The following is a 115343-nucleotide window of genomic DNA, read 5'->3' on the forward strand; positions in this document are numbered from 1 at the left end:
CCCGGTTCGCCTCGTTAACCTATGTATTCAGTTAACGATAGTGCAACGGATTGCACTGGGTTTCCCCATTCGGACATCGCCGGGTCAAAGGTTCATATCACCTCGCCGGCGCTTTTCGCAGATTAGCACGTCCTTCATCGCCTCTGACTGCCAGGGCATCCACCGTGTACGCTTAGTCGCTTAACCTCACAACCCGAAGATGTTTCACTTCTGATTGCGAAAATTTGAGAGACTCGAACACACCATTAAAGATGTGTCGTTTCAATTTTCAGCTTGATCCAGATTTTTAAAGAGCAAAACTTCTTAATGCACTCGAAAGTACATTCAGAAGTTCATCATTCATCAGACAATCTGTGTGGACACTACAAAGGCAGGTTCTTTAAGGTAAGGAGGTGATCCAACCGCAGGTTCCCCTACGGTTACCTTGTTACGACTTCACCCCAGTCATGAATCACAAAGTGGTAAGCGCCCTCCCGAAGGTTAAGCTACCTACTTCTTTTGCAACCCACTCCCATGGTGTGACGGGCGGTGTGTACAAGGCCCGGGAACGTATTCACCGTGGCATTCTGATCCACGATTACTAGCGATTCCGACTTCATGGAGTCGAGTTGCAGACTCCAATCCGGACTACGACGCACTTTATGAGGTCCGCTTGCTCTCGCGAGGTCGCTTCTCTTTGTATGCGCCATTGTAGCACGTGTGTAGCCCTACTCGTAAGGGCCATGATGACTTGACGTCATCCCCACCTTCCTCCAGTTTATCACTGGCAGTCTCCTTTGAGTTCCCGGCCGGACCGCTGGCAACAAAGGATAAGGGTTGCGCTCGTTGCGGGACTTAACCCAACATTTCACAACACGAGCTGACGACAGCCATGCAGCACCTGTCTCAGAGTTCCCGAAGGCACCAAAGCATCTCTGCTAAGTTCTCTGGATGTCAAGAGTAGGTAAGGTTCTTCGCGTTGCATCGAATTAAACCACATGCTCCACCGCTTGTGCGGGCCCCCGTCAATTCATTTGAGTTTTAACCTTGCGGCCGTACTCCCCAGGCGGTCGACTTAACGCGTTAGCTCCGGAAGCCACGCCTCAAGGGCACAACCTCCAAGTCGACATCGTTTACGGCGTGGACTACCAGGGTATCTAATCCTGTTTGCTCCCCACGCTTTCGCACCTGAGCGTCAGTCTTTGTCCAGGGGGCCGCCTTCGCCACCGGTATTCCTCCAGATCTCTACGCATTTCACCGCTACACCTGGAATTCTACCCCCCTCTACAAGACTCTAGCCTGCCAGTTTCGAATGCAGTTCCCAGGTTGAGCCCGGGGATTTCACATCCGACTTGACAGACCGCCTGCGTGCGCTTTACGCCCAGTAATTCCGATTAACGCTTGCACCCTCCGTATTACCGCGGCTGCTGGCACGGAGTTAGCCGGTGCTTCTTCTGCGGGTAACGTCAATCGACAGGGTTATTAACCCTGTCGCCTTCCTCCCCGCTGAAAGTACTTTACAACCCGAAGGCCTTCTTCATACACGCGGCATGGCTGCATCAGGCTTGCGCCCATTGTGCAATATTCCCCACTGCTGCCTCCCGTAGGAGTCTGGACCGTGTCTCAGTTCCAGTGTGGCTGGTCATCCTCTCAGACCAGCTAGGGATCGTCGCCTAGGTGAGCCGTTACCCCACCTACTAGCTAATCCCATCTGGGCACATCCGATGGCAAGAGGCCCGAAGGTCCCCCTCTTTGGTCTTGCGACGTTATGCGGTATTAGCTACCGTTTCCAGTAGTTATCCCCCTCCATCAGGCAGTTTCCCAGACATTACTCACCCGTCCGCCACTCGTCAGCGAAGCAGCAAGCTGCTTCCTGTTACCGTTCGACTTGCATGTGTTAGGCCTGCCGCCAGCGTTCAATCTGAGCCATGATCAAACTCTTCAATTTAAGTTTGATGCTCGTGAATTAAACTTCGTAATGAATTACGTGTTCACTCAGAGACTTGGTATTCATTTTTCGTCCGAGGACGTTAAGAATCCATGTCACTTTGAGTGCCCACACAGATTGTCTGATAAATTGTTAAAGAGCAGTGCAACGCGGCTTTCGCTCACCGTTGCGAGGTGGCGTATATTACGCTTTCCTCTTTCAGAGTCAACCCGTTATTTCAGGATTTTTCTCTTCAACCGACCGGGTAGTCTGTGAAGTGATTCACATCCGCCGTGTCGATGGAGGCGCATTATAGGGAGTTCTCCGCAGGCCGCAACCGCTAAATGACAGAAAAATGACTGACTGCTGCATTCCCCAGCAAAACCCCGCCTTATACCCTTTTATACACAGAGTTATCCACAGCGCTTCGAAAAAGTGAAAATATGCGAGCGTTGCGCAAACGTTTTCGTTAAAATGCTCGCGCTTAACAAGGAGGCCTCGTCAGGTGTGTTAGATGAGTTTTTCGCTGGAAAATTCATCTAACGCTCTCTGTAATCGTGAAATCCAGGGGATTTACCATGCAACAACGTCGTCCAGTCCGCCGCGCTCTGCTCAGTGTTTCTGATAAAGCCGGTATCGTCGAATTCGCTCAGGCACTTTCCGCACGCGGTGTGGAGCTGCTTTCTACAGGCGGTACCGCTCGCCTGTTAGCAGAGAAAGGTCTGCCGGTAACCGAAGTGTCCGACTACACCGGTTTCCCGGAAATGATGGATGGACGCGTCAAAACCCTGCACCCGAAAGTGCACGGCGGCATTCTGGGTCGTCGCGGTCAGGACGACGGCATTATGGAGCAGCACAATATTGCCCCCATCGACATGGTTGTCGTTAACCTCTATCCCTTCGCCCAGACCGTCGCCCGCGAAGGCTGTTCTCTGGAAGATGCCGTAGAGAACATTGATATCGGCGGCCCGACCATGGTGCGCTCCGCAGCCAAGAACCATAAAGATGTGGCCATCGTAGTGAAGAGCAGCGACTACAGCGCCATTATTAATGAGATGGACGCCAACGAAGGGTCCCTGACGCTTGATACGCGTTTCGACCTCGCCATCAAAGCCTTCGAACACACCGCCGCGTACGACAGCATGATCGCCAACTACTTCGGTAGCCTGGTTCCTGCCTACCACGGTGAAAGCAAAGATCCATCTGGTCGCTTCCCGCGCACCCTGAACCTGAACTTCATTAAGAAGCAGGATATGCGCTACGGCGAGAACAGCCACCAGCAGGCAGCCTTCTATATAGAAGAAGAGGTGAAAGAAGCCTCTGTTGCGACTGCTCAGCAGGTACAGGGCAAAGCCCTCTCTTATAACAACATTGCCGATACCGACGCCGCGCTGGAATGCGTGAAAGAGTTCAGCGAGCCGGCCTGCGTTATCGTCAAACACGCCAACCCATGCGGCGTCGCAGTAAGCACCTCCATTATGGATGCCTACGATCGCGCCTACAAAACCGACCCGACCTCCGCGTTCGGCGGCATTATCGCCTTCAACCGCGAGCTGGATGCGGAAACCGCGCAGGCCATCATCTCCCGTCAGTTTGTCGAAGTGATCATCGCGCCATCCGCATCCGAAGAAGCGCTGAAAATCACCGCGGCGAAACAGAACGTGCGCGTGCTGGTTTGCGGCCAGTGGGCAGAGCGCGTGCCGGGCCTGGACTTCAAGCGCGTGAACGGCGGTCTGCTGGTTCAGGATCGCGATTTGGGTATGGTGACAGAAGCCGACCTGCGCGTGGTCACCAAACGTCAGCCGACCGAACAGGAGCTGCGCGACGCGCTGTTCTGCTGGAAAGTGGCGAAGTTCGTGAAGTCTAACGCCATTGTTTACGCCAAAGAGAACATGACCATCGGGATAGGCGCAGGCCAGATGAGCCGCGTTTACTCTGCGAAAATCGCGGGTATTAAAGCAGGTGACGAAGGTCTGGAAGTCAAAGGTTCCGCCATGGCCTCTGACGCCTTCTTCCCGTTCCGCGACGGTATCGATGCGGCCGCTGCTGTGGGCATCACCTGTGTGATCCAGCCTGGCGGTTCAATCCGTGATGACGAAGTGATTGCCGCTGCCGACGAACACGGCATCGCAATGATCTTTACCGACATGCGCCACTTCCGCCATTAATTTCCGGAGCAGAAAATGAAAGTATTAGTGATTGGTAATGGCGGGCGCGAGCACGCTTTGGCGTGGAAAGCAGCGCAGTCTCCGCAGGTTGAAACCGTCTTTGTGGCACCGGGTAACGCCGGTACCGCACTGGAGCCCGCGCTACAGAACGTCGCCATCGGCGTAACCGATATCCCGGCGCTGCTGAGCTTTGCCCGGAACGAGAATATCGATCTGACGATTGTGGGCCCGGAAGCGCCGCTGGTGATCGGCGTTGTAGATGCCTTCCGCGCCGCGGGCCTGAAAATTTTCGGCCCAACGGAAGGTGCCGCACAGCTGGAAGGTTCAAAAGCCTTCACCAAAGATTTCCTCGCGCGTCATAACATCCCGACGGCGGAATATCAGAACTTCACCGAGGTTGAGCCTGCTCTGGCTTACCTGCGTGAAAAAGGCGCGCCGATTGTGATTAAAGCCGACGGTCTGGCTGCCGGGAAAGGCGTTATCGTGGCGATGACCCTTGAAGAAGCGGAAGCCGCTGTGCAGGATATGCTGGCGGGTAACGCCTTTGGCGATGCGGGCCACCGCATCGTGATTGAAGAGTTCCTCGACGGCGAAGAAGCGAGCTTTATCGTGATGGTTGACGGCGAGCACGTCCTGCCGATGGCCACCAGCCAGGATCACAAGCGCGTAGGCAATGCCGACACGGGTCCAAACACCGGCGGGATGGGTGCTTACTCCCCTGCTCCGGTGGTCACTGACGAAGTACACCAGCGCACCATGGACCGCATCATCTGGCCAACCGTAAAAGGGATGGCGGCGGAAGGCAATACCTACACCGGTTTCCTCTACGCAGGCCTGATGATCGACAAGCAGGGTAACCCGAAGGTGATTGAATTCAACTGCCGCTTCGGCGATCCGGAAACTCAGCCGATCATGCTGCGCATGAAGTCCGATCTGGTTGATCTGTGTCTGGCGGCGTGCGAAGGCAAGCTGAATGAGAAAACTTCCGAGTGGGACGAGCGTGCCTCTTTAGGTGTGGTGATTGCTGCGGGTGGCTATCCGGGTAGCTACAACACCGGGGATGAGATCCACGGCCTGCCGCTGGAAGAGATTGACGGTGCGAAGGTGTTCCACGCCGGTACAAAGCTCTCTGACGATGACCGCGTGCTCACTAATGGTGGACGCGTGCTGTGTGCGACCGCGCTGGGTCATACCGTGGCAGAGGCGCAGAAGCGCGCCTATGCGTTGATGGCGGATATTCACTGGAACGGCAGCTTCAGCCGCCAGGATATCGGCTATCGTGCCATTGCGCGGGAGCAGGGGGAGTAATTTCCCCCTCACCCTAACCCTCTCCCTCAAGGGAGAGGGGACTTAAATCAAAAACTCTTTTCTGTCGGCTGCCAGGTGCAGAAATCTTCGTTCGCCACCAGCAACAGCTGAGAGCCTTCCGGCGCTTCCAGCCATGCCACACTCACCTCCACAGATGAATGCCGCTGACGACGCTGAATGTGTTCGGTTGCCCAGGATTCAAGCTCAGGTTTCACTGTCTGCCCTTCGCAGGTGGTCACCGTGCCGTCGGCATGCCAGCGCCCCTGGCGCAGCACCACGCGGCCCTGACGCAGCGCATCGCTGGTCTGGCGAAGTTGTTCAGCACGGTAGCGGTAGAGCGCGACCTGATCGCTGGAAAGCTGCTGTTTCAGTCCACTGACCTCATGCTGCATAAAGCTCAGCTCGCCGTGGTCGTCAAAACGCACCTTCACGTGTTCGGGAGTCTTACTGTAGATATTCAGTTCAATGAGCGACAGCGCATCGCCCTGCCAGCGGTATTCTGCGGTCGAGGTATTGCCGTTATGCCACGGACTGAACGCGGTAAGCATATGCACTTCATCGCTGGAATCTTTGCGCCAGATCCTGACCGCACCTTGGTTGTCAGCGTAGCCGCTGGCGGTAAACGGGGGGAGTGAGGAATCATGACTACAGGCAGACAGCAACAGTACGCCTGCCAGCGCGAGCGGTCCACGCCAGAATGACAAAAGGGGCGTTGCCGCCCCTTCGTTAAAACTGTTCACTGCCACGCGTCTTACTTAACTGCGTCTTTCAGTGCTTTACCAGAAACAAATGCCGGCACGTTAGCTGCGGCGATTTTGATTTCTTTACCGGTCTGCGGGTTGCGGCCAGTACGCTCAGCGCGGTGGTTCACTTTGAAGGTACCGAAACCAACCAGTTGTACAGCATCGCCTTCTTTCAGAGACTCAGTAATAGCAGCCAGGGTAGATTCCAGAGCAGCTTTAGCCTGCACTTTAGACAGATCAGCCTTGTCCGCAATTACATCAATCAGTTGAGTCTTGTTCATAAGTTATCCTTTCAATGTGTTTATCGCTTGCTAAGCATCGAGTGCGACGAAAATGCCAAAAAAGCACTCTCCTGCATACACGCACCGATAGCCACTTTTTTTCGCCCCCCAAATGTAGACCAGACGGGGGGCGAAAGGGAAGAGTCGAGGAGTGACAAAACAGGCGTTAAATCACGTTTTGTTGTCTCATTGGTTAAAAATTATACCAATATTGCTCTCGCCGGCCTCGCGCAGGTCCGCGCGAAGCCCTTTGATCAGCTCAATATCACGTTCTTCACACTCCGCCAGCAGACGGAAAATTTCCCACTGAATATCCCATTCCTGTTCAACCGCCGGGTTAGCACGCAGCTCTTCGTCGGTCATTTCACGGCCTTCCTGGGTCATTTCCAGCATCGCGACGGTGGTGATGGATGCCTTACTGACTTCAATGGCGTGCTCCAGGGTTTCACCGCTCAGACGGGAGTGGATCAGCTCGCTCAACGCCACACAGGCATCGATAGCCGGGTAGACGCCATACAGGTCGTAATCGTCCGCCGCCGGAATTGCCTCTTCCAGCTTTTCAAGCTGAGAGTCGAAGTTTACCTTTGCGTCTTTGACCGTCAGCGTCTCCCAGATCAAATCCAGGATACGTCGATAAATCTGGCCTTCGCCAAACTCCGTTTGCTTACAGAACGCGGCATAGTTGGGGTACATGCGCTCGCACAGGCAAGCCATAAACGTCACGTGCTGCCAGCTTTCCAGCTTCTCAAGGCGCAGATGAATCGGGTTTTGTAACATGATGATGTCTCGAATCGAAAATTAGCCGCAGTTTACCTGAATCACGGCTGAATTTCCTGCCAACGAATGAATGCCGGACGTGAAGAGGCAACGGCGTCAGCCCAGCGGGTAGGCTCAGGTAAGCGGTAGCCCTTCATACAGCGCTGCACCCACGCCAGCGCGCTGTCCATGCTCACCCGATGCCCGGTGGCAATAAACAGCGGATTACAGCGCGCTTTACTGCGCCAGACCCACGCCAGCTGCTCGCCTTTATGGATAAGCGGCGCCAGCGCACCCGGTTCGGCAGAGAGCGGCTCAAACGCACCGCACAGGCGTTTTTTCGCCACGCCGATGGTCGGCACGTCTACCAGCAGACCAAAGTGGCTGGCGACGCCTAAGCGACGCGGATGGGAGATACCGTGCCCATCAACAAACAGCAGATCGGGTTTTTGCGAGAGTTGCTCCCACGCGGCCAGCAGCGCGGGATATTCGCGGAAGGAGAGAAAGCCGGGGATATAGGGCATGGTGGTGGCGATACGCGCCACCTTGTACTCCACCAGCTCCAGCGACGGGTATTTCAGCACCACCATCGCCGCTCGCGTCACTTCACCGCCCTGCTCAAACCCGACGTCCGCCCCGCCAATGTACCGCGGAGGGTCCGTATCCAGACGATCCTCGCGGATCACCGATGAAGCCAGTTCGATTTGCTGAGCGCGTAGCGACGCGAGATCCATAACCACTCCTTACTTGTGATACTGGGCAGAAAGCCGATGCACCGCCTCCACAAATACGCCAGCGTGTTCTGGCGGTACATCCTGATGAATACCGTGACCGAGGTTGAAGACGTGGCCTTCACCCTGGCCGAAACCAGACAGTATAGTCGACACTTCTTCTTCGATACGGGCAGGCTGCGCATAGAGCATGGACGGGTCCATGTTGCCCTGGAGCGCCACTTTATCCCCCACACGACGACGCGCATCGGCAATATCAGTGGTCCAGTCGAGGCCCAGCGCATCACAGCCGGTGGCCGCCATCGCTTCCAGCCACTGACCGCCGCCTTTCGTAAACAGCGTTACCGGCACGCGACGGCCTTCGTTTTCACGCAGCAGACCATCGACAATTTTGTGCATGTAGTACAGGGAGAACTGCTGATAATCACGCCCGGTCAGCACGCCGCCCCAGGTGTCGAAAATCATCACCGACTGCGCGCCCGCTTTAATCTGCGCGTTGAGATAGAGCGTGACGCTCTTCGCCAGCTTGTCGAGCAGGGCATGCAGGGCCTGCGGCTCTGCGTACATCATCTTTTTGATGACGGTAAAGGCTTTGCTGCTGCCACCTTCCACCATGTAGGTTGCCAGCGTCCACGGACTACCGGAGAAGCCAATCAGCGGCACGTCGCCTTTGAGCTCGCGGCGGATGGTGCGCACGGCGTTCATCACATAGCCCAGCTCGCCTTCCGGATCGGGGATCGGCAGCTTATCAACGTCGGCTTTGCTTTTGATCGGTGAGGTAAAACGCGGCCCCTCGCCGGTTTCGAAATAGAGCCCAAGGCCCATCGCGTCCGGAATGGTAAGAATGTCCGAAAAAAGAATGGCGGCATCGAGGGGGAAGCGGCGCAGCGGCTGGAGCGTCACCTCACAGGCCAGTTCGGCGTTTTTGCACAGCGACATAAAATCGCCCGCCTGCGCACGCGTGGCTTTGTACTCTGGCAGATAGCGTCCCGCCTGGCGCATCATCCACACCGGGGTGACATCAACGGGCTGGCGCAGCAGCGCACGCAGATAACGATCGTTCTTCAGTTCGGTCATTTTGCAGTTCCTTATTGCGTCAGTCCGTCAGTGTAACACTACTCATACTCGGCCCGACACATTGCCACGGTATCTTCTATCAGGCGACGCGCCACCGTTCCCGGCGGGGGCAGCAGCGGTAAATCGTCGTAGCGATACCAGTTCGCCTCCAGCAGCTCTTTCTGATCGATAACAATCTCGCCGCTGTCGTATTCCGCCATAAACGCGGTCATCAGGGACATCGGGAACGGCCACGGCTGCGACGTCACATAGCGCAGGTTTTTCACCTTAATGCCGCTCTCCTCCATCACCTCGCGCGCCACCGCCTGTTCCAGCGTTTCGCCGACTTCCACGAACCCGGCGAGGACGGTGTGAATGCCGTTGCGATGGCGGGTATGCTGCGCCAGCAGGATGGAATCATCACGGCGGATGGCGACAATGATGCACGGTGCGATTTGCGGGTAGTAACGTTCACGGCAGTGGCCGCAGAGCAGCGCCCATTCGGTTTTGCTCGGGTGCATGGTGTGGCCGCAGTAACCGCAGTATTTGTGCGAGCGGTAAAACTCCGCCAGCTGTACGCCGCGCCCCGCCAGCTGGAACAGGCCGACGTCCAGATCCAGCACCTGACGTACGGATCCCATATCCTGACGGCGCGCCTGTTGGATCAACCACACGGGATCGCCCTGCCACTCGCCGATCTTCAGCGCGGACTGGCCCACCAGATCGAACGTTTCCGCGGCACCGTAGGGCAACTCTCCTGAGGGCAGCCATAATTTTTGTTCGTGGCTGACGATCCACCAACCCAGATCTGATTTTTCAATAATACGATCCATATCTATTGCACTACCTTCGCTTCACTGACATGTTGTTAGCATTGTGGTTACATTTTGGATAAGCAGATCCCATTTTAAACCTTATGGAGTCGACCATGTTAAACCAGCTGGAAAGCCTGACTGAGCGCGTTGGAGGAAGTAACACCCTGGTGGATCGCTGGCTACATGTGCGCAAGCATCTCCTTGTGGCGTATTACAATCTGGTTGGTCTTAAGCCTGGCAAAGAATCCTTTATGCGACTCAATGAAAAAGCGCTGGACGACTTTTGTCAGAGCCTGGTCGACTACCTCTCCGACGGCCATTTCAACCTTTATGAACGCATTATCCGCGAAATGGAAGGGACAACGCCGTATTTAGCGGCCAGTAAACTCTGTCCGTTGCTTGAAGCCAACACCCAGCAGATCATGGACTACTACGATTCCACGCTTGAGAACGCTATCGATCACGATAACTATCTTGAGTTTCAGCAGGCGCTTTCCGACCTTGGCGAAGCACTGGAAGAGCGATTCACGCTGGAAGACAAGCTCATCGCCCTCGTGCTGGACAACAACCTGACTATCAGCACCAGCGATAACGTTGCGCGCCCTGCTTGAGTTCTTAATCGTTAACGAGTAATTTACAACCATTCGCCCCTCTGCGGAGGGGGATTTTTCTTGTCGGAGTGCCCAGTGTGAAAGCACGGGCTGAGACCGTTAATTCGGGATCCGCGGAACCTGATCAGGTTAATACCTGCGAAGGGAACAAGAGTCACACTGCTGTTGTATCGCCTTCGGGCGATCTTCTCTTGCTTCATCCGTCGTCTGACAAGCCATGTCCTTCACATCTGGAATGAGCTATGTCTACAACAAAACTGACCCGCCGCGAACAGCGCGAACACGCACAACGCTTCATCGACACCCTGGAAGGCACCGCTTTCCCGAACTCAACGCGCATCTACATCACCGGTTCACAGGCCGATATCCGCGTGCCGATGCGCGAAATCCAGCTCAGCCCGACGCTTATCGGCGGCAGCAAAGAGCACCCGCAATTTGAAGACAACGAAGCCGTGCCGGTGTATGACACCTCCGGCCCGTACGGCGATCCTGATGTTGCTATCAACGTGCAGCAGGGTCTGGCAAAGCTTCGCCAGCCGTGGATTGACGCCCGTAACGACTGCGAAGAACTGAGCGTGCGCAGCTCGGCGTACACCAACGCGCGCCTGGCCGACGACGGTCTGGACGAGCTGCGCTTTACTGGCCTGCTGACGCCGAAACGCGCTAAAGCGGGCAAATGCGTAACCCAACTGCACTACGCGCGACAGGGTATCGTCACGCCGGAGATGGAGTTCATCGCCATCCGCGAAAACATGGGCCGCGAGCGCATTCGCAGCGAAGTGCTGCGCCACCAGCATCCGGGTGAAGGGTTTGGCGCTCGCCTGCCGGAGAACATCACGCCGGAATTCGTGCGTGATGAAGTAGCCGCCGGGCGCGCGATTATTCCCGCCAACATCAACCACCCGGAATCCGAGCCGATGATTATCGGCCGCAACTTTCTGGTGAAGGTCAACGCCAACATCGGCAACTCTGCCGTCACCTCTTCCATCGAAGAAGAGGTGGAAAAGCTGGTCTGGTCGACGCGCTGGGGCGCGGACACGGTGATGGACCTCTCCACCGGCCGTTACATTCACGAAACCCGCGAATGGATCCTGCGTAACAGCCCGGTTCCGATTGGCACCGTCCCGATTTATCAGGCGCTGGAGAAAGTAAACGGTATCGCCGAAAACCTCACCTGGGAAGCGTTCCGCGACACGCTGCTGGAGCAGGCGGAACAGGGCGTGGACTACTTCACCATTCACGCGGGCGTACTGCTGCGCTACGTGCCGATGACCGCGAAGCGTCTGACCGGTATCGTCTCTCGCGGCGGTTCGATTATGGCGAAATGGTGCCTTTCCCATCATCAGGAAAACTTCCTCTACGAGCACTTCCGCGAAATCTGCGAGATCTGCGCCGCTTATGACGTTTCTCTGTCTCTGGGCGACGGCCTGCGTCCTGGCTCCATCCGTGACGCGAACGACGAGGCGCAGTTTGCCGAGCTGCACACGCTGGGCGAGCTGACCAAAATCGCCTGGGAGTACGATGTGCAGGTGATGATTGAAGGCCCGGGCCATGTGCCGATGCAGATGATCCGCCGCAACATGACCGAGGAGCTGGAGCACTGCCACGAAGCACCGTTCTACACCCTGGGGCCGTTGACCACCGATATTGCGCCGGGCTATGACCACTTCACTTCCGGGATCGGCGCGGCGATGATCGGCTGGTTCGGCTGCGCCATGCTCTGCTACGTGACGCCGAAAGAGCACCTCGGGCTGCCAAACAAAGAGGACGTGAAGCAGGGGCTGATCACCTACAAAATTGCCGCCCACGCGGCGGATCTGGCGAAAGGCCATCCGGGCGCGCAAATTCGCGACAACGCCATGTCCAAAGCGCGCTTTGAATTCCGCTGGGAAGACCAGTTCAACCTGGCGCTGGATCCGTTCACCGCCCGCGCCTACCACGACGAAACCCTGCCGCAGGAATCGGGCAAAGTCGCGCACTTCTGCTCCATGTGTGGGCCGAAGTTCTGCTCGATGAAAATCAGCCAGGAGGTGCGCGACTACGCCGCCGCGCAGACCATTGAAGTCGGCATGGCAGACATGTCCGAAACCTTCCGCGCCAAAGGCGGCGAAATCTACCTCAAAAAGGAGGAGGCGTAATGTACCAGCCCGATTTCCCACCTGTCCCCTTCCGCTTAGGGCTTTACCCGGTGGTGGACAGCGTGGCGTGGATAGAGCGCTTGCTGGAGGCAGGCGTTCGCACCCTCCAGCTGCGCATCAAGGATAAACGCGACGAAGAGGTGGAGGCCGACGTGGCCGCCGCTATCGCGCTGGGACGTCGCTACCACGCCCGCCTGTTTATCAACGACTACTGGCGGCTGGCGGTTAAACACCAGGCGTATGGCGTGCATCTGGGACAGGAAGATCTGGAAACGACCGATCTCAACGCAATCCGTAACGCCGGTCTGCGGCTGGGCGTTTCCACCCACGATGATATGGAGATCGACGTGGCGCTGGCGGCCCGCCCCTCCTACATCGCCCTCGGCCACGTTTTCCCGACGCAAACCAAACAGATGCCGTCTGCCCCACAGGGTTTGGCTCAGCTGGCAGCCCACGTTAAGCGCCTTGCCGATTACCCCACCGTCGCCATCGGCGGGATCAGCCTTGATCGTGCGCCCGCCGTGCTGGAAACCGGCGTCGGCAGTATCGCCGTCGTCAGCGCTATCACCCAGGCCGCAGACTGGCAGACCGCCACCGCACGGCTTTTACAACTGGCAGGAGCAGGCGATGAAAGATCGTGATTTTATGCGCTACAGCCGCCAGATCCTGCTGGAGGATATCGCCATTGACGGGCAGCAAAAGCTGCTCGCCAGCCGGGTACTGATTGTCGGTTTGGGTGGCTTGGGCGCGCCCGCCGCGCTGTATCTGGCCGGGGCGGGCGCGGGAACGCTGGTACTGGCCGATGACGATGAGGTACACCTCAGCAACCTGCAACGGCAAATCCTCTTCACGACAGAAGATGTTAACCAGCCTAAAGCACAGGTTACGCGCAAGCGGCTGAACCAGCTTAACCCCGATATTGAACTGGTGGCGCTCCAGACGCGGCTGAGCGGAGAAGATCTGCAACGCGAAGTTGCCCTTGCCGACGTGGTGCTGGACTGCACGGACAATATGGCAACGCGTCAGGCCATTAATGCGGCCTGTGTTGCACAGAACACGCCGCTGATCACCGCCAGCGCGGTCGGTTTCGGCGGGCAGATAATGGTGCTTACGCCGCCGTGGGCGCAGGGCTGCTACCGCTGCCTGTGGCCGGACGAGGCTGAACCGGAGCGTAACTGCCGCACGGCTGGCATTCTTGGGCCGGTGGTGGGCGTGATGGGTACCCTTCAGGCGCTGGAAGCCATCAAGTTGCTCAGCGGCATGGAAACAGAGCGCAACACGCTCCGGCTGTTCGACGCCCGTTCCAGCGGCTGGCGCCATCTGGCGTTAAACCGCGCCAACCGCTGCCCGGTATGCGGAGGCCGCGATGCGCATTCTGTTTAACGATGAGCCGATGACGTGCGACGACGATCTCACCGTTGCCGCCCTGCTCGACACGCTGCGCCAGATGAAGCCGGGAACGGCGCTGGCGCTCAATCAACAGATCCTGCCGCGCGAGCGGTGGGAACATCAGCAGGTCAATGAAGGCGACCAGATCCTGCTGTTTCAGGTTATCGCTGGGGGCTGAGATGTTACGTATTGCCGACAAAGTCTTTGATTCACATCTGTTTACCGGAACCGGAAAATTCGCCTCCCCGCAGCTAATGGTGGATGCTATTCGTGAAAGCGGCAGCCAGCTGGTGACGCTGGCGATGAAGCGCGTGGATCTGCGTCAGCACAACGATGCCATACTTGCGCCGTTACTGGAGGCAGGCGTGACGCTCTTACCCAATACCTCCGGTGCGAAAACGGCCGAGGAAGCAATTTTCGCTGCGCATCTGGCCCGGGAAGCGCTCGGCACCTGCTGGCTGAAGCTGGAAATTCACCCGGACGCCCGCTGGCTGTTGCCCGATCCGATCGAAACCCTGAAAGCGGCAGAGACGCTGGTGCAGCAGGGATTCACCGTTCTGCCCTACTGTGGTGCCGATCCCGTGCTGTGTAAGCGTCTGGAAGAGGTCGGCTGCGCGGCCGTGATGCCGTTAGGGGCGCCCATTGGCTCCAACCAGGGACTGGAGACCCGCGCGATGCTGGAGATCATCATCGAGCAGGCGACCGTGCCCGTGGTGGTGGATGCGGGCATCGGCGTACCCAGTCACGCCGCGCAGGCGCTGGAGATGGGGGCCGATGCGGTGCTGGTCAATACCGCGATTGCGGTGGCCGACGACCCGGTGATGATGGCGCGTGCGTTCCGCCTTGCCGTGGAGTCCGGTCTGCTGGCACGACAGTCCGGCCCCGGCTCGCGCAGCTTTCAGGCGCAGGCCACCAGCCCGCTGACCGGTTTTCTGGAGGCACTCTGATGGCTACCTTTACCGATCGCTGGCGTCAGCTTAACTGGGACGATATTGCCTTACGCATCAACAGTAAAACCTCTGCGGACGTAGAGCGGGCATTAACAGCCCGGCATGTGACCCGCGAGGATTTGATGGCCCTGCTTTCTCCGGCTGCCAGCGCATACCTTGAACCGATGGCGCAGCGCGCGCAACGCCTCACCCGCCAGCGCTTTGGCAACACGGTGAGCTTTTACGTGCCGCTTTATCTCTCTAATCTGTGCGCCAACGACTGCACCTACTGTGGCTTCTCAATGAGCAACCGCATTAAGCGTAAAACGCTGGATGAGCATGAGATCGCCCGCGAGTGTGCGGCTATTCGTGAGATGGGTTTTGAACATCTCTTACTGGTGACGGGTGAACATCAGGGCAAAGTGGGGATGGACTATTTTCGCCAGCATCTTCCGGCCATCCGCCGCGAATTTGCCTCATTGCAAATGGAAGTGCAGCCTCTGTCGCAAGAGGAATATGCGGAACTGAAAACCCTTGGGCTGGACGGCGTAATGGTTTATCAGGAAACCTACCACGAGGCGACCTATGCCCGGCATCACCTGAAAGGGAAGAAGCAGGATTTCATCTTCCGGCTGGAAACGCCGGACAGGCTGGGGCGCGCCGGTATCGATAAAATTGGGCTGGGCGCGCTTATCGGTCTGTCCGACAGCTGGCGGGTTGATTGCTATATGGTGGCAGAGCATCTGCTGTGGCTACAGCAGTACTACTGGCAAAGCCGCTATTCCATCTCATTCCCACGGCTGCGTCCGTGTACGGGAGGCATTGAACCCGCCTCGCTGATGGATGAGCGCCAGCTGGTGCAAACCCTGTGCGCATTTCGCCTGTTCGCGCCGGAAGTGGAATTGTCGCTCTCCACGCGTGAATCCCCCGCGTTTCGCGACCGCGCGATCCCTCTGGCGATCAACAACGTCAGCGCCTTTTCCAAAACGCAGCCGGGCGGTTACGCGGACGATCGCCCGGAACTGGAACAGTTTGCACCGCACGACGGACGACGGCCCGACGCGGTGGCGGAAGCCCTGACTGCACAGGGGCTACAGCCCGTGTGGAAAGACTGGGACAGCTGGCTGGGAAGAGCTTCGCATTTGCGCTGAAACCGCCTGCAAAAACGCGGAAAGGTTAAGAGACGGCTCGTAAGATCAACGCCGGGCGATTGAGGAGATCTGCCCGGTTTTATTAGGATTAACCACGTCAGCAACGGACGCTGACCAGGGTGAAAATGCTTCTTCCTCGTTTCGCCCTGCCCTCCGCCCCTTAAACAAAATTTCAATTGATAAAATAAATACGTCGTTTCTTATCTACTCTTAAGATAAATCAACCCGTCGGAAATCGCTTTCTGTATAATTTACTACCAGCAATCTGACAGCGACTATGCTGAGGATATCGACAGACGCAACGCGTCTACCATCTGGATTGATGCACAACTCATGGCACTCCACAGTAAAAAGCTCTCTTTCACCCGACCAATTATGGTCAGCTTCGCGGGGATTCTGTTCAGTTTCGCGATAATCGCGATCCTGGTCATCCTTTCACAACGGAAGGATTTTATTGAGGATTATCATAAAATTAATGGTAACTTCACCCATAATCTGGCGGTGAACTATACCGAATCCATTCTGCGAGAAAACGACTATATTCTTGGTCGCGCTGCGATGTACTACGCCCGTGACGACAGAGTGAATCAGACGATAAATATCGATCCAGCACAGGGTTTGCAGATGTTAATGCATTTGCAGAACCTGATGCCGACGGTGTCGTCTATCTCTCTGGCGGACACCGAAGGGCACCATCTGCGCGCGCCGGAAGTACTGCCAACGGAGAAGAGTAGGTCGTTCGACGCACGAACACGCCCATGGTTTATCGGGCAAGCGGAAGCCAGCAACTTTCCTCACTACACCCGCCCCTATCTGGACTATTTCACCCAACATCCTACGGTCACCCTCTATAAACCGGTCATTTCACCGGAAGGCCGTCTGAAGGGCACGCTCGCTTTCCATCTTGATTTAACCTCCATGGGGTATACCTTGCGCCAGATGGTGGCACCGGTTCAGGGTGAGTTTTTTGTCGTGGAACGTGACGGCGCCGTTGTGCTGCATCCGGACACGGGGGCGCTCTTTAAGCAGTACGTAAGCGAAGCGCTGATGGACAAAATGACCAGCGGCGAAGGGCATCTTTTCGACCCCAAAAGTAAAACCTGGTATTACTACTACTCTTTCACCAATCCGGACTGGTTTGTGATTTATCGGGTCTCCGATGCCACGCTTTCCGTCATCACCCGGCATGAAACCACCGTCGTCGGCTGGGGATTTGCGCTGGCGGCAATCATCATCATTCTGTTCGGGCTCTACCTGCGCCATGCCTCGCGTTCTGTGCTGATGAACATTATCAACGCCATCAAAACCGGAGACGTCAATCAGGCGCCACGACTTGAGGCGATGCTCAGCCATACCATTCGAACCAATAAGGAACGTGAGATGGCCTATGTCCGTCAGGCCACCCATGATGCGCTGACAGGCTGCAAGAACCGCCGTGCTTTCGACAACGATGTGGATGAGCTGCTGACCGCTCATCAACCCTTCGTTCTGGCGCTGGTCGATATCGATAACTTCAAATCTATTAACGACACCTGGGGCCACCTGAGCGGGGATATTGTTCTGCGCAGCGTGGCGCGCGAAGGTATTCAGATCATGCAGCCGCACCACGTTTCCGTTTACCGCTACGGTGGGGAAGAGTTCGGGGTGATTTTCCCGGCCGAGCTGATGAACTCCGCGCACGCGCTACTGGAAGCCTGGCGCACCGCCGTGGAAAAACGGACCTGGCGGGAAGAGAACCTGCGAGTAACCTTCAGCGCGGGGGTGGGAGAGTGGCACTTCGAACCGCTGGAACAATTTATCGGCAACGTAGATGAAGCGCTGTATACCGCTAAACAACAGGGTAAAAACCGCATCGTAAGCACGGCTAGCCGATAATACCCTTCCTGAAATTCCGCCCGTTAAGACGGGCAGAATGCTTTCATGTATAAAATTGTAACCGGTTTCAGAAAAATGCCGATTTCTTTGTGATGCCTGACACACAATCGCGGTAAAGCGGTTGTTGAAGCGGTCTGCGCGGGATAATTATCAATAAACACATGTAGATCGAGGCTGACTATGAAGAACATCGTTTTATGCTGTGCAGCGGGAATGTCAACCAGCATGCTGGTTCAACGTATGAAAGATGCCGCGCAGAAAAAAGGAGTCGAAGTAACCATTAAAGCCGTTCCGGTCGCGGAGTTTAAAGATAACATCGCGACGGCTGATATCGTATTACTGGGGCCACAGGTTAAATACGAACAGGCAAAACTCCAGGCGCAGGCCGATCCGCTCGGAAAAAAGGTCGCGGTTATCGACATGATGGATTACGGCATGATGAAAGGTGATGCCGTACTGGAAAAAGCGCTCAAGCTGCTGGAGTCATAATGGAAGACTTAGAAACCACAATCATGGAGCTACTGGTCAATGCAGGTGCGGCGCGCAGTGCGGCCCTGACAGCGTTGCAGATGGCGCGAAAAGGTGACTTTGACGAAGCCAAGAAAGCGATGGAAGAGTCGCGTGAATATGTGAAACATGCGCATACGATCCAGACGCAGCTCATCGGTCTTGACGAAGGGACCGGGAAACTTCCGGTTAACCTGATCACCGTTCACTCTCAGGATCACCTGATGAACGCGATGGTCATTCAGGATCTGGCGGGCGATATGATTGAGCTTTATCGACGCATCCCGTTAGTGAATTGAAGACATACAGACGTAAAAAAACCCGCCGAGGCGGGTTTTTTATTGTCGGGTGGCGCTGCGCTTACCCGACCTGTGATTCATATGCCCGGTAATTTTACCTACCGGGCATCAACGATTACTCGTTGTCGGAACCGCCCAGACCTGCGTTCAGCAGTTCTGCAAGGCTCGCGGATGCATCTTCGGCAGTCACCTGCGGTGCAGCTGGCAGTTCACCCGCTGCACGACGACGCATACGATCCTGGTGGTACGCATAACCGGTACCGGCCGGGATCAGACGACCCACGATAACGTTCTCTTTCAGACCGCGCAGTTCATCACGTTTACCTGCAACAGCTGCTTCGGTCAGGACACGAGTGGTTTCCTGGAACGATGCAGCAGAGATGAAGGACTCGGTTGCCAGAGACGCTTTGGTGATACCCAGCAGATCGCGTGCAAAGGTCGCACCGATTTTGCCGTTCGCTTCCAGATCGCGGTTAGCGATCTTAACGCGTGAGTATTCAACCTGCTCGCCTTCCAGGAAGTCGGAGCTGCCCGCGTTTTCGATGGTTGCTTTACGCAGCATCTGACGAACGATAACTTCGATGTGCTTATCGTTAATCTTAACGCCCTGCAGACGGTATACGTCCTGTACTTCGTTAACAATGTAACGAGTAACAGCATGCACACCACGCAGACGCAGGATGTCGTGCGGCGCTTCTGGACCATCGGAGACCACGTCACCACGTTCCACGCGTTCACCTTCGAACACGTTGAGCTGACGCCACTTAGGAATCATCTCTTCGTACGGCTCGCTGCCATCTACTGGCGTGATAACCAGACGGCGCTTACCTTTGGTCTCTTTACCGAAGGAGATGATACCGCTGATTTCAGCCAGGATAGCAGGCTCTTTCGGACGACGTGCTTCGAACAGGTCCGCAACGCGTGGCAGACCACCGGTGATGTCCTTGGTACCGCCGGATTCCTGAGGAATACGCGCCAGGGTGTCACCAGAGCTGATCTGTACGCCATCTTCCAGCTGTACAATCGCTTTACCCGGCAGGAAGTACTGCGCAGGCATATCGGTGCCAGGGATCAGAACGTCGTTACCCTGAGCATCAACGATTTTCAGTGCAGGACGCAGATCTTTACCACCGGTAGTACGTTCAGCAGAATCCAGAACCACCAGAGAAGACAGACCGGTCAGCTCGTCGGTCTGACGAGTAATGGTCTGGCCGTCGATCATGTCAGTGAAGCGGATGAAACCGCTTACTTCGGTGATAACCGGCATGGTGTGTGGATCCCAGTTTGCTACGGTTTCGCCGCCGGCAACCTGCTCGCCATCACCTTTCGCCATAACCGCACCGTAAGGCACTTTATAGCTCTCTTTGGTACGACCGAATTCGTCGATCAGCTTCAGCTCGGTGTTACGAGAAGTCACAACCAGCTTGCCTGCGGAGTTAACAACAGACTTCGCGTTGCTGAGCTTGATGCTACCTTTGTTTTTCACCTGGATGCTGGATTCAGCAGCCGCACGAGATGCCGCACCACCGATGTGGAACGTACGCATCGTCAGCTGTGTACCCGGCTCACCGATGGACTGTGCTGCGATAACGCCGATAGCCTCACCTTTGTTGATGATGTGGCCACGCGCCAGGTCACGACCGTAGCAGTGCGCACACACACCAAAGTCGGTGTCACAGGATACAACGGAACGCACTTTCACAGAGTCAACAGAGTTCGCTTCCAGCAGGTCACACCACTGTTCGTGCAGCAGAGTGTTGCGTGGAACCAGAATGTCTGCGGTGCCCGGCTTCAGGATGTCTTCCGCGGTCACACGACCCAGTACGCGATCGCGCAGCGGCTCTTTAACATCACCACCCTCGATAACCGGGGTCATGGTGATACCTTCGAGGGTGCCACAATCGTCTTCGGTGACGACCAGATCCTGCGCAACGTCAACCAGACGACGCGTCAGATAACCGGAGTTCGCCGTTTTCAGTGCGGTATCCGCCAGACCTTTACGCGCACCGTGCGTGGAGATGAAGTACTGGAGTACGTTCAGACCTTCACGGAAGTTCGCGGTGATTGGCGTTTCGATGATGGAGCCATCTGGCTTCGCCATCAGACCACGCATACCTGCCAGCTGACGAATCTGTGCCGCAGAACCACGCGCACCGGAGTCGGCCATCATGTAGATGCTGTTGAAGGAGACCTGCTGCTCTTCTACGCCGTCACGGTTAATCACGGTTTCGGTTTGCAGGTTATCCATCATCGCTTTGGATACACGATCGTTCGCCGCAGCCCAGATATCGATAACTTTGTTGTAACGTTCGCCTGCGGTTACCAGACCAGACTGGAACTGCTCCTGGATCTCAGCAACTTCAGCTTCCGCTTCAGAGATGATCTCGTGTTTCTTCTCTGGGATGACCATGTCATCGATACCAACAGATGCACCTGAACGCGCTGCATAAGCAAAGCCGGTGTACATTGTCTGGTCAGCGAAGATAACGGTCTGCTTCAGGCCCAGAATGCGGTAACAGGTGTTCAGCATTTTGGAGATCGCTTTCTTGCCCAGCGCCTGGTTGACGATGGAGAAAGGCAGACCTTTCGGTACGATCATCCACAGAATCGCACGGCCAACGGTCGTGTCTTTCAGGCTGGTAATCGCCACGAATTCGCCGTTTTCATCTTTTTCGTATTCGGTGATACGCACTTTAACGCGCGCATGCAGAGAGGCCAGGCCAGCGCGATAAATACGCTCAGCTTCTTTCGGGCCAGTCAGCACCATGCCTTCGCCTTTGGCGTTAACACAGTCACGGGTCATATAGTACAGACCCAATACAACGTCCTGAGAAGGAACGATGATAGGTTCACCGTTCGCTGGAGACAGGATGTTGTTGGTAGACATCATCAGCGCACGCGCTTCGAGCTGGGCTTCCAGCGTCAGCGGTACGTGAACAGCCATCTGGTCACCATCGAAGTCGGCGTTATAGGCCGCACAAACCAGCGGGTGCAGCTGGATCGCTTTACCTTCGATCAGGACTGGCTCAAATGCCTGGATACCCAAACGGTGCAGAGTTGGTGCACGGTTCAGCAGTACCGGGTGTTCGCGGATCACTTCGTCCAGGATATCCCAAACGACAGCTTCTTCACGCTCAACCATTTTCTTAGCGGCTTTGATGGTGGTGGCCAGGCCACGCAGTTCCAGCTTGCCGTAGATGAACGGTTTGAACAGCTCCAGAGCCATTTTCTTCGGCAGACCGCACTGATGCAGACGCAGGTATGGACCTACGGTGATTACAGAACGACCGGAGTAGTCAACACGCTTACCGAGCAGGTTCTGACGGAAACGACCCTGCTTACCTTTGATCATGTCGGCCAAAGATTTCAGAGGACGTTTGTTAGAACCGGTGATCGCACGACCGCGACGACCGTTATCCAGCAGGGCATCTACCGCTTCCTGCAGCATACGTTTTTCGTTGCGTACGATGATGTCCGGCGCAGCCAGATCCAGCAGACGTTTCAGACGGTTGTTACGGTTGATCACGCGACGGTACAGATCGTTCAGATCCGACGTTGCGAAACGACCACCATCCAGCGGAACCAGCGGACGCAGATCTGGCGGCAGAACCGGCAGAACGGTCAGGATCATCCACTCTGGTTTGTTACCAGACTGAACGAACGCTTCCAGCAGTTTGATACGCTTGGTCAGCTTTTTACGCTTGGTTTCGGAGTTGGTTTCGTTCAGCTCTTCGCGCAGAGTTTCACACTCTTGCTCCAGATCCATACTCTTCAGCAGGGCCTGGATAGCTTCCGCACCCATCTTCGCGTCGAATTCGTCACCGAACTCTTCCAGCGCGTCCAGATACTGTTCTTCGGTCAGAATCTGGTTTCGTTCCAGATTCGTCATCCCGCCTTCGATCACAACATAAGATTCGAAGTACAGAACACGTTCGATATCGCGCAGCGGCATATCCAGCAGCAGGCCGATACGGGACGGCAGAGATTTCAGGAACCAGATGTGAGCAGTTGGAGACGCCAGCTCAATGTGGCCCATACGCTCACGGCGTACTTTGGTCTGGGTCACTTCAACGCCGCACTTCTCACAGATCACACCACGGTGTTTCAGGCGCTTGTACTTACCGCACAGGCACTCGTAGTCTTTTACTGGCCCGAAAATACGCGCACAGAAAAGGCCGTCACGCTCAGGTTTGAACGTACGGTAGTTGATGGTTTCCGGCTTTTTAACTTCACCAAAAGACCATGAACGGATCATGTCTGGCGAAGCCAGAGCAATTTTGATCGCATCAAACTCTTCGGTTTTAGTCTGCGCTTTCAGAAACTTTAATAAATCTTTCACGGATTTGCTCCCGTCGGAGTTAGCACAATCTGGTGTCGGGGGTTAACCCGACACCAGTGACCTGTTTGAGCGAGAATTACTCGTCTTCCAGTTCGATGTTGATACCCAGCGAACGAATCTCTTTCAACAGTACGTTGAAGGATTCTGGCATGCCCGGTTCCATCTGATGGTTGCCGTCTACGATGTTCTTATACATCTTAGTACGACCATTCACGTCATCAGACTTAACGGTGAGCATTTCCTGCAGGGTGTATGCTGCGCCGTATGCTTCCAGCGCCCACACTTCCATCTCCCCGAAGCGCTGACCACCGAACTGAGCCTTACCACCCAGCGGCTGCTGAGTAACCAGGCTGTAAGAACCGGTAGAACGAGCGTGCATCTTGTCGTCGACCAGGTGGTTCAGTTTCAGCATGTACATGTAACCTACGGTTACCGGACGCTCGAACTGTTCACCGGTACGGCCGTCAAACAGCGTAATCTGACCAGACGTTGGCAGACCACCCAGTTGCAGCAGCTCTTTAATTTCAGCTTCTTTTGCACCGTCGAATACCGGCGTTGCAATTGGCATACCCTTACGCAGGTTTTCCGCCAGACGCAGAACTTCATCATCGCTGAAGGTGTTCAGGTCGACTTTCTGACGCACGTCGGTACCCAGATCGTAGGCACGCTGGATGAACTCGCGCAGTTTCGCGACTTCTTCCTGCTGCTTCAGCATGGCGTTAATCTTGTCGCCGATACCTTTCGCAGCCATACCCAGGTGGGTTTCCAGGATCTGACCGATGTTCATACGAGACGGTACACCCAGTGGGTTCAGTACGATATCTACCGGCGTACCGTTAGCATCGTGCGGCATATCTTCGATCGGGTTGATCTTAGAGATAACACCCTTGTTACCGTGACGACCTGCCATCTTGTCACCAGGCTGGATCTGACGTTTAACAGCCAGATACACCTTAACAATCTTCAGCACGCCTGGTGCCAGATCGTCGCCCTGAGTGATTTTGCGGCGTTTCGCTTCGAGTTTTTTCTCGAACTCGTGTTTCAGTTCATCATACTGCTCAGCCAGCTGTTCCAGCTGATTCTGTTTCTCTTCGTCGGTCAGGCCCAGCTCCAGCCAGCGATCGCGTGGCAGTTTGTCGAGCTTCTCAGCTTCAACGCCACCGGCAACCAGCACCGCATAGATACGGCTGAACAGACCCGCTTCGAGGATTTGCAGTTCTTCAGACAGGTCTTTCTTAGCCTGTTTGAGCTGCATCTCTTCGATTTCCAGCGCACGCTTATCTTTCTCAACGCCGTCACGAGTGAAGACCTGAACGTCGATAACCGTACCGGAAACACCGTTTGGTACGCGCAGAGAAGAGTCTTTAACGTCAGACGCTTTCTCACCGAAGATAGCACGCAGCAGTTTCTCTTCTGGCGTCAGCTGGGTTTCGCCTTTCGGTGTAACCTTACCAACCAGAATGTCGCCGCCGGTCACTTCCGCACCGATGTAAACAATACCGGATTCATCCAGTTTGGAGAGCGCAGCTTCACCCACGTTAGGGATGTCGGCAGTGATCTCTTCTGGCCCCAGCTTGGTGTCACGGGACACACAGGCCAGTTCCTGAATGTGGATGGTGGTGAAACGATCTTCCTGAACCACACGCTCGGAGACGAGGATGGAGTCTTCGAAGTTGTAACCGTTCCACGGCATGAACGCTACGCGCATGTTCTGACCGAGCGCCAGTTCACCGAGGTCGGTGGACGGACCGTCTGCCAGCACGTCGCCGCGCTCAACTGGCTCACCCAGAGATACGCAAGGCATCTGGTTGATACAGGTGTTCTGGTTAGAACGGGTGTATTTGGTCAGGTTGTAGATGTCGATGCCCGCTTCGCCCGGATACATCTCGTCTTCGTTAACTTTGATAACGATACGGGATGCGTCAACGTACTGAACGGTACCGCCACGCTTAGCAACTGCTGTAACACCGGAGTCAACGGCAACAGCACGTTCCATACCGGTACCAACCAGCGGCTTATCAGCACGCAGAGTTGGAACGGCCTGACGTTGCATGTTCGCACCCATCAATGCACGGTTGGCGTCATCGTGTTCCAGGAACGGGATCAGGGACGCACCGACGGATACCACCTGTTGGGTGGATACGTCCATGTAGTCAACCTGGTCGCGGCTGAACAGGCTGGATTCGCCTTTGCTACGGCAGGTAACCAGATCTTCTACAAAGTGGCCTTCGTCATCCAGGTTGGAGTTCGCCTGAGCGATAACGTAGTTGCCTTCTTCGATAGCAGACAGGTAATGAATTTCGTCGGTAACCACACCGTCGGTCACTTTACGATACGGGGTCTCAAGGAAACCGTATTCGTTTGTCTGTGCGTACACGGACAGGGAGTTGATCAGACCGATGTTTGGACCTTCAGGCGTTTCGATTGGACATACGCGACCGTAGTGAGTCGGGTGTACGTCTCGAACTTCAAAGCCTGCACGTTCACGGGTCAGACCGCCTGGGCCGAGTGCAGAGATACGACGTTTGTGCGTGATCTCAGACAGCGGGTTGTTCTGGTCCATGAACTGAGACAGCTGGCTGGAACCGAAGAACTCTTTCACTGCCGCAGAAATCGGCTTGGCGTTGATCATATCCTGAGGCATCAGGGTATCCAGATCGCCCAGAGACAGACGCTCTTTCACCGCACGCTCTACACGAACCAGGCCAACGCGGAACTGGTTTTCCGCCATTTCGCCTACGGAACGGATACGACGGTTGCCGAGGTGGTCGATATCATCCACTTCGCCTTTACCGTTACGGATATCGATGAGCTTCTTCATCACTTCAATGATGTCGTCTTTGCTCAGGATACCGGAACCTTCGATCTCGTCGCGCAGCAGAGAACGGTTGAACTTCATACGACCTACCGCGGACAGATCGTAGCGGTCTTCGGAGAAGAACAGGTTCTCGAACAGGCTTTCCGCCGCTTCGCGAGTTGGTGGCTCACCAGGACGCATCATGCGGTAGATTTCAACCAGCGCGCTCAGACGATCGTTGGTTGGGTCGACGCGTACAGTCTCAGAGATGTACGGACCGTGGTCCAGATCGTTGGTGAACAGCGTTTCGATACGTTTGTGGCCAGACTGGCTCAGCTTAGCCAGCAGATCCAGGCTCAGCTCCATGTTCGCCGGGCAGATCAGCTCGCCAGTTGATTCATCAACGTAATCTTTCGCGGCTACTTTTCCTGCAATGTATTCAACCGGAACTTCGATGTGTTTGATATCATCTTTTTCCAGCTGGCGGATGTGGCGCGCGGTGATACGGCGACCTTTTTCCACATACACTTTGCCGTCGGCTTCGATGTCGAACGACGCGGTCTCACCACGCAGACGTTCCGGCACCAACTCCATCTGCAACTTGTTGTCGCGGATTTCAAAGATCACTTTCTCAAAGAACAGGTCCAGGATCTGCTCAGTGGTATAGTTCAGTGCACGCAGAATGATGGTTGCAGGCAGCTTACGACGACGGTCGATACGGACAAACAGGTTGTCTTTTGGATCGAATTCGAAGTCCAGCCATGAACCACGGTAAGGAATGATGCGTGCGTTATACAGTACTTTACCGGAAGAGTGCGTTTTACCTTTATCGCTGTCGAAGAAGACGCCCGGGCTACGGTGCAGCTGGGAAACGATAACACGCTCAGTACCGTTGATAACGAAAGTACCGTTGTCCGTCATGAGTGGAATTTCACCCATGTAGACTTCTTGTTCTTTAATGTCTTTTACGGTGCCTTCCGGCGCTTCGCGCTCGTAGATCACCAGACGCAGTTTTACGCGCAGCGGTGCGGAATAGGTCACGCCACGGATCTGACATTCCTGAACGTCAAACACCGGTTCGCCAAGGCGGTAGCTGACGTACTGCAGCTCGGAATTACCGCTGTAGCTCTGAATCGGGAACACGGAACGGAAGGCTGCTTCCAGGCCGTACTGCCCTTCAGGATCTTGCTCGATAAACTTCTGGAACGAGTCAAGCTGGATAGAAAGGAGATATGGAATGTCCAGAACTTGTGGACGTTTACCAAAATCCTTACGAATACGTTTTTTCTCGGTATAGGAGTAAACCATAGGGTTCCTCAGCTCGCTGACAAGTCGACCCATCTGTCCGACGAAGGGACAGTTTGTGCAACACCATTTTGTGGACCGGAAAATTGAATACTTTCCGCAATACCTGTTGCTATCACGCTTAAACCATTTCATTGCGATTTACACAGAGCGAGCACCCTGTCGCAGTATATTAAGTCGTCGATAGAAACAAGCATTGTCAGGACAACCAGCAGTCAAACAGTGTGAAATGCTGCTGATGCCTTACAGCGCAAAAAGGCTGGTGACTAAAAAGTCACCAGCCATCAGCCTAATTACTTAGGCTGCAACCAGAAAAGTTGGCTTATTTAACTTCAACTTCAGCGCCAGCTTCTTCCAGAGATTTTTTCAGTGCTTCTGCGTCGTCTTTGCTCACGCCTTCTTTCAGCGCAGCTGGAGCAGATTCTACCAGGTCTTTAGCTTCTTTCAGACCCAGGCCAGTTGCGCCACGTACTGCTTTGATTACAGCAACTTTGTTGGCGCCAGCAGCTTTCAGAATTACGTCGAATTCAGTTTTTTCTTCAGCAGCTTCAGCCGGGCCCGCAGCTACAGCTACAGCAGCAGCAGCAGAAACACCGAATTTTTCTTCCATTGCAGAAACCAGCTCTACAACGTCCATTACGGACATAGCTGCTACTGCTTCAATGATTTGATCTTTAGTGATAGACATTTAAATTGTTCCTGAAAATCAGAATAAGTTTATACGTAAGCAAATGCTTTATAAAGATAACTGCGATTAAGCAGCTTCTTTCGCATCGCGTACAGCAGCCAGAGTGCGAACCAGTTTGCCAGCCGCAGCTTCTTTCATGGTTGCCATCAGGCGTGCAATTGCTTCTTCGTAGGTCGGCAGGGTGGCCAGGCGATCGATTTGCGATGCCGGGATCAACTCACCTTCAAAGGCTGCAGCTTTGACCTCAAATTTTGCATTCGCTTTCGCGAACTCTTTGAACAGACGAGCAGCAGCGCCCGGGTGTTCCATAGAGTATGCAATCAGGGTCGGACCAACAAACGTGTCTTTCAGGCACTCGAACTGAGTACCTTCAACTACGCGACGCAGCAGGGTGTTACGAACAACACGCATGTATACGCCAGCTTCACGACCTGCTTTACGCAGTTCAGTCATTTTGTCTACAGTAACGCCACGGGAATCCGCAACTACTGCAGACAGCGCGCCTTTGGCTACTTCGCTGACTTCAGCAACAATCGCTTGTTTGTCTTGAAGATTTAAAGCCATTAGCTTTGCTCCTGGATGTTTGCCGGAACTCATGTTCCGGAACTCACTTCACTCGACCCAACGGGAAGAGCGTCTTAATACGGTGAGCAGAAACAAGCCAGAGTATTTAAAATAATCTTAGCGTTCTGTCACCGTCTACGCAGGGGATTAAGTTTCTTGCGAAACACCTGCGGTCTTCGACGGAGGCCTGGATAGGCCAGGCTCCAACGAACAATTCTTTTAGCCGCTAACTTTTGTTAGCAAACGTGGGGGTAAGATTGTAGACAAAATCACCGCCCACGTAAAGGCATTAGTTTGCAGCAGCGCTCAGGCCAGCCTGGTCAACTGCAACACCTGCACCCATGGTGGTGGAGATGCTAACTTTCTTGATGTACACGCCTTTCGCCTGAGTTGGTTTAGCTTTTTTCAGCGCAACCAGCAGAGCTTCCAGGTTTTCTTTCAGTTTGTCAGCGTCAAAGTCCACTTTACCGATGGTGGTGTGGATGATGCCGTTTTTGTCGTTACGGTAACGAACCTGACCTGCTTTAGCGTTCTTAACCGCTTCAGCAACGTTAGGAGTTACAGTACCCACTTTCGGGTTTGGCATCAGGCCGCGTGGACCCAGAACCTGGCCCAGCTGGCCAACAACGCGCATTGCATCTGGAGAAGCAATAACAACGTCAAAGTTCATTTCGCCTTTCTTGATCTGATCAGCCAGATCTTCCATACCTACCAGTTCAGCGCCGGCAGCTTTAGCCGCTTCAGCGTTTGCACCCTGAGCAAATACAGCTACGCGTACGGAACGGCCAGTACCGTGTGGCAGTACAGTTGCGCCACGAACGTTCTGATCGGATTTACGAGCGTCGATGCCCAGGTTAACGGCAACGTCAACGCTTTCAACGAACTTAGCAGTTGCCAGTTCTTTCAGCAGAGCGATAGCTTCGTTGATGTCGTACTGTTTGGTCGCATCAACTTTGTCACGGATCACGGACATGCGCTTGGTCAGTTTAGCCATTTCTTAGTCCTCCACTACCAGGCCCATGGAACGTGCAGTACCTTCAATGGAGCGAGTCATCGCTTCAATGTCGGAACCAGTCATGTCGGCAGCTTTGGTCTGCGCGATTTCCTGCAGCTGAGCGCGGGAAATTTTACCCACTTTGTCTTTGTTCGGCTTACCGGAACCAGACTTGATGCCCGCTGCTTTCTTCAGCAGAACTGCTGCTGGAGGGGTTTTGGTAACGAAAGTGAAAGAACGGTCAGCGTAAACAGTGATTACAACTGGGATTGGCAGACCTTTTTCCATGGATTCAGTTTTGGCGTTGAACGCTTTACAGAATTCCATGATGTTCACACCCTGCTGACCCAGAGCTGGACCAACTGGTGGACTTGGGTTCGCCATACCTGCTGCAACCTGCAGCTTGACGTAGGCTTGTACTTTCTTAGCCATTCTAAAATCCTCTGATTGGGTAATAACGCCTCGGAGAGGCTCCCCGTGAATAAAATTCGTTTTACGGGTCGGAACCCATAAAAACAAAAGGCGCGAAATTGTATTCCAATCTCGCGCCCTGTGCAACGATTAAATCGTCGCTTTTTTGATCGCTGCTTAGGCTTTTTCTACCTGAGCAAAGTCCAGCTCTACCGGGGTCGCACGACCAAAGATAGAAACGGAAACTTTCAGGCGGGACTTCTCGTAGTCCACTTCTTCGACGACGCCATTAAAGTCAGCAAACGGACCGTCGTTAACACGAACCATCTCACCCGGTTCAAACAGCGTTTTCGGACGCGGTTTATCACCCACCTGCTGGAGGCGGTTCATAATCGCATCAACTTCTTTGTCGCTGATTGGCGCCGGACGGTCAGATGTGCCGCCGATAAAGCCCATCACGCGTGGTACGCTGCGCACCAGGTGCCAGCTCGCGTCGTTCATCACCATCTGAACCAGCACGTAACCCGGGAAGAATTTACGCTCGCTTTTGCGACGTTGGCCGCCACGGATCTCAACCACTTCTTCGGTCGGAACCATAACTTCGCCAAATAACTCTTCCATATTGTGTAATTTGATATGCTCACGCAGCGACGTAGCTACGCGGCCTTCAAAACCGGAAAACGCCTGAACGACGTACCAGCGCTTTTTAGGGGCTTCAGACATCTCAGAACCTCAGGCCAGTGATAAAGGATACCAGGCGAACCAGAATACCATCCAGTCCCCACAGGATCAGTGACATTACAGCGGTTACCGCCGCTACAATCAGCGTGGTGTGCAATGTTTCCTGGCGAGTCGGCCAAATGACCTTGCGGACTTCGGTACGCGCTTCGCGGGCAAACGCAACGGTCGCTTTGCCTTTCGTCGTCAACAGCGCGACACCACCCGCCGCAGCAATCAGAATTACCACTGCAAGCGCGCGTAGCGGCAGCATCATGTCACGATAAAGATAGTTGCCGACAATCGCCACAATCAGCAGCACGGCTACAACTACCCATTTCATCGCTTCCAGGCCGCGCCCGCTCCCTTGAGCTTCGGTATTCGCACTCATAAACCAACCTGTCAGAAGTATTCTACAAACATTTTCACCCCGCGAGTGCGAGGCAAACCAATCGAAATGCTATTCGCTTTTCGTATTATACGCTCTCCGCAGAGCCTGTCTCAGCAATGATTATGACAAAATTAATCACTGATGAGCCAGGTTCTGATGTGAAAGCGTGCAAAAAGGGCATCAAATGATGCCCTTTTATTGCGCATTGCGTCAAATGTTATCAGCGATTAGCCGAGAACTTTAGCAACAACGCCCGCGCCAACGGTACGGCCGCCTTCACGGATTGCGAAACGCAGACCGTCGTCCATCGCGATTGGGTGGATCAGAGTCACAACCATCTTGATGTTGTCGCCTGGCATTACCATCTCTACGCCTTCTGGCAGTTCGATGGTACCGGTCACGTCAGTTGTACGGAAGTAGAACTGTGGACGGTAGCCTTTGAAGAACGGAGTATGACGGCCGCCTTCGTCTTTGGACAGAATGTACACTTCAGATTCGAACTTGGTGTGTGGCTTGATTGAGCCTGGCTTCGCCAGAACCTGACCACGTTCGATTTCTTCACGTTTGATACCACGCAGCAGAACACCAACGTTCTCACCAGCACGGCCTTCGTCCAGCAGTTTGCGGAACATTTCAACGCCAGTACAGGTAGACTTCGCAGTCTCTTTGATACCAACGATTTCAACTTCTTCACCAACTTTGATGATACCGCGCTCTACACGACCGGTAACAACGGTACCACGACCGGAGATGGAGAATACGTCTTCGATTGGCAGCAGGAATGGCTTGTCAATCGCACGCTCTGGTTCTGGGATGTAAGAATCCAGGAAGCCAGCCAGTTCGATGATTTTCGCTTCCCACTCTGCGTCGCCTTCCAGCGCTTTCAGCGCGGAACCACGAACGATTGGGGTATCGTCGCCTGGGAAATCGTACTGAGACAGCAGTTCACGGACTTCCATCTCTACCAGTTCCAGCAGCTCTTCGTCATCAACCATGTCGCACTTGTTCAGGAACACGATGATGAAAGGAACGCCTACCTGACGACCCAGCAGGATGTGCTCACGAGTCTGAGGCATAGGGCCGTCAGTCGCAGCAACAACCAGGATCGCGCCGTCCATCTGCGCAGCACCGGTGATCATGTTTTTAACATAGTCGGCGTGGCCTGGGCAGTCTACGTGTGCGTAGTGGCGAGTCGGGGTGTCATACTCAACGTGAGAGGTGTTGATGGTGATACCACGAGCTTTTTCTTCTGGTGCGTTATCGATCTGGTCGAAAGCACGAGCAGCACCGCCGTAGGTTTTAGCCAGTACGGTAGTGATTGCAGCGGTCAGCGTTGTTTTACCATGGTCAACGTGGCCGATAGTACCGACGTTAACGTGCGGTTTTGTACGTTCAAACTTTTCTTTAGACATCGATTGTCCCTCTAAGACACGGATAAATCGGTGATATCACCACATCAACCAGGCGAAAATGCCTGAACTGTTGAATACATTTACATTGAAACAGAGAGAAAGGGAGGGAGAAGTGAAGTGGTGCTGATACCCAGAGTCGAACTGGGGACCTCACCCTTACCAAGGGTGCGCTCTACCAACTGAGCCATATCAGCACGTATTGGAGCGGGCAGCGGGAATCGAACCCGCATCATCAGCTTGGAAGGCTGAGGTAATAGCCATTATACGATGCCCGCATCCTGAAACTCGGCTACCCAGTTCTTTCTGTAACAAAAAAAGAGATTTCTCTCTTTTCTGTTCGAGCTGGTCAATTTTTCCAACCAGCTCCGGCGGCGTTGACGCTGCCAGAAAGTGGTGGTGGGGGAAGGATTCGAACCTTCGAAGTCTGTGACGGCAGATTTACAGTCTGCTCCCTTTGGCCGCTCGGGAACCCCACCGGACTTGATGGTGCCGACTACCGGAATCGAACTGGTGACCTACTGATTACAAGTCAGTTGCTCTACCTACTGAGCTAAGTCGGCATCAAGTAGCGCGCATTCTATGGAGACCTGCGCAGTCATGCAACTAAAAAATTGCATAAAACGTTCTTTCGCTCACATTTTATTCGAAACCAGGGCTAACCGCTGTAAATTCATCCGCTCGCGATTAAAAATCCAACATGAACGCCTGATTTCGGCACGCTATAGCCCCGGGTGATGCCTGCCCGGTTAAGCATCGCTTTCCCATATTTTTTCTTATTATTCCTCTCATCTGGTGTTAACCTCCTGCCCATTGTCCAAAATTAACTATGTGATGAGCCCGCACCCGCCGTTTCGTGATGGTTCACAGAAGCATGCTTATGAGCAAAAAAGAGCAAACGTTAATGACGCCCTATCTTCAGTTTAACCGTAGCCAGTGGGCAGCCCTGCGTGACTCCGTCCCTATGACACTGACGGAAGGTGAAATCGCACGGCTAAAAGGGATAAACGAAGATCTCTCCCTGGAAGAGGTGGCAGAAATCTATCTCCCCCTCTCTCGCTTGCTTAACTTTTACATCAGCTCCAACTTGCGTCGTCAGGCCGTACTGGAACAGTTCCTCGGCACGAACGGTCAACGTATTCCTTATATCATCAGTATTGCGGGCAGCGTGGCAGTGGGTAAAAGTACCACCGCGCGCGTGCTACAGGCGCTGCTGAGCCGCTGGCCGGAACACCGCAGCGTGGAGCTGATCACCACCGACGGCTTCCTGCATCCCAATGAGGTGTTGAAAGAACGCGGCCTGATGAAGAAGAAGGGCTTCCCGCTCTCTTATGATATGCACCGCCTGGTAAAGTTTGTCTCTGATTTAAAATCGGGCGTGCCGAACGTTACCGCACCGGTCTACTCGCATCTGATCTACGACCGCATCCCGGATGGTGACAAAACGGTGGTGCAGCCCGACATCCTGATTCTGGAGGGCTTAAACGTACTGCAAAGCGGGATGGATTACCCTCACGATCCGCATCACGTGTTTGTCTCTGACTTCGTCGATTTCTCAATTTATGTGGATGCGCCTGAAGATCTGTTGCAACGCTGGTATATCAACCGCTTCCTGAAGTTCCGTGAAGGGGCGTTCACCGACCCGGATTCTTACTTCCACAACTACGCTCAGCTCTCTGAAGAAGAGGCTATCAACGTGGCGACCGGGCTGTGGAATGAGATCAACTACGTCAACCTCAAAGAGAACATCCTGCCGACGCGCGAACGTGCAAGCCTGATCCTCACCAAGAGTGAGAAACACGCCGTTGACCAGATTCGTTTACGGAAGTAGATCTCAGACGTAAAAAAAACCGGCTTATCGCCGGTTTTTTCCTTTATGCATGCGGCTTTTCGCCGTTTTCATCCTGATCGACCGCGAAGCAGGCCACCAGCTGTCCGCCATAATCTTTCAGTTGTGGCTGCAACTGCGTACACGGACCGAAGCGGCGACGGCAGCGGGCGTTGAACGCACATCCCGGCGGCGGGTTAAGCGGGCTTGGTAACTCGCCGGTCAACTTAATGCGCTCACGACGGTCATCCGGGTTCAGTCGCGGCGTCGCAGACAGTAGTGCCTGAGTATATGGATGACGCGGGTTATTAAAGATCTGATCTTTCGTCCCCTTCTCTACGCAGCGTCCCAGATACATCACCATCACCTCATCGGCAATGTGCTCAACCACAGACAGGTCATGGGAGATGAAAACGTACGACAGCCCAAGATCCTGCTGTAAATCCATCATCAGGTTCAGCACCTGCGCACGCACGGATACGTCGAGCGCCGAAACCGGTTCATCGGCAATCACCACGTCCGGGTCGAGCATCAGACCACGGGCGATGGCGATACGCTGACGTTGACCGCCAGAGAACATATGCGGATAGCGATCGTAATGCTCGGTTTTCAGGCCCACCTTCGCCATCATCGCCAGCGCTTTTTCACGACGCTGCTCTTTGCTCAGGTTGCTGTTGATCAGCAGCGGCTCTTCCAGAATCTGCCCCACTTTTTTTCGCGGGTTCAGCGAACCATACGGATTCTGGAACACAATCTGGATTTTCTGACGTCGCAGTTTCTGCGCCTGCGGATCGTGCTTGAGCAGATCCTGGCCCTGATAGTAAAGCTCGCCGCCAGTCGGAACTTCAATCATCGTTAACAGACGGCCCAGCGTGGACTTCCCACAGCCAGATTCCCCTACCACCGCCAGCGTTTTTCCGCGTTCGAGAGTAAAGGAGACACCATCCAGCGCTTTTACCAGGCGCTCAGGAGCAAAGAGGCCCTTCTTCACCGGGTAATGTTTTTTCAGGTCGATGGCCTGCAACAGCATTTGTTGCGTACTCATAGTGTTGGCCTCCCGGCATCATCGAGTGGGTAGTGGCATTTCGACTGACGTCCGTCAGCTAACAGGTTCAGCTCCGGCTCGTCGACGCGGCATTTATCCGTCGCATACGGGCAGCGCGGGTTAAGCAGACAGCCCTGAGGACGGTCATATTTACCCGGTACCACCCCCGGCAGCGAGGCCAGACGCGCTTTATCCTGCGCGAACTCCGGCAGCGCGCGCAGCAGCGCCTGCGTATAGGGATGACGCGGGGCCCGGAAGATATCGTGTGAACTCCCGGTCTCCACCACCTGGCCTGCATACATCACAATGATTTTGTGTGCCGCTTCAGCCACCAGCGCCAGATCGTGCGTAATCAGCACCAGCGCCATATTCTCTTTCTGCTGCAACTCCAGCAGTAGCTCAATAATTTGCGCCTGAATGGTCACGTCCAGCGCGGTTGTCGGTTCATCGGCAATCAGCAGTTTTGGACGACAGGCAATGGCCATCGCGATCATTACACGCTGACTCATCCCACCGGACAACTGGTGCGGATAAACGTCCAGACGCGATGCCGGATCGGGTATACCCACCTGCGTCAGCAGGTCAATAGCGCGCTGGCGACGGGTTTGCTTGTTACCGCCCTGGTGCACCTTAATGGCTTCCATAATCTGGAAACCCACGGTGTAACACGGGTTCAGACTGGTCATCGGGTCCTGGAAGATCATCGCCACTTCCGCTCCCACCAGCTGGCGGCGCTGTTTTTCGGAAATGCGCTGCAGATCCTGACCATTGAACTCCAGGCTTTCCGCCATTACGCGGCCGGGATAGTCAATCAGCCCCATGATTGCCAGTGAACTCACTGACTTACCGGAACCGGACTCCCCAACGATACCAACCACTTCGCCCTGATTTACGCTATAGCTGATGCGGTCCACAGCACGAAACGGTGTGCCTTCATCGCCGAAGTGCACCGATAATTTATCTACATTTAATAACGCCATCTCGTGCCTCTTACTGCTTCAGTTTGGGATCAAGTGCATCACGCAGACCATCACCCATCAGGTTAAATGCCAGCACCGTCAGCAGAATCGCCAGACCCGGGAAGGTGACGACCCACCAGGCGCTTTGCGCGAACTGCAACACGTCGGAGAGCATGGTGCCCCATTCCGGTGTTGGCGGCTGCGCACCCATGCCAAGGAAGCCAAGAGCGGCCATATCGAGAATGGCGTTAGAAAAACCGAGCGACGCCTGAACAATCAGCGGTGCAAGGCAGTTAGGAAGAATATTGACGAACATCTGGCGCATCGCCCCCGCACCCGCCACTCGAGATGCTGTCACATAATCGCGGTTCACCTCGACCAGCACGGCCGCACGGGTTAATCGGACATAGTGAGGAAGCGCAACGAACGTTAGCGCGAGCGCGGCATTGCCTATCGAAGGACCAAAGACCGCGACCAGCACCAGGGCCAGCAGAAGGCTTGGCAATGCCAGCATGATATCGACGATACGCATGATGACGTTATCAACGATGCCGCCGAAGTAGCCCGCCACCAGACCAAGCACAACGCCCATGATCAGCGACAACACCACAACGAGACAGCCAACCAGCAGAGAGAGGCGCGCACCGTACATCAGACGAGACAGCACATCGCGGCCAACGTCATCAGTACCGAGCAGGTGCGTCAGGCTACCACCTTCCTGCCAGGCCGGTGGCGCGAGCAGCGCATCACGGAACTGGTCCGCGGGGTTATACGGCGCAAGGAAGTTCGCAAACACCGCAATCAGGATCATGATGGAAACATATACCAGCCCGACGACCGCGCCTTTGTTGCGCTTGAAGTAGTGCCAGAATTCCTGCATCGGCGTCATTGGCACCGGTGCGGTAACCGCTTTATTTTGAGTAACTTGTGACATGATGGCCCCTTACTTCTTATGGCGAATACGCGGGTTCACCACGCCGTACAGCAAATCGACCAGCAGGTTGACGAGGATAATCATCGTCGCGACCAGCAATACACCGCCCTGCACAACCGGATAATCACGGCGTTGCAGCGCATCAATCAGCCAGCGTCCAAGGCCTGGCCAGGAGAAGATGGTTTCGGTCAGGATCGCCCCGGCCAGCAGCGTACCGACCTGCAAACCGATAACGGTCACCACCGGCAGCATGGCGTTACGCAGGGCATGAATGATGATGACGCGCATACGGGTCAGACCTTTAGCGCGGGCAGTACGAATATAATCTTCGCCCAGCACTTCCAGCATGGAGGAACGAGTCATACGCACGATCACCGCAAGTGGGATGGTGCCCAGCACCATTGCAGGCAGGATCATGTGCGCAACCGCATCAATGAAGTTGCCCTCTTCGCCCCAGATCGCCGTATCAATCAGCATAAAGCCGGTTAACGGGTTGGTGTCGTCAAGGAAAACCATATCGCTGACACGTCCGGAGACCGGCGTCAGGTTCCACTGCACCGAGACCAGCATGATCAGCATCATGCCCCACCAGAAGATAGGCATGGAGTAGCCGGTCAGTGCCAGGCCAACGGCGGTGTGGTCGAAAATAGAGCCACGCTTAACGGCAGCCAGCACGCCGACGGGAATCCCCACCGCGGTCGCGAAGATCATGGCGCAGATGCCGAGTTCCAGCGTCGCCTGGAAACGCGGCACGAACTCGTCCCACACCGGAAGACGGCTTTTCAGTGAAATCCCTAAATCGCCGTGTAATACGCCCCAGATGTAGTGGAGGTACTGCTGCCACATCGGCTTATCAAGGCCGAGTTCAGCCAGCAGTTGCGCATGACGTTCAGGGGAGATACCACGCTCGCCCGCCATAATCATCACCGGATCACCCGGGATCATATGGACGAAGGCAAAAGTGAGAAGGGTGATACCGATAAACGTCGGGATAACCAGTCCCAGACGTCGGAGGATGAACTGCAACATAACCCGGATTCTCTCTGATGACGCACGCTCAGTAGCGTGACGTCTGTATTGCTCACAAATGTAAATTCCCTCTCCCTTCGGGAGAGGGTTAGGGTGAGGGGATGCATGCACGCCCCTCACCCCTGCCCTCTCCCACAGGGAGAGGGAGAACACCCTACTTATTATTCAACAGACACGTTTTCGAAGTGGTGTTTGCCCAGTGGATCGACCACGTAGCCCTTCACTTCTTTACGCACTGGCTCGTACACGGTGGAGTGAGCAACAATCAGCGCCGGAGCCTGATCGTGCATGACAACCTGCGCTTGCTTGTACAGTTCGATACGTTTGTTGTGATCATCGGTCGCACGCGCCGGCTGGATCAGGTCTTCAAACGGCTTGTAGCACCAGCGAGAGTAGTTGGAACCGTCTTTCGCTGCCGCACAGCTGAACAGGGTCGCGAAGAAGTTGTCCGGATCCCCGTTGTCGCCGGTCCAGCCCATCATGACCGCCTGGTGTTCGCCCGCTTTGGCGCGTTTCAGGTACTCGCCCCACTCGTAGGTCACAATTTTGGCCTGTACGCCAATCTTTGCCCAGTCAGCCTGAACCATTTCCGCCATACGACGTGCGTTCGGGTTGTAAGGACGCTGTACCGGCATCGCCCACAGCTCAACGGTGAAACCTTTATCCTGGCCCGCTTCTTTCAGCAGCGCTTTCGCTTTCTCGGGATCGTAGGTGTAGTCCTTAATGTCGTCGTTATAGCCCCACATGGTTGGTGGGATCAGGTTCTTGGCCGCAACGCCAGCGCCCTGGTAAACGGCTTTGATGATCGCTTCTTTGTTCACCGCGTAGGTCAGCGCCTGACGCACTTTCACGTCATCGAACGGTTTCTTCTCGGTGTTGAAGGAGAGATACCCCACGTTCAGGCCCGCCTGCTCCATCAGGTTGATATTTTTGTCCTGCTTCATGCGCGCGATGTCAGCCGGGTTTGGATACGGCATCACCTGACATTCGTTTTTCTGCAATTTTGCGTAACGCACGGATGCGTCAGGCGTGATGGAGAAGACCAGACGGTCGATCTGCGGCTTGGTGCCCCAGTAGCCCGGGAAGGCTTTATACAGAATACGGGAATCTTTCTGGTACTGAAGCAGCTGGAACGGGCCGGTACCGATTGGGTTCAGGTCCACTTTTTCCGGCGTGCCGGCTTTCAGCATGTTGTCCGCGTACTCTTTAGAGAGAATAGAGGCGAAGTCCATCGCCAGGTCAGCGAGGAATGGCGCTTCCGGACGCGTCAGCACGAACTGAACGGTTTTATCGTCCACTTTTTTCACTTCAGCAATCAGGTCTGGCAGACCCATCCCTTCGAAGTATTCATAGCTGCCGCCAGACACTTTATGGTACGGGTTCTGGGCATTTTTTTGACGGTCGAAGGAGAACACTACGTCGTCGGCGTTAAAGTCGCGCGTAGGTTTGAATTCTTTGCTGTCCTGCCACTTCACGCCCTGACGCAGGTGGAAGGTATAGGTTTTACCGTCTTCGCTGATATCCCACTTTTCAGCCAGGCCAGGAATCACTTCCGTGGTACCGGTTTTAAATTCAACCAGACGGTTATAGATCGGTACAGAGCTTGCGTCGTAAGTCGTACCAGAGGTAAAGAGCTGTGGGTTAAAGCCTTCCGGAGAGCCTTCAGAACAGTAAACCAGGGTTTTTGCCTGTACGCTTGCTGCGACGGTCATGGCCACCAGGCTCAGACCAAGCTTCAGCATCCCTGACTTCTTCAAGGAAATACTCATTATTGTGCTCCAATGTGATGTTTTGCTTTGTTGTGTTACGCCGCCTGACCTTTATTTATTTTTTACCCGGTCCGGTCGGTGATGCCCGAGGGCGTTAAAAGGGATAGAGAATCCTTTCAGAAGAGCGTTTGAGTTGCAGCGCAGATCCTCCCTGAAATGCCCCTCGTGCCCTACAATCTGTCAACAGAATGTGAAAACGTCAATACAGGTGGCGGGGATTTACGTGGAGTGTGAGAAACCGCAAACAAAGATTAAAAAAACTCTGAATGCCAGTTTTCAGCAGAGAAATTTATGCTACTCGCCATGTTGCAGCACAAACCCCTCCCTATTTCGCAACACCCAGTGATTAAGTTTTATTCAGAATGGGTAAATTTTCTTACAGAATGGTGATTATCTGAGCACTAAATACCGCGAACGTTAAAACGCACAGCGAAAAATGCTGAGGTTATCCATAAGCAACGCGAAAAAAGATCAAACTATATATAAAAAAATACAATGGATTATGTCACAAAACCGCAAGCAGGCAGGGGGATGCAGGGCTAAGGGGTATTTTGAGGACTCGTGTGGGGTAACGCGTTAATGCAAAAAGGGCTAACCTTGCGGTTAGCCCTTTTTAGAATGTGGTCGGCGAGAGAGGATTCGAACCTCCGACCCACTGGTCCCAAACCAGTTGCGCTACCAAGCTGCGCTACTCGCCGAATGCGGAGCGCATCTTACTGCTGAGGTGCGCCCTCGTCAATCCCTTATTTTCAAAAAGCCATTCAACTGGCGATATTCTCGCCAGACCAGCTACTGCGCGGCTTTTGTGGTGTTATCAGGGAGTTTACACCAGTTGTTGTTTTCGTTAATCCCACCGTTCGGTGAGGTATAGCCGAGACAGCCCATAATAGTGTCGTACAGCTCAACGTGACGGCGCGGTACCTTAATCTCTGCCTGCTGTTTCAGGTGGGCAAACATTTTAGCTTTGTCCGGGTTTTCCAGATACTTGTCCGACATCCACATGATCATCGGCACGCGGAACTGCTCTGGTGGCGCCAGCTTACGCGGCGTACCGTGTAAATGCTCTTTCTCGTTGATGGACTCGCCGTGGTCGGCCGCGTAGATCACAATCGCTTTCTTATCGCGAAGCTGGTCAATCACCCGGCTGAGGAAGGTATCCACATACAGAATCGAGTTATCATAGGCATTGATCAACTCCTGCTTGCTACAGTTCTTGTTAATGCCGACGCACTCAGGCGTCCATTTGGCGAAATCGCGCGTGTAACGCTGATAGTAGCTGTAGTGTGACCCTTTGGTATGCAGAACAATAAGGTGCTTACCCTGCGGATGGTTTTTTAGCGACTGTTCCATCTCAGAGAGCAGCAGCATGTCATCAACGTTCTTTCCGCGGTTACGCGGCTCGGCGCCAATCTGCTCGCGGTAGGCGATGTTATCCGCCATGGTGTTGGTGTAGAACCACATCTCACTTTGCATGGCGAACAGATCGGAGCTAAATCCAAGCTGCTTCAGAACAGCAAATACGTTTTGCTCTTTGAGAGTGCGTTGAGGGTTATCACTCGCACCGCCCTCGCGAACAAACATACAGCGCAACGAGAGCTTCGTGGCGGTATCGCAGGAGTAGCCGCGGTATGCCACCAGATTCTTTTCCTGCGCCAGTTTCGGGGTGGTATCGCGGTCATAACCGAGAATACCCATATGATCCCAGCGCGTCGTTTCGCCGATAACGAAGACCACGTAAGTATCATCCAGCCCGTCAGCCGGAGCCTGGTAGGTGAACTTTTTGGTTGGGTTAATCAGCGATTTCACATCGCTGGATTCGTCCGCCTGAGCCCAGGCATAAAGACCTAACGCCGACAGCCAGTTAGACGGCAGGTACGAGTTAGCCACCACGCCGCCGTAGCTTGGCATATCCACGCCTGTCGCTTTTTCGATCCGTTTTTGCTGCTTTTCCATCAGGCGAATAGGCGCCCATACCAGCAGACCCGCCAGAAGAACGACGGCGACGTTGCGGATGCGCTGTCCCCGGGTACGCAGCTGGCGTAACAGGGTGTAGCGACAGGTGTTACTCCAGATAAAGAAGAGCGGGATCAGGCAGGTCAGAATCGTCCACAGGATGAACCCTTGACCCACCACCTCTTTCGAGAGGTCGATGTCCGTGGTCATCACCGAGGCCACAATACCGTAGCCAATGACCACGTTCATGAATGTCATGTAATAGCTTGCGGCGGCGGAGATAATCACCACCAGCGAGGCCAGAATTTGCCATGTACGACGGCCAAAGAGAGAGAGCAGGCGTAACAGGAAGAAGGTCGCCAGAATTGAGCCAAACACTTCAATCGCGGCAAAAATTCCATTTCTTACAGTGAGGTGTTCGAAATAACCTTCCACTCGTCTGAACAGCACCGCGCCATTCAGAAACAAACCGATATAGACAGCCAGCATCAGACACAATCTTTGCTGGGTAAGAGACCTAATATATTTCATGCAAACAACCCTGGGGGAAGGGGTATAAAAACCCGCCGAATCTCAGTGAGAAAGCTGACAGAGTAAGTAGATGCGAGAGAAACCGTTATCAGAAACGTCTACAAGCGCGATAAGTAGACCACAGCAGGGAAGAAAAGTGGCAGCAGAGAATGTGAATCGATGAAGATTTTTACAAAATAGCAAGTCCGGAAGCGATTTAGAAATAAATAAAAGAGGCCCTGCGGCCTCTTTTCATCGCATCATACATGCGCTTCTTTATACAGTTCGCGCTGCGGCTGACGGATCGTGGTGGACAGCGCCAGCGAAATAATCAGCAAAGCGAATATCACGCAGAAGGTCACGTAGAAGCCGCCAAACAGCGAGGCAATCAGTGAACCGCAAATACTGCCGATACCGAAGCCGAGATAAATGACGCCGTAGTTTTTCGCCAGGTTGTTCAGGCCGAAGAACTCGCTCACCAGTGACGGGAAGACGGTAATAGTGCCGCCAAAGTTAAAGGCTACGCAGGCAATTGCTGCAAAGAATGTCGCCTCGTTCAGCGGAGCGAACAGCAGTGCTGCCATACCCACCAGGGAGATGACCTGCCCCAGCGTAATCACACGGATACGGGCGATTTTGTCAGACAGGATACCCAGTACCAGACGACCCGAGAGGTTAGCGATGGAGATGACCGTTACCGCGTTCGCCGCCGTCGCCGCGTCCAGTTTTACCATCCCCTGCGCGATATCTTTCGCCACACCGATGACATACAGACCGCTCATGCAGGCCGTCAGGAACATCACCGCCAGCATCCAGTACTGCGGCTTACGCATGGACTGAGCGAGGGTGAAATCGTTCTCCACCACGCCGTTAACGGTTTTCACTTCCTGCTGCGGCGCATCTTTCATCAGCGTGGCGCCGAAGAGGATCATTACCAGCACAATCACGCCCCAGATCATAAAGGTTTTCTCAAGCCCAACCGAGGCCAGCAGATGGGAGTCAATGAATTTGAACCCCAGGCTGCCCAGGCCATATGAACCAATGGCAAACGCGGAGATAAGCCCTTTACGCTCCGGGAACCACTTCACGCAGTTAGACAGCGTCAGCAGATAACCTGCGCCGTCCGCCAGACCCACCAGCACCCCGGCGCTTAACCACAGCATCATCAGGTTGTTTGAATGTGCCGTCAGGAAGAAGCCCACGCCCAGCAGGATCCCGGAGGCCATGGTTACGCGCTTCACGCCGAAGCGCTCCTGAAGTTTGCCCGCCACGGAAGAGGAAATCGCTAATCCAAGGCTCAGCAAGCCGAAGGAGAATGCCACTTGGCTTATCGGTGCGCCGAGCTTATCGGACAGGGCGCTGTTAAACAGGCTCCAGGTATAGACCGAGCCCAGTGCGAACTGGGTAACGATGGTGCCGAAAAGCGTCAGCCAACGCGTGCGGTTATAAGTTGATGTGTTCATGGCAGTGTCCTGCAAGAGAAATTAAGGAAGTTCGCTGAGGACACGATAAACAAAACCCCAAAACGCCAGGGGTAAAACGGCATGAAATGCAGGAGATACGGAATGAAATGCCTGGAAGCGGGAATGAATGACCTTGCCGGAAAAGAAAACGCTTAAAGGTGAGTGACCACTATCACCACAGCCCGCGCCGTTATTGTATTAAATATGTTACCGCAGCGTTTAAAAAAGTAACAACCCTAAAATTTGGCGCTTAAGCCCAGGGTGTACAAATATTCTTCCTCCGACTGCTGGTTGTAGCTGATCTTCGCCCAGGGATGTAAATCACCATACTGCGTATCAACGCGCCACCCCAACGAGTTCACGCTGGCATGCCAGAGGGGATCGGTAAGCGGCTGCGTGGTAGTTACCTCACCAAATGCATTCACCGTTGCAGGGGGAGCGCCATCAGTGCGCCACGCCATGACGGGGCCGGTGGTAAAATGTCCCGCCACGGGAAAATTCCAGCCAACGCTCAGAACGGTTTCCGCATCTGAACCGGATGGGTCGTTCAGGGCAAAGCCCGCAGCATTCTGCGAATGGTTGATACGCTCCGCGAGAATATCTTCATAACGAGGTTGGTGATCGGCGTCCCATGTATAGCGTTCCGTCGTATTACTTTGTGCATCTGAAACGATATATTCCTGTTGCCACGCAAAAGCGGTGTTACATATAAGCAGGCAGGCTGAGACACCCACCAGGCCAGAAGCAGCATGGCGACCACTGATTTTTTTTAACATCATCAAAGCGACTCCAGAAAGAGCCGAGTTCGGCGATATATGTCATTGTTCGAAGAGGTATTAGGGCGTATAGCCCTGTATTAACTATTGTCTCTTTAGCAAACACGTCAAGCCGGGCAGATTGAAATTTTTGCGTTTACCGTATCAGGAAGGGAGATGACCTATGCAACGTTGCGGCTGGGTAAGCCAGGATCAGCTTTATATCGATTATCACGACAAGGAATGGGGCGTGCCGGAAACCGACGGTAAAAAACTGTTTGAAATGATTTGCCTTGAAGGCCAGCAGGCCGGGCTGTCGTGGATCACCGTTCTGAAAAAGCGTGAGAACTATCGCAAGGCCTTCCACCATTTCGATCCGGTTGCGGTGGCCGCCATGACCGACGAAGACGTGGAAAGGCTGGTTCTGGATACCGGTATCATCCGCCATCGCGGTAAAATTCAGGCCATTATTGGTAACGCGCGTGCTTATCTGGCGATGGAGCAAAACGGCGAACCCTTCTCAGCTTTTGTCTGGTCGTTTGTGGATAACGAGCCGAAGGTGACGCAGGCCGCCACGCTTGCAGAGATCCCAACGTCGACCCCCGCCTCAGATGCCCTGTCAAAAGCACTGAAAAAACGCGGCTTTAAGTTTGTGGGCACCACCATCTGTTACTCCTTTATGCAGGCCTGCGGGCTGGTCAATGACCATATTAAGGGCTGCTTCTGCCACCCGGAGGGCCACCATGATCCGCAAATGGCAAAGTGAGGATACCGCTCCGCTTTTGAGTCTGTGGCTGGAGAGCACCACCGAGGCGCATCCGTTTATCGACGCAAGTTACTGGCAAGCGAATGAAGCGGTAGTGCGGGATGATTACCTTCCCGCCGCCGAGACCTGGGTCTGGGAGGAAAACGGTACCCTGTGCGGTTTTATCAGCGTCATGCAGTTCCAGTTCGTGGGGGCGTTGTTTGTCGCCCCGGCGTTCATCGGAAGGGGGATCGGGCGTGCGCTGCTGAACTATGTTCAGCAGCACTACCCGTATTTAACCCTGGAGGTGTATCAGAAAAACGTGCGGGCGGTGAATTTCTATCATGCTCAGGGTTTTCGCATCGAAGACAGCGCCTGGCAGGATGATACCCAACACCCGACGTGGATCATGAGCTGGCAGGCGGATCAAATGCCGTAAGGTGAAGCGCCGGCCCCTCATATTTCTCCACCCATGCCAGCGCCGTATTCCCCGCACAGCCGTTCCCCAGCTTCGAGCTGGGGAGATCTTTGGTCAGCACGTTTACGGCGCCGTTCTTACAAATACCGCCCTCGTCCAGCGCCAGATCCGGCCATGCTCCCTGATGAATGCAGAACACGCCAGGGCGGATCCCGTCACTCACCACGGCGCCAGCCAGCACCTGCCCGCGTGCGTTCCAGACGCGAACGAGATCGCCGTCGTTAATCCCCCGCGCCTTTGCATCGTCGCTATTCAGCGCGATCGGCTCACGACCCGCCACCGCATACTGCTCGCGCAGAGCCGAATAGTTGAGCTGGCTGTGCAGACGATGGGCAGGATGGGCAGACAGCAGCTGAAGCTGCCCCGGCTGCGCATTGCCATGCCATTCGTCCGGCTCCAGCCACGCCGGGTGCGGCGGGCAGTCCGCGTAGCCAAAGCTGGCGATGCGCTCGCTGTGGATCACAATCTTCCCGCTTTCGGTTTTTAACGGGTGATTCTCCGGATCGCGACGGAAGTCAGCAAAGCGCACAAACCGCGCGTTCTGCTCGCTTTCCGGCATTTCGAAGAGTTGATTCGCCTCCCAGAACTCAGCAAATGGCGGCAGCGTCACGCCCTGCGCAGCCCCGCGCTGGCAGGCAATCTGGTAAAACGTTTCCAGCCATTGCAGATCCGTTTTGCCCTCGGTGAAACGCTCCCGTCCGCCCGCTTCCCATAATTCACTCAGGTCAGCAAAGACGTCATAATCATCCCGCGCTTCATCCCGGGGAGCCACGACGCGCTTCATCGGTACCATATGCTGGTTGCTGTAATCCCCCGTCATGGTGAGATCGTTACGCTCGAACGAGGTCGTGGCGGGCAAAACGATATCGGCATGTTTCGCTGACGCGGTCCAGAAGCACTCCGAGATCACCACCAGCTCCGGTTTCTGCCAGGCGCGGATCAGGCGGTTGGTATCCTGGTGATGGGTGAAGTTGGCCCCACCCGCCCACCAGACAAACTTAATATCCGGGAAATGGCGATCCTGACCGTTGTGCTGATAAAACCCGCCGGGGTTCTCCAGAGCTTCAACAATGCGTGCCACCGGAATTTTATCCACAGCGTCTACGCCACCCTGCACCGAGCCCTGCATGGACGCCAGCACCGCCGCTTTACGCGTCGGGTTGCCGCCGTTGGCAAAGTGATAGGAAAGGCCAAAACCGCCGCCGGCTGTGCCAATCTGCCCAAGCATCGCGGCGAGCGTCACCAGCATCCAGTGCTTCTGCTCGCCAAACTGCTGGCGCTGCATCCCCCATCCGGACATGAGCATCGTGACATTGCTATGGAATAACGCTGCCAGTTCGCGGATTTTAGCGGCATCAACGCCGCAAATCGCCGCAGCCCACTCTGCGGTTTTGGCGATACCGTCGGTTTTGCCCGTCAGATAGTCGGCAAATTTATCGAACCCCGTTGTGCAGCGCGTCAGAAATTCCGTATCGTGCCAGCCGTTCTCCACCAGGGTGTGGGCGATACCCAGCATCATCGCCACGTCGGTGCCCATATGCGGCGCGATCCAGTCGGCGCTGTCGCCGAAGAAATCAAGCGTTTCAGAACGCATCGGATCGATACAGATGATGCGCTTGCCGCTTTTGCGCAGCGCATCGAAGTAGGAAACGCCCTGCTCGTCGGACGCATTCCAGGCAATTTTAAGGGTATTGAGCGGGTTGGCGCTCCACAGCACCACCACCTCTGTATGCTCCAGCACCAGCGGCCAGCTGGTCTGCTGCTGATAAACCTCATTTCCGCCCACGACATACGGCATGATCGCCTGCGCCGCGCCGGTCGAGTAATCACCCAGATGGCCGGTATATCCTCCGGCCAGGCTCATATAGCGTTGCAGCAGGGTTGCGGCCTTATGCAGCACGCCGTTTGAGCGCCAGCCATAGGAGCCGGCAAAAATGGACGACGGGCCATAGCTGTCGCGGATGCGTTTATGCTGCGTATGGATCAGCGCCAGGGCATCGTCCCAGCTCACGCGCACGAACTCATCCTGCCCGCGAATACCTTGCGGTTTATCCGGTGACGCCAGAAAGCCTTTACGCACCATCGGCCAGCGTACGCGGGTTTTGCTATGTACCTGATCGCGAACGACGGTCTGTAAAGAGTTGAGATGGCGCGAAGGCAAAGCCCCGCGAGACGACAGCACGGTGTCGCCATCGGTTTCGACCAGCATCGGCCCCCAGTGGGCGGCGGTCAGAATGGTTTTTGTTGAGGTGCTCAAAGCGTGCGCTCCTGGTTGCGTGCAGGTATGACGGCCTTTCATTGAGGCAGTTTATCGTTTGTGACAAATTTCAGAGTTATACACTGAATTTTCTCCGTATTCGGACGTCATAATCCACTGCCACGTCCGTCGTGGCAAAGAATAAAAAGGATTAAGGAAATAAGATGAAAAAACGCGTACTCGTTATTGCCGCTCTGGTGAGCGGTGCACTGGCTGTTTCAGGCTGCACAACCAACCCTTACACCGGCGAACGCGAAGCGGGTAAATCCGGCATTGGCGCGGGTATTGGTTCCCTGGTGGGCGCTGGCGTTGGCGCACTCTCCTCCTCCAAGAAAGATCGCGGTAAAGGTGCGCTGATTGGCGCAGCGGCAGGCGCAGCCCTGGGCGGCGGCGTGGGTTATTACATGGATGTGCAGGAAGCAAAACTCCGTGACAAAATGAAAGGTACAGGCGTGAGCGTGACGCGCAGCGGTGACAACATCATCCTGAACATGCCAAACAACGTGACCTTTGACAGCAGCAGCGCGACGCTGAAACCCGCAGGCGCGAACACCCTGACCGGCGTGGCCGCGGTGCTGAAAGAGTACAACAAAACTGCCGTGAACGTGATTGGCTACACCGACAGTACCGGCAGCCAGGATCTGAACATGCGTCTGTCGCAGCAGCGTGCCGATTCCGTGGCCAGCTCGCTGATCACCCAGGGCGTAGAAGCGAACCGCATCCGCACCAGCGGCATGGGTCCGGCTAACCCGATCGCCAGCAACAGCACGGCGGAAGGCAAAGCGCAGAACCGCCGCGTTGAGATTACGTTGAGCCCTGTGCAGTAGGTAAAAGCAAAACGGCAACCCTGTTGCCGTTTTAGTGTTTGCGCCCTCTCCCGTGGGAGAGGGTTGGGGTGAGGGCATCAGACCGCCACCCGGCAAATTGCTTGATTCGTCAGATTTTCCCGCTAAGGTATTCTCACTAATTTCAGGGAAATCAGCGATGAGCAAACCAACCCGGGCCACCATCAGCGACGTGGCGAAAGCCGCTAAAACCGGTAAAACCAGCATTTCACGCTACCTCAACGGCGAGAAACACCTGCTTTCCGATGCGCTGCTGGCGCGAATTGAACAGGCCATTGCCGATCTCGACTACCGTCCCAGCCTGATGGCGCGCGGCCTCAAGCGGGGTCGTACCCGTCTGATTGGCCTCATCATCGCCGATATCACCAACCCTTACTCCGTTAACGTCCTCAGCGGCATTGAGGCGGCGTGCCGTGAGAAAGGCTTTACCCCGCTGGTCTGTAACACCAATAACGAAGTTGATCAGGAGTTGCACTACCTCGATCTGCTGCGCAGCTATCAGGTGGAAGGGATCGTGGTCAATGCCGTCGGGATGCGCGAAGAGGGACTGAATCGCCTGCAACAATCGTCGCTGCCGATGGTGCTTATTGACCGCAAAATCCCGGAATTTGCCTGCGATGTGGTCGGGCTGGATAACACCCAGGCGGCCACCACTGCCACCGAACATCTGATTGAACAGGGTTTCGAAGCCATTTTGTTCCTGAGCGAACCGCTGGGTATGGTTAACACCCGCCGCGACCGCCTGGCTGCATTTCGTGCCACGCTGGCGCGTTATCCCGGTGTGATCGCCGAAAATGCCGAAATCTCCCTCCATGAAGCCGGTCAGCTGGATAATACCCTGCGCCAGTTCCATACCCGCCATCGGGGTATGCGCAAAGCGGTGATCTCCGCGAACGGGGCGCTGACGCTTCAGGTTGCCCGCTCGCTTAAACGCATTGGCCTGCACTGGGGCAGCGACATCGGCTTACTCGGCTTTGATGAACTGGAGTGGGCTGAACTTGCTGGCGTAGGCATTACCACCCTCAAACAACCCACCTGGCAGATCGGCTATGCCGCGGTTGAACAAGTGGTTCGCCGCATTGAAGGCACCCGCGACGCCGTACGCGAGCAGGTTTTTTCTGGCGAGCTGATCGTTCGCGGCTCTACTGCCCGTTAATTTCCCCTTCGTGACAGCGATCATAAATTCAGCATCCCGATCTTTTCTTTGGAACCGGTTCCATCTAGCGTAATACTATCGATTACGCCCTGGAGTCAGGAAATGAGCAGGAAAATTATGGTGGTCACCGCCGCGTATGGCGCGGATCAGGTGCGACAAGCAGGCGGTCAACGGGCGATGCTTCCCGTTATTGCCGGCGCAGGGGCTGATGGCGTTGAAATCCGCCGCGAGCTCTTCAGCAGCGACGAGTTAATGGCCCTGCCTGCGCTCGGCGAGTCCATTGAACTGCTGGGTTTACTGGCGTGCTACTCCGCCCCGGCCCCCCTGTTTATGCCCGATGGAACCCTCAACCCGGATCTTCCGCGCTACCTTAGCGAAGCCAGCACCCTGAACGCCCTGTGGCTTAAAGTCTCGCTGGGCCATTTCAGCGACAAACAACCGCTTGAAGCCCTGCGCGTACTGCTGGATGAAAGCGGCATGACGCTGGTGGTGGAAAACGACCAGACCGACTGCGGTCAGCTCGCTCCGATGCAGCGCTTCAAAGCCGCCTGCCGGGTAATGGCGCTGCCGGTCACGCTGACGTTCGATATGGGCAACTGGCTGTGGGTTGGCGACTCCCCGGAAGAGGCTGCACGTCAGTTGGCTCCCGCCGTGAGCTACATTCATGTGAAGGCCGCGGTCCCGCATAAGGCGCAATTCCGCGCCGTCGCGCCGGATCAGACCGATTCTCGCTGGCGGGATCTGCTTAATCAACTCCCTGCCGATGCGCCACGCGGTATCGAATTTCCGCTGGAAGGGACGGATCTCACCGCCGTCACCCGCCATTACGTCAACCTGCTGCGCGAGGAGTAAACCATGCACAAGACGCTGGATGTCATCACCATCGGCGAGGCCATGGCGATGTTTGTCGCCACCGAAACAGGCGAGCTGAGCGCAGTGGAGCACTTTATCAAACGCGTTGCAGGTGCTGAGCTGAATGTTGCTACCGGCCTTGCGCGGCTGGGGCTGAATGTTGGCTGGGTAAGCCGCGTGGGAAATGACAGCTTTGGCCATTTCGTACTCGACTCGCTGAAAAAAGAGGGCATTGATGCCGCAGGCGTAACTCTCGACGGACGCTTCCCGACGGGCTTTCAGCTGAAATCTAAAGTTGAAAATGGAACCGATCCCATCGTGGAGTATTTCCGTAAAGGCTCAGCGGCAAGCCATCTCTCCGTGGATGATTATCACGCCGCGTATTTCTCCTCTGCGCGCCACCTGCACCTGAGCGGCGTGGCGGCGGCACTCTCGGCCAGTTCGTACGATTTACTCGATCATGCCGCTTCGGCAATGAAAGCGCAGGGCAAAACGATCTCCTTTGATCCGAACCTGCGTCCGGTGCTGTGGAAAAGCGAAGCGGAGATGGTTGAGAAACTCAACCGACTGGCGTTTCAGGCGGACTGGGTACTGCCGGGGGTAAAAGAGGGAATGATCCTCACTGGCGAGAGCACGCCGGAAGGCATTGCTGATTTTTACCTCAACAAAGGAGTAAAAGCCGTGGTGCTGAAAACCGGTGCTGACGGTGCATGGTTCAAAACTGCCGACGGCGAGCAAGGCGCCGTCGCTGCGGTAAAAGTCGATAACGTGGTCGATACCGTGGGTGCGGGCGATGGGTTTGCCGTCGGGATCATCAGCGCCCTGCTGGAGGGCAAACCGCTGTCGCAGGCCGTGGCGCGAGGCAACAAAATTGGTTCGCTGGCGATTCAGGTGCAGGGCGACAGCGAAGGATTACCAACACGAGCAGAGCTCGGAGTCTGAATTCCCTCTCCCTGTGGGAGAGGGCCAGGGTGAGGGCAGCAATCCGCACCAGATAATTAAGCCACCGTGTACCCTACAGACAACGGCGGCAACAACCTCAACAACAGAGGCAAGCCTATGAACAGTTCGACCAATGCAGTAAAACGCTGGTGGTACATCATGCCAATCGTGTTTATCACGTACAGCCTGGCGTACCTGGATCGTGCCAACTTCAGTTTTGCATCCGCCGCCGGGATCAACGAAGACCTCGGGATCACCAAAGGGGTTTCCTCCCTGCTGGGCGCCCTCTTCTTCCTGGGTTATTTCTTCTTCCAGATCCCCGGCGCGATTTACGCTGAACGCCGCAGCGTGCGAAAGCTCATTTTCATCTGCCTGATCTTATGGGGTGCATGTGCATCGCTGACTGGCGTGGTGAATAATATTCCTGCTCTGGCGGCTATTCGCTTTATTCTCGGCGTGGTTGAGGCGGCCGTCATGCCAGCAATGCTGATTTACATCAGCAACTGGTTCACAAAATCTGAGCGTTCACGTGCCAATACGTTCCTGATACTCGGTAACCCGGTCACCGTGCTGTGGATGTCGGTGGTTTCCGGCTATCTGATCCAGTCCTTCGGCTGGCGCGAGATGTTCATCATCGAAGGGGTTCCCGCGATTATCTGGGCCTTCTGCTGGTGGGTGCTGGTGAAAGATAAGCCAGCCCAGGCAAAATGGCTTTCTGAAGACGAAAAAGCCGCACTCCAGGCGCAGCTGGATAAAGAGCAGCAGGGGCTGAAAGCGGTGCGTAACTACGGCGAAGCCTTCCGCTCCCGGAACGTTATTCTGCTATGCGCACAGTATTTTACCTGGAGTATTGGCGTGTACGGCTTTGTTCTGTGGCTGCCGTCGATTATCCGCAGCGGCGGTGAAAACCTTGGCATGGTGGAAGTGGGCTGGCTGTCATCAGTGCCTTACCTGGCTGCAACCATCGCGATGATTATCGTCTCCTGGGCATCGGACAAGCTGCAAAACCGTAAGCTGTTCGTCTGGCCACTCCTGCTGATCGCTGCTTTTGCCTTCATTGGTTCCTGGGCCGTAGGCGCGAACCACTTCTGGGCCTCGTATACGCTGCTGGTGATTGCGGGTGCGGCCATGTATGCCCCGTATGGTCCGTTCTTTGCCATCATCCCGGAAATGCTGCCGCGTAACGTCGCAGGGGGCGCGATGGCGCTGATCAACAGTATGGGTGCGCTGGGTTCGTTCTTTGGCTCGTGGTTTGTGGGCTATCTGAACGGCGCCACCGGCAGCCCTTCAGCTTCTTACATCTTTATGGGGGTGGCGCTTTTTGCCTCGGTATGGCTTACTCTGATCGTTAAGCCTGCTAATAATCAACAGCTACCCGTCGGCGCACGCCACGCCTGAATCCTTTTAAATCAACGGAGATTAGCATGAAGCCGTCCGTCATTTTGTACAAAGCACTGCCTGAAGATCTGCAAAAACGCCTGGAGGAACACTTTACCGTTACCCGGGTAAAGAACCTCAGCCCGCAAACCGTGGCACAGCACGCCGACGCGTTTGCCTGCGCCGAGGGCCTGCTGGGTTCAAGCGAAAAGGTGGATGCAGCGCTGCTGGAGAAAATGCCGAAGCTTCGTGCAACCTCAACCGTTTCTGTGGGCTACGACAATTTCGACGTGGATGCGCTTAACGCGCGCAACATCCTGCTGATGCACACGCCACATGCTCTGACGGAAACCGTCGCCGACACGCTGATGGCGCTGGTGCTCAGCACTGCTCGTCGCGTGGTGGAGGTGGCTGAGCGCGTGAAAGCGGGCGAATGGACGAAAAGCATTGGCCCGGACTGGTTCGGCGTGGACGTACATGGCAAAACGCTGGGGATTGTTGGGATGGGCCGTATCGGTCTGGCGCTGGCACAGCGCGCCCATTTCGGCTTCAACATGCCCATTCTGTATAATGCACGCCGTCATCACGCTGAAGCTGAAGAACGTTTCAACGCCCGTTACTGCGAGCTTGATACGTTGTTGCAGGAAGCCGACTTTGTCTGCCTGATCCTGCCGCTGACGGATGAAACGCGTCATCTCATCGGCAGGGCGGCGTTTGAAAAGATGAAGAAATCGGCCATTTTCATCAACGCAGGTCGCGGCCCGGTGGTCGATGAGAAGGCGCTGATTGAGGCACTGCAAAACGGTGAGATCCACGCCGCCGGTCTGGACGTGTTTGAACAGGAGCCACTGCCGGTGGATTCTCCGCTACTGAACATGCCAAACGTCGTCGCCCTGCCCCACATCGGCTCTGCAACTCATGAAACACGCTACAACATGGCGGCGACCGCCGTGGATAACCTGATTGCCGCGCTCGGCGGTAAAGTGGATAAGAACTGCGTTAACCCGCAGATACAACAGTAGAAACGAAAAAACCCGCCAGAAGGCGGGTTTTTGAATTTTGTGCTACTGGGTTGGAAGCTTACAGGCTTACAACGTTACCAGCTGCTGGGCCTTTAGCGCCGCTTTCGATGGTGAAGGAAACTTTCTGACCTTCATCCAGAGATTTGTAGCCATCGTTCTGGATAGCAGAGAAGTGTACGAACACGTCTTTAGAGCCATCGTCAGGAGTGATGAAGCCGAAACCTTTATCAGCGTTGAACCATTTTACCAGACCAGTCATTTTAGCAGACATAGAAATTACCTTATTAACAAATATATTGTGCCTTCCGGCTTGATGGATTGCGTTACAGATTTTTAAGCGATGAAGGAAGGGTCACTACGAAGGGTATCTATGGATAACAATCTGGACTGCTTTACTAAACTGCTTTAGGTCTGTGTAACAAACCGACGAAGATAGTTATACCGATATGGTAGAAGAATGACAAGCGTTATTTTCATCATGCATAAAAAAACCCCGCCGAAGCGGGGGTTTTTCTTATTCCGTTGCAGCGACCGCTGCGCTCCAGGCCTGGCTAAAGGCCTGATGCTGGGACGCCAGCGGCCCAATCAGCGTATTGTACTGACTCGCCTGCTGGGAGGTCGGGAACTGGATACCGTTAGAGACGAAGCTCACCTGCGTACCCTGCTCATTAATAAAGTCACCCACCTGAACCAGCTGCTGAGTAAAGACCTGCGCCGCCGGGATCAGTGGTTGCAAGGCGTTTGACGGCTTGGTCACGACTTTCTCATACACCTGATCATAAACCGGCTTGAGATCCTCGTCCTGCTTCAACGCGGAGCGCGACGCATCAGCCTGCATTTTGGCATTTTGCAACTGCTGGCTCAGCACCCCAAGGGCGCCGTTGGACTGGCGCAGCGGTTCGCGCTGGGTCATATAATCCTGTGGAACGCGAATGGCATTGACGCTATCCACGACCGGGCGAATGCCCGAATCCATCGCCTGGCTTACCTGCTGTGAATAGCCATACAGAATGGCGTAATCCGACACGAATGGACCAAACTGTTTTTTCTGATCCGCAGTCAGCGTTGGTAAACGCTCGCCGCTACGCATCACTGTATTCTGTAAAAAATCGATAAACGCTTTGCGCTGATCGCCTTCTTTATCGAAACACCCACTCAGGCTAACAACCATCAACAACGCCGCAATAGGCGCAAACCAGCGAGAGCAGGACTTTCCTGTCGCCATTTTATTACTCCTTTCACCCAAAAAGCGCACACCGGCACACGCGTGCCCAACGCTGACAAGGATAGTCCAGGTCAGCCTTGCAAGATAGAGTTTTCATGCAAAACGGGTATTGCCGTTTTTGTACTGACTATTTACAAAAAAATACCTGTGCATCCCTACATATGATTAATCAGGTAATTAGCATAACTATCCATATAGCTGAAACGGGTAAAGCGATCGTTATCGCACAATTAATCACAACCGTGACGATCCTGTGTTTGGTTTAGGGACTATTCTTAACATGCTCTCTGATGTTCATGATCCCGATGTGTGATTTATGAGGAGTTCTCAATGGAATTAAAAGATCCTGAGTTTGAGCTGCTGAGCAGCCTGGAACAGATTATTTTTAAAGATGTACCGCCGACGGTTACCCTGAATCAAAAGTCCAATCCTTTTAGTGAATTTGAGCGTTTACGCAAAGGGTCGGGCCTGAAAACAGATGAATTCGCAAGAGCGATGGGTGTCAGCGTAGCGATGGTGCTGGAGTGGGAGTCAAAGCGTGAAAAACCTACCCCAGCCGAGCTAAAGCTGATGCGCCTGATCCAGGCAAACCCTGACCTTCGCAAGCAGTTAGCCTGATAAAGTTTGTTTGCCCCCGCCCTTGCGGGGGCTTGTGTTTAGAGGCTTTCACATCGCCATCCCGACTCTTCCCACACCAGCTCATGCGTCAGCTTTAATCCTGCTAAAAACGCTTCATCGTGCGACACCACCAGCAGCGCGCCGGGATAATCGGCCAGGGCCGCTTCAATGGCCTGAACGGAAGCCAGATCGAGGTGGTTGGTCGGCTCATCCAGAAGCAACAGCTGCGTTGCCGCTTCACGCCACAATACGCAGGCCAGCGCGGCCTTCAGGCGCTCGCCGCCGCTTAGATCGGCCAGTGGAAGTGTCACTTTCTCCGCGCCCAGCTGAAGCTGCGCTAAACGGGTACGCAGCGCCCCCTCTTCGAGCGGTGTATTGCCCAGGCTAAGGTGTGTCATCACCGACTGCGACAGATCCAGCCGGGAAAGATGCTGATCGAGATAAGCACATCTGACGGAGACCTTACAGGTTCCCGTAACAGGGGCGGTTTCGCCCAACATCACTTTCAACAGCGTGGATTTCCCACAGCCGTTCGGCCCGCGTAGCGCCACGCGCATCGGGCCATCCATTCGCCAGTTTATCGGGGAGACAGGCACGTGCGGAAGCACCAGTTCTTCCAGCACCAGCACCTGTTTTCCTTCCGGGATTTCACTACCCGGCAGGGTAAACATCACCGCGTTATCCTCTTCAACCCGCTCGCGTGCCTGGTTAACCGCAGCGTTCAGGGCATGATTTTGATCGCTATGCTGTTTTTTCCAGGAACCAATCCGCTCTTTCGCCGCCCCTTTGTATTTGACCCGTTCAAACGAGGCGATGTTAAGGCTGTCGACCGTGCGAAGCGTTTTGGCCGAACGCCGCTGGCTGTCGTCATGCTCTTTATGCATACGGGCGCGGGTACGCTTGCGTTCGGTGGCAGCATGTTCCAGCGCGGCGCGGGCAGCCAGCTGCTCAGCATCACGCTGGGTTCGATAGTCAGCATAATTCCCGCCGTAGCTGCGCAAGCCCAACGCGCTCAGTTCAAGGATACGCGGTACCTGGGCCAGCAACTCACGGTCGTGAGAGGCCACCAGCACCCCGCCCTGATACCGGGAAAGCTGCTCGTAGAACCACACGCGGCCTTGCCTGTCGAGGTGGTTGGTCGGTTCGTCCAGCAGCAGGTAATCAGCATCCGCGGTGAATGCGCCGCACAGCAAGGCACGAATGCGCTCGCCGCCGCTCAGCTCTGCCGCGCGTTTGTTCGGCTCAAAAGCGGGAAGTTTTGCAGCGATAAAAGCCTGGCTTAGCCGTTCAGCCAGATCCCAGTAACCATCGAGCGTGTCGAGATCGTCGGGTTCATAATGACCGCCGTCGATGCGCGTGCGCGCCGCAAAGATCGCGTCGTAACCAAGCAGTCCGGCAAGAGTCGTATCCGCAGAAATATCCTGCTGCTGCGCCACATAGACGTGTGTACCAAAGCGCTCAATGTGACCGCTGGCGGGTTCATCAACCCCTGCCAGCAGACGCAGAAGGCGTGTTTTACCGCTGCCGTTGCGGCCAACCAGCGCACACACTGACGCATCCAGAGAAAGATTCAGTGGACCAAAAAGGATATCGCCCGTCGCAAACTGACAGGTGACCTGATGCAAAATAAAAGAGGGGGATTGCGCAAAATGAGCCATAAGCACTCCTGAATGAAATCAAAACATCCCCTGCCGACGCGATGCGTTGAGCAAGGATCGAAATTCATCAGTCGTGTTTGTTCATTTTTGGGGGGCGCTCCTGAGGGCGAAATTTAACGGGAACAAGAATAACGGCAATGCGCCGCCCATTTCAAGGTTAAATTTTCACCAGCGCTATTGCCCGAGCGTAAAAAACCCGCCGAAGCGGGTCTCACAATCAGATAAACGCAAACGCATCGCCAAACAGACGATCTTCCCGCGCGTCACGCTCGTTGCAGAACAGGTCGCGGGCAATTTTCGCCATTTCAAAGCGACCGGCAATGTAGATATCGTGCCCGGCCAGCGTTCCGTGATCCTGCAATACCGCAGTCAGCACCGTGCCGCTGCGCCCGCGCCAGCCCTCTTCCGGCTGCTCGACGACCGGCTCGATGCGCAGGTTTGGATGATTGACGCTCAGCGCTTCCAGCTCAGACAGATCGTAAAGGTGCTTCTCTTCACGGCCGCCCCAGTAGATGGTGATATCGCGATTTGGATTACGCGCCAGCGCCGTCAACAGAATAGAGCGGACATAGGAGAAGCCTGTACCACCGGCAATCAGGATCAGCGGACGGTCTTCGTCTTCACGCAGCCAGGCCTCGCCATGAGGAATATCGACCACGATTTCACGCTCTTTCAGGATGCGATCCATCACGGCCATCGCGTACAGGTTAAGCTCAGACGCACCAATATGCAGCTCAATAAATTCCTTCTCTGCTGGCGTTGAGGCCATAGAGAAAGGACGCTTATCACGCTCGTCCATCACGACCATCAGGTACTGACCGGCACGGAATGAGAATGCCGCTTCAGGAACCAAACGGACGCGATATACGGTGTCGGTAATAGCATCTACCGACGTCACTTTACAGCTTAAGGTTGTCATTCGCTCTCTCTGTCGGGAAGTCTATAGGGCTAAACGGTCTTATTCTGCCTTACCGTTATTCATTATGGCCAGCTCGTCCCAGATCGCGTCAATTCGCGCGGTCACGGCAGGATCTTTTTCAATCGGGCGACCCCATTCACGGTCGGTTTCGCCAGGCCATTTGTTCGTGGCATCCAGTCCCATTTTTGAACCAAGGCCGGAAACCGGCGAGGCAAAGTCCAGATAATCAATCGGCGTGTTTTCCACTAACACCGTATCACGCGCCGGATCCATACGCGTGGTGATGGCCCAGATGACGTCATTCCAGTCGCGGGCATTGACGTCATCATCGCAGACAATCACAAACTTGGTATACATAAACTGGCGCAGGAAAGACCATACGCCCATCATCACGCGCTTAGCGTGACCGGCATACTGCTTCTTCATCGTCACCACCGCCAGGCGATACGAACACCCTTCCGGCGGCAGATAAAAATCAACAATTTCCGGGAACTGCTTTTGCAGGATCGGCACGAACACTTCGTTCAGCGCCACGCCAAGTACCGCCGGTTCATCCGGTGGGCGGCCGGTGTAGGTAGAGTGATAAATGGCATCTTCACGCTGGGTAATGTGCGTGACGGTGAATACCGGGAAGTTATCCACTTCGTTGTAATAGCCGGTGTGGTCGCCGTACGGTCCTTCGGGTGCCAGCTCGCCCTGTTCAATGTAACCTTCCAGCACGATCTCTGCGCTGGCTGGCACTTCCAGGTCATTGGAGATGCACTTCACCACTTCGGTTTTGGTACCGCGCAGCAGCCCTGCAAAGGCATATTCAGACAGCGTATCAGGAACAGGCGTCACCGCGCCCAGAATGGTTGCCGGATCGGCACCCAGCGCGACGGAAACCGGGAAGCGTTCGCCCGGATGGGCCGCGCACCACTCCTGGAAATCCAGCGCGCCACCGCGGTGGGACAACCAGCGCATGATGAGCTTGTTCTTGCCAATCAGCTGCTGGCGATAAATGCCGAGGTTTTGACGCTCTTTATGCGGCCCACGCGTCACGGTGAGGCCCCAGGTAATCAGCGGTGCGGCATCTTCAGGCCAGCACTGCATGATGGGAATTTTGGTCAGATCAACTGCATCGCCTTCCAGCACTATTTGCTGGCATGGCGCGCCGCGCAGGCGTTTGGTGGGCATATTCAACACCTGCTTAAACTGCGGCAGCTTGTCGAACAGGTCGCGGAACCCTTTTGGCGGCTCCGGCTCTTTCAGAAAGGCCAGCAGTTTGCCCACTTCACGTAACGCCGTGACATCTTCCTGCCCCATGCCCATCGCCACGCGGCGAGGTGTGCCAAACAGGTTGCACAGTACCGGCATGGCGTAGCCTTTTGGGTTTTCAAACAGCAACGCCGGGCCGCCCGCGCGCAGGGTGCGGTCAGCGATTTCTGTCATTTCCAGATACGGATCAACAGGAAGCGTAATGCGTTTGAGTTCGCCCTGCTTTTCCAGCAGCGCCAGGAAGTCGCGTAGATCGTGGTATTTCATGCAGTTAATCATGGCCTCTCTATAAGCGCTTCATTATACGGCGTAAGACCGCGTGATGCTGTAATTTTGTTAAATTAGCGTGAACTTCCACGACTTACTCTCTTTTTCGCCATTATAATCACCTTAGCGATCCCGCCAGGGTTTTGGTATGCTTGCGCCCCGAACAATGGGAAGAGTGATTATGCAGGCCTGGTATTTACTGTATTGCAAACGCGGGCAACTTCAGCGCGCACAGGAACATCTTGAACGTCAGTCTGTTAACTGCCTGACGCCCGTGATCACGCTTGAAAAAATGCAGCGTGGAAAACGCACGACCGTCAGTGAGCCTCTGTTCCCGAACTATCTGTTCGTTGAGTTCGACCCCGAAGTGATCCACACCACGACGATCAGCGCCACGCGCGGCGTCAGCCATTTTGTGCGTTTTGGCGCCCATCCGGCAAGAGTACCGTCATCGGTTATTCATCAGCTCTCTGTCTACCAGCAGCCTGAAGATATTACCGATCCGGAAACCCCTTATGCCGGGGACAGCGTGGTGATCACCGAAGGCGCTTTTGAAGGGTTACAGGCCATCTTCGCTGAACCAGACGGTGAAGCGCGTTCTATGCTGCTGCTCAACCTGCTGAACAAAGAGGTGTTGCAGAGCGTTAAAAACACCGATTTCCGCAAAGTTTAGAACTGCACGCCGAACAGACGACGCACGTTGTCATCGGTTTGGGCTGCCAGCCACTGCGCATCTTCCCCGCGCCAGTACGCCACTCGCTCAGCAATGTGTCCCAGATAAGCCGGTTCGTTACGTCGTGATGCCGGTTTGGGCTGCATATCCCGGGGCAACAGATACGGCGCATCCGTTTCCAGCAACAAACGATCGGCCGGGATTACGGATAACAGCTCGCGCAGCTCCAGCCCACGACGCTCATCGCACACCCAGCCCGTGATACCCAAGTAAAGCCCGCGGTTCAGGCAATCCAGCGCTTCCTGACGGGAGCCCGTAAAGCAGTGCAACACCGCGCCTGGCAGTTTCTCCAGCCAGGGGTCCAGTAGCGCCAGAAAACGTTCATGCGCATCGCGACAGTGCATAAACACCGGCATCCCCAGCTCTGCAGCCAGCGCGAGCTGGGCGGTAAATGCCTTCTCCTGCTCTTCAGGCGTCGAGAAGTTACGGTTGAAATCAAGCCCGCATTCGCCAATGGCAACCACTTCTGGCGTAGCCGCCAGACGATGAAGCGCCTCAGCGCTTTCATGCGTCCACTGGCTGCTGTCATGAGGATGCACGCCTGCGGTGGACCAGCAGTGTTGATAGCGTTGCGCCAGCTGCCGTGCCTGCTCACTCTCATGCAGATTTGTTCCCGTCAGTAACAGCCCGTTCACGCCGGCGGCAAAGGCGCGCGCCACCACCTCATCGCGGTCTTTCGCAAACTGGGCGCTGGTCAGGTTAAGCCCGATATCAAACATACGTATCCCCATATGACAACCGCCCTGACGGGCGGTTGGTTTTATTCTTTAGTGGTCTCTTCAGACGGCTCGTCTTCTTCGTCCCGGGTACGCCCCTTTCCGACGTAGAAACGAGCGAAGAATACGCCGACTTCAAACAGGCAGTACATGGGTATCGCCAGTAAGGTTTGCGAGAAGACGTCCGGTGGCGTTAACAGCATACCTACGACAAATGCCCCTACCAGGATGTACGGGCGCTTCTTACGCAGATCGTCAGGCGTGGTCACCCCCACCCAGCAGAGCAGGACAATCGCGACGGGCACCTCGAAGGCGACACCAAAGGCCATAAACAGCGCCATAACGAAGCTGAGGTAGCTGGCGATGTCCGTCGACACCTGTACCCCTTCCGGCGCGGTATGCGTCAGGAAGCCGAAGGCCAGCGGGAAGACAACGAAGTAGGCGAACGCCATACCGATATAAAACAGCAGCGAACTGGACACCAGCAGCGGAATAACCAGCTTGCGTTCATGCCTGTACAGCGCGGGTGCCACAAATGCCCAGACCTGATACAAAATGACCGGCGCAGAGGCAATCAACGACACCCAGAAGGTCAGCTTGATCGGGGTAAAGAACGGCGAAGCAACGTCCGTTGCAATCATCGTTGCGCCCAGCGGCATCTGCTTAATCAGCGGTGCGGAAACCACCTGATAGATATCGTTGGCAAAATAGACCAGACATAAAAAAATGAGGAAAACCGCAATAATGCAGTTTAACAGACGCTTACGCAGCTCAATGAGGTGCGTAATCAGCGGTTGAGTATCATCTACTGCCATGTTTACGCTTTATCACTCGACGAGGGGGATGATTCGGAAACGGGCGCGGCGGGTTTTACCTCAGCCGTTTTGACCACGGGCTCTTCCGGCGGCACCTGCTTTTTCACTTCGGGCTCCTGCGGCGATTGCTCTGGCGAAGCAGCCTGATGTTCCGCGCTGGAAGGCGTCACACCCTCGCGCTGCTCTTCGCTGCCCTTCACCACCGGATTATGGATGGTGTTTGCTTCATCACTCGCCTTCTCAGGATCGTTAATGCTGTATGAGCGCTTCATGGATTCAGCCGCTTCGCGCAACTCATCCATGGATGCTTTCAGCTCCGGCGTCAGGTTGTCCATGCTCGCCTTTTCAACCTTTTTCAGGCTGTCCTGAAATTCCTGAAGCTTCAGTTCCTGCGCCAGCTCGTTCTGCACGGTCGTTGCCAGCGAACGGAGCGCACGCACCCAGCCCACGACAGTTTTTACCGCAACGGGTAAACGCTGCGGCCCCAGCACAATCAAACCAATCACAAAGACCAGCAGTAACTCACCAAAACCAATGTCGAACACGAATTACACCTGCTCTTTATCGTGACGTTTGGCCTCTTCCTTTTTGGCTTCGTCCTGCTTATCGGCGATAGATTTAGCGGTAAAATCAGCGTCCTGACCGCTTTTTTCCTGCTTATTCTCATCATCGCTCATGGCTTTCTTGAAGCCTTTGATTGACGCGCCCAGGTCGGAACCAATTGATCCGAGTTTTTTCGTGCCGAACAGCAGCACAACGATGACGGCAATGATCACTAACTGCCAGATACTGATACCACCCATGCGTGTTCCCCAGTGATAGATGATTAATTAGTCAGATCGCATTATACGTATGCAATCCCTCGATAGCGACGCTAATTCAGCGTGTTTTTTGCCAGCCAGCAAGCCAGACAACCACACCGGCAGCCATAATCCAGGCTGGCATCATTTCCCAGTCCGGACGATTGATCAACAGCAACGTGCCGCTTATCAGCAGCGTCGCGCCAATTCCGAAGAGATAGCGGGACTGCCCCTGACGCACGCGACTGGATTGAAGCTCGTGCGCGATTTTATCCATGCTGTGCTGAAGGTTCTTGCTCTGACGCAAACTGTCGTAAACCAGTTCAGGAATTTCTGGCATTTTTTCAATCCAGAACGGGCCTTTCTCTTTAAGCGAGCGAACCAGGGCTGGAATACCGACCTGATCCTTAATCCAGGATTCGAGGAACGGTTTCGCGGTTTTCCACAAGTCTAACTGAGGATAGAGCTGGCGGCCTACGCCCTCAACGTAAAGTAATGTTTTCTGAAGTAAAACTAATTGTGGCTGCACTTCCATATTAAAACGGCGTGCGGTGTTGAACAGGTTGAGCAGAACATGCCCGAAAGAGATCTCTGAGAGCGGCTTTTCAAAAATTGGCTCACAGACGGTACGGATCGCAAATTCAAACTCTTCCACGTTGGTATCTGGCGGAACCCAGCCTGAATCCACGTGCAGTTCGGCCACCTTACGGTAGTCGCGATTGAAGAAAGCGATAAAGTTCTCGGCGAGATAACGCTTATCCTCTTTATTCAGCGAGCCGACAATACCGCAGTCGATGCCAATGTACTTCGGATCTTCCGGGTGCTCATAGCTGACGAAAATGTTGCCCGGATGCATGTCAGCATGGAAGAAGCTGTCGCGGAAAACCTGAGTAAAGAAGACCTGCACACCGCGCTCGGCCAGCAGCTTCATGTTGGTGCCCTGTTTTTCCAGCGCTACCACGTCCGAGACCGGGATGCCGTAGATACGTTCCATCACCATCATGTTCTGACTGCAATAGTCAGAATAGACTTCCGGAACATACAGCATCGGACTGTCTTCAAAGTTTCGACGCAGCTGAATGGCGTTCGCCGATTCACGCAGCAGGTTAAGTTCATCGATGAGCGTTTTTTCGTATTCCCGTACCACTTCCAGCGGACGCAGACGGCGGCCATCCGGCAACAGACGCGGCACCCAGCGAGCCAGGCGATAGATCAGCTTCATGTCCGCTCTGATAACCGGCAGGATATCCGGGCGAATCACCTTAATGACCACCTCTTTGCCATTCTCCTTCAGGCGCGCGGTGTGAACCTGCGCAATAGAGGCAGAGGCCAGAGGCTGAATGTCGAAACCATCAAACCAGGTCTCGATGGGGATATTGCCCATCGCTTCTTCGATTTGTTTCTTCGCTCTCTCTCCGTCAAACGGAGCGACGCGGTCCTGCAATAGCGCGAGCTGATCGGCAATCTGCGGCGGGAAAAGGTCGCGACGCGTTGAGAGCATCTGCCCAAACTTGATCCAGACCGGTCCCAGCTCCTGCAACGCAAGACGCAGGCGTGCGCCCAGCTCCTGATCCTTATGGCGATTCGGCATCCAGAACAGCGTGCGACGCCAAAGCCGAAGCGGCAGGGTGATACGCATTCTGGGGATAAGCTCGTCGAGCCCGTAGCTCAAAAAGGTGCGAACGATAAAATAGAGGCGCCGAATTTCACCAGGCGTCATTTGCCCTCCAGTTTTTCAAGCCGTTTGGTTAACGCATCAACTGCGCGCTCAACTGCCGCGGTCTCTTCTGCAAACCAGGCGACTTCTAAAGGCCCAGGCGCCATACGCCACTCTTCGGTCAGCACCTCGGCAGCATAGCGCTGTTGACGGAGCAGGCCTTTACGCAGGAAAGTGGAACCCGTGCGCAGCGTTTTGCTTATCCCTTCAGCTGCGATGTCGCCGATATAGGGCGCCAGCAGTTCCGCGGGGTCAAATTCAGCCTGATCGCTGAGTGCAACGAAGTTCTGTACCACCTGAATATCGCCCTCGACCTCCAGCTCACCGCTGCGAATAAGCGCCGTCATCTGCTGACGGTCACGCAGTTTTGGCAATACGCTCATGTGCGTAATCACCGAGCAGTCAGCCTCGCCTTCCCACTCCCCCAGAACGTCAAGCTGGCGTTCGCTGAAGACCAGCACAAGCGGCGTCGAGAACTCTTTTAAAACAATACGCAGCACCTTTCCGTTAAGCCGCTGACGTGCGGTTTTCAGCGCCGGGGCGCGATACAGAAAGGCATTCAGTACATTCTCGATGCCTGCGGTGACTAAGGGTTTAATGGGCACGGGAAACCTCCACTCAGAACTTGTAACCACGATGCAGCGCGACGACACCCGCCGTCATATTGAAGTATTCCACGTTTTCAAACTCCGCATCCTGCATCATCGCTTTCAGCGTGTCCTGATCCGGGTGCATTCGGATGGATTCGGCCAGATAACGGTAACTTTCTGCATCGTTTGCCACCAGCTCGCCGATGCGCGGCAGAACGTGGAAGGAATAGGCATCGTAAGCTTTGCTCAGCGGGTCGATAATCGGTTTAGAAAACTCAAGTACCAGCAGTCGGCCACCCGGCTTCAGCACGCGGTACATAGAGCGCAGCGCTTTATCTTTATCGGTCACGTTACGCAGGCCGAAGGAGATGGTGATGCAGTCGAACGTATTGTCCGGGAACGGCAGCGCTTCGGCGTTGGCCTGAACATATTCAACGTTGCCTACCACGCCGATGTTACGCAGCTTTTCGCGTCCCATTTTCAGCATGGAGTCGTTGATATCTGCCAGCACCACGCGACCGGTTTCGCCAACCAGACGGGAGAATTTAGCGGTCAGATCCCCTGTGCCGCCGGCTAAATCCAGTACCTTTTGTCCACGGCGCACGCCGCTGCAATCAATAGTGAAGCGCTTCCACAAGCGATGAATGCCAAATGACATCAAATCATTCATCACATCGTACTTCGCCGCCACGGAATGAAATACGTGGGCCACCATGTCAGCTTTCTGCGCTTTGGCGACAGTCTGAAAGCCAAAGTGCGTTGTGTCTTGTGAATCGTCAACCATCTCAGAGCCTGCTAATCAGTCAAATGTTCGTGAAGTGTAACAGATTGGGCGCATTTGCCCTACGTTTCAACCACCGCGAAAGAAACGCGCCGACTGCGCTTCGGGGGATAAACTCGCCGCTAACCCATTGTCTTCATTGCGGCTATTTTGCTCACCATCGCCTTCACGCAGACGAAACTCTTCGTCCTGAGCCGTAGCCTGCTCCACCAGTTCCGGATTAATCTCGCGTTTAACTTCCACCCCCAGGCTGCGAAACGCCTCCGCTTGCGCCAGCAAATTGCCGCGCCCGGAGGAGAGTTTTTTCATCGCCTGGCGGTAGTTATCCTGCGCGCGATCCAGGCTTTGCCCCACCGAGGACATATCGTCCACAAACAGCCGCATTTTGTCGTACAGCTTGCTGGCGCGATCGGCAATCTGCTGCGCGTTACGGCTTTGGTGCTCATAACGCCACAGGTTGGCAATGGTACGTAACGCCACCAGAAGCGTGGTGGGGCTGACCAGCATAATGTTATTTTTCAGCGCTTCGGTGATCAGTTCGGGCTGTCTGTCGAGCGCCAGCAGGAAGGCTGGCTCAACCGGAATGAACATCAGCACATAATCCAGCGATCGCAGCCCCGGCAACTGTTGATAATCTTTTCTGCCCAGCAGACGGATATGGTTACGCACGGAGGCGATATGCTCCTGCAACGCTGTTTCGCGGGTATAGTCATCTTCCGCGTTGAAGTAGCGCTCATAGGCCACCAGCGTCATTTTGGCGTCGATAACCACATCTTTGCCCTGCGGCAGACGAACAATGACATCCGGCTGCATCCGCGAGCGCGCATCGTTTTCAATGCTGACCTGCGTTTCGTATTCGTATCCTTCACGCAGGCCAGAGGCCTCCAGCACGCGCGTCATGACCACTTCGCCCCAGTTTCCCTGCGCTTTGTTATCACCTTTCAGTGCGCGCGTCAGGTTAACCGCCTCCTGAGCCATCTGCGCATTCAGCTGCTGGAGATTACGGATCTCATGCGCCAGCGTGTGGCGCTCGCGAGCCTCCTGACCAAAGCTGTCCTGCACCTGACGGCGAAAGCCGTCCAGCTGTTCACGCAGCGGCGTCAGAAGGCTGTTCAGGCTCTGGCGGTTCTGCTCATCCACGCGGCGATTGCTGTGCTCAAAAATGCGGTTCGCGAGGTTCTCAAACTGCTCGCTAAGACGCTGCTCGCTGTTGATCATCTGACGGATTTTGTCTTCGGCGTGCAGTTGGGTGGATTCAAGGCGGGTGGTCACTTCCCGGAGATCGGCCTCCAGCGAGGTGTTAATGTCGCGCAGATTGCGCAGTTCGTTATTGAGCAGTTCACACTCATCGCGCCAGTGGTCACACAGCGTAAGCTGTTGTTTCGTCGCGCTGAGTTCGGCGACGATCTCTTCGCGCTCTGCCAGCTGATCGGCTTTCTGCTGAGCATGTTGGTAGCCGCAAATGAGCCAGCCAATCCCCACGCTCACCAGCGCAACTACCGCATAAACCAGGATTGAGATATCCACAATGCCCCCTGCATCCACGTGTAACCCGCACAAAATAGAATTGTGCTGTATGAACGTCCAGTTTGAAAGGGTTTTCCTGCGAGGCGTTACGCAAAAAAGAAAGGCCGAGCATGTCGGCCTTTTAGCACTGAAGAGAGAATTAGATCAGACGGCGCGCCGCTTCAACCACGATTTTCACCGCATGGCTTTCAGTCTGCTTCATGGTTTCAGCGTTCGGGATCTCCTGCTGGGTACGGTTGACGATAACGCCCGCCACCATACCGGCACGCAGACCCTGGCTTGCGCACATGGTCAGCAGCGTCGCAGATTCCATTTCGTAGTTCATGACGCCCATCGACTGCCACTCTTCCATTGAGCCTTTGAAACGGCTCACCACGCGACCAGAGAAGGTGTCGTAACGCTCCTGGCCCGGGTAGAAGGTATCGGAAGATGCAGTGACGCCCACGTGGGTGGTGGCGCCCACGGATTTCGCCGCTTCAACCAGCGCGGTGGTGCATTCGAAATCAGCCACTGCCGGGAATTCCATCGGTGCAAAGTGCAGGCTTGCCCCGTCCAGACGCACGGATGCGGTGGTAACCAGCACGTCGCCCACGTTGATGTGCGGCTGAATGGCGCCTGTGGTGCCAATGCGCAGGAAAGTACGAATGCCCAGCTGTGCCAGCTCTTCAACGGCGATAGAGGTAGACGGGCCACCGATACCGGTAGAGCACACGATCACCGCTTTACCGTCCAGCTCTGCGCGCCAGGTGGTGAATTCGCGATGCGCTGCCAGCTTAACCGGCTTATCCATCAGCGCGGCGATCTTTTCCACACGCTCAGGATCGCCAGGGACGATAGCAAGCGTAGCCCCTTGTAAATCGTTTTTAGTGAGGCCGAGATGAAAAACATCAGACTTAGACATAGGTGACTCCTCTGTGGGTCGGTTTGTCAGAAGAAGTAAAACGGTACTTTACAGAAGCAATGTGCATTATTTCGTGACACACCTCACCATGAATGAAAATGATTGCAGTTAATTTCCATAAAATGGTGATTCACATCACATTAACAAGTTATATCGCCGGGTGCTGCACAAAAGATAGACGCTATAAGGCACTGTGGGTTGTTAACCTGGTGTCTATATTTATCTTTGCGCTAATCCATTCATTGGTACGGAGAATGCCATGACTGAAAAAACCGGTTTTGCACCAGCTGCGGCCCCGCATGCTTCAACCATCGTCTCAACCCCTGAAGAGGCCATTACCGCAGGCGAGACCTCCATTCCCTCCCAGGGAGAGAACATGCCAGCGTACCACGCGAGGCCAAAATCCGCCGATGGCCCGCTGCCCATCGTGATCGTGGTGCAGGAAATATTTGGCGTTCATGAACATATTCGCGACCTCTGCCGCCGTCTGGCGCTGGAGGGTTACCTGGCCGTTGCGCCGGAACTCTATTTCCGTCAGGGCGATCCGAATGATTACAGCGACATCCCGACGCTGTTCAGCAACCTGGTCAACAAAGTGCCGGACGCGCAGGTGCTGGCCGATCTCGACCACGTTGCCAGCTGGGCAGCGCGCAACGGTGGCGATGCGCATCGTCTGATGGTGACTGGCTTCTGTTGGGGCGGACGCATTAGCTGGTTGTACGCCGCGCATAACCCGCAGCTAAAAGCGGCCGTGGCCTGGTACGGCAAGCTGGTGGGTGAAAAAACGCTGAATTCACCGAAGCAACCTGTTGATATTGCCACGGATTTAAATGCGCCTGTGTTGGGGCTCTATGGCGGTCAGGATACCGGGATCCCGCTTGATACGGTCGAGACCATGCGCCATGCGTTGCGCGCAGCAAACGCGAAGGCGGAAATTGTGGTGTATCCGGAAGCCGGGCACGCCTTTAATGCCGATTATCGTCCGAGCTATCACGCGGAATCGGCGAAAGATGGCTGGCAGCGGATGCTGACATGGTTTAGCCAGTACGGCGGGAAAAAAGCGTAAAAGCAAAAAGCCCGGTGGCGGCTACGCCTGACCGGGCCTACATTTCATCAAGCCTGACGCAAATTCTGCGCCGCCTGCACCATGTTCGCCAGCGCCGCGCGGGTTTCAGGCCAGCCACGGGTTTTCAGGCCGCAGTCCGGGTTTACCCAAAGACGTTCCGCCGGGATGCGCTGGGCCGCTTTTTGCAGCAGCGATTCAATCCACTCCACGCTTGGCACATTCGGGGAGTGAATGTCGTACACGCCCGGCCCGATTTCGTTCGGGTAGTCGAACTCTTCGAACGACTCCAGCAGCTCCATGTCTGAACGCGAGGTCTCGATGGTGATCACATCGGCGTCGAGCGCGGCAATGGAGTCCATGATGTCGTTAAATTCGCAGTAACACATGTGGGTGTGGATCTGCGTATCGTCCTTCGCGACAGCCGCGTTGAGGCGGAACGCCTCCACGCCCCACTGTAAGTAAGCATCCCAGTCGCTGCGACGCAGCGGCAAACCTTCACGCAGCGCAGGTTCATCGATCTGAATGATGCCAATCCCGGCCGCTTCCAGATCCGCAACTTCATCGCGCAGCGCCAGGGCGATCTGTTTGGCGATGGTTTCCCGGGTTACGTCTTCACGCGGGAACGACCAGTAGAGAATGGTCACCGGACCCGTCAGCATGCCTTTTACCGGTTTGTCGGTCAGAGACTGGGCATACTTCGCCCACTCCACGGTAATCGCTTCCGGGCGGCTGACGTCGCCAATCACCACCGGCGGCTTCACGCAGCGGGAGCCGTAGCTCTGCACCCAACCGTTCTGGGTAAAGACAAACCCGTCCAGGTGCTCACCGAAGTATTCCACCATGTCGTTACGCTCGGCTTCACCGTGCACCAGCACGTCCAGACCTAAACGTTCCTGCTCGATAATCGCCTGTTTGATGTGTTCCGCAATACCGGTGCGGTAGTGATTCGCATCCAGATTGCCCTTTTTGAAGTCCAGGCGCAGGCTGCGGATCTCGGTAGTCTGCGGGAAGGAGCCGATTGTCGTGGTCGGCCACGCGGGCAGGTTAAAGCGCGCACGCTGGGCTTCGGCGCGCACTTCATACGGGCTCTGGCGCTGGCTGTCCTGGGCGGTGATGGCCGCCAGACGTTTTTCCACTGCCGGGTTATGCACGCGCGTCGAGTGACGGCGCGCCTGGATCGGAGCGCTCCAGTCGTTAATCGCTGCCGTGTCGCCGCTGTTCAACGCGTCGCGCAGCAGAGCCAGCTCCTCACACTTTTGCAGGGCGAAGGCAAACCAGCTTTTCACCTCAGGGTCGAGTCGGGTCTCCACGCTCAGGTCAATCGGGCTATGCAGCAGGGAACAGGAAGAGGCCACCCACAATTCACGTTTACCGACTATGTCTTTAATTTGTGCATATTTCTCGGTGAGATCGGCACGCCAGACGTTACGACCATTCACCAGACCGGCAGAGAGCAGCCAGTCCACTGGCAGACGCTTGTGCAACTCTGCTACATCGTCTTTGCCGTGAACGAGGTCAACGTGCAGACCCTGAACCGGCAGCGCGGTAATGGTTTTCAGGTTCGGCGTGACGCCTTCGAAGTAGGTGGTCAGCAGCAGCTTCACCTGCCCGGTGAGCGCGTTATACGCCGGTTTGAAGGCGTCCAGCCACGCCTGCGGCAGCTCAAGCACCAGCGCCGGTTCATCGATTTGCACCCACTGAATGCCGCGTTTGCCCAGCTCAATCAGCACCTGCTTATAAACCGGCAGAATGTCGTTCAGCAGGCTGAGGCGGTCGAACTGTTCGCCTTTCACTTTGCCCAGCCACAGGTAGGTTATCGGCCCCAGCAGCACGGGTTTCACCTGGTGACCCAGCGCCAGCGCTTCGTCCACTTCATCCAGAAGCTGGGTCCAGGTCAGTTTGAACTGCTGGCCTTTAACGAACTCCGGCACCATATAGTGATAGTTGGTGTTGAACCACTTGGTCATTTCCGCCGCCGCCGCTGGCTCACCCGTTGGCGCGCGGCCACGGCCGATGCGGAACAGGGTATCGATATCCACCGATCCATCGTTGTTCTGATGACGAGCCGGCACGTTGCCAAGCAGCAGGCTGGTGGTCAAAACATGGTCGTACCAGGCGAAATCGCCCACCGGCAGCAGGTCAATGCCCGCCTGTTTTTGCTGATCCCAGTGACGCGCGCGCAGCTCACGTCCCACCGCCAGCAGTTCTTCACGGGTGGCGTTACCTGCCCAGTAGCTTTCTTGCGCTTTTTTTAGCTCGCGACGCAGGCCAACGCGAGGGAAACCGAGAGTGTGAGTGCGGATTGTCATGGTATGCCCCTTGTGAAATTCGTTATTTAGACGTCCAGATGTTTACACATCTATAATTGGCAGGTACTGTATATTCCTCAAGCGCAAAATGTTCATGGCGAAGTGAAGGACTTTCATGATCGAGATAAAACACCTGAAAACGCTACAAGCGTTGCGGAACTGCGGTTCTCTTGCGGCGGCAGCGGCCACGCTGCACCAGACTCAGTCTGCCCTTTCTCACCAGTTCAGCGATCTGGAACAACGCCTCGGCTTTCGTCTTTTTGTGCGTAAGAGCCAGCCTTTGCGCTTTACGCCGCAGGGCGAAATTTTGCTTCAGCTGGCGAACCAGGTGCTGCCGCAGATTGCCAGCGCGTTGCAGTCCTGCAACGAGCCGCAGCAGACCACCCTGCGCATCGCCATTGAGTGTCACAGCTGTATTCAGTGGCTGACCCCCGCGCTTGAGAACTTCCGCCAGAAGTGGCCGCAGGTGGAGATGGACTTCAAGTCCGGCGTCACGTTTGATCCGCAGCCGTCGCTTCAGCAGGGTGAGCTGGATCTGGTGATGACCTCAGATATTCTGCCGCGCAGCGGTCTGCACTATTCGCCAATGTTTGATTTTGAGGTACGTCTGGTGCTGGCCCCGGACCATCCGCTGGCCGCCAAAACGCGTATCACGCCGGAAGATCTGGCAACGGAGACCCTGCTGATTTACCCGGTACAGCGCAGTCGTCTGGATATCTGGCGCCATTTCCTGCAACCCGCAGGCATCAGCCCACAGCTGAAAAGCGTGGATAACACGCTGCTGTTAATTCAGATGGTGGCGGCCAGAATGGGAATTGCGGCGCTGCCGCACTGGGTGGTCGAGACGGTTGAACGCCAGGGTCTGGTGGTTACCAAAACCCTGGGTGAAGGACTGTGGAGCCGGCTGTACGCCGCCGTGCGCGACGGCGAGCAGCGTCAGCCGATTACGGAAGCGTTTATTCGCTCAGCGCGGAACCACGCGTGCGACCATCTTCCGTTTGTGCGGAGCGCGGAGCGACCCAGCGGCGATGTACCCACAGCGAAGCCAGGATCACCGTTCCCCCAATAAGGAAACTCGGCCAGTGCGGCTGTTCCTGCCAGATGGCGAGGTTCACCAGTAGCCCCGCCGGCACATGCACGTTGTTCATGATCCCCAGCGTTCCGGCGTCTACCTGCGTCGCGCCGTAGTTCCACATAAAGTAGCCCAGCCCCGAGGCCACCACGCCCAGCCAGACCAGAACGCTCCACTGCACGGGGGTGGTCGGCAGCTTTTGCGGGTTGCCGAGCATAAACCATGCCGCAATCGCGACAATCGCTGCGCCCATATAGAACCACGCAAACGCGTTATGCTGCGGCATCGGGCGGGTCTCCATGAGGCGTTTGTAGCCCACCATCCCGATGGCGAAGCTGATATTGGCGAGCTGGACGAACATCAGCCCGGTCCAGAAGTGATCGCTCACCTTGTCATAGCGAATTATCGCCGCGCCAATGACTGCCAGCGCAGCGCTCAGCAGATATCCCCAGCGCAGGCGGCGCCTGCTGAGCAGGTCGTAAATCAGCGTGATATAGAGCGGCGTGAGCACGGTAAAGAGCAGAAATTCCGAGACGGAGAGGTAGACGTAAGCCCGGAAGCTGAACAGGTACATGATGCCGAGCTGCATTGCGCCCACCAGCATATACAGCAGAATGGTTTTCAGCGATTGCCCGCGGGTACGCAGGAACGGCAGGAACACCAGCGCCGCCAGCCCCACACGCATCAGCACCGAAAAGTAGCTGTCGACCGATCCGGCAAGGTATTCGCCAATCAGGCTAAAGGAGAAGGCCCACAGGATAGTGGTGATAATGAGTAGCGCCACAATGCTTGTCTCTCAGAAAGAAGGAGAGGCATTGTAGCGAACTCTTTAGTTGACATCTGAACAATAAACAATCAAATGAAGATTATTCAAGGAACAGTTTGCGCAAATACTTAGGTACCGCGTTGTCTGCGTTGGTGCCAATCACTTCCAGCTCCGGGTGCAGATCTTTCAGGCGCTGGTGCGCGTTCTGCATGATGCAGCCTTTGCCCGCCATGGAGAGCATCTCGGCATCGTTCATGCCATCGCCGAACGCGATGCAGTCTTTCAGATCAAAGCCCAGACGCTTCGCGACCGCTTCCAGCGCGTGACCTTTGGACACCCCGCCCGCCATCACTTCCAGACAAGTCAGCGTGGAGAAGCTCACGTTCACGCGGTCTCCCCAGCGGGCGTTGATCGCCTGCTCCAGCGGAAGCAGCGCTTCGTGACTTTCGCAGGTAAAGAACACCTTGCTGATCCCTTCAGGATCCAGCAAACCCGGTTCATACAGGGAGTAGTTGAAGACGGCTTCCTTGAAGAAACGCATTTCGTCCGGGCGATGACGGTTCATAAACCACTCGTCGTCGCGATAAACGTTAGTGACGATATCCGGGTTGTTATGCACAATGCCGAACAAATCAGTGGCGATGTCGCGATCGAGATTGTGGGTAAAAATCAGGTTGCCGTCCGTGTCGTGTACGCGCGCACCGTTGGAGGTGATCATGTACGACTTGATCTCCAGGTTATCGCGGATCTGCCCCACGTCCACGTGGTGGCGGCCGGTGGCGAACACAAAGTTCACGCCACGGGCAGTCAGGAGTTTTAAGGTCTCTTTCGCATAAGGCGACAGGGTGTGGTCGGGGGAAAGCAGCGTGCCATCTAAATCAGATGCAACAACCTGGTACATAGGGATTTCAACCTCTGGTGGAAAACAATAATCAGTTATGCCTGTTGAAAAATTCAACAATGGCGTTGAGCGCGACTGAGCGCATAGCGTCCTTTTCAAAAAGGATCTCATGGTACGCACCGTTGATGACCAGCGGTTTACCCCCTTCACAGGGATGGCCCGCCGCGGCGCGAAGTTCACAATAGCGGTCATGCATGCGGTTATCCACCACACGCTCTTCTTCCGCCTGGATCAGGAGCGTCGGCGTGTCATCATCGCCTACGCCCGCCAGCACCTGCTCACCGGCATGAATACCTTCCCGCACCCAGTGCCAGGTGGGGCCGCCGACCCGCAGACGCGGTTCATCGGCATAAAAACGCAGGTTGCGGCGATAACGCTGCCGACTGTGGGTTAACACGTTGATGGCAAACGGCAACGCCCGCCAGCGTCCTGTTCCGATGGCATAGCCTTCACGAATGCGCTGATGGCCCTCAGCCCAGTCGAGAAGATGGCGCACCATCCAGTCAGGAAAACGTATCACAATGCCGTACATCGGCGCGGTCAGCGCAATGGCGTCGCACTGGTGCTTATGGCGCTGCAAAAACAACGTCGAGATCGCGCCCCCCATGGAGTGGGCAAGAATATAACGCTTGCGCCACGGTCCGGGCTGCACTTCCTGCTGCCAGAACGCGGCCAGATCGTCGACGTAATCGCTGAAGTTATCCACGTGGCCGCGATGGGTATCCGGCAGCATCCGGCCGGAAAGCCCCTGCCCGCGATGGTCGATAATTAACACATCAAAGCCCAGATGGAACAGGTCATACGCCAGCTCGGCATATTTGATATAGCTTTCGATGCGCCCGGGGCAAACCACAATCACCCGGTCATTTTTTTCATCATGGAAACGAACGAAGCGTACCGGGATATCCCCGACGCCCATAAACTCATCTTCCTCACGCTGGCGCCAGAAATCGGTCAGCGGCCCCATGGAGAAAGCAGCAAATGCGTTTTCTCGTGTTTCCCAGTCCTTTTTCTGCTGAAACATTGGGTTTCCACCCCCCGTAATTCAGGGAATATCGTTTTTTTCGTCACCGGTCACAAAATGACTCAACAATAGCGTATTGTGGCATAAAAACAGACGATCCGGGAGTTTCAAATGACCTTCGAGTGGTGGTTCGCTTACCTGCTGACATCCATCATCCTCAGCCTTTCACCTGGCTCGGGCGCAATCAACACCATGACCACCTCCATTAATCACGGCTATCGCGGCGCGGCGGCGTCAATTGCCGGTTTACAGACAGGGCTTGGCATTCACATTGTGCTGGTGGGGATTGGTCTGGGCACGCTGTTCTCCCGTTCGGTGCTGGCCTTCGAAGTGCTGAAATGGACTGGCGCAGCGTATCTTATCTGGCTGGGCATTCAGCAGTGGCGCGCCGCAGGCTCGATTGATCTGCATACGCTCTCCCGGACGCAAACACGCGGCCACCTGTTTAAGCGCGCGGTATTCGTTAACCTGACCAACCCGAAAAGCATTGTGTTCCTCGCCGCCCTGTTCCCGCAGTTTATCGTGCCGCATCAGCCCCAGGTGATGCAGTACGTGGTGCTGGGCGCGACAACCATTATTGTCGATATCATTGTGATGATTGGTTACGCGACGCTGGCGCAGCGAATTGCGGCGTGGATCAAAGGGCCTAAGCAGATGAAGGCCCTGAACAAAGTCTTTGGTTCGCTGTTTATGCTGGTTGGCGCGCTGCTTGCGTCAGCGCGTCATGCTTAGCGAGAAATGATGAGATGAATGCCGAAGCCGGCGAACAGTGCGCCGGCAAAGCCGTCGATCCACTTCGCGATGCGCTGGTAGCCGCGACGCATCGCCGGTAAAGCAAACAGGCTTGCCACAACGGTAAACCAGGCGAACGTCTCAACAACGATTAGCAGGAAGATCCCCCAGCGCGCGCCCGCACCGACGTTATCCCCCACAAACAGCGAGAACACAGAGCCGAAGTAAATAATCGCTTTCGGGTTCGCCAGGTTAGTCAGCAGCCCTTTCACAAAGCTACGGCCGCCCGTTGCCAGCTCAACCTTTGGCTCTTCCGGCTTTTTCTCTTCTTTCTTCAGCGCCCCGCGCAGCATCTGGTAGCCCATCCAGCACAGGTACAGACCGCCGCCAACCATGATGATGTTATGCAGCCACGCCATTTTCGCCAGGATCAGGTTCAGACCAAGCAGCGCAACCGCCGCCCAGACCATAACGCCCATGGTGATACCGAGCACACCCATCATCGCCTCTTTGCGGGAGCGGCTGACGGCCGTTTGTGACACGAAGAAGAAGTCAGGGCCAGGGCTCATCAGCGCAACAATGTGCACTAACGCCACGGTGAGAAATAGCATTAACATAATTAACTCGCGGGGAAATAATGTAGTGAGTCATCATCCTGGCACTTTTTCGCCCGGCTGACTACTCCTCATCATCACCATCAGCGTGGGAACGGATAAGCGCCATAAACTCTTTACCAAAGCGCTCCAGTTTGCGCGTGCCGACGCCGTTGACGCTGAGCATCTCGCTGGCGCTCAGTGGCATTTGCTCGGCCATCTCGATCAGCGTCGCGTCATTGAACACCACGTATGGCGGGATGTTCTCTTCATCGGCAATGGCTTTACGCAGCTTGCGCAGCTTGGCGAACAGCTTGCGATCGTAGTTGCCGCCGTAGGATTTCTGCATCACGCGCGGCTTCAGGGCGACGACGCGCGGAACGGCGAGCTTCAGTTCAACCTCACCGCGCAGGACCGGTCGCGCCGCTTCGGTAAGCTGAAGCGCAGAGTGCTGGGCAATATTTTGCGTGGCAAAGCCGAGATGGATCAGCTGGCGGATGATGCTTACCCAGTGCTCGTGGCTCTGGTCTTTCCCGATGCCGTAAACCGGCAGCTTGTCGTGCCCCATGTCGCGGATACGCTGGTTGTTAGCCCCACGCAGCACTTCGACGACGTAGCCCATCCCAAAGCGCTGGTTCACGCGTCCGATAGTCGAGAGCGCTTTGCGCGCGTCCATCAGACCGTCGTACTGCTTCGGCGGGTCGAGGCAGATATCGCAGTTGCCGCACGGCGCCTGTCGCCCTTCACCAAAGTAGTTGAGCAGTACCAGACGGCGGCAAGTTTGCGCTTCGGCGAAGGCACCCATCGCGTTAAGCTTGTGGCGTTCGATATCCTGCAACTGCCCCTGCGGTTTCTCCTCGAGACAGCGGCGCAGCCACGCCATATCCGCCGGATCGTAAAACAGCATCGCTTCCGCAGGCAGGCCATCACGCCCGGCGCGGCCGGTTTCCTGATAATAGGATTCGATATTGCGCGGGATATCAAAGTGCACCACAAAGCGCACGTTGGGCTTGTTGATCCCCATCCCGAACGCCACCGTTGCGACCACGATTTGCAGGTCGTCGCGCTGGAATTTTTCCTGTACGTCGGCGCGGATGTGGTTTTCTAACCCGGCATGGTATGCCGCCGCGCTAAAGCCGCGATTTTGCAGACGCGCAGCGGTGTCTTCCACCTTCGCGCGGCTGTTGCAGTAGATGATGCCGGACTTGCCGCGCTGCTCCTGCACGTAGCGCAGGAGCTGATCCAGCGGCTTGAATTTTTCCATCAGCATATAGCGGATGTTCGGCCGGTCGAAGCTGCTGACCTGAATATAGGGGTCTTTCAGCCCCAGCAGGCGAACGATATCCTGACGCGTGGTGTCATCCGCCGTGGCGGTAAGCGCCATAAACGGCAGCTCAGGGAAGCGCTGACGCAGCTGACCGAGGGCGGCGTATTCCGGGCGGAAATCGTGCCCCCACTGGGAGATACAGTGCGCTTCATCCACCGCCAGCAGCACCGGGTTCCAGTGCGCCAGGTGGTCGAGGAAGTTGTCCAGCATCAGGCGCTCTGGCGCGATATACAGCAGGCGGATCTGCCCGGTGCGGCACCCGGCCATCACCTCTTGCTGCTGCTCGCGGGTTTGCGTCGAGTTAAGACAGGCCGCCGCCACGCCGTTGGCAAGCAGCTGGTCGACCTGGTCTTTCATCAGGGAAATAAGGGGGGAGACCACAACCGTCAGGCCATTAAGTACCAGCGCGGGCACCTGATAGCAGAGCGATTTTCCGCCGCCGGTCGGCATGACCACCAGGCAATCGCGGCCTTCCAGCACGGTTTCAATGATGGTTTCCTGGCCAGGACGGAACTGCTGGTAGCCAAAGGTTTCATGCAAAACCTGTTTAGCCAGCGATTCCTGATTCAATACTTCCGCCTGCGCCACGTTAACCCCATATGCCAGAAATGAAACAGGCGCTATTTTCAGCGCCTGAGAGAGAAACTTCAACGTTTAACGCAAAAACATTCGAGCAGTTTAGAAAATATCGTTCAGCATGACGCCCACACCAACGCGGGTCTGGTTGAAGTTATAGTCAATCAGCGATTCGCCATAACCGCTATACACCTGGGTATAGAGACGAACGTGCTTCGTCACCGGATAGCTCAGGCCCAGCTCTGCGCCGCCGTAGCCGGTATTCCAGTTGTACTGCCCTTTGGCGCTCAGCACCGCGTCACCCAGCTGATAGCCCACTTTAAGCTGATAATAGCCCATGTATTTGGTGATATCCGGGTTGTCATCGGTGCTGCCCACCACGTACCACGGCTTCACTTCCACCATGAAATTGCCGTTCTGCGCCATCAGACGCGTATAGACGCGATTCCAGCTGCGTGAGGTTGGGTCGGAACGACCGTTGGAATCGTGGTTATAGCCCACCTCCACGTCGCGCAGCGTCCAGCCTGCAAACTCATAATCAGTGGCGAAACCGAGGAACAGCTGCGGTTCATAGTTGGTTTCGCGGAACGGTGAAGATTCCCCGCTGTTGGAGAGCTGCCACCATGACTTCTGCGTGTAAGATGCACCAAGCACCGAGTTCGGCCCCAGGATGCCGCGCCATAACGGGAAGGCCAGGCTGAGCTGGAACTTCACCTCATCTTTACGCGCATTGTCAGACCAGTTATAGGAGCTTATCGCCTCTTTGTTGAGATCGCTGGTCTGGGTATAGATCACGTAGTTTGTGTCATAGGGGTAGAGCGTGAACGGATTGTCATGCTCCTGAAGCATATTGGCGATGATGCTGCCCTGAACGGCAGGTTTATCATGCACTTCTTTGATCGTCGCTTCCTGCGCATATGCTGTGAGGGGCAGCGCAACCGCCGCCAGTAACCAACCCAGATACGTCCGCATCGGTGGTGTTCTCCTGAAATTGTGACATTTAATGAATAGTTTTGTCCGGGCATTCTACAGACTTCTGCGATAACTTCCGCTTCCTCGTTTCTTAAAGTGGCATTCCTTTATCCTGAAGCATAAAATCAACATTTTGTTAACAACAAGGATGCCACGTCAGATGTCAGCCACACTCACCGCCGAAGAAACCTTAAAGCTCGTGGGCGAGATTTTTGTGTACCACATGCCATTCAACTGTGCACTGGGTCTTGAGCTGGAGCGATACGAAAAAGACTTCGCTCAGCTGAGTTTCAATAATCAGCCAATGATGGTCGGTAACTGGGCGCAAAGCATTTTGCACGGCGGGGTGATTGCCTCTGCGCTGGACGTGGCGGCCGGTCTGGTGTGCGTGGGCAGCACGCTGACGCGCCATGACACCATCAACGAAGATGAATTACGCCAGCGCCTGTCGCGCATGGGCACCATCGATTTACGCGTCGACTATCTGCGACCGGGACGCGGAAACCGCTTCACCTGCACCAGCAGCCTGCTGCGCGCCGGGAATAAAGTTGCCGTCGCCCGCGTTGAGCTGCATAACGAGGAGCAGGTTTATATCGCCAGCGCAACCGCCACTTATATGGTGGGTTGAGACGGCAAATTCGGGTAAAATTACTTCACTTTTTTGTAACGGATTTTCCCGATGGATGCTAAACAGACGCGGCAGGGCGTTTTACTCGCCCTTGCCGCTTATTTTATTTGGGGTATCGCACCGGCGTACTTCAAGCTTATCGCCTATGTCCCGGCGGACGAGATCCTCACTCACCGCGTCATCTGGTCGTTTTTCTTTATGATTGCGCTGATGAGCATCAGCCGTCAGTGGTCAGGCGTCAAAACGCTACTGAAAACCCCGAAGAAGGTCTTCCTGCTTGCCCTCTCTGCGGTGCTGATTGGCGGAAACTGGCTGCTGTTTATCTGGGCGGTGAATAACCATCACATGCTCGAAGCCAGCCTGGGCTACTTCATTAACCCGCTGGTGAACATCGTGCTGGGGATGATTTTCCTCGGCGAACGTTTCCGCCGGATGCAGTGGGTGGCGGTGATTCTGGCCCTCTGCGGCGTGCTGGTGCAGCTGTGGACCTTCGGTTCACTGCCGGTTATCGCCCTGGGGCTGGCGTTCAGCTTTGCCTTCTACGGCCTGGTGCGTAAAAAAATCGCCGTGGAAGCGCAGACGGGAATGCTGTTTGAAACCCTGTGGCTGCTGCCTGTCGCGGCGATCTACCTGTTCGGTATTGCCGACAGCGCCACCAGCCACATGAGCAGCAACCCATGGTCGCTGAACCTGATGCTGATGGCGGCGGGCGTGGTCACGACGATTCCCCTGCTGTGCTTCACCGGCGCGGCAACGCGTCTGCGTCTCTCGACGCTTGGCTTCTTCCAGTACATTGGCCCGACGCTGATGTTCCTGCTGGCGGTGGTGTTTTACGGCGAGGTGCCGGGTGCGGATAAGATGGTGACGTTTGCCTTTATCTGGGTGGCGCTGGCGATTTTCGTTGCGGATGCAATTTATACCCAGCGCAGGACTCGCAGAGGAATTTAGGTGCTTTGTAGGGCGGGTAAGCGCAGCGCCACCCGCCTGATTTTTACAACCAGTTCTTCCGCTTGAAGTACAGGTACGGCGCCAGCCCGGCGAGGATCATAAAGATAATCGCCCCCGGGTAGCCAAAGCTCCACTTCAGCTCCGGCATAAACTCAAAGTTCATCCCGTAGCTGGATGCCACCAGCGTCGGCGGCAGGAACACCACGGAAACCACCGAGAAGATCTTAATGATGCGGTTCTGCTCGATGTTGATAAAGCCCATTGCCGCCTGCATCAGGAAGTTGACCTTCTGGAACAGGGATTCGTTGTGCGGCAGCAGGGATTCGATATCGCGTAAGATCTCACGCGCCTGCTCCAGCTGACCGCCCGGCAGACGCGCCTTGCGAACCAGGAAGTTCAGCGCGCGCTGGGTATCCATCAGACACAAACGCACCTTCCAGCCGATATCTTCCAGCTCTGCCAGCGTGGACAACGCTTCGTCGTACTCATCACCCTGATGGCCTTCCATGATCACGCGGCTCAGCTTTTCCAGGTCGCTGTAGATGTTTTCGATTTCATCCGCCAGCTGTTCGATTTTGGTTTCGAACAGATCCAGCAGCAGCTCATAGGCGTTACCGTCCATCATCGCCTGGCTGCGGGCGCGCATGCGGTAGAGACGAAACGCAGGCAGTTCGCGCTCGCGCAGGGTGAACAGGCGGCCATCGCGGATGGTGAACGCCACGGTGGAGTTCCCCGCGTGGTCTTCGGCATCTTCGAAGAAGAAGAAGGAGTGAATGTGCAGGCCGTCTTCGTCTTCAAAAAAACGGGCGGATGCTTCGATGTCTTCCAGTTCCGGGCGTGTCGCCAGGCTTTGCCCCAGTTCAGATTGTACGCGAAGGCGCTCATCGTCGTCCGGCTCGACCAGATCCACCCATACGGCATCAATGAGGGGCTGTGACTCTTCGGCTTCAAGCCGAGTCAGTCGGTTATTTTCGAGTTGAAATGCGCTCAACATGACCGGGACTCCCAATGCAAAAAATATCGGACAGTTCGGTGGGCACACAGAAACAAATTGGGTTTCAGACCATTAAACAGCCTGACTCAGCGCGACGGGAATGAGGCAGTCGCTGACAACCACTAAGGCCATCAGCAAGAGGAGATAGCCTTAGGAGTTGTTCCTGGATGACAGGGAATTGAGCCAGTATCTACTGGGTGTGTCCAAGGCGAATGTCCTCTTAGCGTAATCGTGCGCGCATGTTACGCCAGCAATAACTGTGGCGTCAACACGCAACGGAACGCTGAAGGGCATTAATTGACCTTCAACGTATAAGGCTAGCAGATTATTACAAAATAGTGATATTTTTCTGAAAGTTACACACTTTCCAGCTTGGCATAGGCTGCCACCAGCCATTTGATCCCCTGCCCCTGGAACGCGACCTGCAAACGGCTGTGCTCGCCGCTGCCTTCCAGATTGACGATGGTGCCTTCGCCAAACTTCGAGTGGCGCACGCGCTGGCCCAGCTTGTATCCGGTATCGGTTTCCGAGATTGGCGAGCCCATACGCTGATGACTGACCGGACGGCTGATGCTTGCGCGCAGGCGCACCTCTTCCACACACTCTTCCGGCAGTTCGCCGATAAAGCGCGACGGACGGTGATACACCTCTTTCCCGTACAGGCGGCGGGTTTCCGCGTAGGTCAGGGTCAGTTTCTGCATCGCACGGGTCACGCCCACGTAGGCCAGACGACGTTCCTCTTCCAGACGCCCGCCTTCATCCAGCGACATCTGGCTCGGGAACATCCCCTCTTCCATCCCGACGATGAACACCTGCGGGAACTCCAGACCTTTCGCGGAGTGCAGGGTCATCAGCTGAACCGCATCCTGCCAGGTATCGGCCTGCCCTTCACCCGCCTCCAGCGCGGCGTGAGAGAGGAATGCCTGCAACGGCATCAGGTCTTCGTCTTCTTCGTTGTAGCTGAACTGGCGCGTTGCCGTCACCAGCTCCTCTAAGTTCTCAATACGGGTCTGGCCCTTCTCGCCTTTTTCCTGCTCGTACATGGTGCGCAGGCCGGAATCTTTGATCACCCGGTCGGTCTGGACGTGCAGCGGCATGTCGGCCGTTTCCTGCGCCAGCGCGTCGATTAACTCCAGGAAGCGCTGCAATGCGCTGGCGGCGCGCCCGGCGAGTGCTTTTTCCTGTAACAGCTCGCGGCATGCCTGCCATAGCGTGAGCTGACGATCGCGCGAGGCCTGACGCACCACGTCCAGCGTACGATCGCCGATGCCACGCGTCGGCGTGTTCACCACGCGCTCAAACGCCGCATCGTCGTTACGGTTGGCAATCAGACGCAAATACGAGAGCGCATCTTTGATCTCCTGACGTTCGAAGAAGCGCATACCGCCATAAATGCGGTACGGCATGCTCACCTGTAACAGCGCCTCTTCCAGCACGCGCGACTGGGCGTTGCTGCGATAGAGAATGGCACACTGCTCCAGCGCACCGCCGTTCTCCTGCCAGGTTTTAATGCGGTTCACCACGAAGCGGGCTTCGTCGAGCTCGTTGAAGGCGCAGTAAATCGAAATCGGTTCGCCGTCGACGCCATCGGTCCACAGCTTTTTACCCAGTCGCCCGTTGTTGTTCTCAATCAGGGCGTTGGCCGCGCTCAGTATGTTGCTGGTAGAACGGTAGTTCTGCTCCAGACGGATGGTTTGCGCGCCGGGGAAATCGTTGAGAAAGCGCTGGATGTTCTCCACCTGCGCGCCGCGCCAGCCGTAGATAGACTGGTCGTCATCGCCCACGATCATCACCTTGCCGGTATCCCCGGCCAGCAGGCGGATCCACGCGTACTGAATGTTGTTGGTATCCTGGAATTCGTCCACCAGAATGTTGGTGAAGCGTTCACGGTAGTGTTGCAGGATATGTGGTTTGTTGAGCCACAGCTCGTGGGCGCGCAGCAGCAGTTCGGCGAAATCCACCAGACCGGCGCGATCGCACGCTTCCTGATAGGCCTTGTAGACGTTCTGCCAGGTCTGCTCAACCGGGTTACCGAAGCTTTGAATGTGGTGCGGACGCAGCCCTTCGTCTTTCTGACCGTTGATGTACCACATCGCCTGACGCGGCGGCCACTGCTTCTCGTCGAGGTTCATCGCCTTGATCAGACGTTTCAGTAAGCGCAGCTGATCTTCGCTGTCGAGGATCTGGAAATCCTGCGGCAGGTTAGCGTCCATATGGTGCGCGCGCAGCAGACGGTGCGCCAGGCCGTGGAAGGTGCCAACCCACATGCCGCCCTGGCTGGTGCCCATCAGCTGTGCGATACGGTGGCGCATCTCCGCCGCCGCCTTGTTGGTGAACGTCACGGCCATAATCGAGTACGGCGAGCAGTTCTCCACGCTCTGTAGCCAGGCGATACGGTGAACCAGCACGCGCGTCTTACCACTGCCCGCTCCAGCCAGTACCAGCAGGTTTGTACGCGAGGCGGCAACCGCGTCACGCTGTTTGTCATTAAGGCTGTCGAGCAGGTAAGAAACGTCCATTGGCACCGTCACGTCATGTCGGGCGGGCAAATGTTTCCATTCGCCAAAACCCTGTTAATTTATACAGAACAATTGATGATTATATCAGCGTCGTGAGGGATGCCAACCGTGAAATTTCCACGTGCGGCAGAAGACGGCTATCCGGGGTAGTCATCAGATCGGCATTTTCCGGCTTGATCCAGCAGGCCTGCATGCCGCAGCGGATCGCCCCGGCGACGTCCGTGGTCAGGTCGTCGCCCACGTGCAGGATCTCACCGAGCGGCAAATCCAGTTTTTCCGCCGCCAGATGATACATATCGTTGAACGGCTTCGAGCGTCCGTGCGGGCCCGCGCGCAGCACGAACTGAAAATAGTTCCCCAGACCAAACAGTTCAGGCTGAGCGTTGCCGTTGGTAATGGCGACCAGCGGCCACTTTTCGGCGAGCTTCGCCAGCGTGTCGTGGGTCTCCTGCGGCACGTCGATTCGGCTGCGCCATTTGGCGAAGTTTTCCATGGCCGCTTCAGCACCCATGGCCGCGTCCTGCGCGCTCAGGCCGGCATTGAGCATCGCCTGCTCAACCGCACGGCGGCGCCATTCGGTCACGTCATGATAAATTTCCGGCTCGGTTTCCCGCAGGGACTGACGCAGCTTCTGGAACTCTTTGTTCTGGATCGCTTTCAGCGCAGGATGATAGTTTTGCACAAACGCCAGCGACTCCTGCTCGGTACGCAGGATCACTGGGCGGTTGTCGTAAAGGGTGTCATCAAGATCAAACGTCAGGGCTGAGATCTGACCGAGTGGGCGGTAAAAACGCATTATTTCCCCCGTTTGGCGCGTGGATGCGCCGCGTCATACACCGAGGCAAGGTGTTGGAAGTCTAAGTGGGTATAGATTTGGGTGGTCGACAGATTCGCGTGACCAAGCAGCTCCTGTACCCCGCGCAGGTCGCCGCTTGATTCCAGCATGTGCGTCGCAAAGGAGTGGCGCAGCTTGTGGGGGTGAACGTGGCTGTTCAGCCCCTGCTTAATGCCCCACTCCGCAAAGCGCTTCTGCACGTTACGCGCCGAGATCCGCTTGCCTAGTTTCGACAGGAACAGCGCATCTTCGTCGGCGCCAAACAGCCCGCGCAGGTCCAGCCAGTGCTCAATCCAGGAGACCGCGTTGCGGCCAATCGGCAGGCGGCGCTCTTTGCTGCCTTTGCCCATCACCCACACTTCGCCGGATTCCAGATCGAGGTGCTTTAAGTCGAGGTTCACCAGCTCAGAGAGACGCAGGCCCGCGCCGTACATCACCTCCAGCATCGCGCGGTCGCGCACGGCCAGCGGATCGTTAAGATCGATATCCAGCAGGCGGTTTACGTCGTCGACGTCGATATTTTTCGGCAGATGACGCGGGGCCTTTGGCGTGGCGATCCCTTTTGCCGGGTTGGCTTTCAGACCGCCCTGGCTGACCAGCCAGTCGAAGAAACTGCGCAGGGCAGAGAGCCGGAGCGCCAGGCTCGCCGGGCTTAAGTTTTTTTTACGGCTACGCACAACGAAGCCGCGAACCGTGGCGGCGTCACATTGTTGCCAGCTTTTAAGACCGATTTCATCGGCAATCTGCATGATGGCATCAAGCTGACGCTGATAGTTGAGCAGCGTAATAGGGCTAAGCTGGCGTTCTACGCCAAGATAGCGCAGAAAACGGGTAACGTCAGTGGCGAGCAGTCCGTCCGTCATACGCGCTCAATCCAGCGCTCCAGCAGCTCAGGCAGCATCAGGGCGATCTCCTGCAACAGTTGCGTGCCCTGCCCCTGTTCATAATGATGCGCGTCGCGGCTGGTAAATAACATCACACCCAAGTCACCATCGCGCCCCATCAGCGACATCGCCACCGAGCCGATAGCTTTGGCTTCCGGTAGCACCACCAGCAGTTCTGGCCCGTTAAGCGGCCCCAGATAGTGGTGCTCATGGCCCAGACGCTGAATGCGCAGCGGCTCAAACGCCTGACGGCTCAGCGCCAGATGGGTAAACCCGGACGGCGCGCCAATGCGCCAGCGGTCAGGGAAGAGACGGATCGTCGCGCCTGCCAGCCCCAGCTCGCGCGCCCAGCGGTGGAAGCGGTTGAGGAACTCTTCGAGACTGTGCGCGGAAGCCAGACGCGCCTGAAGGTGCAGAAGGCGATAGAACAGGCTTTCGTTAGTGCTGGCCTGCTCCATCAGCAGCGTCATGTTCTCTTCGAGCTGATTGATGTGGTTGCGCGAGCGCGCCATGTGCCATTCAACCAGCGACACGGTCTCGCGAACCGGATGCGGTACGCGCATCCTTTCGACGACGCGTGCATTGCGGATAAAAAACTCAGGATTGTGCAGCAGGTAATCCACAACAGCGCTGTCATCCAGCTCCGTTACAGGTTCCCGCAGTTCTTCCCCTGGTTGCTTCATAGATGGATAAACCCGTCATAAACATGTGTCGCCGGGCCAGTCATGTACAGTGGATGACCCGCTCCTTTCCAGGCGATATCAAGACGCCCGCCCGGTAATTCCACGCGAACCTCTTCCGCCAGTAACCCCTGCGAGATACCGACGGCCACCGCCGCACAGGCACCGCTTCCGCAGGCCTGGGTTTCGCCCGCGCCGCGCTCGTAAACCCGCAGGCGAATGTGTTCACGCTTCACCACCTGCATGAAACCGATGTTCGCCCGCTCCGGGAAGCGCTCGTGGCTTTCCAGCACCGGGCCGAGCGTTTCAACCGCCGCGGTTTGCACATCATCCACCTGAATCACGCAGTGCGGGTTACCCATCGAGACGACGCCGCACAATACTGTCTGCTCGGCGGCACGCATAATATAGGTCTTTTCCGCTTTGTTGGCGCGAAACGGCACGGCAGCGGGTTCGAAGTTCGGCTCGCCCATGTTCACGCGCACCAGTTCCTCGTCGGTGACGCTGAGCACCATCCGGCCGTTGGCGGTGCTGACGCGGATATCGCGCTTGTTGGTCAGCCCTTTCAGCCGAACAAAGCGGGCAAAACAGCGTGCGCCATTGCCGCACTGAGAAACTTCGCTGCCGTCGGCGTTAAAAATGCGATAGTGGAAGTCCAGGTCAGGATCGTAAGGCGGCTCCACCACCAGCAGCTGGTCAAACCCCACGCCCACGTGCCGATCCGCCAGACGACGGATCAGTTCCGGGGAGAAAAAGACATTCTGCGTTACCGCGTCGACGACCATAAAGTCGTTGCCAAGGCCATGCATTTTAGAGAACTGCATCATTTGCTCCATTGCGCGGGTACAGAACGTAATCGTCAGAGATTGACCTGAGTCGGGCCGCCGTTATTGCCGCGATCGTTGGTATCCGGCGTAGATGACTCGATACCACTTTGCACTGGTTTTGTCGGCGGTGGTGCGTTTTTATCCTCTGGCGGGAAGTACAGTGGTCCCTTCAGTCCACAGCCGGTCAGGCTAAACAGAGTGACAAGAACGACAAGCGTTCGGAAGACGTTTTTCATGTAGAGGTTGCCCGTAAGTTCAAATCTGTTTCTATCATCGCAGGAGAAGACACAAAAGCAAGAGTTTGCCGCTTTCCTGCAACGGGAATTATTTAGCGTTATACTGCCGCCATCACGAAAAACGGGAATAAAACCATGAACGACAGTGAATTTCATCGCCTTGCCGATACCCTGTGGATGACCATCGAAGAGCGTATCGACGAGTGGGACGGCGACAGCGATATCGATTGTGAAATCAACGGCGGGATCCTGACCTTAAGCTTCGAAAACGGCAGCAAGATTATTATTAACCGTCAGGAGCCGCTTCACCAGGTGTGGCTGGCGGCGAAACAGGGCGGTTATCACTTTGATCTAAAAGGTGACGAGTGGATCTGCGACCGCAGCGGCGAAACGTTCTGGGATCTGCTGGAGCAGGCGGCGACCGCGCAGGCGGGCGAGGACGTGAGTTTCAGGTAGTTTTGTTGCCCGGTGGCGGCTACGCCTTAGCGGGCCTACAACGGCTCGAACCATAGTCCGGGTAAGCGTGAGCGCCAACCGCAACAGCAGCTCGGACCGTAGGCCGGGTAAGCGTGAGCGCCACCCGGCAACAGCAGCTCGGACCGTAGGCCGGGTAAGCGTGAGCGCCAACCGGCAACAGCAGCTCGGACCGTAGGCCGGGTAAGCGTTAGCGCCACCCGGCAACAGCAGCTCGGACCGTAGGCCGGGTAAGCGTTAGCGCCACCCGGCGAAAAGGGTCAGGAGAAATACTGCTGCAACAGCGGCGCAGTTTCCTGGTTAGCGGGCACCGCAGGGGTAATCGCCTGCGTACGGAACGGGATCACCTGCGCTCGTCCATCCACATTCACAATCTGGTAGAACTGCGGCAGGTTGAAGTTGATAAAACTTGAGCCGTAGGTAAAGCGATCGTGCGAGGATGAATAGAACCGGCTGACGTCGCGCACCAGCTCCTCTTTGCTGCCTTCACAGTGGTGATACACCTCGGCACGGTTGGTTTCATCCAGAATGTAGATATTAAACCCGGCGTTATCGCCCGACTCCTCGAAGAAGAACTGAATAATCCCTTCACTCGCAAAGCCATCCACCACCTGCGGCAGCTTAACGTGGTTGGTTTCCACCTGAACCGACAGGCCATGCAGTTTGTTGTGTGAAATCGCGCCGTAGAATTCAATGGCGTTCTCCAGCTTCTGCACCGACACGTTCAGGCGCTCAAAGAACAGCCCCCAGGTCTGGCCGGAGACGCGCAGCGCTTTAAAGCGTCCGGTTTCATTCCGGGTGCTGGAAAGACGCAATTCGATGCACTCAGACACCAGCTGCTGCACGCGGGTACGAATCAGGCCGCGAAGGTGCTGGCTGTAGCAGAACACCTCCACGCTGTCCGGCGGCGCGGCGTCCTGGTGCATCTTGCCGAGGATCGTTTTCAGCGCCTCGATCATCGCCTGCTCGCCGTTAAAGTGCAGGGTACGCACTTCGTTCCACGAATTGCGGTACAGCAGATCCACGCTGCCCACCAGGCAGTTTTGCTGCTCACCGAAGCTAAAGACGTCCAGCTTACGGAAGTCAAAGTGAACCACCTGATTGCGGAAGGCCGCCGTCGGGTCGTATTCCAGGTTGACGATGATCGCCAGATGGCGAATCTCACACGGGCTGTAGAGCGCTTTTGGCGTCGGCGCAGGCAGACGCAGTGGGAAGTGGTGCGAGACATCCGCCACCATCTCCTGCAATTTGGCTAAATCGACCACCTCGTTGCCCTTGATAAACAACCGGGTGCGTGAGGTGAGAAGGCCGTTAAACCAGGCCCAGGCCACCAGCTTGTTAAGGTAGCGGTTATACTCCAGCGGCTGATGGCTGATGATCGAATCCATGCTTGGCGCACGGTTGTACAGATACCACCCGGTGCGGTTTGCGCGGCCCGGCGGCACGTAGATAAAGGTCAGATTCGGTTCAGACAGGTCAGGCGAAATCTGTGGGTTCACCAGCGTTACCTTGCCCGGCAACGCTTCAAACGCGGCGTACAGTTTACGGGTCAGCACCCCGATATCCTGTGGGCTGGCAGAAACGCTAAGGTTGTTACGGCGGGCAAAGCGGATCAGGTTGCGGTAGCTCTGCATCATCGCATCAAGCAGCTCGTTGTGCGCCTCGCGCACCTGATCGATTTTCCAGTTGGCGCGGTTGTCGAGCATGGCGAGACGCGCTTCGTCCCATCCCCACTCTTTGACTAACTGGCTGACCACTTCGCGGCGCCAGCCAACGCAGGCGCGCTCGCGGCTCAGTTTTTCACAGACTTTGAGATAGAAACATCGACGCACCAGGTCAAGACGCGTGGCGTCATCAATGGCCGTCAGGTATTCGGTGACGCGTTCCAGCATCATGCAGTAGGCATCAAGCCCGTAGGAGACGATCTCCCCGTCGTGCAGACGCTGCTTAATATCTTTCGCCAGCAGACGCGGGGTGGGGTATTCCCAGGAGTAGGCTTCCAGCAGCAGGGTTTTCAGCACCGCTTTGTACGGTGAATCAATGCTCTTATAGAGCTGCCAGAGGCTTGCACCAAAGTACTCTTCGGCGGACAGGGAGCTCAGACCGCCCAGATCCAGCCACTCGTTTGGCGTCAGTACGCCCTGCGAGTAAAGCGACATGACGTAGTCGTCATAATTCTCTTCTTCATCGCACGGCACCATATTCCACAGAATACGTTTTCCGGCCAGGCGAACCGCAGTACGGTAAAACTCATCCAGCAACAGAATGTGCTGAGTCGAGCCGCAGTCTTCACCACCCAGACTGCCGCTTTCGTTATGGCGGAAACGGTTTTCATCAATCAGGAAGAAGCTCACTTCCACGCCGAGCGACGCCGCCCAGCTCTCCAGCAGACTGCATTTACGCTGCAACAGCTGGCGCTCTTCATTGTCGAGCCAGGACTGATGGCAGACCCAGATATCCAGGTCAGAAGAACAACTTTGCCCAACCGATGACGTGCTGCCCATGGAGTAAACCCCGGTAATCGGCAGCTCGCCTTTCGGCGAAACCTGCGGCGGCATACCACGGTAAAGCTCAAGTTCAGTCAGATAGTGCTGTTGGGTTTCATCAGGCGTGAAGAGGCAAATGCCCTGGGGAACGTTACCATCGAGGTAACCCGGCATTAGCGGATGGTGATAGTGCAACAATGTCGGCAGTAGACTGTATACCTGCTGGAAAGCAGGGCCCATGGCAGCAAGCGCGCGATCCACACGCAATTGATTGATGGCATCCAGTCTCTGTTTCAGAGTCTCAATATAGAGGTACAAGACGTATCGCCTGATGTTTCCGGGTGTCGCACGCCAGTCAAAACAGAACAAGCAGCGGACCCGCAGTATTTCAAAAAATAACCGTTACCCTTTTTCGCCTTGTTCTTTTCTGGTGGTACAGACGAAAAAATGGTCTAAAACGTGATCAATTTAACACCTTGCCGGTTGACCGTAAAGAAAGATGCGCTACATACAAGTGTAGCACCGTTCTGTACGTGTAAATTCCTGAATACGGCGGTGGCTGAAGCGAACGCCGCCCTGTCCCTCTCACTCTTCATCAACCGTAAAACTGCCATCCGAGTGTCAACAATGTTAGGATGGTTAGCGATTGATAATGACGGTAACAAGCATGTTAGACAATGTTTTGAGAATTGCCACACGCCAAAGTCCTCTTGCGCTCTGGCAGGCACATTATGTTAAGCAGCGCCTGGAAGCCTGCCACACCGGATTACGCGTTGAGCTGGTGCCAATGGTCACGCGTGGCGATGTCATTCTTGATACGCCGCTGGCCAAAGTGGGCGGAAAGGGTCTGTTTGTCAAAGAGCTGGAACTGGCATTGCTTGAGAACCGCGCCGATATCGCCGTGCATTCGATGAAGGATGTGCCCGTTGAGTTCCCGGAAGGGCTGGGGCTGGTGACCATCTGCGAGCGCGAGGATCCGCGCGATGCGTTTGTCTCTAATCGCTATGACTCGCTTGATGCGTTGCCGGCAGGCAGCGTGGTCGGCACGTCAAGTTTACGCCGCCAGTGTCAGCTGGCTGAACGTCGCCCGGATCTGGTGATTCGCTCGCTGCGCGGGAACGTCGGCACACGCCTTGGCAAGCTGGATAACGGCGACTACGATGCCATTATTCTTGCGGTTGCGGGCCTGAAACGCCTGGGGCTGGAAGAACGTATTCGCGTGGCGTTGCCGCCGGAGCTGTCGCTGCCCGCCGTCGGCCAGGGTGCCGTCGGCATTGAGTGTCGTCTGGATGATGCGCGTACTCAGGCACTGCTCGCGCCGCTGAATCATGACGATACCGCCGTTCGCGTAAAAGCCGAGCGCGCGATGAACACTCGCCTCGAAGGAGGCTGTCAGGTGCCAATTGGCAGCTATGCTGAATTAACTGACGGTGAGCTGTGGCTGCGTGCGTTGGTTGGCGCGCCGGACGGCTCGCAGATGGTTCGCGGTGAACGTCGCGGCAAGCCGCAGGATGCCGAGGCGCTTGGCGTATCGCTGGCGGAAGAGCTGCTGAATAACGGCGCGCGTGAAATTCTGGCTGAGGTCTATAACGGAGAGCCCCCTGCATGAGCATACTTGTCACCCGCCCTTCTCCCGCAGGAGAGCAGTTAGTGAGCCGTCTGCGCGCACTGGGGCAGGTGGCCTGGAGTTTTCCGTTGATTGAATTCTCCCCCGGTCACGAGCTGCCTACGCTCGCTGACCAGATGCGTGCCTTGCAGGAAGGTGATCTGCTCTTTGCGCTATCGCAGCATGCCGTGGAATTTGCCCATGCGCAGCTGCAACAGCAGGGCGTTAACTGGCCCCACGCACCCCGCTATTTCGCCATCGGGCGCACCACGGCGCTGGCCTTACATACCGCGAGCGGAATCGATGTTCGTTACCCGTTAGATCGGGAAATCAGCGAAGTCTTGCTACAATTACCTGAATTACAAACTATTGCCGGAAAGCGTGCGCTCATTTTGCGCGGCAACGGTGGCCGCGAACTGCTGGGCGAGACGCTGCGCGAACGCGGCGCAGACGTGACGTTTGTGGAGTGCTATCAGCGCTGTGCAAAACACTATGATGGCGCGGAAGAAGCCATGCGCTGGCATGCGCGCGGCATTAATACGCTGGTGGTTACCAGCGGTGAAATGTTACAACAGCTTTGGTCGCTGATTCCGCTTTGGTATCGCGAAAACTGGTTACTCCGCTGTCGGCTTCTGGTCGTCAGCGAGCGTCTGGCGAACCACGCCCGGGAACTGGGCTGGCAGGATATTCGGATCGCTGATAACGCCGACAACGATGCGCTGCTGCGCGCATTACAATAACTCTCAAATGGGAAGCCATAATGACGGAACACGAAAAATCCTCCGCCGTGGTTGAAGAGACCAGGGAGACTGTGGACACCACGTCACAGCCAGAGACGACAGACAAAACCGTTGAGAAGAAAAACGGCAGCAATAAAACCAGCCTCACGCTGAGCGTGATTGCCATCGCGATTGCGCTGGCCGCAGGCGTGGGTCTCTACGGACTGGTGAAGAAACAAGGCACCAACCAGACGGCCACCAGCGACGCGCTGGTTAACCAAATCACCGCCCTACAGAAAGCGCAGGAGACGCAAAAAGCTGAGCTGGAAGGCGTGATCAAACAGCAGGCTGCCGCCCTCGCCGACGCGAACAGCAAACGTGAAGAGTTGACCAAACAGCTGAGCGAAGTGCAGGAGAAAGTCGCCACGATTTCGGGAACCGATGCCAAAACCTGGCTGCTCTCACAGGCCGATTTTCTGGTGAAGCTGGCCGGGCGCAAGCTCTGGAGCGATCAGGATGTCACCACCGCCGCCGCGCTGCTGAAAAGCGCCGACGCAAGCCTGGCCGATATGAACGATCCGAGCCTCATCAACGCACGCCGCGCTATTACGGAAGATATCGCCAGCCTGTCTGCGGTTTCTCAGGTCGACTACGACGGTATCATCCTTAAGGTAAATCAGCTCTCCAACCAGATTGATAACCTTCAGCTGGCCGATAACAACGACGATGACTCCCCGATGGATTCTGACGGCACCGAGCTGTCCAGCTCCCTGAGCGAATGGCGTATCAACCTGCAAAAGAGCTGGCAGAACTTTATGGACAGCTTTATTACCATTCGCCGCCGCGATGAAACTGCCGTGCCGCTGCTGGCACCGAACCAGGATGTCTATCTGCGCGAAAACATTCGCTCCCGCCTGCTGGTGGCTGCCCAGGCCGTACCACGTCACCAGGAAGAGACCTACAAACAGGCGCTGGATAACGTTTCAACCTGGGTACGTGCTTACTACGATACCAATGACGCAACCACGACCGCGTTCCTGGAGGATATCGACAAGCTGAGCCAGCAAAACATCACCATGAACGTGCCGGACAAGCTGGAAAGCCAGCCGATTCTGGAGAAGATCATGCAGACGCGCGTGCGTAACCTGCTGGCCCAGCCGGGCGTTCCGGCAGAGCGCCCGGCTGAAGCACCTGCCGCCGCGCCAGCGCCTGAAAGCGCGCCGCAAGGAGAGTGATGATGCTAAAAGTCTTCTTACTCTTCATCCTGCTGATCGCCGGGATTGTACTGGGACCGATGCTCGCGGGTCACCAGGGTTACGTATTGATCCAGACCGATAACTACAACGTCGAAACCAGCGTGACAGGGCTGGTGATCATCCTGATCCTGGGTGTGGTCGTCCTGCTGGCAGTGGAATGGATCCTGCGTCGGATTTTCCGTACCGGGGTTCACACGCGCGGCTGGTTCGTTGGCCGTAAGCGCCGTCGCGCCCGTAAGCAGACCGAGCAAGCGTTGCTGAAGCTGGCCGAAGGCGACTATCAGCAGGTTGAAAAGCTGATGTCGAAAAATGCCGACCATGCAGAACAGCCGGTTGTTAACTATCTGCTGGCCGCTGAGGCGGCGCAACAGCGAGGCGATGAGGCCCGCGCCAATCAGCATCTCGAACGCGCGTCTGAGCTCTCAACTAAGGATCCGATTCCGGTTGAGATCACCCGCGTTCGTCTGCAACTGGCGCGCAATGAAAACCATGCCGCACGTCACGGCGTTGACCGTCTGCTGGAAATTACCCCTCGTCATCCGGAAGTGCTGCGTCTTGCGGAGCAGGCATACATTCGGACCGGTGCCTGGGGTTCGCTGCTGGACATTATCCCTTCCATGGCGAAAGCCGACGTGGGCGATGATGAACATCGTGATGAACTTCAGCGTCTGGCCTGGATTGGCCTGATGGATCAGGCGCGCGCCGATCTTGGCAGCGACGGCCTGAAAACCTGGTGGAAAAACCAGAGCCGCAAAACGCGCCAGCAGGTTCCCCTTCAGGTGGCGATGGCAGAACATCTGATTGAGTGTGACGACCATGACACCGCGCAGGAGATCCTTCTCGACGGTCTCAAGCGACAGTATGATGACCGCCTGGTGATGGTCATCCCGCGTCTGAAAACCAACAATCCGGAACAAATAGAAAAAGCACTGCGCCAGCAGATCAAAACCGTGGGCGATCGTCCGCTGCTGTGGAGTACGCTGGGCCAGTCTTTGATGAAACACGGCGAGTGGCAGGAGGCGAGTCTCGCCTTCCGCGCTGCACTGAAGCAACGCCCGGACGCATTTGATTACGCCTGGCTTGCTGATTCGCTGGACAAGCAGCACAAGCCGGAAGAGGCCGCAGCCATGCGGCGTGATGGGCTTCTGCTTACGCTACACAATAACGGAACGCAGCAGTAATTATCCAGGAGGCCAGATGGCCTCCTTTTTTGTACCCATAAAAAAACGCCTGCTATAAAAGCAGGCGTTAAAACAGGTCTGTAAGACAACATATTTGGTGCTTCACTCAACGTTATGTCCATGGTGTTTGATGAGGCCGAAGCGACATCTGTCAGTGGACGATAAGCACCGTAAACGGCTCTGCGTCATTCCTGAGTTTATGAGGCCGTAGGGCGAACATAAGAGATGGAATGAGCATCTACACGCATATTATTGCATGTAATGTGCCAGGTTTACACGCATAACTTTTACATCGCGCAACATTTTAAGATAAAAGGAAATTATGTTGTTAAGAGACGCCTTACGCCATACAAACTCGCGCTAAGGGCGGCAATCTGTCGTCACCAGGAGACAGGTTAAGAGAGAAAATAATAAATTATTTATTATTAACAGCTTATATGTCGCTGAATCGCGACAAGGGTATAGAGTGTTGTCGGGGAATGGCTACAGGATGAAAAAGCGCAGAAAACAAAAAACCCCGCCGAAGCGGGGTTCAAAATTGGTCGGCGAGAGAGGATTCGAACCTCCGACCCACTGGTCCCAAACCAGTTGCGCTACCAAGCTGCGCTACTCGCCGATGTACTGCTTTTTTGAATTTTTAGTTCAACTCATTAAAAGTCGTGGTGCGAGGGGGGGGACTTGAACCCCCACGTCCGTAAGAACACTAACACCTGAAGCTAGCGCGTCTACCAATTCCGCCACCTTCGCAATTCACAACTCTTTCAATAATGGGGTGGCTAATGGGATTCGAACCCACGACAACTGGAATCACAATCCAGGGCTCTACCAACTGAGCTATAGCCACCACTGTATTCTTTCACGCGGTTCTGACTACTTCTCAGACCACCGCAGCTCTAGCGCCGGGACTAAAATGGCGCGCCCGACAGGATTCGAACCTGAGACCTCTGCCTCCGGAGGGCAGCGCTCTATCCAGCTGAGCTACGGGCGCTTAGCGCCGTTGCGGGGCTGGATATTACGTACCTCCGACCCCGCTGTCTAGTGCTTTTTTGAAAAAAATGCGCGTTTGGTTATGGTTTGCACATTTTGCCGCTTATTCCTCCACTTTATGGGCGGAGCCACGGCGACCCAGGCCAAAAAGTTTATATGCAGCTGTGACGGCAGCCAGGAAGATCATCCCGACAAACAGCGACATGCGGGTATCTTCATTAAAGTACATTCCAATTAATACGCAAATCAGGAACGCCATCGTCAAATAGTTCGCATACGGGAACAGAATGGAACGGAATGGATGGCTGGCGATCGCTTCTTTGTGCGCCTGTCGGAAACGCAGCTGGCTAATCAAAATGACAAACCACGGTACCATCCCCGGCAGCACGCTGGCGCTATAAACATAAACAAACACGCGCTGCGGATTCGGGATGATGTAGTTCAGGCAAGAGCCAATCAGCAGAATCACAATCGACACCGCTACGCCCGCCACCGGTACACCCACGCGGGAGACTTTACCCATCACCGCCGGCAGCTGTTTGTTTTGCGAGAGCGCGTAAAGCATACGCCCACAGCTGTACATTCCGCTGTTACAGCCGGAGAGCGCCGCCGTCAGCACCACAAAGTTGATAATGGCGGCTGCCGCCGTGATGCCAATCTTAGCGAAGGTTAAGACAAACGGGCTGCCGGTGGTGCCGATCTCGTTCCATGGGAAAATGGTCACGATAACGAAGATCGCGCCCACATAGAAAATCAGGATACGCCACAGTACCTTGCCTACCGCGCTACGCAGCGTGACCTGCGGGTTTTTCGCCTCACCAGCGGTAATGCCGATCAGCTCAACGCCCTGATAGGAGGCGACAACGATACAGAGCGCCGTCAGAAAGCCCTTCCAGCCGCCCGCAAAGAAGCCGCCGTGCCCGGTCAGGTTACCAAATCCGATAGCGTGCCCGCCGTTACCGAAGCCAAAGAAGATGACCCCAAGGCCAACGACAATCATCACGATGATGGTGGTGACTTTGATCATCGCAAACCAGAACTCGATTTCGCCGTAAAGACGAACGGCGGCAAGGTTCGCCAGCGCCACCAGCCCTACGGCAATAAGCGCGGGTATCCACTGGGCCATCTCCGGGAACCAGAACTGCACGTAGACCCCGATGGCGGTGATCTCCGAAATCCCCACGGCCATCCACATAAACCAGTACGACCAGGCCGTGAGATAACCAAAGAACGGGCTCATATACCGGTGGGCGTAAACGGCGAAAGAGCCCGTCACCGGCTCCAGAAACAGCATTTCGCCCATTGAGCGCATGATGAAGAAGACGAACAGTCCGGCAATAATATACGCCAGCAGGACGGAAGGCCCCGCCCACTTCAGCGTGCTTGCCGAGCCCATAAACAGGCCAACGCCGATAGTCCCGCCCAGCGCGATCAGTTCAATATGTCGAGCTTCCAGCCCACGCTGAAGCTCCGGTTTTTTCTCTGCCATAATTCCTCGGTTGTGTTTGCTGTTTCCCGACTTGTTGCCGGGTATTGTTTTGAGGGGTACTGAAATACGGAGCGAATGGTTTCTTAAATTCTGGCAAATGGCAAACAATGCATTAAAAAAATGAATGCATTGCACATAAACTCAGCAGTTTTGCGGGGGGCGTTGCAGCGCGAACAGCAGATCGCGCTGCATATTGATTACATTTTCCCGGTGTAGTGCCAGGCGAGGTAGCGCAGAAGGCGAATCTGTCGTTTTATACGCGTCGGTTGGGAGAGCAGGCGGTAGAGCCACTCCAGCCCCAGGTTTTGCCAGACTTTGGGCGCACGCTTAACGTGGCCGGTAAAGACGTCGTAGGTGCCGCCAACGCCCATATAAAGCGCATCCGGGCTGACCAGACGGCAATCGCGCATCAGTATTTCCTGGCGCGGCGACCCCATAGCGACAGTGACAATTTTCGCCCCGCTGTCGCGCACGCGCTCATATAACGCCAGGCGATCTTCCGGCCTGAAATAGCCATCCTGGCTGCCCACTATGTTAACATTCCACTGGTTACGCAACTTTTGTTCGGTTTGCGCCAGCACCTCTGGCTTGCCACCGATCAAAAATACCGGCGTGCCTTCAGCGCCTGCGCGCTCCATAAGCCGCTCCCAAAGGTCAGCACCCGCCACGCGAGACACATTAGCGTCTGGAAACTTTTTACGAATTGAACGCACCACGCTAATACCGTCTGCGTATTTAAACTCCGCGGCTTCAATCAGGCTTTTCACTTCCACATTATCTTCAACCGCCAGCATTTTTTCTGCGTTGATGGCCACCAGCGTGCCCGACTTCATCTGCCCGTCCGCAAACAGAAAATCCAGCGCGTGCTGCATGTCACGCCAGCCAATCAGCTGTAGCCCGCGCAGCGCATAACGCGGGGCTGAAGTTGTATCCGTCATGATAATCCCTACTCAGACTTGCGACAGCGTTGTGCTGCCCTGTGGCTCACGTCTGTGCACAAGCCCTGCACTGTCAAACAACCAGTACAGCAGTTTTGCCAGCAGCAGACAGAGTCCGAAAACGACCATAAAGAACACCACGCGTGAGACGAATGAATCCAGCCCCTCGCGCGCCAGAACGATCATATTGAAAATGGCACCGAAACAGAAACTGTGCAAAACAGCGGCTTTGTAGCGGTTGGTCTCTTCGTTACCCAGCGTATATAGCCAGTCGAACCATTTTATTATCAGCCCTACCGCGATCGCGCCAGGCAGGATAAACCACGTTCCGCCCATCACTACCAGCGAGCCAATCAGGGTTGGGGAAATCGCCAGACCCGAATGGTTGTTCAGCACTTCCCAGGTGAAGTAGTTCGCCGTGTTCAGGACAATGCCGGGACGATCGGGCCACAGCCACGTCGGTATAAAGACATAGAAATCGCGAACAATCGGCGCCAGCCCCTGGAATTCGATCTTGTCGTAGTTTTGCAGCAGTAATGCCAGGTTTTCCCACGGCGAGAAGGTGTCGCGCGTCAGATACAGGAAGGTGTAAAACGCTTCGTCGCCCGCCACGTTCAGCCCGTAGCGCTTCAGCGCCAGCCAGAACATCCCCACAATGCCAAAGACGCCTGCCGCCGCCAGCATCCACAGCGAGATCCAGCCGCGAATAATGCCGATAAACAGGAAAATCGCGAAGGCGATAATGATGTTGGCGCGGGTGCCGCCGACGATCATGTAGGTCAGAATGCCAAATGCGACGGTGCTGACCAGGAAGAACAGCCAGGCTTTGCTGTCCTGACGCAGGAAAAAGACCACCAGCATCGCCGGGATAAAGAAATAGAAGAAACGCTTGAGCGCGACGCCGGAGACTTCGGCGGAGAAAATCTGGCTATAGGACTGCAACTTAAACAGTAAAAAGCCGTTATGCATGAAGAAAATCGCCACGCTGACGAGGGCGATAGTCATCAGCATAACCCACGTCAGATGGGTTTCTACCCGGTTCATGGTAAACAGCGGACGACGGGGGGTGGTGTCTTTTGCCGCGCGCAGGCGCGTTTTATAAGTGACGTAGTACACCGCGTAGAAGCAGGTCGCAGAGAGCAGCGCCTGCAACAAGATTTCCGGCGGCGCGACGCCAACATCAAAGCGGAACACGAGGATGCTGGTCAGCGGGAAGCCAAAGAAAAAGGTCAGCAAAAACAGCAGCGAGAAGAATACGTTGAAGTTAAAACGTACCCGCCGGAATTCAAACCAGGTGAGCGTGGCGATAAACAGCGTGCTCAGCAGCCAGACCACCAGCAAGCCGCTAAACTGCAACTGGCTCATGCGTTGTCTCCTGAAGCAATACGCAGCGCGCGGTGCCACGGCGTGAGGTAGTTCGGGCTGAAAAAGTCGATGCTATTTTTATCCACCAGCGTGAGCTGACGCTGCGCTTCCCGTACCACCTCGACATTAAGCGTGTCAGAGGTAAACAGCACCGGAATATGCTGCTCGGCCATGTCCTGCCAGAACGGGTTTTCGCGGTTGAGCACGCAGGGTACGCCCGCCTGAATCAGCAGACACAGCGTGCCAATCCCCTGCTGACGGGCAAAGATGAAATAGCCCAGATCGCATTTTCGCAGCAGCGCGAGATAGTCATCAAATTCCAGCTTATCGCTGAGAATGTGCAGGTTTTCCGCGCTAAACAGCGCAAGCCCCTGCTGGCGAACTTCATCGATGTAGGCGTCGTTATTGGCGGGATAGCCCATCGGCACCACCACGTTCACCGTGTCGCCAAACTGCTGATGCACCGCCCTCAGCGCCGCGACATGCTCGTTACTGCGATCGCCGGAATTCCCCACCAGGATGGTCAGCTTGCCCTCTCGAACCGTGTCATTCGCCATGGTGTTCAGCGCCGGATCCATACGGGTCGGGAAATAGAGCAGCTCCCCGCGAACCTTCGGGTGCTGTTTAGCAAAATAGTTGAGATCGCCTCGGGTAGCAAAAACGCAGCCCACGCGCGCCTGCGCCAGACGACGCAGCGGATAGAAAAGTCGGAACTTCCAGCCACGGGAGACTTCGTAGAGATCCGCTCCCCAGATATGCCAGCTGAACTGAGAAGGTTTGATCCCGCCGCTTAACAGCGCCAGCCACAGTCCGGTATTGAACTGTCCATGGAAGAAGAAACGTTGGCTTCGATCCGCTTTGGCTTTAGCAACCACGGCCTTCGTCAGCGCCGCTTTGTCTGGCCAGAAGGTGATATGCAATGCCGGACACGCCGCGCTCAGGCCGTTATCGCATCCAACGACCATAAACTCACGCGCATCGGGCGTGCCGGATGCCAGTTCATCGTTGAAGAACCGCAGAACGGTCTGGTTATGATGCGGGATATCCGATCCCAGTATGTGTATCAGTGCAGTCATGCGCGTTTACGCCAAAGTAAAAATACGCCGCAACAGGCAGCGAAATAAACGATATAAGTTGCCATATAGGCCTGCGCCGCCCCCAGCGCACCGTGGGTGGGGATCAGCCAGTGAGAAAATGCCGTTAGCAGCGCAAACTGGCCGATCTCAGCCAGGATATACAACCGCAGCGAAGCCTTCGCAATCACCAGATAGCCGAAAACGTATGCCCCCACTTTCAGCACATCGCCGACCAGTTGCCAGGCAAACAGATCGCGCATGGCGGTAAACTTCGCTGAAAACAGCAGCCAGATGGCGAAATCACGCAGTAACCAGACGGTAAAGCTGGCAATCGCAACGGCCGGCAACACGAAACGCAGGGCGCGAAAAATCTCGCGGGTAATATCCTGCCTGGACGTCAGGCGCGATAAGGTTGGCAGCAAATAGACGCTAAAGGAAGCCGTAATAAATTGGAGGTAAGCATCTGAAATGCTGCTTACGCCCTGCCAGATCCCCACTTCATCCCAGCTGTAATGCGCTGCCAGCAGGTTTCGCATCATCACGTAAGCCACGGGAAGCGTTACCGAAGTGATGAGCGCCATCAGGGTAAACTTTCCTAGCTGCCCCGCCAGCATCTTGTCCCACTGCGGTTTCAGGTAACTCAGCGGGACATTGCCTCTGCGCATCAGCATAAACGCTGCCGGAACGACAACGAGCGCAGGCACCAGCGCCAGCCCCAGCAGCGCGCCTTCATAGCCGCCCAGCCGATAGCAGAAGTAGTAGGCGATAACGCCGATAATGCTGCCGAGGATCAGCGCCAGCGCATTCCCGGCGGCATCACGGAAGCCTTTCATCAGCGCCAGCAGCAGGTTCGCCCAGGCGATGCCCATCTGAACGAACGCCACCAGGCGCACCAGTCCCTGATAGTGCGTGTGTCCGAACAGTCCCTGACTAACAGGTGCCGCCGCCAGCAAAAAGACGATGGCCAGCAACGTAGAGAAGCCCAGCACCATAGCAGAGGAGGTGCCCACCACCGTGCGAAGCTTTTCGGCATCGTCATGATGCTGCGCGACGTATTTGGTGACGCCATTGAATATCCCGGCACCTGCCAGCACGCCAAGCACCGTGACCAGCTGGCGGAAGTTCCCTGCCAGCCCAACGCCTGACGGACCAAATGAGACGGCCAGCAGCTTGACGACCAGTAACCCGGCGCCAATTTTTACTAGCGTGGACGCTGCCGTCCACACCGACGCTTTTGCCAGAGACATATCAGGCGAAATAACTCAGAAGCGAATTGATCACCGTACGCTGGTTCACCGGCGCGAGGTTGTAGAACAGGGGCAGGCGGAGCAGACGTTCGCTCTCTTTGGTGGTGTAGCGGTCTTCACCGGCAAACATCCCGAAGGCTTCGCCAGCCGGGCTGGAGTGCAGCGGAATATAGTGGAATACCGCCATAATTTCCGCCTCCTTCAGCCAGGCAATCAGCTTGCTGCGATCGTCGTTATCGCGCAGCTTGATATAGAACATGTGGGCGTTGTGGATGCAGTCTGCCGGAATAGTCGGCAGTTCAATACGTCCGGCTTTAGCCAGCGACTCCAGCGCGTCGTAGTAGGTTTGCCACAGGGAGAGGCGTTGCAGATTGATTCGCTCTGCCGCTTCCAGCTGCGCCCAGAGATACGCGGCCTGCAAGTCCGCCATCAGGTAGCTTGAGCCGATATCGCGCCAGGTGTATTTATCCACCTGACCGCGGAAGAACTGGCTGCGGTTGGTCCCTTTTTCACGGATCACTTCCGCACGCTCGACAAGGGCACGATCGTTAATCAGCGTCGCGCCGCCTTCGCCGCCTGCGGTGTAGTTTTTGGTTTCGTGGAAGCTAAAGCAGCCGATATGACCGATGGTTCCCAGCGCGCGACCTTTGTAGGTGGACATCACGCCCTGCGCGGCATCTTCCACCACGAACAGGTTGTGCTTTTTGGCGATGGCCATGATGGTGTCCATTTCACAGGCCACGCCCGCGTAATGCACCGGAACAATCGCCCGCGTTTTGTCGGTGATCGCCGCTTCAATCAGCGTTTCGTCGATGTTCATAGTATCCGGACGGATATCCACAAACACGATTTTCGCCCCGCGCAGGACAAACGCGTTCGCCGTGGAGACGAAGGTGTAGCTCGGCATGATCACTTCATCGCCGGGCTGAATATCCAGCAGCAGCGCGGCCATTTCGAGCGATGCGGTACAGGACGGCGTCAGCAGCACCTTGGCACTGTGAAAACGTTGCTCCATCCACTGCTGGCAGCGACGGGTAAAACCACCGTCGCCACAGAGCTTGCCGCTGCCCATAGCCGACTGCATGTAATCAAGTTCAGTGCCCACAACGGGAGGCGCGTTAAATGGAATCATCTTGTCACCTGTATAACCAGTAGGCGGTGGCGTCGATGCTGGCACCACTCGCAATATAACGTTTAAGCGCAGCGGTGTTGCCCATCTGGGTTGCGACCCGCAGCGTCGATACCTGTTGTTGCTCCGCCCAGTGCAGCGCCGCCTGCATGAGTTTTTCGCCCATGCCGCGCCCGGCTAACAAACCGATGCGCGCCTCTTGCTCGTTGAGCCTGCGAAGCGAAACAAAACCCTGAATCTGCCCACCGGCAGTACGGAACACCAGACAGACGTGGTCAAACGTGCCTTTAACCGCATTCTCTATCCACCGGGCATAAAAGCGGCCGCTGTCATCGGGCGCATACCAGGGCGCCCGGAAACGGCTTTGAGCGAAAGCCAGCGCCGCCATCTTGCGCAGCGCGGGGATATCCTGCTCCGTTGCAATTTCCGCGCCCGGTGAGCCGTGGCGGGCCACGGTAACAGAGAGATCAACCTCGCCCTCGACCAGCCGGAATCCGTGCTGCTGGAGCGCGTCCAGCAGATCGGCGCGGTCCGCCGGGATCTTAGCCTGTACGCGCTGCCAGGCGCTGAAGTCTGCGTCCTGCAACGCAGGAGCGTTATCGCGCAGACGCACTATCGCTGAGGGGAGCGAAAAAAATACGCTTTCCCACTCAAGGGACTCCAGCACGCCGTTGAGAGTAATCAACGCCAAACGCCCTTAGTATCAACAATATACTGCTGACGCACGGCATCAGCGGAGACCGCTTTAAACGCATTGTGATCCACCAGCAGCACCAGCACATCCGCCGTCGCCAGCGCGTCATCCAGTGCGGTAAGGGTGCAGTGGCCGGCAAGTTTTGCCGGCAACGCATGAATATTCGGCTCAACCACCAGCGTTTCACCGCTGTGCCAGGCTGCGATCGTTTCGGCAATTTCCATTGCCGGGCTTTCGCGAAGATCGTCAATATTCGGTTTGAATGCCAGACCAAAGCAGGCAATTTTCAGCTCACTGGCACGTTTACCGCTGTCGGCGAGGCAATCCGCCACCGTGGCTTTCACCTGGTTGATAACCCAGTGCGGTTTGTGGTCGTTTACTTCGCGCGCGGTGCGAATCAGGCGCGCCTGTTCCGGATTCTGCGCCACGATAAACCACGGATCGACAGCGATACAGTGCCCACCCACACCCGGCCCCGGCTGAAGGATGTTCACGCGTGGGTGACGATTGGCAAGGCGAACAAGTTCCCAGACGTTAATCCCCTGATCGGCGCAAATCAACGACAGTTCATTCGCAAATGCAATGTTAACATCGCGGAAGCTGTTTTCGGTCAGTTTGCACATCTCGGCGGTGCGGGAGTTGGTCACCACGCATTCGCCTTCAAGGAAGATCTTATACAGCTCGCTGGCGCGCGCGGAGCAGACTGGGGTCATGCCGCCAATCACGCGGTCATTTTTAATCAGTTCCACCATCACCTGGCCTGGCAGTACGCGCTCAGGGCAGTAGGCGATGTTGATATCGGCCTGGTCGCCCGCCTGCTGGGGGAAGCTGAGATCGGGACGCGCCTCGGCCAGCCACTGTGCCATCTGCTCGGTTGCCCCAACAGGTGAAGTGGACTCAAGAATAACCAGTGCCCCTTTCTTCAGCACAGGCGCAATGGATTTTGCCGCCGCCTCGACGTAAACCATGTCAGGCTCATGATCGCCTTTAAAGGGCGTAGGCACCGCAATCAGGTACGCATCGGCTTCTACCGGCGTGGTGCTGGCGCGCAGGAAGCCACCGTCCACCGCCTTTTTCACCACGCGATCGAGATCGGGCTCCACGATATGAATTTCGCCACGGTTGATGGTTTCTACCGCGTGCGCGTTGATATCTACGCCAATAACCTGCTTTTGACGAGAGGCAAAGGCCGCCGCAGTAGGCAGCCCGATATAGCCGAGACCAACAACAGAGATGGTAGTAAAACTCATAGCGTTACCCGATTGTGTTTAAGTGCGTGCAAAATACGTCCACAAGCCTGCCCGTCCCCGTACGGGTTATGGGCACGGCTCATCGCCTGATACTCTTCTTCGTCATGCAGTAAGCGCGTGACCTCTTCGACAATGCGACGCGGATCCGTTCCCACCAGACGCACGGTACCGGCAGTGACCGCTTCCGGACGTTCAGTGGTTTCGCGCATCACCAGTACCGGCTTACCGAGGGAAGGCGCCTCTTCCTGAATGCCGCCAGAATCGGTCAGGATCAGCCAGGCGTGGTTCATCAGCCAGACAAATGGCAGATAGTCCTGCGGCTCTATCAGGAGCACGTTTTCCACGTGGCCCAGGATACGGTTGACCGGTTCGCTGACGTTAGGGTTAAGGTGCACCGGATAGACAATCTGCACATCCTCATTCTGCGCGGCGATTTCAGCCAGCGCGTGGCAGATTTGCTCAAAGCCACGGCCAAAACTTTCGCGGCGGTGTCCCGTCACCAGAATCGTTTTCTTGCCGTTGTTCAGGAACGGATAGCGCGCAGCGAGTTCTGCCTGAAGCTCGCTGTTAGCCAGCACGCGGTCACGCACCCAAATCAGCGCATCAATGACCGTATTGCCGGTAACGAAGATTTTGCTGTCGCTGATATTTTCGCGCAGCAGGTTCTGACGTGAGTTCTCGGTTGGCGCAAAATGGTACATCGCCAGGTGACCGGTGAGCGTACGGTTGGCCTCTTCCGGCCACGGGGAATAGAGATTGCCGGTACGCAGTCCCGCTTCGACATGGCCAACAGGGATACGCTGATAGAACGCGGCCAGGCTGGTCGCCACGGTGGTGGTGGTGTCGCCGTGCACCAGCACTACATCCGGCTTGAACGACTCCAGAATAGGCTTTAATTCTTGCAGAATACGGCAGGTGATTTCCGTCAGTCCCTGTCCCGGTTTCATTATATTGAGATCGTAATCCGGGACGATAGAAAAGAGGGTTAAGACCTGATCGAGCATCTCACGGTGCTGGGCAGTCACGCACACTTTCGCTTCAATATCAGGATCTCTGGCCAGCGCATGAACCAGAGGCGCCATCTTGATGGCCTCCGGCCTGGTGCCAAATACGGTTAGTACTTTCACATCGATTCTCTTCGATTAGACGATGAAGGCCGCAGCCTTCATCGTAGACGGCGTTCTTAGTTTGTGCGGCGACGCAATAACGCTACGCCAGCGCCAGTCAGTGCGCCCACAATCCCCCACATGATCATCAGGAATGCGCGACGCGGACTATCGCGTTTTACAGGCTCTTCAGGCGTTCTTAAATAACGATAGGTCTGAAAACGCGGGTCCAGCGTTGGACCGACGTTGAGCGTATTGAGCATGGCGCGGTTTTGGTCGTAATCAAGGTCAAAGTCAGGGCCAACGGCCTGGATATTTTCCAGACGTGCCTGAAGCATTGGGCGACCAAGAAGGAACATTTCTGAATCAGGGAGTTCGTCAGCCGGAACATCCGTTTCGCTACGGGAAATATTGTGCTGTTCCGCAATCTTCAGCGCCTGCTCAATATTATGCACGCGACGGGCGAAGATGGCCTTAGCGACCTCTTCCTGACGTTTGACCTGCGCTTTCATCTGGATAGTTCGCGCAGCCCAGGCGCCTTTCAGCTCGTCATTCAGATGACTGGCCGCACGCTGGCTGGCAAAAGCAACGTACTGACGCAACAGGTTATTGGCGTCCGGCGCCGTTTCCGCAATCAGCTTCACGCTGTCGCTAACGTTACGGAGCACATCGCCAGGCATAAACTGAATGTTGTTGATTAAATCATCCAGCAGCGCGGCATCCGCTTTGCTGTTACCGACCATGCGCTGCTTGTAGTAGTCTGTCTGGGACCAGAAATCGCGACGTGTATCCCACGACGCCAGCTGCATCACAAACTCTTTGTAGGACTCATCCATCACCGAGGCCTGATCCGGGGTCGCCAGATTGGCCTTGATATCAAGATTACGCAGGAATTGCTGCTGGGAGTAGTAGCCTCCAAGCATATTCACCGTTGGTCGGTCTGTGATCGCCGTGGCGCTCCACTCTTGTTTCGCAAAGAAGGTGTAGGCAAGCGCTAACAGCGCGAACCCCAGGCCAATCCCCACAATCCACAGTTTGCCCTGCCATAACACTCGAAACAAACCACGAATATCCAGCTCGTTCTCAGTGCCCACTGATTTCGCTCCCGCCAACGGTTGAGTCATCATAGTCCCGGTTTTACTTAGTTAAAGTTGTATTTTTGCCACTGTTCCGACGCATCCTGCGTTTTAAACGTTTAATAAAACGCGCGACTTTCCATGCACGCTTGATGCAGTAACCGTACATGAAAAATGCTAGCAAGAATAATACCAACATTACCCATTCAGGAATGAAATGAGCGTATTCCGCGGCAACGCCAATCGCAGCCAGAATAGCAGCCGCTAGCGTAATCAGCACAAACGCCTGACGAGACGTGAAGCCGGCGCGCATAATCAGATGATGAATATGCTGCCGGTCCGCAGAAAATGGGCTCATTCCTTTACGCAGACGACGATACATAATCGCCACCATATCCATCAGCGGAATGGCAATGATCCAAAGCGCTGTAACCGGGCTGATTGGATGTGTTTTACCCTGAGTGGTTTCCAATAAGATCCAGATAATAGTGAAACCAATCAATGTGCTACCCGCATCGCCCATAAAGACTTTATAGCGACGGCCCAGCGCGCCAAGATTTAAAAGAATATAGGGCAGAATGGCCGCAATCATAGCAAAACACCACATTGCCAGGCTGTATTGACCATCAAACCATAAGATTATGCCAATGGCAGCAAATGAAACACAAGATAGTCCGCCCAATAAACCATCAATTCCATCTACCATATTAAATGCATTGATGGCGACCCATACGGCAAAGAGTGTAAGGAAGTAACCAAACGGCCCAAGTACCATCTCCCAAGAACCAAAAATGTATCCAAGACTGCTAAGGTGAAGGTTTGCCGCCACCATCATGGCAAGAGCAACTGCAGCCTGCACGAAGGCTCGAATTTTTACACTGATATCGTAGCGATCATCAAGTGCCCCCACAACAACCAGAACAGACGCACAGCACAGGTACAGCCTGGCATGTGGGATATAGTAATCCGCGATAGCAAAAGTGAAAGAAACACCTGCAAAAACGGAGATTCCGCCCACCAAGGGAATCATACCTTGGTGCCGTTTACGGAAGTTAGGTTTGTCCACTAAACCGACATATTTTGCTACCTTACGTGCTAAAAAAAGAAAGCAAGTAGTGAACAAAAAAATACTGGTGAGTTCAGCAAACGTATCGAATAGGTTCACAACGGATGTTCTCAACATATGTTAGTCAAAGAAGTATAATCATGATGGCATCAAGCCAGAAGGCATAAAGCACACCTCTTGCGACCCATTTGTTTATTATTCAAGCTATTAATATTTTCACTGTGCGAATTTTCTTATTGTCGCACCGACCGGGCAAAATTGGGAGTGTGTGGTAATAGCGTATAGCCCATAAATAAAAAACGCCACGTAAAAACGTGGCGTTTACTGGGATTATTTGCGTTACGAGCGTTTCATCATGTCGAAGAAATCGTCGTTCGTTTTAGTCATCGCCAGTTTGTTAATGAGGAATTCCATTGCGTCGATTTCGCCCATTGGATGGATGATTTTGCGAAGGATCCACATTTTCTGCAGCTCTTCCTGAGTGGTAAGCAGCTCTTCTTTACGGGTACCGGAACGGTTGTAGTCGATCGCCGGGAAGACGCGTTTTTCTGCGATTTTACGAGAAAGGTGCAGTTCCATGTTGCCTGTACCTTTAAACTCTTCGTAAATAACTTCGTCCATTTTGGAGCCGGTATCGATCAGCGCCGTCGCGATAATGGTCAGGCTACCGCCCTCTTCCACGTTACGCGCCGCACCGAAGAAACGCTTCGGACGATGCAGGGCGTTGGCATCCACACCACCGGTCAGTACTTTACCGGAAGCCGGCACCACGGTGTTGTAGGCACGCGCCAGACGGGTAATGGAATCGAGCAGGATGATCACGTCTTTCTTGTGCTCAACCAGGCGTTTCGCCTTCTCGATAACCATTTCCGCAACCTGAACGTGGCGGGAAGCAGGCTCGTCGAAGGTTGACGCAACCACTTCCCCTTTCACCAGACGCTGCATCTCGGTCACTTCTTCCGGACGTTCGTCAATCAGCAGCACCATCAGCACACAGTCTGGATGGTTGTAAGCAATGCTCTGCGCGATGTTTTGTAGCAGCATGGTTTTACCGGCTTTTGGCGGCGCCACAATCAGACCACGCTGGCCACGACCAATTGGCGATGCCAGATCCAGCACACGAGCGGTTAAGTCTTCAGTAGACCCGTTACCACGCTCCATACGCAAACGAGAGTTCGCGTGCAGCGGCGTTAAGTTCTCGAACAGGATCTTATTGCGGGAGTTTTCCGGTTTGTCGTAGTTGACTTCATTAACCTTCAACAGCGCAAAGTAGCGTTCACCCTCTTTTGGAGGACGAATCTTACCTGAAATGGTGTCACCAGTGCGGAGGTTGAAACGGCGGATTTGGCTAGGGGATACGTAGATGTCGTCAGGGCCGGCGAGGTAGGAGCTGTCTGCAGAGCGGAGGAAACCAAATCCGTCTTGCAGTATCTCCAGCACACCGTCGCCAAAGATATCTTCGCCACTCTTAGCGTGTTGCTTCAGGATGGCGAAAATGATGTCCTGCTTGCGCATACGAGCCTGGTTTTCCAGTCCCATATTTTCGCCGAGAGTGATCAGCTCAGAAACCGGCGTATTCTTTAATTCGGTAAGATTCATAATGGTGTGGGTTCTTAAACTCGGGGTGATTCTCGAACTTAATGTTGTGAATGGTATGGCAGGGTCATCCATGCCTGTTTAGCGGCCATCACCTCATGTCTGTTCGCTGTCTGGTCACAGGGAAAGAACGCAGAACTGAAACGACAAGACGGATTGAGTGACAAGCCCGGAATCTAGCAACTTCACGCACTGTTTAAGTTAACAACGGGAAGTATCGGGTAAAACAAGATTCAAACAACAAGATATGTTTAAAACGTAGTCATAGCTAACTTAGCACGACTAAAGCCGGGCGTCCAGAGCTCACCATTAATTAGGCGCTCTGGACGCTCAGCGGAGAAACCTTACGCCAGGTTAGCGTCCAGGAACTCTTTCAGTTGACCTTTGGACAGTGCGCCCACTTTGGTCGCCGCCACGTCACCGTTCTTGAACAGCAGCAGGGTCGGGATGCCACGGATACCGTATTTTGGCGCGGTGCCCGGGTTCTGGTCGATGTTCAGCTTGGCAACGGTCAGTTTGCCCTGATATTCGTCAGCGATTTCATCCAGAATCGGAGCGATCATTTTGCAAGGACCACACCATTCAGCCCAGAAATCAACGAGGATCAGCCCGTCAGCTTTAAGTACGTCCGTGTCAAAACTGTCGTCAGTCAGGTGAATAATTTTATCGCTCATATATAACTCCACAGGAATAAGCCTGGTACGTTGGTTTTGTCTCCACCAACGACGTGTTGATGTCGCATTAACCAACTAAAGGTTGACTTTATTTCACCGGATACGCTTTCGTAAAGCAATAGTAAGCTGATATTCTACCACACTATGAGCAAAACACATTTAACAGAACAGAAGTTTTCCGACTTCGCCCTGCACCCAAAGGTGATCGAAGCCCTTGAAACTAAAGGGTTTCATAACTGCACGCCCATTCAGGCTCTCGCCCTGCCGCTGACGCTGGCCGGTCGTGATGTTGCAGGGCAGGCGCAAACCGGTACTGGCAAAACGATGGCGTTTTTAACGTCAACGTTTCATTATTTACTTTCTCACCCAGCGATTGCAGACCGCAAAGTTAACCAGCCGCGCGCGCTAATTATGGCCCCGACGCGAGAACTGGCGGTACAGATCCACGCAGACGCTGAGCCCCTGGCGCAAGCCACTGGCCTGAAACTTGGCCTGGCCTATGGCGGCGACGGCTACGATAAACAGCTGAAAGTGCTGGAAAGCGGCGTGGATATCCTGATTGGGACCACAGGCCGTCTTATCGACTACGCTAAACAGAACCATATCAACCTCGGCGCAATCCAGGTCGTGGTGCTGGATGAAGCAGACCGCATGTACGATCTGGGCTTCATTAAAGACATCCGCTGGCTGTTCCGCCGTATGCCTGCGGCAAACCAGCGTCTGAATATGCTGTTCTCCGCAACCCTTTCATACCGCGTACGTGAACTCGCATTCGAGCAGATGAACAATGCGGAATATGTGGAAGTAGAACCGGAGCAGAAAACCGGGCACCGCATTAAAGAAGAGCTCTTCTATCCTTCTAATGAAGAGAAAATGCGCCTGCTGCAAACCCTGATCGAAGAAGAGTGGCCGGATCGCGCGATCATCTTTGCGAACACTAAACACCGCTGTGAAGATATTTGGGGCCACCTGGCGGCAGATGGTCACCGTGTGGGCCTGCTGACCGGCGACGTGGCGCAGAAAAAACGCCTGCGCATTCTCGACGAATTTACTCGTGGCGACCTTGATATTCTGGTCGCGACCGACGTGGCGGCCCGTGGCCTGCACATTCCAGCCGTGACGCACGTCTTTAACTATGACCTGCCAGATGACTGTGAAGACTATGTACACCGTATCGGTCGTACCGGTCGTGCTGGCGCAAGCGGTCACTCCATCAGCCTTGCATGTGAAGAGTATGCGCTGAACCTTCCGGCCATTGAGACCTATATCGGTCACTCTATTCCACAGAGTAAATACAATCCGGACGCGCTGATGAGCGAACTGCCGCCACCTAAGCGCCTTACCCGTCCACGTACCGGTAATGGCCCGCGTCGTTCCGGCGGTGCGCCGCGTAATCGTCGTCGTTCAGGTTAAAAAATGATGCTCAGTTCCACCTCGCTTTATGCGGCAATTGATCTCGGTTCGAATAGTTTTCATATGCTGGTTGTACGCGAGGTGGCGGGAAGCATACAGACGCTGACGCGCATCAAGCGCAAGGTCCGCCTGGCGGCGGGCCTGAGCAGCGATAATCACCTCTCTCCCGAAGCCATGGAACGTGGCTGGCAGTGTCTGCGCCTCTTTGCAGAGCGTCTGCAGGACATACCGCATGCCCAAATCCGCGTTGTCGCGACCGCGACGCTCCGTCTGGCGGTTAATGCCGTCGATTTTATTGCCAAAGCGCAGGAAATTCTCGGCTGCCCGGTGCAAGTCATCAGCGGTGAAGAAGAAGCGCGTCTGATATATCAGGGCGTGGCGCACACTACCGGGGGCGACGATCGCCGTCTGGTGGTGGATATTGGCGGAGCGAGTACTGAACTGGTGACCGGCACGGGTGCCCAGGCGACCTCGCTGTTCAGTCTGTCGATGGGCTGCGTAACCTGGCTTGAGCGCTACTTTACTGACCGCAATCTCGCGCAAGAAAACTTCGACGAGGCTGAAAATGCCGCGCGTGAAGTGCTGCGTCCGGTCATGGACGAACTGCGCTACCACGGCTGGAAAGTGTGTGTTGGGGCGTCAGGAACTGTACAGGCGTTGCAGGAAATCATGATGGCGCAGGGGATGGATGAGCGGATCACGCTTGCTAAACTCCAGCAGCTTAAACAGCGCGCCATTCAATGTGGTCGTCTGGAAGAGCTGGAAATTGAAGGGCTGACGCTCGAACGTGCGCTGGTCTTCCCCAGCGGGCTAGCCATTCTCATCGCCATTTTTACCGAGCTAAACATCCAGTGTATGACCCTGGCAGGCGGCGCACTGCGCGAAGGTCTGGTCTATGGGATGCTGCATCTTTCGGTGGATCAGGACATTCGAAGCCGTACGCTACGTAACGTCCAGCGCCGCTTTATTGTGGATACCGATCAGGCGCAGCGAGTGGGCCAACTGGCATCGCTCTTTGCGGATCAGGTTAAATCACGTTGGGATATCGAACCGTTAAGCCGCGATTTGCTGCTAAGTGCGTGTGCGTTGCATGAAATTGGGCTTAGCGTTGAGTACAAGCAAGCGCCGCTACACGCAGCCTGGCTGGTGTGTAATCTCGATTTGCCGGGCTACACTCCCGCGCAGAAAAAATTGCTCGCGACCCTGCTGCTGAATCAAACCAACGCCGTTGACCTCTCTTCACTCCATCAGCAAAACGCTGTACCGCCGCGCGTGGCCGAACATCTCTGCCGCTTACTTCGTCTGGCGATTCTGTTTGCCAGCCGGCGTCGCGACGATCTCCTCCCGGCCATTAAGCTGGTGGCAGACGATGAAAAACTGACGCTGACGCTGCCGGAAAATTGGCTAGAAGATCATCCGCTTGGAGCAGAGTTGATCGAGCAGGAGTGCCAGTGGCAGAGCTATGTGCACTGGGCGCTTGATGTGAAGTGACCCTTGAAGCGTGCCGGGGGGCGGCTTCGCCTTACCCGGCCTACAAAATTGTTATCCTTTCTCTTTGGCTTTCGCCAGCATGGCGCGTATGTTCGCCACGTTGGCTTGCCCCTTGTGCATCCGCTCTTCAGCGGTAATAGCTTTACGCTCCTGCTCCCAGATAAGATCGTCCTGAGGCAACTCCAGCAGGAAGCGGCTCGGCTCCGGGCGCACCAGCTCACCATACTGACGGCGCTCTTTGCACAGCGTAAACGTCAGCTCTTTCTGCGCACGGGTGATCCCCACGTAGGCCAGACGGCGCTCTTCGTCGACGTTATCTTCATCAATGCTGCTCTGGTGCGGCAGCAGGCCCTCTTCCATCCCCACCAGATAGACATACGGGAACTCCAGCCCTTTCGAGGCATGCAACGTCAT

Annotated in this window: 103 protein-coding genes, 9 tRNA genes, 2 rRNA genes and 1 riboswitch (2 of these 115 cut by a window edge); of the genes, 35 read left to right on the forward strand and 79 right to left on the reverse strand. The window is 55.5% G+C overall.

Annotated features, from left to right (window positions below; translation table 11 throughout):
* Both SK51_RS25825 and SK51_RS02750 read right to left on the reverse strand, forming a co-directional pair.
* A 23S ribosomal RNA gene (locus tag SK51_RS25825) occupies positions 1-186 on the reverse strand (it extends 3365 nt beyond the left edge of the window).
* Positions 187-385: 199 nt separating this feature from the next.
* Positions 386-1927: ribosomal RNA gene (locus SK51_RS02750) — 16S ribosomal RNA — on the reverse strand.
* The 16S and 23S rRNA genes sit together here, the layout of an rRNA operon.
* 557 nt (positions 1928-2484) lie before the next feature.
* Here SK51_RS02750 and purH point away from each other — a divergent pair.
* Positions 2485-4074: a bifunctional phosphoribosylaminoimidazolecarboxamide formyltransferase/IMP cyclohydrolase gene (gene purH, locus SK51_RS02755; RefSeq protein ID WP_023305249.1), complete on the forward strand. Its 1590-nt coding sequence runs from the start codon at positions 2485-2487 to the stop codon at positions 4072-4074.
* A gap of 15 nt (positions 4075-4089) precedes the next feature.
* Positions 4090-5382: a phosphoribosylamine--glycine ligase gene (gene purD / locus SK51_RS02760; protein WP_022646714.1), complete on the forward strand. Its 1293-nt coding sequence runs from the start codon at positions 4090-4092 to the stop codon at positions 5380-5382.
* Positions 5383-5429: 47 nt separating this feature from the next.
* Here purD and SK51_RS02765 read toward each other — a convergent pair whose 3' ends face one another.
* From SK51_RS02765 to nudC, 6 genes are all read right to left on the reverse strand, one after another.
* Positions 5430-6122: a DUF1481 domain-containing protein gene (locus tag SK51_RS02765; protein ID WP_022646713.1), complete on the reverse strand. Its 693-nt coding sequence runs from the start codon at positions 6120-6122 to the stop codon at positions 5430-5432.
* A gap of 11 nt (positions 6123-6133) precedes the next feature.
* The gene (gene hupA / locus SK51_RS02770) at positions 6134-6406 is read right to left on the reverse strand and encodes a nucleoid-associated protein HU-alpha (protein WP_002445246.1); all 273 of its coding nucleotides are present in this window, start codon (positions 6404-6406) and stop codon (positions 6134-6136) included.
* A gap of 186 nt (positions 6407-6592) precedes the next feature.
* On the reverse strand, positions 6593-7183 hold the full coding sequence (locus SK51_RS02775; RefSeq protein ID WP_022646712.1) for a YjaG family protein: 591 nt from the start codon (positions 7181-7183) through the stop codon (positions 6593-6595).
* 41 nt (positions 7184-7224) lie between these two features.
* Complete coding sequence (gene nfi, locus SK51_RS02780; protein WP_003862312.1) at positions 7225-7896, reverse strand: deoxyribonuclease V; 672 nt, start codon at positions 7894-7896, stop codon at positions 7225-7227.
* Positions 7897-7905: 9 nt separating this feature from the next.
* Positions 7906-8970: a uroporphyrinogen decarboxylase gene (gene hemE / locus SK51_RS02785; RefSeq protein ID WP_023299076.1), complete on the reverse strand. Its 1065-nt coding sequence runs from the start codon at positions 8968-8970 to the stop codon at positions 7906-7908.
* Between the two features lie 38 nt (positions 8971-9008).
* Complete coding sequence (nudC, locus tag SK51_RS02790; RefSeq protein ID WP_022646710.1) at positions 9009-9782, reverse strand: NAD(+) diphosphatase; 774 nt, start codon at positions 9780-9782, stop codon at positions 9009-9011.
* Positions 9783-9877: 95 nt separating this feature from the next.
* On the opposite strand from nudC, the gene SK51_RS02795 reads away from it, so the two are divergent.
* From SK51_RS02795 to SK51_RS02840, 10 genes are all read left to right on the forward strand, one after another.
* Complete coding sequence (locus tag SK51_RS02795) at positions 9878-10375, forward strand: Rsd/AlgQ family anti-sigma factor (protein ID WP_023299075.1); 498 nt, start codon at positions 9878-9880, stop codon at positions 10373-10375.
* A 54-nt stretch (positions 10376-10429) separates the two neighbouring features.
* Positions 10430-10539, forward strand: a riboswitch (TPP riboswitch).
* A gap of 78 nt (positions 10540-10617) precedes the next feature.
* Entirely contained in the window at positions 10618-12513 is a 1896-nt protein-coding gene (gene thiC, locus SK51_RS02800; RefSeq protein WP_023299074.1) for a phosphomethylpyrimidine synthase ThiC, read from the forward strand.
* Positions 12513-13154 carry a thiamine phosphate synthase gene (thiE, locus tag SK51_RS02805; protein WP_023305246.1) on the forward strand — a complete coding sequence of 214 codons (642 nt, stop codon included), beginning with the start codon at positions 12513-12515 and terminating at the stop codon, positions 13152-13154. The genes thiC and thiE overlap by 1 nt, the downstream gene beginning before the upstream one ends.
* Positions 13141-13896: a thiazole biosynthesis adenylyltransferase ThiF gene (gene thiF / locus SK51_RS02810; protein ID WP_023305245.1), complete on the forward strand. Its 756-nt coding sequence runs from the start codon at positions 13141-13143 to the stop codon at positions 13894-13896. Before thiE ends, thiF begins: the two co-directional genes overlap by 14 nt.
* Entirely contained in the window at positions 13880-14080 is a 201-nt protein-coding gene (gene thiS, locus SK51_RS02815; RefSeq protein WP_023305244.1) for a sulfur carrier protein ThiS, read from the forward strand. The genes thiF and thiS overlap by 17 nt, the downstream gene beginning before the upstream one ends.
* Before the next feature lies 1 nt (position 14081).
* Positions 14082-14849 carry a thiazole synthase gene (gene thiG / locus SK51_RS02820; RefSeq protein ID WP_023299071.1) on the forward strand — a complete coding sequence of 256 codons (768 nt, stop codon included), beginning with the start codon at positions 14082-14084 and terminating at the stop codon, positions 14847-14849.
* Entirely contained in the window at positions 14849-15982 is a 1134-nt protein-coding gene (thiH, locus tag SK51_RS02825) for a 2-iminoacetate synthase ThiH (RefSeq protein ID WP_022646704.1), read from the forward strand. The genes thiG and thiH overlap by 1 nt, the downstream gene beginning before the upstream one ends.
* 333 nt (positions 15983-16315) lie before the next feature.
* Positions 16316-17857 carry a sensor domain-containing diguanylate cyclase gene (locus SK51_RS02830; protein ID WP_023305243.1) on the forward strand — a complete coding sequence of 514 codons (1542 nt, stop codon included), beginning with the start codon at positions 16316-16318 and terminating at the stop codon, positions 17855-17857.
* A 180-nt stretch (positions 17858-18037) separates the two neighbouring features.
* A complete protein-coding gene (locus tag SK51_RS02835) occupies positions 18038-18346 on the forward strand; it encodes a PTS sugar transporter subunit IIB (protein ID WP_010425948.1) in 309 nt (102 codons plus the stop codon).
* The gene (locus SK51_RS02840; protein ID WP_032676715.1) at positions 18346-18663 is read left to right on the forward strand and encodes a PTS lactose/cellobiose transporter subunit IIA; all 318 of its coding nucleotides are present in this window, start codon (positions 18346-18348) and stop codon (positions 18661-18663) included. Before SK51_RS02835 ends, SK51_RS02840 begins: the two co-directional genes overlap by 1 nt.
* A gap of 115 nt (positions 18664-18778) precedes the next feature.
* Here the strand turns inward: SK51_RS02840 and rpoC are convergent, their stop codons facing one another.
* The 13 genes from rpoC to SK51_RS02905 form a co-directional block, all read right to left on the reverse strand.
* A complete protein-coding gene (gene rpoC / locus SK51_RS02845) occupies positions 18779-23002 on the reverse strand; it encodes a DNA-directed RNA polymerase subunit beta' (RefSeq protein WP_048206583.1) in 4224 nt (1407 codons plus the stop codon).
* Between the two features lie 76 nt (positions 23003-23078).
* Entirely contained in the window at positions 23079-27107 is a 4029-nt protein-coding gene (gene rpoB / locus SK51_RS02850) for a DNA-directed RNA polymerase subunit beta (RefSeq protein ID WP_023299068.1), read from the reverse strand.
* Between the two features lie 319 nt (positions 27108-27426).
* Positions 27427-27792: a 50S ribosomal protein L7/L12 gene (gene rplL, locus SK51_RS02855; RefSeq protein WP_002445276.1), complete on the reverse strand. Its 366-nt coding sequence runs from the start codon at positions 27790-27792 to the stop codon at positions 27427-27429.
* Positions 27793-27858: 66 nt separating this feature from the next.
* Complete coding sequence (gene rplJ, locus SK51_RS02860) at positions 27859-28356, reverse strand: 50S ribosomal protein L10 (RefSeq protein ID WP_003862338.1); 498 nt, start codon at positions 28354-28356, stop codon at positions 27859-27861.
* A gap of 289 nt (positions 28357-28645) precedes the next feature.
* Positions 28646-29350 carry a 50S ribosomal protein L1 gene (gene rplA / locus SK51_RS02865; protein ID WP_006810530.1) on the reverse strand — a complete coding sequence of 235 codons (705 nt, stop codon included), beginning with the start codon at positions 29348-29350 and terminating at the stop codon, positions 28646-28648.
* Between the two features lie 3 nt (positions 29351-29353).
* Entirely contained in the window at positions 29354-29782 is a 429-nt protein-coding gene (gene rplK, locus SK51_RS02870; RefSeq protein WP_003862340.1) for a 50S ribosomal protein L11, read from the reverse strand.
* A gap of 156 nt (positions 29783-29938) precedes the next feature.
* Positions 29939-30484 (reverse strand): transcription termination/antitermination protein NusG, encoded by a 546-nt coding sequence (gene nusG, locus SK51_RS02875; RefSeq protein ID WP_003862341.1) that lies wholly within the window; start codon positions 30482-30484, stop codon positions 29939-29941.
* A gap of 1 nt (position 30485) precedes the next feature.
* Entirely contained in the window at positions 30486-30869 is a 384-nt protein-coding gene (secE, locus tag SK51_RS02880; protein WP_003862342.1) for a preprotein translocase subunit SecE, read from the reverse strand.
* Positions 30870-31096: 227 nt separating this feature from the next.
* Positions 31097-32281, reverse strand: a complete 1185-nt coding sequence (gene tuf / locus SK51_RS02885; RefSeq protein ID WP_022646700.1) for an elongation factor Tu — start codon at positions 32279-32281, stop codon at positions 31097-31099.
* Positions 32282-32399: 118 nt separating this feature from the next.
* A tRNA-Thr gene (locus SK51_RS02890) sits at positions 32400-32475 on the reverse strand.
* Positions 32476-32481: 6 nt separating this feature from the next.
* A tRNA-Gly gene (locus tag SK51_RS02895) sits at positions 32482-32556 on the reverse strand.
* Between the two features lie 116 nt (positions 32557-32672).
* Positions 32673-32757 (reverse strand) — tRNA-Tyr (locus tag SK51_RS02900).
* Positions 32758-32765: 8 nt separating this feature from the next.
* Positions 32766-32841: transfer RNA gene (locus SK51_RS02905), tRNA-Thr, on the reverse strand.
* A gap of 317 nt (positions 32842-33158) precedes the next feature.
* Between SK51_RS02905 and coaA the strand changes: the two genes are divergently transcribed.
* Entirely contained in the window at positions 33159-34109 is a 951-nt protein-coding gene (coaA, locus tag SK51_RS02910) for a type I pantothenate kinase (protein WP_032622068.1), read from the forward strand.
* A 43-nt stretch (positions 34110-34152) separates the two neighbouring features.
* Here the strand turns inward: coaA and dppF are convergent, their stop codons facing one another.
* From dppF to SK51_RS02955, 9 genes are all read right to left on the reverse strand, one after another.
* The gene (dppF, locus tag SK51_RS02915) at positions 34153-35151 is read right to left on the reverse strand and encodes a dipeptide ABC transporter ATP-binding subunit DppF (RefSeq protein WP_022646698.1); all 999 of its coding nucleotides are present in this window, start codon (positions 35149-35151) and stop codon (positions 34153-34155) included.
* On the reverse strand, positions 35148-36131 hold the full coding sequence (gene dppD / locus SK51_RS02920) for a dipeptide ABC transporter ATP-binding protein (RefSeq protein ID WP_010426220.1): 984 nt from the start codon (positions 36129-36131) through the stop codon (positions 35148-35150). The genes dppF and dppD overlap by 4 nt, the downstream gene beginning before the upstream one ends.
* 10 nt (positions 36132-36141) lie before the next feature.
* Complete coding sequence (gene dppC, locus SK51_RS02925) at positions 36142-37044, reverse strand: dipeptide ABC transporter permease DppC (RefSeq protein WP_022646697.1); 903 nt, start codon at positions 37042-37044, stop codon at positions 36142-36144.
* A 9-nt stretch (positions 37045-37053) separates the two neighbouring features.
* Positions 37054-38073, reverse strand: a complete 1020-nt coding sequence (dppB, locus tag SK51_RS02930; RefSeq protein ID WP_022646696.1) for a dipeptide ABC transporter permease DppB — start codon at positions 38071-38073, stop codon at positions 37054-37056.
* Positions 38074-38234: 161 nt separating this feature from the next.
* On the reverse strand, positions 38235-39842 hold the full coding sequence (gene dppA, locus SK51_RS02935) for a dipeptide ABC transporter periplasmic-binding protein DppA (protein ID WP_022646695.1): 1608 nt from the start codon (positions 39840-39842) through the stop codon (positions 38235-38237).
* Between the two features lie 621 nt (positions 39843-40463).
* Positions 40464-40540, reverse strand: a tRNA-Pro gene (locus tag SK51_RS02940).
* A 91-nt stretch (positions 40541-40631) separates the two neighbouring features.
* Positions 40632-42326 (reverse strand): kdo(2)-lipid A phosphoethanolamine 7''-transferase, encoded by a 1695-nt coding sequence (eptB, locus tag SK51_RS02945; RefSeq protein WP_022646694.1) that lies wholly within the window; start codon positions 42324-42326, stop codon positions 40632-40634.
* A 239-nt stretch (positions 42327-42565) separates the two neighbouring features.
* On the reverse strand, positions 42566-43768 hold the full coding sequence (locus SK51_RS02950) for an L-lactate MFS transporter (protein ID WP_023299065.1): 1203 nt from the start codon (positions 43766-43768) through the stop codon (positions 42566-42568).
* Positions 43769-44004: 236 nt separating this feature from the next.
* On the reverse strand, positions 44005-44547 hold the full coding sequence (locus SK51_RS02955; protein ID WP_023299064.1) for a lipase: 543 nt from the start codon (positions 44545-44547) through the stop codon (positions 44005-44007).
* 160 nt (positions 44548-44707) lie between these two features.
* On the opposite strand from SK51_RS02955, the gene tag reads away from it, so the two are divergent.
* Together tag and SK51_RS02965 are read left to right on the forward strand one after the other, a co-directional pair.
* Positions 44708-45289 carry a DNA-3-methyladenine glycosylase I gene (gene tag, locus SK51_RS02960; RefSeq protein ID WP_022646691.1) on the forward strand — a complete coding sequence of 194 codons (582 nt, stop codon included), beginning with the start codon at positions 44708-44710 and terminating at the stop codon, positions 45287-45289.
* On the forward strand, positions 45267-45707 hold the full coding sequence (locus SK51_RS02965) for an N-acetyltransferase (RefSeq protein WP_022646690.1): 441 nt from the start codon (positions 45267-45269) through the stop codon (positions 45705-45707). Before tag ends, SK51_RS02965 begins: the two co-directional genes overlap by 23 nt.
* Here SK51_RS02965 and SK51_RS02970 read toward each other — a convergent pair.
* The gene (locus tag SK51_RS02970; RefSeq protein ID WP_047352895.1) at positions 45676-48045 is read right to left on the reverse strand and encodes a molybdopterin guanine dinucleotide-containing S/N-oxide reductase; all 2370 of its coding nucleotides are present in this window, start codon (positions 48043-48045) and stop codon (positions 45676-45678) included. The two genes, SK51_RS02965 and SK51_RS02970, sit on opposite strands and share 32 nt — an antisense overlap.
* 122 nt (positions 48046-48167) lie before the next feature.
* Here SK51_RS02970 and SK51_RS02975 point away from each other — a divergent pair, with 122 nt between their 5' ends.
* The 6 genes from SK51_RS02975 to ghrB all read left to right on the forward strand — a co-directional run bounded on the left by SK51_RS02975 (position 48168) and on the right by ghrB (position 54197).
* Positions 48168-48830 carry an OmpA family lipoprotein gene (locus SK51_RS02975; protein WP_022646688.1) on the forward strand — a complete coding sequence of 221 codons (663 nt, stop codon included), beginning with the start codon at positions 48168-48170 and terminating at the stop codon, positions 48828-48830.
* A gap of 157 nt (positions 48831-48987) precedes the next feature.
* Positions 48988-50004: a LacI family DNA-binding transcriptional regulator gene (locus SK51_RS02980; RefSeq protein WP_023305241.1), complete on the forward strand. Its 1017-nt coding sequence runs from the start codon at positions 48988-48990 to the stop codon at positions 50002-50004.
* Positions 50005-50106: 102 nt separating this feature from the next.
* Positions 50107-50856, forward strand: a complete 750-nt coding sequence (locus SK51_RS02985) for a sugar phosphate isomerase/epimerase family protein (RefSeq protein ID WP_023305240.1) — start codon at positions 50107-50109, stop codon at positions 50854-50856.
* Positions 50857-50859: 3 nt separating this feature from the next.
* Positions 50860-51798, forward strand: a complete 939-nt coding sequence (locus SK51_RS02990) for a sugar kinase (RefSeq protein ID WP_023305239.1) — start codon at positions 50860-50862, stop codon at positions 51796-51798.
* A gap of 117 nt (positions 51799-51915) precedes the next feature.
* Positions 51916-53196 (forward strand): MFS transporter, encoded by a 1281-nt coding sequence (locus tag SK51_RS02995; RefSeq protein WP_001089079.1) that lies wholly within the window; start codon positions 51916-51918, stop codon positions 53194-53196.
* 26 nt (positions 53197-53222) lie between these two features.
* Positions 53223-54197, forward strand: coding sequence for a glyoxylate/hydroxypyruvate reductase GhrB (gene ghrB, locus SK51_RS03000; RefSeq protein ID WP_022646684.1), 975 nt, complete (start codon positions 53223-53225; stop codon positions 54195-54197).
* 58 nt (positions 54198-54255) lie between these two features.
* Here the strand turns inward: ghrB and cspE are convergent, their stop codons facing one another.
* Both cspE and SK51_RS03010 read right to left on the reverse strand, forming a co-directional pair.
* Positions 54256-54468 carry a transcription antiterminator/RNA stability regulator CspE gene (gene cspE, locus SK51_RS03005; RefSeq protein WP_003860775.1) on the reverse strand — a complete coding sequence of 71 codons (213 nt, stop codon included), beginning with the start codon at positions 54466-54468 and terminating at the stop codon, positions 54256-54258.
* 243 nt (positions 54469-54711) lie between these two features.
* Positions 54712-55422: a DUF3053 domain-containing protein gene (locus SK51_RS03010; protein ID WP_023299059.1), complete on the reverse strand. Its 711-nt coding sequence runs from the start codon at positions 55420-55422 to the stop codon at positions 54712-54714.
* Positions 55423-55752: 330 nt separating this feature from the next.
* Between SK51_RS03010 and SK51_RS03020 the strand changes: the two genes are divergently transcribed.
* Positions 55753-56040: an HTH-type transcriptional regulator gene (locus SK51_RS03020; RefSeq protein WP_003860776.1), complete on the forward strand. Its 288-nt coding sequence runs from the start codon at positions 55753-55755 to the stop codon at positions 56038-56040.
* A gap of 38 nt (positions 56041-56078) precedes the next feature.
* On the opposite strand, the gene SK51_RS03025 is transcribed toward SK51_RS03020, so the two are convergent.
* The 3 genes from SK51_RS03025 to ubiD all read right to left on the reverse strand — a co-directional run bounded on the left by SK51_RS03025 (position 56079) and on the right by ubiD (position 60150).
* Positions 56079-57698: an ABC-F family ATP-binding cassette domain-containing protein gene (locus tag SK51_RS03025; RefSeq protein ID WP_023305238.1), complete on the reverse strand. Its 1620-nt coding sequence runs from the start codon at positions 57696-57698 to the stop codon at positions 56079-56081.
* A 217-nt stretch (positions 57699-57915) separates the two neighbouring features.
* A complete protein-coding gene (fre, locus tag SK51_RS03030; RefSeq protein ID WP_003860778.1) occupies positions 57916-58617 on the reverse strand; it encodes an NAD(P)H-flavin reductase in 702 nt (233 codons plus the stop codon).
* A gap of 39 nt (positions 58618-58656) precedes the next feature.
* Entirely contained in the window at positions 58657-60150 is a 1494-nt protein-coding gene (gene ubiD, locus SK51_RS03035; RefSeq protein ID WP_100248966.1) for a 4-hydroxy-3-polyprenylbenzoate decarboxylase, read from the reverse strand.
* Between the two features lie 172 nt (positions 60151-60322).
* Here ubiD and rfaH point away from each other — a divergent pair, with 172 nt between their 5' ends.
* Positions 60323-60814 carry a transcription/translation regulatory transformer protein RfaH gene (gene rfaH, locus SK51_RS03040; RefSeq protein WP_032626529.1) on the forward strand — a complete coding sequence of 164 codons (492 nt, stop codon included), beginning with the start codon at positions 60323-60325 and terminating at the stop codon, positions 60812-60814.
* On the opposite strand, the gene tatD is transcribed toward rfaH, so the two are convergent.
* The 9 genes from tatD to udp all read right to left on the reverse strand — a co-directional run bounded on the left by tatD (position 60811) and on the right by udp (position 68721).
* A complete protein-coding gene (tatD, locus tag SK51_RS03045; protein WP_023299055.1) occupies positions 60811-61593 on the reverse strand; it encodes a 3'-5' ssDNA/RNA exonuclease TatD in 783 nt (260 codons plus the stop codon). The genes rfaH and tatD overlap by 4 nt on opposite strands.
* A 41-nt stretch (positions 61594-61634) precedes the next feature.
* On the reverse strand, positions 61635-62405 hold the full coding sequence (gene tatC / locus SK51_RS03050) for a Sec-independent protein translocase subunit TatC (protein WP_022646678.1): 771 nt from the start codon (positions 62403-62405) through the stop codon (positions 61635-61637).
* A 2-nt stretch (positions 62406-62407) separates the two neighbouring features.
* On the reverse strand, positions 62408-62950 hold the full coding sequence (tatB, locus tag SK51_RS03055; RefSeq protein ID WP_003860783.1) for a Sec-independent protein translocase protein TatB: 543 nt from the start codon (positions 62948-62950) through the stop codon (positions 62408-62410).
* 3 nt (positions 62951-62953) lie between these two features.
* Complete coding sequence (gene tatA / locus SK51_RS03060) at positions 62954-63208, reverse strand: Sec-independent protein translocase subunit TatA (RefSeq protein ID WP_022646676.1); 255 nt, start codon at positions 63206-63208, stop codon at positions 62954-62956.
* Between the two features lie 76 nt (positions 63209-63284).
* Positions 63285-64925 carry a ubiquinone biosynthesis regulatory protein kinase UbiB gene (ubiB, locus tag SK51_RS03065; protein WP_032676717.1) on the reverse strand — a complete coding sequence of 547 codons (1641 nt, stop codon included), beginning with the start codon at positions 64923-64925 and terminating at the stop codon, positions 63285-63287.
* Positions 64922-65527 (reverse strand): ubiquinone biosynthesis protein UbiJ, encoded by a 606-nt coding sequence (gene ubiJ, locus SK51_RS03070; protein ID WP_022646674.1) that lies wholly within the window; start codon positions 65525-65527, stop codon positions 64922-64924. Before ubiJ ends, ubiB begins: the two co-directional genes overlap by 4 nt.
* 13 nt (positions 65528-65540) lie before the next feature.
* Complete coding sequence (ubiE, locus tag SK51_RS03075) at positions 65541-66296, reverse strand: bifunctional demethylmenaquinone methyltransferase/2-methoxy-6-polyprenyl-1,4-benzoquinol methylase UbiE (protein ID WP_022646673.1); 756 nt, start codon at positions 66294-66296, stop codon at positions 65541-65543.
* A 66-nt stretch (positions 66297-66362) separates the two neighbouring features.
* Positions 66363-67820: a DNA recombination protein RmuC gene (rmuC, locus tag SK51_RS03080; protein ID WP_023305235.1), complete on the reverse strand. Its 1458-nt coding sequence runs from the start codon at positions 67818-67820 to the stop codon at positions 66363-66365.
* Between the two features lie 139 nt (positions 67821-67959).
* Positions 67960-68721 (reverse strand): uridine phosphorylase, encoded by a 762-nt coding sequence (gene udp, locus SK51_RS03085; protein ID WP_003860792.1) that lies wholly within the window; start codon positions 68719-68721, stop codon positions 67960-67962.
* Between the two features lie 259 nt (positions 68722-68980).
* Between udp and SK51_RS03090 the strand changes: the two genes are divergently transcribed.
* Complete coding sequence (locus tag SK51_RS03090) at positions 68981-69787, forward strand: dienelactone hydrolase family protein (RefSeq protein WP_023305234.1); 807 nt, start codon at positions 68981-68983, stop codon at positions 69785-69787.
* 47 nt (positions 69788-69834) lie between these two features.
* Here the strand turns inward: SK51_RS03090 and metE are convergent, their stop codons facing one another.
* The gene (gene metE, locus SK51_RS03095) at positions 69835-72096 is read right to left on the reverse strand and encodes a 5-methyltetrahydropteroyltriglutamate--homocysteine S-methyltransferase (protein ID WP_023305233.1); all 2262 of its coding nucleotides are present in this window, start codon (positions 72094-72096) and stop codon (positions 69835-69837) included.
* 115 nt (positions 72097-72211) lie between these two features.
* Here metE and metR point away from each other — a divergent pair, with 115 nt between their 5' ends.
* A complete protein-coding gene (metR, locus tag SK51_RS03100; RefSeq protein WP_015570000.1) occupies positions 72212-73165 on the forward strand; it encodes an HTH-type transcriptional regulator MetR in 954 nt (317 codons plus the stop codon).
* Here the strand turns inward: metR and SK51_RS03105 are convergent.
* The 3 genes from SK51_RS03105 to pldB all read right to left on the reverse strand — a co-directional run bounded on the left by SK51_RS03105 (position 73053) and on the right by pldB (position 75859).
* The gene (locus tag SK51_RS03105; RefSeq protein ID WP_003860795.1) at positions 73053-73952 is read right to left on the reverse strand and encodes a carboxylate/amino acid/amine transporter; all 900 of its coding nucleotides are present in this window, start codon (positions 73950-73952) and stop codon (positions 73053-73055) included. The genes metR and SK51_RS03105 overlap by 113 nt on opposite strands.
* A gap of 82 nt (positions 73953-74034) precedes the next feature.
* A complete protein-coding gene (gene yigL / locus SK51_RS03110) occupies positions 74035-74835 on the reverse strand; it encodes a sugar/pyridoxal phosphate phosphatase YigL (RefSeq protein ID WP_023299050.1) in 801 nt (266 codons plus the stop codon).
* A 31-nt stretch (positions 74836-74866) separates the two neighbouring features.
* Entirely contained in the window at positions 74867-75859 is a 993-nt protein-coding gene (pldB, locus tag SK51_RS03115) for a lysophospholipase L2 (RefSeq protein ID WP_022646668.1), read from the reverse strand.
* Between the two features lie 111 nt (positions 75860-75970).
* On the opposite strand from pldB, the gene rhtB reads away from it, so the two are divergent.
* Positions 75971-76591: a homoserine/homoserine lactone efflux protein gene (gene rhtB / locus SK51_RS03120; RefSeq protein WP_023305232.1), complete on the forward strand. Its 621-nt coding sequence runs from the start codon at positions 75971-75973 to the stop codon at positions 76589-76591.
* Here rhtB and rhtC read toward each other — a convergent pair.
* From rhtC to pldA, 3 genes are all read right to left on the reverse strand, one after another.
* Positions 76588-77208 (reverse strand): threonine export protein RhtC, encoded by a 621-nt coding sequence (gene rhtC, locus SK51_RS03125; protein ID WP_006179256.1) that lies wholly within the window; start codon positions 77206-77208, stop codon positions 76588-76590. The genes rhtB and rhtC overlap by 4 nt on opposite strands.
* A gap of 61 nt (positions 77209-77269) precedes the next feature.
* A complete protein-coding gene (gene recQ, locus SK51_RS03130; RefSeq protein WP_032626543.1) occupies positions 77270-79099 on the reverse strand; it encodes an ATP-dependent DNA helicase RecQ in 1830 nt (609 codons plus the stop codon).
* 90 nt (positions 79100-79189) lie between these two features.
* Positions 79190-80059 carry a phospholipase A gene (gene pldA / locus SK51_RS03135; RefSeq protein ID WP_022646666.1) on the reverse strand — a complete coding sequence of 290 codons (870 nt, stop codon included), beginning with the start codon at positions 80057-80059 and terminating at the stop codon, positions 79190-79192.
* Between the two features lie 160 nt (positions 80060-80219).
* On the opposite strand from pldA, the gene yigI reads away from it, so the two are divergent.
* The gene (yigI, locus tag SK51_RS03140; protein ID WP_032676718.1) at positions 80220-80687 is read left to right on the forward strand and encodes an acyl-CoA thioesterase YigI; all 468 of its coding nucleotides are present in this window, start codon (positions 80220-80222) and stop codon (positions 80685-80687) included.
* Positions 80688-80738: 51 nt separating this feature from the next.
* Positions 80739-81635, forward strand: coding sequence for an EamA family transporter RarD (rarD, locus tag SK51_RS03145; RefSeq protein WP_023305230.1), 897 nt, complete (start codon positions 80739-80741; stop codon positions 81633-81635).
* 43 nt (positions 81636-81678) lie between these two features.
* Here the strand turns inward: rarD and corA are convergent, their stop codons facing one another.
* From corA to lptM, 8 genes are all read right to left on the reverse strand, one after another.
* A complete protein-coding gene (gene corA / locus SK51_RS03150; RefSeq protein WP_003860807.1) occupies positions 81679-82629 on the reverse strand; it encodes a magnesium/cobalt transporter CorA in 951 nt (316 codons plus the stop codon).
* Between the two features lie 150 nt (positions 82630-82779).
* Complete coding sequence (gene ysgD, locus SK51_RS25555; RefSeq protein ID WP_212743980.1) at positions 82780-82836, reverse strand: YsgD/CorL family protein; 57 nt, start codon at positions 82834-82836, stop codon at positions 82780-82782.
* A gap of 149 nt (positions 82837-82985) precedes the next feature.
* Entirely contained in the window at positions 82986-85148 is a 2163-nt protein-coding gene (gene uvrD / locus SK51_RS03155; RefSeq protein ID WP_017383586.1) for a DNA helicase II, read from the reverse strand.
* A 79-nt stretch (positions 85149-85227) separates the two neighbouring features.
* Complete coding sequence (gene yigB / locus SK51_RS03160; protein ID WP_022646664.1) at positions 85228-85944, reverse strand: 5-amino-6-(5-phospho-D-ribitylamino)uracil phosphatase YigB; 717 nt, start codon at positions 85942-85944, stop codon at positions 85228-85230.
* Positions 85944-86846, reverse strand: a complete 903-nt coding sequence (gene xerC / locus SK51_RS03165; RefSeq protein ID WP_022650173.1) for a tyrosine recombinase XerC — start codon at positions 86844-86846, stop codon at positions 85944-85946. Before xerC ends, yigB begins: the two co-directional genes overlap by 1 nt.
* On the reverse strand, positions 86843-87550 hold the full coding sequence (locus SK51_RS03170) for a DUF484 domain-containing protein (RefSeq protein WP_022646662.1): 708 nt from the start codon (positions 87548-87550) through the stop codon (positions 86843-86845). The genes xerC and SK51_RS03170 overlap by 4 nt, the downstream gene beginning before the upstream one ends.
* A complete protein-coding gene (gene dapF / locus SK51_RS03175; RefSeq protein ID WP_023305229.1) occupies positions 87547-88371 on the reverse strand; it encodes a diaminopimelate epimerase in 825 nt (274 codons plus the stop codon). The genes SK51_RS03170 and dapF overlap by 4 nt, the downstream gene beginning before the upstream one ends.
* Positions 88372-88406: 35 nt before the next feature.
* Positions 88407-88610 (reverse strand): LPS translocon maturation chaperone LptM, encoded by a 204-nt coding sequence (gene lptM, locus SK51_RS03180; RefSeq protein ID WP_003860815.1) that lies wholly within the window; start codon positions 88608-88610, stop codon positions 88407-88409.
* Between the two features lie 135 nt (positions 88611-88745).
* Here lptM and cyaY point away from each other — a divergent pair, with 135 nt between their 5' ends.
* Positions 88746-89066: an iron donor protein CyaY gene (gene cyaY / locus SK51_RS03185; protein WP_023305228.1), complete on the forward strand. Its 321-nt coding sequence runs from the start codon at positions 88746-88748 to the stop codon at positions 89064-89066.
* Between the two features lie 278 nt (positions 89067-89344).
* On the opposite strand, the gene cyaA is transcribed toward cyaY, so the two are convergent.
* Complete coding sequence (cyaA, locus tag SK51_RS03190; protein WP_022646660.1) at positions 89345-91888, reverse strand: class I adenylate cyclase; 2544 nt, start codon at positions 91886-91888, stop codon at positions 89345-89347.
* A gap of 349 nt (positions 91889-92237) precedes the next feature.
* On the opposite strand from cyaA, the gene hemC reads away from it, so the two are divergent.
* The 4 genes from hemC to hemY are packed head-to-tail and all read left to right on the forward strand — an operon-like array spanning position 92238 to position 96332.
* Positions 92238-93179, forward strand: coding sequence for a hydroxymethylbilane synthase (hemC, locus tag SK51_RS03195; protein ID WP_023305227.1), 942 nt, complete (start codon positions 92238-92240; stop codon positions 93177-93179).
* Positions 93176-93916, forward strand: a complete 741-nt coding sequence (gene hemD, locus SK51_RS03200; RefSeq protein WP_023305226.1) for a uroporphyrinogen-III synthase — start codon at positions 93176-93178, stop codon at positions 93914-93916. Before hemC ends, hemD begins: the two co-directional genes overlap by 4 nt.
* 20 nt (positions 93917-93936) lie before the next feature.
* Positions 93937-95130 carry a uroporphyrinogen-III C-methyltransferase gene (gene hemX / locus SK51_RS03205; protein ID WP_022646657.1) on the forward strand — a complete coding sequence of 398 codons (1194 nt, stop codon included), beginning with the start codon at positions 93937-93939 and terminating at the stop codon, positions 95128-95130.
* Between the two features lie 2 nt (positions 95131-95132).
* Positions 95133-96332, forward strand: coding sequence for a protoheme IX biogenesis protein HemY (hemY, locus tag SK51_RS03210; protein ID WP_032622057.1), 1200 nt, complete (start codon positions 95133-95135; stop codon positions 96330-96332).
* Positions 96333-96871: 539 nt separating this feature from the next.
* Here hemY and SK51_RS03215 read toward each other — a convergent pair.
* From SK51_RS03215 to trxA, 17 genes are all read right to left on the reverse strand, one after another.
* A tRNA-Pro gene (locus SK51_RS03215) sits at positions 96872-96948 on the reverse strand.
* Positions 96949-96992: 44 nt separating this feature from the next.
* A tRNA-Leu gene (locus SK51_RS03220) sits at positions 96993-97079 on the reverse strand.
* Positions 97080-97100: 21 nt separating this feature from the next.
* Positions 97101-97176, reverse strand: a tRNA-His gene (locus SK51_RS03225).
* A gap of 67 nt (positions 97177-97243) precedes the next feature.
* Positions 97244-97320, reverse strand: a tRNA-Arg gene (locus tag SK51_RS03230).
* 102 nt (positions 97321-97422) lie between these two features.
* Positions 97423-98808 (reverse strand): bifunctional threonine/serine APC transporter ThrP, encoded by a 1386-nt coding sequence (thrP, locus tag SK51_RS03235; protein WP_023305225.1) that lies wholly within the window; start codon positions 98806-98808, stop codon positions 97423-97425.
* A 197-nt stretch (positions 98809-99005) separates the two neighbouring features.
* Positions 99006-99746 carry a lipopolysaccharide N-acetylmannosaminouronosyltransferase gene (gene wecG / locus SK51_RS03240; RefSeq protein WP_023305224.1) on the reverse strand — a complete coding sequence of 247 codons (741 nt, stop codon included), beginning with the start codon at positions 99744-99746 and terminating at the stop codon, positions 99006-99008.
* A gap of 12 nt (positions 99747-99758) precedes the next feature.
* Positions 99759-101111, reverse strand: coding sequence for an ECA oligosaccharide polymerase (gene wzyE, locus SK51_RS03245; protein ID WP_017693948.1), 1353 nt, complete (start codon positions 101109-101111; stop codon positions 99759-99761).
* Complete coding sequence (locus SK51_RS03250) at positions 101108-102187, reverse strand: TDP-N-acetylfucosamine:lipid II N-acetylfucosaminyltransferase (RefSeq protein WP_023305223.1); 1080 nt, start codon at positions 102185-102187, stop codon at positions 101108-101110. The genes wzyE and SK51_RS03250 overlap by 4 nt, the downstream gene beginning before the upstream one ends.
* Entirely contained in the window at positions 102184-103434 is a 1251-nt protein-coding gene (wzxE, locus tag SK51_RS03255; RefSeq protein WP_023305222.1) for a lipid III flippase WzxE, read from the reverse strand. Before wzxE ends, SK51_RS03250 begins: the two co-directional genes overlap by 4 nt.
* A gap of 1 nt (position 103435) precedes the next feature.
* Entirely contained in the window at positions 103436-104566 is a 1131-nt protein-coding gene (gene rffA / locus SK51_RS03260) for a dTDP-4-amino-4,6-dideoxygalactose transaminase (RefSeq protein WP_023299036.1), read from the reverse strand.
* Between the two features lie 4 nt (positions 104567-104570).
* Complete coding sequence (rffC, locus tag SK51_RS03265; RefSeq protein ID WP_023305220.1) at positions 104571-105248, reverse strand: dTDP-4-amino-4,6-dideoxy-D-galactose acyltransferase; 678 nt, start codon at positions 105246-105248, stop codon at positions 104571-104573.
* Positions 105245-106507, reverse strand: coding sequence for a UDP-N-acetyl-D-mannosamine dehydrogenase (gene wecC / locus SK51_RS03270; protein ID WP_023299034.1), 1263 nt, complete (start codon positions 106505-106507; stop codon positions 105245-105247). The genes rffC and wecC overlap by 4 nt, the downstream gene beginning before the upstream one ends.
* Positions 106504-107634: a non-hydrolyzing UDP-N-acetylglucosamine 2-epimerase gene (gene wecB, locus SK51_RS03275; protein ID WP_032622055.1), complete on the reverse strand. Its 1131-nt coding sequence runs from the start codon at positions 107632-107634 to the stop codon at positions 106504-106506. The genes wecC and wecB overlap by 4 nt, the downstream gene beginning before the upstream one ends.
* Positions 107635-107690: 56 nt before the next feature.
* Entirely contained in the window at positions 107691-108737 is a 1047-nt protein-coding gene (gene wzzE / locus SK51_RS03280; RefSeq protein WP_022646646.1) for an ECA polysaccharide chain length modulation protein, read from the reverse strand.
* Positions 108738-108750: 13 nt separating this feature from the next.
* The gene (gene wecA, locus SK51_RS03285; protein ID WP_022646645.1) at positions 108751-109854 is read right to left on the reverse strand and encodes a UDP-N-acetylglucosamine--undecaprenyl-phosphate N-acetylglucosaminephosphotransferase; all 1104 of its coding nucleotides are present in this window, start codon (positions 109852-109854) and stop codon (positions 108751-108753) included.
* Positions 109855-110094: 240 nt separating this feature from the next.
* Entirely contained in the window at positions 110095-111354 is a 1260-nt protein-coding gene (rho, locus tag SK51_RS03290) for a transcription termination factor Rho (RefSeq protein WP_001054528.1), read from the reverse strand.
* A 341-nt stretch (positions 111355-111695) separates the two neighbouring features.
* Positions 111696-112025: a thioredoxin TrxA gene (gene trxA / locus SK51_RS03295; protein WP_006812392.1), complete on the reverse strand. Its 330-nt coding sequence runs from the start codon at positions 112023-112025 to the stop codon at positions 111696-111698.
* A gap of 144 nt (positions 112026-112169) precedes the next feature.
* Here trxA and rhlB point away from each other — a divergent pair, with 144 nt between their 5' ends.
* Positions 112170-113438: an ATP-dependent RNA helicase RhlB gene (gene rhlB, locus SK51_RS03300; protein WP_022646644.1), complete on the forward strand. Its 1269-nt coding sequence runs from the start codon at positions 112170-112172 to the stop codon at positions 113436-113438.
* Positions 113439-113444: 6 nt separating this feature from the next.
* A complete protein-coding gene (gppA, locus tag SK51_RS03305; protein WP_032671550.1) occupies positions 113445-114929 on the forward strand; it encodes a guanosine-5'-triphosphate,3'-diphosphate diphosphatase in 1485 nt (494 codons plus the stop codon).
* Between the two features lie 51 nt (positions 114930-114980).
* Here gppA and rep read toward each other — a convergent pair whose 3' ends face one another.
* On the reverse strand, positions 114981-115343 hold the final stretch of the coding sequence (rep, locus tag SK51_RS03310; RefSeq protein WP_022646642.1) for a DNA helicase Rep. 1662 nt of this gene lie beyond the right edge of the window; the window shows 363 of its 2025 coding nt (coding positions 1663-2025); its start codon lies off the right edge, out of view; the stop codon is at positions 114981-114983.

The organism is Enterobacter sp. MGH85, assembly GCF_001037655.1.
Lineage (GTDB): Bacteria > Pseudomonadota > Gammaproteobacteria > Enterobacterales > Enterobacteriaceae > Enterobacter > Enterobacter intestinihominis.

Excerpts from the sequence above, each read along its gene's own strand:
- purH (WP_023305249.1), top strand. The coding sequence starts at position 2,485 with ATGCAACAACGTCGTCCAGTCCGCCGCGCTCTGCTCAGTGTTTCTGAT.
- purD (WP_022646714.1), top strand. The coding sequence starts at position 4,090 with ATGAAAGTATTAGTGATTGGTAATGGCGGGCGCGAGCACGCTTTGGCG.
- hupA (WP_002445246.1), bottom strand. The coding sequence starts at position 6,406 with ATGAACAAGACTCAACTGATTGATGTAATTGCGGACAAGGCTGATCTG.
- SK51_RS02775 (WP_022646712.1), bottom strand. The coding sequence starts at position 7,183 with ATGTTACAAAACCCGATTCATCTGCGCCTTGAGAAGCTGGAAAGCTGG.
- nfi (WP_003862312.1), bottom strand. The coding sequence starts at position 7,896 with ATGGATCTCGCGTCGCTACGCGCTCAGCAAATCGAACTGGCTTCATCG.
- hemE (WP_023299076.1), bottom strand. The coding sequence starts at position 8,970 with ATGACCGAACTGAAGAACGATCGTTATCTGCGTGCGCTGCTGCGCCAG.
- nudC (WP_022646710.1), bottom strand. The coding sequence starts at position 9,782 with ATGGATCGTATTATTGAAAAATCAGATCTGGGTTGGTGGATCGTCAGC.
- SK51_RS02795 (WP_023299075.1), top strand. The coding sequence starts at position 9,878 with ATGTTAAACCAGCTGGAAAGCCTGACTGAGCGCGTTGGAGGAAGTAAC.
- thiC (WP_023299074.1), top strand. The coding sequence starts at position 10,618 with ATGTCTACAACAAAACTGACCCGCCGCGAACAGCGCGAACACGCACAA.
- thiE (WP_023305246.1), top strand. The coding sequence starts at position 12,513 with ATGTACCAGCCCGATTTCCCACCTGTCCCCTTCCGCTTAGGGCTTTAC.
- thiF (WP_023305245.1), top strand. The coding sequence starts at position 13,141 with ATGAAAGATCGTGATTTTATGCGCTACAGCCGCCAGATCCTGCTGGAG.
- thiS (WP_023305244.1), top strand. The coding sequence starts at position 13,880 with ATGCGCATTCTGTTTAACGATGAGCCGATGACGTGCGACGACGATCTC.
- thiG (WP_023299071.1), top strand. The coding sequence starts at position 14,082 with ATGTTACGTATTGCCGACAAAGTCTTTGATTCACATCTGTTTACCGGA.
- thiH (WP_022646704.1), top strand. The coding sequence starts at position 14,849 with ATGGCTACCTTTACCGATCGCTGGCGTCAGCTTAACTGGGACGATATT.
- SK51_RS02830 (WP_023305243.1), top strand. The coding sequence starts at position 16,316 with ATGGCACTCCACAGTAAAAAGCTCTCTTTCACCCGACCAATTATGGTC.
- SK51_RS02835 (WP_010425948.1), top strand. The coding sequence starts at position 18,038 with ATGAAGAACATCGTTTTATGCTGTGCAGCGGGAATGTCAACCAGCATG.
- SK51_RS02840 (WP_032676715.1), top strand. The coding sequence starts at position 18,346 with ATGGAAGACTTAGAAACCACAATCATGGAGCTACTGGTCAATGCAGGT.
- rpoB (WP_023299068.1), bottom strand. The coding sequence starts at position 27,107 with ATGGTTTACTCCTATACCGAGAAAAAACGTATTCGTAAGGATTTTGGT.
- rplL (WP_002445276.1), bottom strand. The coding sequence starts at position 27,792 with ATGTCTATCACTAAAGATCAAATCATTGAAGCAGTAGCAGCTATGTCC.
- rplJ (WP_003862338.1), bottom strand. The coding sequence starts at position 28,356 with ATGGCTTTAAATCTTCAAGACAAACAAGCGATTGTTGCTGAAGTCAGC.
- rplA (WP_006810530.1), bottom strand. The coding sequence starts at position 29,350 with ATGGCTAAACTGACCAAGCGCATGTCCGTGATCCGTGACAAAGTTGAT.
- rplK (WP_003862340.1), bottom strand. The coding sequence starts at position 29,782 with ATGGCTAAGAAAGTACAAGCCTACGTCAAGCTGCAGGTTGCAGCAGGT.
- nusG (WP_003862341.1), bottom strand. The coding sequence starts at position 30,484 with ATGTCTGAAGCCCCTAAAAAGCGCTGGTACGTCGTTCAGGCGTTTTCC.
- secE (WP_003862342.1), bottom strand. The coding sequence starts at position 30,869 with ATGAGTGCGAATACCGAAGCTCAAGGGAGCGGGCGCGGCCTGGAAGCG.
- tuf (WP_022646700.1), bottom strand. The coding sequence starts at position 32,281 with ATGTCTAAAGAAAAGTTTGAACGTACAAAACCGCACGTTAACGTCGGT.
- coaA (WP_032622068.1), top strand. The coding sequence starts at position 33,159 with ATGAGCAAAAAAGAGCAAACGTTAATGACGCCCTATCTTCAGTTTAAC.
- dppF (WP_022646698.1), bottom strand. The coding sequence starts at position 35,151 with ATGAGTACGCAACAAATGCTGTTGCAGGCCATCGACCTGAAAAAACAT.
- dppD (WP_010426220.1), bottom strand. The coding sequence starts at position 36,131 with ATGGCGTTATTAAATGTAGATAAATTATCGGTGCACTTCGGCGATGAA.
- dppC (WP_022646697.1), bottom strand. The coding sequence starts at position 37,044 with ATGTCACAAGTTACTCAAAATAAAGCGGTTACCGCACCGGTGCCAATG.
- dppB (WP_022646696.1), bottom strand. The coding sequence starts at position 38,073 with ATGTTGCAGTTCATCCTCCGACGTCTGGGACTGGTTATCCCGACGTTT.
- dppA (WP_022646695.1), bottom strand. The coding sequence starts at position 39,842 with ATGAGTATTTCCTTGAAGAAGTCAGGGATGCTGAAGCTTGGTCTGAGC.
- eptB (WP_022646694.1), bottom strand. The coding sequence starts at position 42,326 with ATGAAATATATTAGGTCTCTTACCCAGCAAAGATTGTGTCTGATGCTG.
- SK51_RS02950 (WP_023299065.1), bottom strand. The coding sequence starts at position 43,768 with ATGAACACATCAACTTATAACCGCACGCGTTGGCTGACGCTTTTCGGC.
- SK51_RS02955 (WP_023299064.1), bottom strand. The coding sequence starts at position 44,547 with ATGATGTTAAAAAAAATCAGTGGTCGCCATGCTGCTTCTGGCCTGGTG.
- tag (WP_022646691.1), top strand. The coding sequence starts at position 44,708 with ATGCAACGTTGCGGCTGGGTAAGCCAGGATCAGCTTTATATCGATTAT.
- SK51_RS02965 (WP_022646690.1), top strand. The coding sequence starts at position 45,267 with ATGATCCGCAAATGGCAAAGTGAGGATACCGCTCCGCTTTTGAGTCTG.
- SK51_RS02970 (WP_047352895.1), bottom strand. The coding sequence starts at position 48,045 with ATGAAAGGCCGTCATACCTGCACGCAACCAGGAGCGCACGCTTTGAGC.
- SK51_RS02975 (WP_022646688.1), top strand. The coding sequence starts at position 48,168 with ATGAAAAAACGCGTACTCGTTATTGCCGCTCTGGTGAGCGGTGCACTG.
- SK51_RS02980 (WP_023305241.1), top strand. The coding sequence starts at position 48,988 with ATGAGCAAACCAACCCGGGCCACCATCAGCGACGTGGCGAAAGCCGCT.
- SK51_RS02985 (WP_023305240.1), top strand. The coding sequence starts at position 50,107 with ATGAGCAGGAAAATTATGGTGGTCACCGCCGCGTATGGCGCGGATCAG.
- SK51_RS02990 (WP_023305239.1), top strand. The coding sequence starts at position 50,860 with ATGCACAAGACGCTGGATGTCATCACCATCGGCGAGGCCATGGCGATG.
- SK51_RS02995 (WP_001089079.1), top strand. The coding sequence starts at position 51,916 with ATGAACAGTTCGACCAATGCAGTAAAACGCTGGTGGTACATCATGCCA.
- ghrB (WP_022646684.1), top strand. The coding sequence starts at position 53,223 with ATGAAGCCGTCCGTCATTTTGTACAAAGCACTGCCTGAAGATCTGCAA.
- cspE (WP_003860775.1), bottom strand. The coding sequence starts at position 54,468 with ATGTCTGCTAAAATGACTGGTCTGGTAAAATGGTTCAACGCTGATAAA.
- SK51_RS03010 (WP_023299059.1), bottom strand. The coding sequence starts at position 55,422 with ATGGCGACAGGAAAGTCCTGCTCTCGCTGGTTTGCGCCTATTGCGGCG.
- SK51_RS03020 (WP_003860776.1), top strand. The coding sequence starts at position 55,753 with ATGGAATTAAAAGATCCTGAGTTTGAGCTGCTGAGCAGCCTGGAACAG.
- SK51_RS03025 (WP_023305238.1), bottom strand. The coding sequence starts at position 57,698 with ATGGCTCATTTTGCGCAATCCCCCTCTTTTATTTTGCATCAGGTCACC.
- fre (WP_003860778.1), bottom strand. The coding sequence starts at position 58,617 with ATGACAACCTTAAGCTGTAAAGTGACGTCGGTAGATGCTATTACCGAC.
- rfaH (WP_032626529.1), top strand. The coding sequence starts at position 60,323 with ATGCAGGCCTGGTATTTACTGTATTGCAAACGCGGGCAACTTCAGCGC.
- tatD (WP_023299055.1), bottom strand. The coding sequence starts at position 61,593 with ATGTTTGATATCGGGCTTAACCTGACCAGCGCCCAGTTTGCGAAAGAC.
- tatC (WP_022646678.1), bottom strand. The coding sequence starts at position 62,405 with ATGGCAGTAGATGATACTCAACCGCTGATTACGCACCTCATTGAGCTG.
- tatA (WP_022646676.1), bottom strand. The coding sequence starts at position 63,208 with ATGGGTGGTATCAGTATCTGGCAGTTAGTGATCATTGCCGTCATCGTT.
- ubiB (WP_032676717.1), bottom strand. The coding sequence starts at position 64,925 with ATGACGCCTGGTGAAATTCGGCGCCTCTATTTTATCGTTCGCACCTTT.
- ubiE (WP_022646673.1), bottom strand. The coding sequence starts at position 66,296 with ATGGTTGACGATTCACAAGACACAACGCACTTTGGCTTTCAGACTGTC.
- udp (WP_003860792.1), bottom strand. The coding sequence starts at position 68,721 with ATGTCTAAGTCTGATGTTTTTCATCTCGGCCTCACTAAAAACGATTTA.
- SK51_RS03090 (WP_023305234.1), top strand. The coding sequence starts at position 68,981 with ATGACTGAAAAAACCGGTTTTGCACCAGCTGCGGCCCCGCATGCTTCA.
- metE (WP_023305233.1), bottom strand. The coding sequence starts at position 72,096 with ATGACAATCCGCACTCACACTCTCGGTTTCCCTCGCGTTGGCCTGCGT.
- metR (WP_015570000.1), top strand. The coding sequence starts at position 72,212 with ATGATCGAGATAAAACACCTGAAAACGCTACAAGCGTTGCGGAACTGC.
- yigL (WP_023299050.1), bottom strand. The coding sequence starts at position 74,835 with ATGTACCAGGTTGTTGCATCTGATTTAGATGGCACGCTGCTTTCCCCC.
- pldB (WP_022646668.1), bottom strand. The coding sequence starts at position 75,859 with ATGTTTCAGCAGAAAAAGGACTGGGAAACACGAGAAAACGCATTTGCT.
- rhtB (WP_023305232.1), top strand. The coding sequence starts at position 75,971 with ATGACCTTCGAGTGGTGGTTCGCTTACCTGCTGACATCCATCATCCTC.
- rhtC (WP_006179256.1), bottom strand. The coding sequence starts at position 77,208 with ATGTTAATGCTATTTCTCACCGTGGCGTTAGTGCACATTGTTGCGCTG.
- pldA (WP_022646666.1), bottom strand. The coding sequence starts at position 80,059 with ATGCGGACGTATCTGGGTTGGTTACTGGCGGCGGTTGCGCTGCCCCTC.
- yigI (WP_032676718.1), top strand. The coding sequence starts at position 80,220 with ATGTCAGCCACACTCACCGCCGAAGAAACCTTAAAGCTCGTGGGCGAG.
- rarD (WP_023305230.1), top strand. The coding sequence starts at position 80,739 with ATGGATGCTAAACAGACGCGGCAGGGCGTTTTACTCGCCCTTGCCGCT.
- corA (WP_003860807.1), bottom strand. The coding sequence starts at position 82,629 with ATGTTGAGCGCATTTCAACTCGAAAATAACCGACTGACTCGGCTTGAA.
- uvrD (WP_017383586.1), bottom strand. The coding sequence starts at position 85,148 with ATGGACGTTTCTTACCTGCTCGACAGCCTTAATGACAAACAGCGTGAC.
- yigB (WP_022646664.1), bottom strand. The coding sequence starts at position 85,944 with ATGCGTTTTTACCGCCCACTCGGTCAGATCTCAGCCCTGACGTTTGAT.
- xerC (WP_022650173.1), bottom strand. The coding sequence starts at position 86,846 with ATGACGGACGGACTGCTCGCCACTGACGTTACCCGTTTTCTGCGCTAT.
- SK51_RS03170 (WP_022646662.1), bottom strand. The coding sequence starts at position 87,550 with ATGAAGCAACCAGGGGAAGAACTGCGGGAACCTGTAACGGAGCTGGAT.
- dapF (WP_023305229.1), bottom strand. The coding sequence starts at position 88,371 with ATGCAGTTCTCTAAAATGCATGGCCTTGGCAACGACTTTATGGTCGTC.
- lptM (WP_003860815.1), bottom strand. The coding sequence starts at position 88,610 with ATGAAAAACGTCTTCCGAACGCTTGTCGTTCTTGTCACTCTGTTTAGC.
- cyaY (WP_023305228.1), top strand. The coding sequence starts at position 88,746 with ATGAACGACAGTGAATTTCATCGCCTTGCCGATACCCTGTGGATGACC.
- hemC (WP_023305227.1), top strand. The coding sequence starts at position 92,238 with ATGTTAGACAATGTTTTGAGAATTGCCACACGCCAAAGTCCTCTTGCG.
- hemD (WP_023305226.1), top strand. The coding sequence starts at position 93,176 with ATGAGCATACTTGTCACCCGCCCTTCTCCCGCAGGAGAGCAGTTAGTG.
- hemX (WP_022646657.1), top strand. The coding sequence starts at position 93,937 with ATGACGGAACACGAAAAATCCTCCGCCGTGGTTGAAGAGACCAGGGAG.
- hemY (WP_032622057.1), top strand. The coding sequence starts at position 95,133 with ATGCTAAAAGTCTTCTTACTCTTCATCCTGCTGATCGCCGGGATTGTA.
- thrP (WP_023305225.1), bottom strand. The coding sequence starts at position 98,808 with ATGGCAGAGAAAAAACCGGAGCTTCAGCGTGGGCTGGAAGCTCGACAT.
- wecG (WP_023305224.1), bottom strand. The coding sequence starts at position 99,746 with ATGACGGATACAACTTCAGCCCCGCGTTATGCGCTGCGCGGGCTACAG.
- wzyE (WP_017693948.1), bottom strand. The coding sequence starts at position 101,111 with ATGAGCCAGTTGCAGTTTAGCGGCTTGCTGGTGGTCTGGCTGCTGAGC.
- SK51_RS03250 (WP_023305223.1), bottom strand. The coding sequence starts at position 102,187 with ATGACTGCACTGATACACATACTGGGATCGGATATCCCGCATCATAAC.
- wzxE (WP_023305222.1), bottom strand. The coding sequence starts at position 103,434 with ATGTCTCTGGCAAAAGCGTCGGTGTGGACGGCAGCGTCCACGCTAGTA.
- rffA (WP_023299036.1), bottom strand. The coding sequence starts at position 104,566 with ATGATTCCATTTAACGCGCCTCCCGTTGTGGGCACTGAACTTGATTAC.
- wecC (WP_023299034.1), bottom strand. The coding sequence starts at position 106,507 with ATGAGTTTTACTACCATCTCTGTTGTTGGTCTCGGCTATATCGGGCTG.
- wzzE (WP_022646646.1), bottom strand. The coding sequence starts at position 108,737 with ATGACTCAACCGTTGGCGGGAGCGAAATCAGTGGGCACTGAGAACGAG.
- rho (WP_001054528.1), bottom strand. The coding sequence starts at position 111,354 with ATGAATCTTACCGAATTAAAGAATACGCCGGTTTCTGAGCTGATCACT.
- trxA (WP_006812392.1), bottom strand. The coding sequence starts at position 112,025 with ATGAGCGATAAAATTATTCACCTGACTGACGACAGTTTTGACACGGAC.
- rhlB (WP_022646644.1), top strand. The coding sequence starts at position 112,170 with ATGAGCAAAACACATTTAACAGAACAGAAGTTTTCCGACTTCGCCCTG.
- gppA (WP_032671550.1), top strand. The coding sequence starts at position 113,445 with ATGCTCAGTTCCACCTCGCTTTATGCGGCAATTGATCTCGGTTCGAAT.